The organism is Escherichia sp. MOD1-EC6021, assembly GCF_002965245.1.
GTDB classification, from domain to species: Bacteria; Pseudomonadota; Gammaproteobacteria; order Enterobacterales; family Enterobacteriaceae; genus Escherichia; species Escherichia coli_F.
In genome coordinates this window covers 115,344-230,686 of record NZ_PTRU01000003.1, presented here as the reverse complement: position 1 = coordinate 230,686, position 115,343 = coordinate 115,344, and the positions used below count along the sequence as shown (strand labels likewise).

At 51.1% G+C, this 115,343-nt stretch carries 97 protein-coding genes and 2 tRNA genes (2 of these 99 cut by a window edge); 40 read left to right on the top strand and 59 right to left on the bottom strand.

What is annotated here, in order from left to right; genetic code table 11:
• The 3 genes in view from BEB54_RS05445 to etk are tightly spaced (at most 19 nt apart) and all read left to right on the top strand, a layout consistent with a single transcriptional unit that may run on beyond the window.
• Positions 1-404: the 3' end of a polysaccharide export protein gene (locus BEB54_RS05445; protein WP_001295357.1), read on the top strand. The gene continues 736 nt to the left of window position 1, outside the view; the window shows 404 of its 1,140 coding nt (coding positions 737-1,140); its start codon lies off the left edge, out of view; it ends in the stop codon at positions 402-404.
• Positions 392-838, top strand: a complete 447-nt coding sequence (gene etp / locus BEB54_RS05440; RefSeq protein WP_000057871.1) for a protein-tyrosine-phosphatase Etp — start codon at positions 392-394, stop codon at positions 836-838. The genes BEB54_RS05445 and etp overlap by 13 nt, the downstream gene beginning before the upstream one ends.
• A gap of 19 nt (positions 839-857) precedes the next feature.
• Entirely contained in the window at positions 858-3,038 is a 2,181-nt protein-coding gene (gene etk / locus BEB54_RS05435) for a tyrosine-protein kinase (RefSeq protein ID WP_105277084.1), read from the top strand.
• Between the two features lie 120 nt (positions 3,039-3,158).
• Here the strand turns inward: etk and appA are convergent, their stop codons facing one another.
• The 10 genes from appA to hyaA all read right to left on the bottom strand — a co-directional run bounded on the left by appA (position 3,159) and on the right by hyaA (position 12,931).
• Complete coding sequence (gene appA / locus BEB54_RS05430) at positions 3,159-4,457, bottom strand: bifunctional acid phosphatase/4-phytase (RefSeq protein ID WP_105277083.1); 1,299 nt, start codon at positions 4,455-4,457, stop codon at positions 3,159-3,161.
• Positions 4,458-4,532: 75 nt separating this feature from the next.
• On the bottom strand, positions 4,533-4,625 hold the full coding sequence (gene cbdX / locus BEB54_RS05425) for a cytochrome bd-II oxidase subunit CbdX (RefSeq protein ID WP_105277082.1): 93 nt from the start codon (positions 4,623-4,625) through the stop codon (positions 4,533-4,535).
• Between the two features lie 12 nt (positions 4,626-4,637).
• Positions 4,638-5,774 (bottom strand): cytochrome d ubiquinol oxidase subunit II, encoded by a 1,137-nt coding sequence (appB, locus tag BEB54_RS05420; protein WP_065226548.1) that lies wholly within the window; start codon positions 5,772-5,774, stop codon positions 4,638-4,640.
• Between the two features lie 11 nt (positions 5,775-5,785).
• Positions 5,786-7,330, bottom strand: coding sequence for a cytochrome bd-II oxidase subunit 1 (gene appC / locus BEB54_RS05415; RefSeq protein ID WP_000263563.1), 1,545 nt, complete (start codon positions 7,328-7,330; stop codon positions 5,786-5,788).
• 133 nt (positions 7,331-7,463) lie between these two features.
• On the bottom strand, positions 7,464-8,321 hold the full coding sequence (locus BEB54_RS05410) for a hydrogenase expression/formation protein (protein WP_039020491.1): 858 nt from the start codon (positions 8,319-8,321) through the stop codon (positions 7,464-7,466).
• A complete protein-coding gene (hyaE, locus tag BEB54_RS05405) occupies positions 8,318-8,716 on the bottom strand; it encodes a hydrogenase-1 operon protein HyaE (RefSeq protein WP_039020490.1) in 399 nt (132 codons plus the stop codon). The genes BEB54_RS05410 and hyaE overlap by 4 nt, the downstream gene beginning before the upstream one ends.
• Complete coding sequence (gene hyaD / locus BEB54_RS05400) at positions 8,713-9,300, bottom strand: hydrogenase 1 maturation protease (RefSeq protein WP_000003634.1); 588 nt, start codon at positions 9,298-9,300, stop codon at positions 8,713-8,715. Before hyaD ends, hyaE begins: the two co-directional genes overlap by 4 nt.
• A complete protein-coding gene (hyaC, locus tag BEB54_RS05395) occupies positions 9,297-10,004 on the bottom strand; it encodes a Ni/Fe-hydrogenase b-type cytochrome subunit (RefSeq protein ID WP_001186429.1) in 708 nt (235 codons plus the stop codon). The genes hyaD and hyaC overlap by 4 nt, the downstream gene beginning before the upstream one ends.
• Before the next feature lie 18 nt (positions 10,005-10,022).
• Positions 10,023-11,816, bottom strand: a complete 1,794-nt coding sequence (gene hyaB / locus BEB54_RS05390) for a Ni/Fe-hydrogenase large subunit (RefSeq protein WP_032183883.1) — start codon at positions 11,814-11,816, stop codon at positions 10,023-10,025.
• Positions 11,813-12,931: a hydrogenase 1 small subunit gene (gene hyaA, locus BEB54_RS05385; RefSeq protein ID WP_001353311.1), complete on the bottom strand. Its 1,119-nt coding sequence runs from the start codon at positions 12,929-12,931 to the stop codon at positions 11,813-11,815. The genes hyaB and hyaA overlap by 4 nt, the downstream gene beginning before the upstream one ends.
• 426 nt (positions 12,932-13,357) lie before the next feature.
• Between hyaA and BEB54_RS05380 the strand changes: the two genes are divergently transcribed.
• The 3 genes from BEB54_RS05380 to tusE all read left to right on the top strand — a co-directional run bounded on the left by BEB54_RS05380 (position 13,358) and on the right by tusE (position 14,731).
• Positions 13,358-13,445, top strand: a tRNA-Ser gene (locus BEB54_RS05380).
• Between the two features lie 206 nt (positions 13,446-13,651).
• The gene (yccA, locus tag BEB54_RS05375; RefSeq protein WP_000375136.1) at positions 13,652-14,311 is read left to right on the top strand and encodes an FtsH protease modulator YccA; all 660 of its coding nucleotides are present in this window, start codon (positions 13,652-13,654) and stop codon (positions 14,309-14,311) included.
• Between the two features lie 90 nt (positions 14,312-14,401).
• On the top strand, positions 14,402-14,731 hold the full coding sequence (tusE, locus tag BEB54_RS05370) for a sulfurtransferase TusE (RefSeq protein ID WP_000904443.1): 330 nt from the start codon (positions 14,402-14,404) through the stop codon (positions 14,729-14,731).
• Here tusE and yccX read toward each other — a convergent pair.
• On the bottom strand, positions 14,728-15,006 hold the full coding sequence (yccX, locus tag BEB54_RS05365) for an acylphosphatase (RefSeq protein ID WP_039020489.1): 279 nt from the start codon (positions 15,004-15,006) through the stop codon (positions 14,728-14,730). The genes tusE and yccX overlap by 4 nt on opposite strands.
• A 94-nt stretch (positions 15,007-15,100) precedes the next feature.
• On the opposite strand from yccX, the gene rlmI reads away from it, so the two are divergent.
• Both rlmI and hspQ read left to right on the top strand, forming a co-directional pair.
• Positions 15,101-16,291: a 23S rRNA (cytosine(1962)-C(5))-methyltransferase RlmI gene (rlmI, locus tag BEB54_RS05360; RefSeq protein WP_039020488.1), complete on the top strand. Its 1,191-nt coding sequence runs from the start codon at positions 15,101-15,103 to the stop codon at positions 16,289-16,291.
• A 57-nt stretch (positions 16,292-16,348) separates the two neighbouring features.
• Positions 16,349-16,666 carry a heat shock protein HspQ gene (hspQ, locus tag BEB54_RS05355; RefSeq protein WP_001295356.1) on the top strand — a complete coding sequence of 106 codons (318 nt, stop codon included), beginning with the start codon at positions 16,349-16,351 and terminating at the stop codon, positions 16,664-16,666.
• 44 nt (positions 16,667-16,710) lie between these two features.
• Here hspQ and BEB54_RS05350 read toward each other — a convergent pair whose 3' ends face one another.
• Positions 16,711-17,124: a CoA-binding protein gene (locus tag BEB54_RS05350; protein WP_000665218.1), complete on the bottom strand. Its 414-nt coding sequence runs from the start codon at positions 17,122-17,124 to the stop codon at positions 16,711-16,713.
• Positions 17,125-17,296: 172 nt separating this feature from the next.
• Between BEB54_RS05350 and BEB54_RS05345 the strand changes: the two genes are divergently transcribed.
• Both BEB54_RS05345 and mgsA read left to right on the top strand, forming a co-directional pair.
• Positions 17,297-17,959: a DUF2057 family protein gene (locus tag BEB54_RS05345; RefSeq protein WP_000847791.1), complete on the top strand. Its 663-nt coding sequence runs from the start codon at positions 17,297-17,299 to the stop codon at positions 17,957-17,959.
• Positions 17,960-18,054: 95 nt separating this feature from the next.
• Entirely contained in the window at positions 18,055-18,513 is a 459-nt protein-coding gene (gene mgsA, locus BEB54_RS05340) for a methylglyoxal synthase (protein WP_000424181.1), read from the top strand.
• A gap of 31 nt (positions 18,514-18,544) precedes the next feature.
• Here the strand turns inward: mgsA and helD are convergent, their stop codons facing one another.
• Positions 18,545-20,599 carry a DNA helicase IV gene (helD, locus tag BEB54_RS05335; RefSeq protein WP_105277080.1) on the bottom strand — a complete coding sequence of 685 codons (2,055 nt, stop codon included), beginning with the start codon at positions 20,597-20,599 and terminating at the stop codon, positions 18,545-18,547.
• 122 nt (positions 20,600-20,721) lie between these two features.
• Between helD and BEB54_RS05330 the strand changes: the two genes are divergently transcribed.
• Positions 20,722-21,168, top strand: coding sequence for a YccF domain-containing protein (locus BEB54_RS05330; protein WP_001261235.1), 447 nt, complete (start codon positions 20,722-20,724; stop codon positions 21,166-21,168).
• Between the two features lie 9 nt (positions 21,169-21,177).
• Positions 21,178-23,340: a YccS family putative transporter gene (yccS, locus tag BEB54_RS05325; protein WP_000875038.1), complete on the top strand. Its 2,163-nt coding sequence runs from the start codon at positions 21,178-21,180 to the stop codon at positions 23,338-23,340.
• Here the strand turns inward: yccS and sxy are convergent.
• The gene (sxy, locus tag BEB54_RS05320; RefSeq protein WP_000839153.1) at positions 23,303-23,932 is read right to left on the bottom strand and encodes a CRP-S regulon transcriptional coactivator Sxy; all 630 of its coding nucleotides are present in this window, start codon (positions 23,930-23,932) and stop codon (positions 23,303-23,305) included. The genes yccS and sxy overlap by 38 nt on opposite strands.
• A 218-nt stretch (positions 23,933-24,150) precedes the next feature.
• On the opposite strand from sxy, the gene sulA reads away from it, so the two are divergent.
• Both sulA and ompA read left to right on the top strand, forming a co-directional pair.
• Entirely contained in the window at positions 24,151-24,660 is a 510-nt protein-coding gene (sulA, locus tag BEB54_RS05315; protein ID WP_000288710.1) for an SOS-induced cell division inhibitor SulA, read from the top strand.
• Between the two features lie 356 nt (positions 24,661-25,016).
• Complete coding sequence (gene ompA, locus BEB54_RS05305) at positions 25,017-26,069, top strand: porin OmpA (RefSeq protein WP_000750415.1); 1,053 nt, start codon at positions 25,017-25,019, stop codon at positions 26,067-26,069.
• 75 nt (positions 26,070-26,144) lie between these two features.
• On the opposite strand, the gene matP is transcribed toward ompA, so the two are convergent.
• Positions 26,145-26,597, bottom strand: coding sequence for a macrodomain Ter protein MatP (gene matP, locus BEB54_RS05300; RefSeq protein ID WP_000877161.1), 453 nt, complete (start codon positions 26,595-26,597; stop codon positions 26,145-26,147).
• Between the two features lie 185 nt (positions 26,598-26,782).
• Between matP and BEB54_RS05295 the strand changes: the two genes are divergently transcribed.
• Together BEB54_RS05295 and fabA are read left to right on the top strand one after the other, a co-directional pair.
• Complete coding sequence (locus BEB54_RS05295; protein ID WP_105282148.1) at positions 26,783-28,543, top strand: AAA family ATPase; 1,761 nt, start codon at positions 26,783-26,785, stop codon at positions 28,541-28,543.
• Between the two features lie 68 nt (positions 28,544-28,611).
• The gene (fabA, locus tag BEB54_RS05290; RefSeq protein WP_000227927.1) at positions 28,612-29,130 is read left to right on the top strand and encodes a bifunctional 3-hydroxydecanoyl-ACP dehydratase/trans-2-decenoyl-ACP isomerase; all 519 of its coding nucleotides are present in this window, start codon (positions 28,612-28,614) and stop codon (positions 29,128-29,130) included.
• 69 nt (positions 29,131-29,199) lie between these two features.
• On the opposite strand, the gene rmf is transcribed toward fabA, so the two are convergent.
• The 6 genes from rmf to rlmKL form a co-directional block, all read right to left on the bottom strand.
• Positions 29,200-29,367, bottom strand: a complete 168-nt coding sequence (gene rmf / locus BEB54_RS05285) for a ribosome modulation factor (protein ID WP_000828648.1) — start codon at positions 29,365-29,367, stop codon at positions 29,200-29,202.
• A gap of 255 nt (positions 29,368-29,622) precedes the next feature.
• Positions 29,623-30,186: a membrane integrity-associated transporter subunit PqiC gene (gene pqiC, locus BEB54_RS05280; protein WP_000759110.1), complete on the bottom strand. Its 564-nt coding sequence runs from the start codon at positions 30,184-30,186 to the stop codon at positions 29,623-29,625.
• The gene (gene pqiB, locus BEB54_RS05275) at positions 30,183-31,823 is read right to left on the bottom strand and encodes an intermembrane transport protein PqiB (RefSeq protein WP_000445539.1); all 1,641 of its coding nucleotides are present in this window, start codon (positions 31,821-31,823) and stop codon (positions 30,183-30,185) included. Before pqiB ends, pqiC begins: the two co-directional genes overlap by 4 nt.
• A 4-nt stretch (positions 31,824-31,827) precedes the next feature.
• A complete protein-coding gene (gene pqiA, locus BEB54_RS05270; protein ID WP_000333176.1) occupies positions 31,828-33,081 on the bottom strand; it encodes a membrane integrity-associated transporter subunit PqiA in 1,254 nt (417 codons plus the stop codon).
• 129 nt (positions 33,082-33,210) lie between these two features.
• Positions 33,211-35,118 (bottom strand): ABC transporter ATP-binding protein, encoded by a 1,908-nt coding sequence (locus tag BEB54_RS05265; RefSeq protein WP_032302808.1) that lies wholly within the window; start codon positions 35,116-35,118, stop codon positions 33,211-33,213.
• Between the two features lie 11 nt (positions 35,119-35,129).
• Entirely contained in the window at positions 35,130-37,238 is a 2,109-nt protein-coding gene (gene rlmKL / locus BEB54_RS05260) for a bifunctional 23S rRNA (guanine(2069)-N(7))-methyltransferase RlmK/23S rRNA (guanine(2445)-N(2))-methyltransferase RlmL (protein ID WP_001086527.1), read from the bottom strand.
• A gap of 97 nt (positions 37,239-37,335) precedes the next feature.
• On the opposite strand from rlmKL, the gene ycbX reads away from it, so the two are divergent.
• The gene (ycbX, locus tag BEB54_RS05255) at positions 37,336-38,445 is read left to right on the top strand and encodes a 6-N-hydroxylaminopurine resistance protein YcbX (protein ID WP_105277078.1); all 1,110 of its coding nucleotides are present in this window, start codon (positions 37,336-37,338) and stop codon (positions 38,443-38,445) included.
• Here ycbX and zapC read toward each other — a convergent pair.
• Both zapC and pyrD read right to left on the bottom strand, forming a co-directional pair.
• The gene (zapC, locus tag BEB54_RS05250) at positions 38,442-38,984 is read right to left on the bottom strand and encodes a cell division protein ZapC (protein ID WP_032302806.1); all 543 of its coding nucleotides are present in this window, start codon (positions 38,982-38,984) and stop codon (positions 38,442-38,444) included. The genes ycbX and zapC overlap by 4 nt on opposite strands.
• A 173-nt stretch (positions 38,985-39,157) precedes the next feature.
• The gene (gene pyrD, locus BEB54_RS05245; protein WP_001305914.1) at positions 39,158-40,168 is read right to left on the bottom strand and encodes a quinone-dependent dihydroorotate dehydrogenase; all 1,011 of its coding nucleotides are present in this window, start codon (positions 40,166-40,168) and stop codon (positions 39,158-39,160) included.
• A 236-nt stretch (positions 40,169-40,404) separates the two neighbouring features.
• Here pyrD and ssuE point away from each other — a divergent pair, with 236 nt between their 5' ends.
• From ssuE to ssuB, 5 genes are read left to right on the top strand one after another with little or no spacing between them, the layout of a single operon-like run.
• Entirely contained in the window at positions 40,405-40,980 is a 576-nt protein-coding gene (gene ssuE / locus BEB54_RS05235; RefSeq protein WP_105277075.1) for an NADPH-dependent FMN reductase, read from the top strand.
• Positions 40,973-41,932, top strand: a complete 960-nt coding sequence (gene ssuA, locus BEB54_RS05230) for an aliphatic sulfonate ABC transporter substrate-binding protein SsuA (RefSeq protein ID WP_105271005.1) — start codon at positions 40,973-40,975, stop codon at positions 41,930-41,932. Before ssuE ends, ssuA begins: the two co-directional genes overlap by 8 nt.
• Positions 41,929-43,074 carry an FMNH2-dependent alkanesulfonate monooxygenase gene (ssuD, locus tag BEB54_RS05225; RefSeq protein ID WP_105277074.1) on the top strand — a complete coding sequence of 382 codons (1,146 nt, stop codon included), beginning with the start codon at positions 41,929-41,931 and terminating at the stop codon, positions 43,072-43,074. Before ssuA ends, ssuD begins: the two co-directional genes overlap by 4 nt.
• Positions 43,075-43,084: 10 nt before the next feature.
• Positions 43,085-43,876: an aliphatic sulfonate ABC transporter permease SsuC gene (gene ssuC / locus BEB54_RS05220; protein ID WP_000235189.1), complete on the top strand. Its 792-nt coding sequence runs from the start codon at positions 43,085-43,087 to the stop codon at positions 43,874-43,876.
• Positions 43,873-44,640 (top strand): aliphatic sulfonates ABC transporter ATP-binding protein, encoded by a 768-nt coding sequence (gene ssuB, locus BEB54_RS05215; protein ID WP_032302800.1) that lies wholly within the window; start codon positions 43,873-43,875, stop codon positions 44,638-44,640. Before ssuC ends, ssuB begins: the two co-directional genes overlap by 4 nt.
• A 205-nt stretch (positions 44,641-44,845) precedes the next feature.
• On the opposite strand, the gene pepN is transcribed toward ssuB, so the two are convergent.
• A complete protein-coding gene (gene pepN / locus BEB54_RS05210) occupies positions 44,846-47,458 on the bottom strand; it encodes an aminopeptidase N (protein ID WP_105277073.1) in 2,613 nt (870 codons plus the stop codon).
• Positions 47,459-47,723: 265 nt separating this feature from the next.
• Here pepN and pncB point away from each other — a divergent pair, with 265 nt between their 5' ends.
• The 4 genes from pncB (at position 47,724) to aspC (ending at position 53,545) form a co-directional block, all read left to right on the top strand.
• Positions 47,724-48,926 (top strand): nicotinate phosphoribosyltransferase, encoded by a 1,203-nt coding sequence (gene pncB, locus BEB54_RS05205; RefSeq protein ID WP_088541650.1) that lies wholly within the window; start codon positions 47,724-47,726, stop codon positions 48,924-48,926.
• 168 nt (positions 48,927-49,094) lie between these two features.
• Positions 49,095-50,495, top strand: coding sequence for an asparagine--tRNA ligase (gene asnS / locus BEB54_RS05200; protein WP_000117881.1), 1,401 nt, complete (start codon positions 49,095-49,097; stop codon positions 50,493-50,495).
• 601 nt (positions 50,496-51,096) lie between these two features.
• The gene (gene ompF / locus BEB54_RS05195; protein WP_000977905.1) at positions 51,097-52,170 is read left to right on the top strand and encodes a porin OmpF; all 1,074 of its coding nucleotides are present in this window, start codon (positions 51,097-51,099) and stop codon (positions 52,168-52,170) included.
• A 184-nt stretch (positions 52,171-52,354) separates the two neighbouring features.
• Entirely contained in the window at positions 52,355-53,545 is a 1,191-nt protein-coding gene (gene aspC / locus BEB54_RS05190) for an aspartate transaminase (RefSeq protein WP_000462687.1), read from the top strand.
• 49 nt (positions 53,546-53,594) lie between these two features.
• Here the strand turns inward: aspC and gloC are convergent, their stop codons facing one another.
• The 7 genes from gloC to cmoM all read right to left on the bottom strand — a co-directional run bounded on the left by gloC (position 53,595) and on the right by cmoM (position 64,355).
• Positions 53,595-54,242, bottom strand: a complete 648-nt coding sequence (gene gloC, locus BEB54_RS05185; protein ID WP_105282147.1) for a hydroxyacylglutathione hydrolase GloC — start codon at positions 54,240-54,242, stop codon at positions 53,595-53,597.
• A gap of 26 nt (positions 54,243-54,268) precedes the next feature.
• Positions 54,269-54,817, bottom strand: a complete 549-nt coding sequence (locus tag BEB54_RS05180; protein ID WP_001295932.1) for a YcbK family protein — start codon at positions 54,815-54,817, stop codon at positions 54,269-54,271.
• A gap of 180 nt (positions 54,818-54,997) precedes the next feature.
• The gene (ldtD, locus tag BEB54_RS05170) at positions 54,998-56,845 is read right to left on the bottom strand and encodes a L,D-transpeptidase (protein ID WP_032183865.1); all 1,848 of its coding nucleotides are present in this window, start codon (positions 56,843-56,845) and stop codon (positions 54,998-55,000) included.
• Between the two features lie 260 nt (positions 56,846-57,105).
• Positions 57,106-61,566 carry a chromosome partition protein MukB gene (mukB, locus tag BEB54_RS05165; RefSeq protein WP_105277072.1) on the bottom strand — a complete coding sequence of 1,487 codons (4,461 nt, stop codon included), beginning with the start codon at positions 61,564-61,566 and terminating at the stop codon, positions 57,106-57,108.
• Positions 61,566-62,270, bottom strand: coding sequence for a chromosome partition protein MukE (gene mukE / locus BEB54_RS05160; protein WP_001295347.1), 705 nt, complete (start codon positions 62,268-62,270; stop codon positions 61,566-61,568). The genes mukB and mukE overlap by 1 nt, the downstream gene beginning before the upstream one ends.
• On the bottom strand, positions 62,251-63,573 hold the full coding sequence (gene mukF, locus BEB54_RS05155; RefSeq protein WP_001288850.1) for a chromosome partition protein MukF: 1,323 nt from the start codon (positions 63,571-63,573) through the stop codon (positions 62,251-62,253). Before mukF ends, mukE begins: the two co-directional genes overlap by 20 nt.
• A complete protein-coding gene (gene cmoM / locus BEB54_RS05150; RefSeq protein ID WP_001360537.1) occupies positions 63,570-64,355 on the bottom strand; it encodes a tRNA uridine 5-oxyacetic acid(34) methyltransferase CmoM in 786 nt (261 codons plus the stop codon). Before cmoM ends, mukF begins: the two co-directional genes overlap by 4 nt.
• 135 nt (positions 64,356-64,490) lie before the next feature.
• Here cmoM and elyC point away from each other — a divergent pair, with 135 nt between their 5' ends.
• Entirely contained in the window at positions 64,491-65,270 is a 780-nt protein-coding gene (gene elyC / locus BEB54_RS05145) for an envelope biogenesis factor ElyC (protein WP_032183863.1), read from the top strand.
• Here elyC and BEB54_RS05140 read toward each other — a convergent pair.
• From BEB54_RS05140 to BEB54_RS05075, 14 genes are all read right to left on the bottom strand, one after another.
• On the bottom strand, positions 65,247-66,140 hold the full coding sequence (locus BEB54_RS05140; protein WP_105277071.1) for a YcbJ family phosphotransferase: 894 nt from the start codon (positions 66,138-66,140) through the stop codon (positions 65,247-65,249). The two genes, elyC and BEB54_RS05140, sit on opposite strands and share 24 nt — an antisense overlap.
• A gap of 153 nt (positions 66,141-66,293) precedes the next feature.
• Positions 66,294-67,040 (bottom strand): 3-deoxy-manno-octulosonate cytidylyltransferase, encoded by a 747-nt coding sequence (gene kdsB / locus BEB54_RS05135; protein WP_105282146.1) that lies wholly within the window; start codon positions 67,038-67,040, stop codon positions 66,294-66,296.
• Positions 67,037-67,219 carry a protein YcaR gene (gene ycaR / locus BEB54_RS05130; RefSeq protein WP_000350058.1) on the bottom strand — a complete coding sequence of 61 codons (183 nt, stop codon included), beginning with the start codon at positions 67,217-67,219 and terminating at the stop codon, positions 67,037-67,039. The genes kdsB and ycaR overlap by 4 nt, the downstream gene beginning before the upstream one ends.
• A 51-nt stretch (positions 67,220-67,270) precedes the next feature.
• Entirely contained in the window at positions 67,271-68,503 is a 1,233-nt protein-coding gene (ycaQ, locus tag BEB54_RS05125) for a crosslink repair DNA glycosylase YcaQ (RefSeq protein ID WP_105277070.1), read from the bottom strand.
• A gap of 36 nt (positions 68,504-68,539) precedes the next feature.
• Entirely contained in the window at positions 68,540-69,526 is a 987-nt protein-coding gene (lpxK, locus tag BEB54_RS05120) for a tetraacyldisaccharide 4'-kinase (protein ID WP_032183862.1), read from the bottom strand.
• Positions 69,523-71,271 (bottom strand): lipid A ABC transporter ATP-binding protein/permease MsbA, encoded by a 1,749-nt coding sequence (gene msbA / locus BEB54_RS05115; RefSeq protein WP_032183861.1) that lies wholly within the window; start codon positions 71,269-71,271, stop codon positions 69,523-69,525. The genes lpxK and msbA overlap by 4 nt, the downstream gene beginning before the upstream one ends.
• A gap of 36 nt (positions 71,272-71,307) precedes the next feature.
• Complete coding sequence (locus tag BEB54_RS05110; RefSeq protein WP_105282145.1) at positions 71,308-73,572, bottom strand: ComEC family protein; 2,265 nt, start codon at positions 73,570-73,572, stop codon at positions 71,308-71,310.
• Positions 73,573-73,778: 206 nt separating this feature from the next.
• Positions 73,779-74,063, bottom strand: coding sequence for an integration host factor subunit beta (ihfB, locus tag BEB54_RS05105; RefSeq protein ID WP_000167336.1), 285 nt, complete (start codon positions 74,061-74,063; stop codon positions 73,779-73,781).
• 159 nt (positions 74,064-74,222) lie between these two features.
• On the bottom strand, positions 74,223-75,896 hold the full coding sequence (gene rpsA, locus BEB54_RS05100; protein WP_000140327.1) for a 30S ribosomal protein S1: 1,674 nt from the start codon (positions 75,894-75,896) through the stop codon (positions 74,223-74,225).
• A gap of 110 nt (positions 75,897-76,006) precedes the next feature.
• Positions 76,007-76,690 (bottom strand): (d)CMP kinase, encoded by a 684-nt coding sequence (cmk, locus tag BEB54_RS05095; protein ID WP_000125016.1) that lies wholly within the window; start codon positions 76,688-76,690, stop codon positions 76,007-76,009.
• 172 nt (positions 76,691-76,862) lie between these two features.
• Positions 76,863-77,627 carry a metallopeptidase YcaL gene (ycaL, locus tag BEB54_RS05090; RefSeq protein WP_001353317.1) on the bottom strand — a complete coding sequence of 255 codons (765 nt, stop codon included), beginning with the start codon at positions 77,625-77,627 and terminating at the stop codon, positions 76,863-76,865.
• 162 nt (positions 77,628-77,789) lie between these two features.
• Complete coding sequence (gene aroA, locus BEB54_RS05085) at positions 77,790-79,073, bottom strand: 3-phosphoshikimate 1-carboxyvinyltransferase (protein ID WP_000445247.1); 1,284 nt, start codon at positions 79,071-79,073, stop codon at positions 77,790-77,792.
• Between the two features lie 70 nt (positions 79,074-79,143).
• Positions 79,144-80,232, bottom strand: coding sequence for a 3-phosphoserine/phosphohydroxythreonine transaminase (gene serC / locus BEB54_RS05080; protein WP_000057129.1), 1,089 nt, complete (start codon positions 80,230-80,232; stop codon positions 79,144-79,146).
• A gap of 198 nt (positions 80,233-80,430) precedes the next feature.
• Complete coding sequence (locus BEB54_RS05075; protein ID WP_000642852.1) at positions 80,431-81,123, bottom strand: DUF421 domain-containing protein; 693 nt, start codon at positions 81,121-81,123, stop codon at positions 80,431-80,433.
• A gap of 129 nt (positions 81,124-81,252) precedes the next feature.
• Here BEB54_RS05075 and ycaO point away from each other — a divergent pair, with 129 nt between their 5' ends.
• From ycaO to pflA, 4 genes are all read left to right on the top strand, one after another.
• On the top strand, positions 81,253-83,013 hold the full coding sequence (gene ycaO, locus BEB54_RS05070; RefSeq protein WP_088541641.1) for a 30S ribosomal protein S12 methylthiotransferase accessory factor YcaO: 1,761 nt from the start codon (positions 81,253-81,255) through the stop codon (positions 83,011-83,013).
• Positions 83,014-83,418: 405 nt separating this feature from the next.
• Positions 83,419-84,276 carry a formate transporter FocA gene (gene focA, locus BEB54_RS05065; RefSeq protein ID WP_000642546.1) on the top strand — a complete coding sequence of 286 codons (858 nt, stop codon included), beginning with the start codon at positions 83,419-83,421 and terminating at the stop codon, positions 84,274-84,276.
• A 54-nt stretch (positions 84,277-84,330) separates the two neighbouring features.
• Positions 84,331-86,613 carry a formate C-acetyltransferase gene (gene pflB / locus BEB54_RS05060; protein ID WP_001292814.1) on the top strand — a complete coding sequence of 761 codons (2,283 nt, stop codon included), beginning with the start codon at positions 84,331-84,333 and terminating at the stop codon, positions 86,611-86,613.
• 191 nt (positions 86,614-86,804) lie between these two features.
• A complete protein-coding gene (pflA, locus tag BEB54_RS05055; protein ID WP_000111043.1) occupies positions 86,805-87,545 on the top strand; it encodes a pyruvate formate lyase 1-activating protein in 741 nt (246 codons plus the stop codon).
• 80 nt (positions 87,546-87,625) lie between these two features.
• On the opposite strand, the gene BEB54_RS05050 is transcribed toward pflA, so the two are convergent.
• Positions 87,626-88,216 carry an NAD(P)H oxidoreductase gene (locus tag BEB54_RS05050; RefSeq protein WP_032302794.1) on the bottom strand — a complete coding sequence of 197 codons (591 nt, stop codon included), beginning with the start codon at positions 88,214-88,216 and terminating at the stop codon, positions 87,626-87,628.
• Between the two features lie 99 nt (positions 88,217-88,315).
• On the opposite strand from BEB54_RS05050, the gene BEB54_RS05045 reads away from it, so the two are divergent.
• The gene (locus BEB54_RS05045) at positions 88,316-89,224 is read left to right on the top strand and encodes a LysR family transcriptional regulator (protein WP_001242668.1); all 909 of its coding nucleotides are present in this window, start codon (positions 88,316-88,318) and stop codon (positions 89,222-89,224) included.
• On the opposite strand, the gene BEB54_RS05040 is transcribed toward BEB54_RS05045, so the two are convergent.
• Both BEB54_RS05040 and BEB54_RS05035 read right to left on the bottom strand, forming a co-directional pair.
• Positions 89,225-90,655 carry an APC family permease gene (locus BEB54_RS05040; protein WP_032183852.1) on the bottom strand — a complete coding sequence of 477 codons (1,431 nt, stop codon included), beginning with the start codon at positions 90,653-90,655 and terminating at the stop codon, positions 89,225-89,227. It lies immediately after the preceding gene.
• 209 nt (positions 90,656-90,864) lie between these two features.
• A complete protein-coding gene (locus tag BEB54_RS05035) occupies positions 90,865-92,013 on the bottom strand; it encodes an MFS transporter (protein ID WP_000109295.1) in 1,149 nt (382 codons plus the stop codon).
• Positions 92,014-92,327: 314 nt separating this feature from the next.
• Here BEB54_RS05035 and ycaC point away from each other — a divergent pair, with 314 nt between their 5' ends.
• Positions 92,328-92,954 carry an isochorismate family cysteine hydrolase YcaC gene (gene ycaC, locus BEB54_RS05030; RefSeq protein ID WP_000165876.1) on the top strand — a complete coding sequence of 209 codons (627 nt, stop codon included), beginning with the start codon at positions 92,328-92,330 and terminating at the stop codon, positions 92,952-92,954.
• A 34-nt stretch (positions 92,955-92,988) separates the two neighbouring features.
• Here the strand turns inward: ycaC and dmsC are convergent, their stop codons facing one another.
• The 8 genes from dmsC to lrp all read right to left on the bottom strand — a co-directional run bounded on the left by dmsC (position 92,989) and on the right by lrp (position 105,329).
• Positions 92,989-93,852: a dimethyl sulfoxide reductase anchor subunit DmsC gene (dmsC, locus tag BEB54_RS05025; RefSeq protein ID WP_000534649.1), complete on the bottom strand. Its 864-nt coding sequence runs from the start codon at positions 93,850-93,852 to the stop codon at positions 92,989-92,991.
• Between the two features lies 1 nt (position 93,853).
• Entirely contained in the window at positions 93,854-94,471 is a 618-nt protein-coding gene (dmsB, locus tag BEB54_RS05020; protein WP_000213098.1) for a dimethylsulfoxide reductase iron-sulfur subunit DmsB, read from the bottom strand.
• A gap of 10 nt (positions 94,472-94,481) precedes the next feature.
• A complete protein-coding gene (gene dmsA / locus BEB54_RS05015; RefSeq protein ID WP_105282144.1) occupies positions 94,482-96,926 on the bottom strand; it encodes a dimethylsulfoxide reductase subunit A in 2,445 nt (814 codons plus the stop codon).
• A gap of 238 nt (positions 96,927-97,164) precedes the next feature.
• Positions 97,165-98,457: a serine--tRNA ligase gene (gene serS / locus BEB54_RS05010; RefSeq protein WP_000886683.1), complete on the bottom strand. Its 1,293-nt coding sequence runs from the start codon at positions 98,455-98,457 to the stop codon at positions 97,165-97,167.
• Positions 98,458-98,547: 90 nt separating this feature from the next.
• Positions 98,548-99,891 carry a replication-associated recombination protein RarA gene (gene rarA / locus BEB54_RS05005; RefSeq protein WP_000067769.1) on the bottom strand — a complete coding sequence of 448 codons (1,344 nt, stop codon included), beginning with the start codon at positions 99,889-99,891 and terminating at the stop codon, positions 98,548-98,550.
• Positions 99,892-99,901: 10 nt separating this feature from the next.
• Entirely contained in the window at positions 99,902-100,513 is a 612-nt protein-coding gene (lolA, locus tag BEB54_RS05000; RefSeq protein ID WP_001295343.1) for an outer membrane lipoprotein chaperone LolA, read from the bottom strand.
• Between the two features lie 158 nt (positions 100,514-100,671).
• Positions 100,672-104,700, bottom strand: a complete 4,029-nt coding sequence (gene ftsK / locus BEB54_RS04995) for a DNA translocase FtsK (protein WP_105277068.1) — start codon at positions 104,698-104,700, stop codon at positions 100,672-100,674.
• A 134-nt stretch (positions 104,701-104,834) separates the two neighbouring features.
• Positions 104,835-105,329, bottom strand: coding sequence for a leucine-responsive transcriptional regulator Lrp (lrp, locus tag BEB54_RS04990; RefSeq protein WP_000228473.1), 495 nt, complete (start codon positions 105,327-105,329; stop codon positions 104,835-104,837).
• Between the two features lie 544 nt (positions 105,330-105,873).
• Between lrp and trxB the strand changes: the two genes are divergently transcribed.
• The 6 genes from trxB to BEB54_RS04955 all read left to right on the top strand — a co-directional run bounded on the left by trxB (position 105,874) and on the right by BEB54_RS04955 (position 112,045).
• Entirely contained in the window at positions 105,874-106,839 is a 966-nt protein-coding gene (gene trxB / locus BEB54_RS04980) for a thioredoxin-disulfide reductase (RefSeq protein WP_105270989.1), read from the top strand.
• Positions 106,840-106,961: 122 nt separating this feature from the next.
• The gene (gene cydD / locus BEB54_RS04975) at positions 106,962-108,728 is read left to right on the top strand and encodes a heme ABC transporter permease/ATP-binding protein CydD (RefSeq protein WP_046083453.1); all 1,767 of its coding nucleotides are present in this window, start codon (positions 106,962-106,964) and stop codon (positions 108,726-108,728) included.
• Positions 108,729-110,450: a heme ABC transporter ATP-binding protein/permease CydC gene (gene cydC, locus BEB54_RS04970; RefSeq protein ID WP_105277067.1), complete on the top strand. Its 1,722-nt coding sequence runs from the start codon at positions 108,729-108,731 to the stop codon at positions 110,448-110,450.
• 41 nt (positions 110,451-110,491) lie between these two features.
• On the top strand, positions 110,492-111,196 hold the full coding sequence (gene aat / locus BEB54_RS04965) for a leucyl/phenylalanyl-tRNA--protein transferase (RefSeq protein WP_032183842.1): 705 nt from the start codon (positions 110,492-110,494) through the stop codon (positions 111,194-111,196).
• A 284-nt stretch (positions 111,197-111,480) separates the two neighbouring features.
• Positions 111,481-111,699, top strand: coding sequence for a translation initiation factor IF-1 (infA, locus tag BEB54_RS04960; RefSeq protein ID WP_001040187.1), 219 nt, complete (start codon positions 111,481-111,483; stop codon positions 111,697-111,699).
• A gap of 258 nt (positions 111,700-111,957) precedes the next feature.
• Positions 111,958-112,045: transfer RNA gene (locus BEB54_RS04955), tRNA-Ser, on the top strand.
• 343 nt (positions 112,046-112,388) lie between these two features.
• On the opposite strand, the gene clpA is transcribed toward BEB54_RS04955, so the two are convergent.
• The 3 genes from clpA to yljB all read right to left on the bottom strand — a co-directional run bounded on the left by clpA (position 112,389) and on the right by yljB (position 115,189).
• The gene (clpA, locus tag BEB54_RS04945; RefSeq protein WP_000934050.1) at positions 112,389-114,665 is read right to left on the bottom strand and encodes an ATP-dependent Clp protease ATP-binding subunit ClpA; all 2,277 of its coding nucleotides are present in this window, start codon (positions 114,663-114,665) and stop codon (positions 112,389-112,391) included.
• A gap of 30 nt (positions 114,666-114,695) precedes the next feature.
• Positions 114,696-115,016: an ATP-dependent Clp protease adapter ClpS gene (gene clpS / locus BEB54_RS04940; protein ID WP_000520781.1), complete on the bottom strand. Its 321-nt coding sequence runs from the start codon at positions 115,014-115,016 to the stop codon at positions 114,696-114,698.
• 98 nt (positions 115,017-115,114) lie between these two features.
• Complete coding sequence (yljB, locus tag BEB54_RS29225; protein WP_001406719.1) at positions 115,115-115,189, bottom strand: protein YljB; 75 nt, start codon at positions 115,187-115,189, stop codon at positions 115,115-115,117.
• 149 nt (positions 115,190-115,338) lie between these two features.
• Between yljB and cspD the strand changes: the two genes are divergently transcribed.
• A protein-coding gene (gene cspD / locus BEB54_RS04935; RefSeq protein WP_000410785.1) for a cold shock-like protein CspD crosses the window boundary here: on the top strand, positions 115,339-115,343 show its beginning. It continues 220 nt past the right edge of the window; the window shows 5 of its 225 coding nt (coding positions 1-5); it begins with the start codon at positions 115,339-115,341; its stop codon lies beyond the right edge, outside the window.

The window sequence follows — 115,343 nt, the reverse complement described above, 5'->3', positions numbered from 1 at the left end:
TTTTATTTATTCCGCGCAACGATGATCTGAAAGTCTTCGTGATGGGTGAAGTGGGTAAACAGAGCACGTTGAAAATGGACCGCAGCGGTATGACCCTGGCGGAAGCACTGGGTAACGCTGAGGGTATGAATCAGGATGTCGCTGATGCGACGGGGATTTTTGTTATTCGTGCAACGCAAAACAAGCAGAATGGCAAAATCGCCAATATTTATCAGCTGAATGCGAAGGACGCATCGGCAATGATACTCGGAACGGAATTCCAGCTTGAACCTTACGACATTGTTTATGTCACTACCGCGCCGCTGGCTCGTTGGAACCGTGTGATTTCTCTGCTGGTACCGACGATTTCCGGGGTGCATGACCTGACAGAGACTTCACGGTGGATTCAAACATGGCCCAACTAAAATTTAACTCAATCCTGGTGGTTTGTACCGGCAACATTTGCCGTTCGCCCATTGGCGAGCGCTTGCTGCGTAAACGTCTGCCAGGCGTAAAAGTCAAATCGGCAGGTGTTCATGGTCTGGTAAAGCACCCTGCAGATGCAACAGCGGCAGATGTTGCCGCTAATCATGGCGTATCTCTTGAAGGACATGCCGGACGTAAGCTTACTGCTGAGATGGCACGAAATTACGATCTGATTCTGGCAATGGAGTCGGAACATATTGCTCAGGTTACGGCAATCGCTCCCGAGGTCCGCGGGAAGACAATGCTGTTTGGGCAATGGCTGGAACAGAAAGAGATCCCTGATCCCTATCGTAAAAGCCAGGACGCATTTGAACATGTTTACGGCATGTTGGAGCGCGCCAGTCAGGAATGGGCGAAGCGCCTTAGCCGGTAATTTGAGTTTATAAAATACGATGACAACTAAAAATATGAATACGCCACCAGGCAGCACTCAGGAGAATGAGATCGATCTGCTTCGTCTGGTCGGCGAGTTATGGGATCACCGTAAGTTTATTATCAGCGTGACTGCGTTATTCACGCTGATCGCTGTCGCTTACTCGCTGTTAAGCACGCCAATTTATCAGGCAGATACTCTGGTCCAGGTTGAGCAGAAACAGGGCAACGCCATTCTCAGCGGCCTGAGCGATATGATCCCTAACTCATCGCCCGAGTCAGCACCGGAGATCCAACTGCTGCAATCGCGCATGATTCTCGGTAAAACCATTGCTGAACTGAATCTGCGCGACATAGTTGAGCAAAAGTATTTTCCGATTGTGGGTCGCGGCTGGGCGAGATTAACCAAAGAGAAACCAGGTGAGCTGGCGATCAGCTGGATGCACATCCCACAACTGAATGGTCAGGATCAGCAACTGACACTCACGGTTGGGGAAAACGGCCACTATACGCTGGAAGGTGAAGGGTTCACCGTCAATGGTATGGTCGGCCAGCGTCTGGAAAAAGACGGCGTTGCGCTGACTATCGCGGACATTAAGGCCAAACCAGGAACGCAGTTTGTCCTGAGCCAGCGTACCGAACTGGAAGCGATTAACGCGTTGCAGGAAACCTTTACCGTTAGCGAACGCAGTAAAGAAAGCGGGATGCTGGAACTTACCATGACCGGTGATGATCCCCAGTTGATTACTCGTATTCTGAACAGCATCGCTAACAACTATTTGCAACAGAATATCGCTCGCCAGGCGGCGCAGGATTCACAAAGCCTTGAATTCTTACAGCGCCAGTTGCCAGAAGTGCGCAGCGAGCTGGACCAGGCGGAAGAAAAACTCAACGTTTATCGCCAGCAGCGCGATTCGGTTGACCTTAACCTGGAAGCCAAAGCCGTTCTTGAGCAGATTGTTAACGTTGATAATCAACTCAATGAGCTGACCTTCCGCGAGGCCGAGATCTCCCAGCTGTATAAGAAAGATCACCCAACTTATCGTGCGCTGCTGGAAAAACGCCAGACGCTGGAGCAAGAACGCAAACGCCTGAATAAGCGGGTATCGGCAATGCCTTCCACTCAACAGGAAGTATTGCGTTTAAGCCGTGACGTAGAAGCGGGCCGTGCGGTATATCTGCAATTACTTAACCGCCAGCAGGAGTTGAGTATTTCGAAATCCAGTGCGATTGGTAACGTGCGGATTATCGACCCGGCAGTCACTCAGCCGCAGCCAGTGAAACCGAAAAAAGCATTGAATGTGGTGCTTGGTTTTATTCTCGGTCTGTTTATTTCGGTGGGTACCGTGCTGGCGCGTGCGATGTTGCGTCGTGGTATAGAGGCACCGGAACAACTGGAAGAACACGGCATTAGCGTTTATGCCACCATCCCGATGTCCGAGTGGCTGGATAAGCGTACCCGTCTGCGTAAGAAAAATTTATTTTCTAATCAGCAGCGCCATCGTACTAAAAATATCCCCTTCCTGGCGGTGGATAACCCGGCGGATTCTGCTGTGGAAGCCGTACGTGCGCTACGAACCAGTCTGCACTTCGCTATGATGGAGACAGAGAATAACATTCTGATGATCACCGGTGCGACGCCAGACAGTGGTAAAACGTTCGTCAGTTCAACTCTGGCGGCGGTGATCGCCCAGTCCGATCAAAAAGTGTTATTTATTGATGCCGACTTACGTCGTGGTTATTCGCATAACCTGTTTACCGTGAGTAATGAACATGGCTTGTCGGAATATCTGGCAGGGAAAGATGAGCTCAACAAAGTGATCCAGCATTTTGGCAAAGGAGGCTTTGATGTGATTACTCGCGGTCAGGTGCCACCTAACCCGTCTGAACTGCTGATGCGCGATCGGATGCGTCAATTACTGGAATGGGCGAACGACCATTACGATCTGGTGATTGTCGATACGCCGCCGATGCTGGCGGTGAGCGATGCTGCGGTCGTGGGGCGCTCTGTCGGCACCAGCCTGCTGGTTGCGCGTTTTGGCTTGAACACCGCCAAAGAGGTGAGCTTGTCAATGCAGCGTCTGGAACAGGCTGGCGTTAATATTAAAGGCGCAATCCTCAATGGTGTGATTAAACGCGCCAGCACCGCTTACAGTTATGGCTATAACTATTACGGTTATAGTTACTCCGAGAAAGAGTAAAACTGAAGGTAAGGTGGCCGGATGCGGCGTGAACGCCTTTTCCGGCCTACGCATCAGACAGTTCTTCGTTTGTCATCAGCTTCAGAGCATTCAGGTAACTGAATGCTCTTTTTTTATGCATTACAAACTGCACGCCGGTATGCGTGCTTCATTCACGATTTGCGTAAAACCGGCCAACGAACACATGCCCTGCGCGTTTCGCTCTTCACATCCTGCCAGGGTCAGTTTCACCTCTCCGGGCGGCGTATTTAATGATAGCGGCGTTTTATCACGCATCTGCTGTAAAGTCTGGAAGACCAGCGAAACCTGAATCCAATGGCTGTTATCGCTTAGCCTACGCCAGCGTTCAAACACCAGTTCACCACCTGGCGGTGTGTTATCCGGCTGACCTGGAAGCGTCCAGTTGAGCTCCAGTGCGCCGCCGAGATTTGCCAGATTAGTATCGTGTCCGGCGATAAACAGCACTGAAGTGGGTAATGTCACACCATACACCTGTTTTTGCGGTGGATGGGGCATCAACGCTGTCATGATCAAATCCAACAACGGGGTGGCACGACTGCGGGCAACCTCTGGCGTGCGTTGTAGCAAATAAAACTGCGCGTTATGCAGGCTTAGCAAGGTGTTCCACTGGTGTGAATCGGTGATCCTTCCCCACCCCGGCTCCGGCATTCCCTGTGCTTGTTGCAGGAGAAATATCTCCGTCAGCATTGACGCCAGGCTTACCGCACCGGTTAATGAGACATTGTCGGCGCTCACCTTGAGTTCCGATGGTAATACCTGCGTTAATGAACAGCTTTCGTCCTGTTTCTCACGGTTAAGGCACAAGTTTGATTGTGGGAAATTAAGCACCTGTTCCAGTTCGCGAAACGCCGTTTGCCGATGCCCGGTAAAGTCAGCAATTGACCCTCCTGCCCTGCTGAGGATCGCGTCAGTCACGTTCGCGTTATCCAGTTGGCAAATGCCAGTTTTTAGAGGATTAAATAACGGATCGGGACTGGACGTATCTGCCTGGGTATGTACGGTTATTGCACAGTCAGGTGCCAGCCCGGCGGCGAAGGCTTCGCCTGTTTTACGGGTACGCTCGTCGACATCAGCAATAATCGCGACCTGACCAGGCTGCGGGCAGCCCTTTTTCGCCAGCAATCCGTCAGCCACCAGACGCTGGCGTTGGTAATGCCCGAGATAAGTGATCAGCTCCCCCCCGCGCGGTGTCAGCCAACCCAATTTAACCGGCCAGGTTGGCCATGCGTCTGGGGTGACATCCTGCATGAGTTGCGTGGCTTTGGTTGGCGCACGCACACCATGACGACTGACAATCACCACACTTTCCAGTTTCAGCTCCGGCTCACTCTGAGCGAATGCAGATTGCGGGGTTAACGGAATCAGAAGAGATATAAATGGGATCAAGATCGCTTTCATCGATATGTTTCCGTTTTTCATATCCGACACTATTGTCTGATGCGACGCGAATACGCCGCACCAGGTCTACGTTCGTTAACCTTTTAGACGCGGGTCCAGCCATACCAACACAAGGGTGGAGAGCGAACACATCAACAAAATGCCGACGAACCAAAGTAAATACCACATTGTTCCTGCTCCTTAGTACAACTCGTTTTCGTTACGGCGGAGAGTTTCTGTTGTCATGCGCCCCCACATTTTGTAGTAGCTCCAGAGAGTGTAGAGCAACACAATGGGCAAAAATATCAGCACGATTACCAACATAATGCTCAGCGTCAATTGGCTGGAAGTGCTGTCCCACAACGTCAGGCTGGAGATCGGACTCACGCTTGACGGCATGACGAAGGGGAACAGCGTGATGCCTGCCGTGAAAATCACGCCAAATTGCATCAATGATGCCATCAAAAATCCCCAACCCGGGCGACCACGATAAATCGCCATCACCGTCAGCAATGGGCAGAAGAACCCCAGCAGCGGGAAGATCCACAAAACGGGCGATTCGACAAAATTATTCATCCAGGCACCAGGTAGCACTGCCACCAGTTTCATTAACGGATTGGAAGGACCGTTAGCATCCTGGGCGAGCAGTACAAAGCCATCAATACCGACCCACAGCCAGTAACCCGCCAGCAAAAAGCACAGCATCACTAACAGTGCAGCGCGTTTAGTCGCCAGCTGTGAACGCAGATGAATCACACCAACAGTTTTCAGTTGTAACCAGACGCCACCTTGCAAAATCACCATCCCAAGGCTGAGCAATCCGCACAATAAAGGGAATGGCGTCAGCAGTTGCCAGAAGGTGCCGAGATACTCCACGCGTAATTGCGGTGTGAAGGCAAACGGCACGCCGAGCAACAAGTTGCCGAAGGCGATACCGAAGACTACCGGCGGCACCAGACTGCCGATGACCAGTCCGGCATCCCACATTTTACGCCAACGTGCATCGGCGATTTTTCCGCGATAATCAAAGGCCAGCGGGCGGAAGAACAGCGAGCACAGCACCAGAATCATCGCCACATAAAAGCCGGAAAACGCCGCTGCATACACTCTGGGCCAGGCGGCAAATAATGCCCCACCTGCGAGGATTAACCAGACCTGATTGCCTTCCCAGTGCGCGCCAACGCTGTTTATCACTATCCGGCGTTCATCATCATTACGCGCCACCAGCGGCAGCAGACAGCCGATCCCCATGTCAAATCCGTCGGAGATCATAAAGACCACCAGGATCACGCCAATCAGCAGCCACCAGATGAAGCGCAATGTTTCATAATCAAACATGATTTTCTCCTTTACCCCTGTTGCTGCGTCGGTTGTTCACTCTGCATCGCGCTCGGCCCCAGACGGGCATATTTCTGCATCAGGTAGACTTCGGCGATTAAGAACAGGGTGTAAAGCCCTACGATCATGATCAGTGAGAAAGCCAGTTGTCCTGTGGTTAAAGCGGAGTGCGCGGAGTATGTCGGTAAGATGTCCTGTATCGCCCACGGCTGACGACCAAACTCGGTCATAAACCACCCGGCTTCAATCGCAATCCACGGCAGCGGCAAACTCCAGAGCGCCATTTTCAGTACCCAGCGATGCTGGTCGATTTTGCCACGCAGCGTCTGGACAAGCGCAATCAGCATCACCAGTAGCAGCAGAGAACCACAGCCCACCATGATGCGGAAACTCCAGAATACCGGCGCAACCTGAGGTATCGCGCCACGCATCGCCGCCTGGTACTGTGCAGCTGTGACATGGTTCATATCCGGCGCATAGCGGGAGAGCAACATGCCGTAACCAAGGTCGCCTTCCAGCTCCCGGAATGCCTGCAACACATGCGGCTCACGATTGCCTTGCGATATTTCCTGCATTAACAGCCAGGCCATACGTCCGCGTTGCAAGCGTGGGTAGGTTTCAGCCATCAAATTCTTCAGACCCGGCACGGGTTTATCTAATGAGTGAGTGGCGAGGATCCCTAGCAGCGCAGGAATTTTGATGGCAAAGGCGTTACGCTCTTGATCCTGTTCCGGCCAGGCAACTACATGGAACGGTGCAGGTGCAGGTTCCGTTTGCCACTCCCCTTCCATTGCCGCCAGTTTTACCGGTTGTACTTGCGCGACTTCATACGCAGAACTGTCTCCGAGTTGCAGCGTACCGATAATCGCCAGAGTACCGAAGACGGAACCGATGGCAAACGAGCGTAATGCAACATCGCGCTCCCGTCCGCGCAGTAAATACCAGGCGCTGATCGCCATAATAAACATGGCCCCGGTCACGTAGCCCGCCATTACGGTGTGCACAAATTTCACCTGGCTGACCGGGTTAAAGACCAGCTCGCTGAAGCTGGTCATTTCCATACGAAGGGTGTCGATATCAAAATGCGCACCGGTCGGGTATTGCATCCAACCGTTGGCATTCAATATCCACAACGCAGAGAGATTTGAACCGAACGCCACCAGCCACGTCACCAGCAGGTGCTGGTATTTATTCAGCCGTTGCCAGCCGAAGAAGAACAGCCCGACAAAGGTGGATTCGAGGAAGAAGGCCATTAATGCTTCCATCGCCAGCGGTGCGCCAAAAATATCGCCCACATAGTTGGAATAGAATGACCAGTTAGTACCAAACTGAAACTCCATCGTCAGGCCGGTAGCCACGCCAAGAGCAAAGTTGATACCGAAGAGCTTACCCCAGAAGCGCGTCATATCGCGGTAGATTGTTTTGCCGGTGACCACGTAAATGGTTTCCATGATAGCCAGCAAAAAAATCAGCCCCAGGGTAAGGGGTACAAATAAAAAGTGATACAGCGCGGTCAGAGCAAACTGCCAGCGCGATAAATCAATGACATCCCACATGCGCACTCCTGTAGGCGAAGAGAGAAAAATAACCCGTTAATGGTAGATCTCCCTCTTTATCCTGAAACTCTACGACCAGAGGTATTCGCCGATTGCGATATTCATAAGCCTGAAAGCGATACTTACCGTCTTTTTACGTCGGTGCACCTTCCGCCAGCCACTGACATACCTCGCTAAGCCGCTGCGCAGAGTCGACCAAATCTTCTGGCGCTGCCAGCACCACTTCCGGTATTGGGCAGATTTCATAACTCTCAAGTAACGGGCCTTTTAAGGTGTCCGTACAGCGTAAATGCCAGACATGCCGCAGGCCGGTCGCGTTGATATAGCTCTCGCCGTAGCCAATGGTGCGAATCTGAATATTTCCCGGCCCACAGAGACGTGAGAGAAAAAGCCGATCAGCCTCGCTGATAGGTAATTGCGTCAGATTAATGCTGTGCGGCTGCGCGTCAGGATTACGTACATGTGCCAGTAATTCATGAGCCAGCGGTAGGCCATTCATCAGGCCATCAATGGGCGGCGGTAACAGAGAATCTGTCGGCAAGACGTTTTGCGTTGCCGCCTGCCACAATGCCAGCGGCGCGCAGCCAGCCTCCAGTTTGTCCTCCAGCAACTGTTCGCCGCAACGTCTGCGCACCCGCCATAATCCGCAGAAGATCGCCTCCTGTATTTCACTTTCACTGTCGTCAGCCTGCTGAATGCGCACTGACACTTCCCCTTCCCCGAGAAGCGTATTGATAAAGTGACGATCGTCGGCGTTGAGATTGAACAGATCGACTGCCAGCACCTCGCCCAGCGGCGGCTGGCGCTCGCTTAGTTGATGTTGCAACTCGTTTAATAGCGCAATCACCTGCGGGCTATGCACACACTGTTCCAGGGCAGCCATGCTCGGTTCATCATTCACCTGACAGGTAATCGGCAGTGGATTCATGCTAAAACTATCATCATCAGGCTGCGTTCCTGGCCCCAGCAGATGGAAAAAAGTTTCGCTCATGAGGCACGCTCCTGTTGCGGTTCGACAAGCCCGCGCATCAGGTTTATCAGTTCCGCCCACGGGTGAATACCATTCAGCACGCCGCGATAGCTACCACCGGTAAACACCAGTGTGGCGGGAAAACGAAATACGCCAAAACGATCACCGATGGCTTCGCTTTGCTCAAGGTCGGCAATCGCTACCTGCCATGTATAATCAGGAAACTCGCGCAGTAATTCGCCAATCATTACCGGATTATCGCTGACCTCTGGCGTGCGTTTCAGGTCACTGCTTAATAACACCACACCGTCTGGCGCTTGCGTAAGCCAGTCGTCAAGACGGGATTCACTGATCGGCGTCCAGCCGCGCGCCAGCATACGTTGCCACAACGCATCAAATGGCGTGTCGTTGCTCATTCCTGCTCCTCCAGCGTCATCCGGTACTGGCGCAAGCGAACGCCTTCGTAGTTTTCCATCGACAGACAGTCATAATTGAGACAGCGCGATTCATTAGCCGGTTGCGGCTCAATTCCCCACGCAGCCAGTTGCGCCAGCGCCCCCTGTTCCGCGGCGGGCAGTTGCTCCCGAGCCAGTTCGCTCAGGCTACCGCCGTAGTCGTCGAGCATCGCGGGTTGCAGGCCGACGAGGGCAATATGTGCTGGCAGATTTCCGCGGATATCTGCCAGCGCCAGTACTTCGGAGAAACTGTTCTGGTGCAGGCTCATTTTCTTCGCGCTGAGATAGGCCGGAATGCGTTCTCCGGCATACGTTCGTAGCGTTCCGGGTTCCAGCCCGTAATCAATGGCGTCGAGAATCAGCAAGTGGCTGGCGCTTTCGACATACCCCAGCAAGTTCAGTCCCTGAGTGCCGCCATCAACAATCTCGACTTCATCGGGCCAGTGGTAATGGGCATACAACCGTTCCGCCACCCGCACGCCGAAGCCTTCATCGGCCCACAGCAGATTGCCCAGCCCCATTACCACCACGCGTTGCTCGCTCATGAACGCTCCTTGTTACTTATTTTGCCAAATTTGTGGCTACGGTAGCCGTTGACCATGGTGGAGATCACTGTGTCGTCGGACATGATGTCTTCACGCAGCGCCATGTAGACATGACCGATAACAAACGCGCCAATCAGCCACATCCCCAGCCGATGCCAGCTGTGAATGTCCATTGAGTTGCCGCCCGTCCAGTAGAAAAATTCCACCACATAACGGAACGGCGCAAAAATAGCGTACTGACTATGTTCGCTGTACAGCGCAAAGCCGGTGACGATCATAAATACCGACATCAGGAAATAGCCGAACATCGCCGCCTGGGCGATGGGGTTATGACCTATATCGGCACTCGGACGTTTTGCCAGAAACAGATACCAGCGGATTTCATACCACACGCCCTGCCACCAGCTTTTACGCCATACCGGCACGATAAACAGCTCGCGTGAGTAGCGATTGCCGACAAAAGCCCAGTAGATCCGCATCAGCAAGACCACGGTAAAAACCATCCCGGCGCTGAAGTGAATTAACCTGATGTAGCCCATATAAAACAGATACGTCGCCTCACCGCTGACCGAAGGCAGCGGCTTGCCGATAAAGTAACCGGTGACCATCAACACCGCCATGCATAACACCGTCAGCCAGTGCCATATTCGCACGGGTGCTTCAAAGACATAGTGACTGACAACGTTGTCGCTTTTCTGTTGCATGATGATTCTCCTTCGCTGTTAACGCACCTGCACGGAGATCAGCTCGCTACCGTCGTCGCCCAGCACGTGTGTTGAACAGGCGAGGCACGGGTCAAAGCTGTGCAGAGTACGCAGGATCTCCAGCGGTTGCTCGGGGATCGCCATTTTGGTGTTCATCAGCGCGGCTTCATAAGCGCCAATTTGCCCTTTGGGGTCGCGCGGGCTGGCGTTCCAGGTGGTCGGCACCACACACTGGTAGAGATCAATCTTGCCGTCACGAATGGCAGCCCAGTGGCCTAGCGCTCCACGCGGCGCTTCGGTAAAACCGACACCACGGCACTCTGTCGGCCAGGTTGCAGGTTCCCATTTTTCAGTGGACGCGGTGGCGAGATTGCCGTTTTTAAGGTTGGTCATCAACTTGTCGAAGAAATATTGCAACTTACCTGCGGCCCACTGCGCTTCGTGCGCGCGGCACAAAATGCGGCCCAACGTTGACTGGATGCCGGAAAGCGGCAGGTTCAACGCCGACATCATGCGATCGACCGACTCAACGGTCGCAGCATCGCCTTTGTGATAAGCGATCAATGTGCGTGCCAGCGGCCCCACTTCCATCGCGTTACCGCGCCAGCGTGGCGCTTTGATCCACGAGTAGCGTTCCTGTTCATTCAGCTGCTGAATGTTGGTATCGCTGCCTTTGACATCGCCGGGGTTGTACCACGGGTCGGTAATACCATCGAACGGATGACGCCCGATCTGATCGTTGGGATAACGATACCAGGCGTGATCGACAAATTCCTGCACCTGCTGCGGATCGACTAAATCCACTGGCAGCACATTGTTGAAGTCGCCGTTGATCACCGCGCCGCCAGGCATTAGCAGACTTTTCTCGCCAAAGTCGTTGGCAATATCCGGGAACGCCCCGTAACTGAGGACACATTTATCAGAAAGACCAGTGCCGATTTCGCTCCACGGTTTGTTGAATTGACCGATGGCTAAAGCGTCAGGGATCATCACGTTATTAATGAAATCCGCCGTGCGGGTAATGATCGACTGCACCAGATTCAGGCGTTCCATATTGACCGCCCCGACCGCGCCGCTTTCGTCAATGTTAATAGCGCAAGGCATTCCGCCGACAATCCAGTTTGGATGTGGGTTTTTACCGCCAAAGACCGCGTGGATTTTGACGATCTCACGCTGGAAATCGAGAGCTTCGAGATAGTGGGCAAAGCCCATCAGGTTGGCTTCTGGCGGCAGTTTGTACTGCGGGTGCCCCCAGTAGCCATTGCGGAAGATCCCCAATTGGCCGCCTTCAACGAATTTCTTCAGTCGGTTTTGCACATCGAAGAAATAGCCAGGTGATGATTTCGGCCATGAGGAGAGGCTTTGCGCCAGTTCGGAGGTTTTCCGCGGATCGGCTTTCAGCGCATCTAACACATCGATCCAGTCCATCCCGGCAAGCTGATAAAAGTGCACCAGATGGTCATGGCACCAGAGCGTCGCCAGCATAATGTTGCGGATGATATTAGCGTTGTCCGGCACTTTAATGCCGATAGCATCTTCGATGGCATAGACCGAAGCCAGAGCGTGTACGCCGGTACAGACGCCGCAGATACGTTCCACGAACGCCCACGCATCGCGCGGGTCGCGCCCTTGCAGAATGATCTCCAGCCCGCGAAACATGGTGCCGCAGGAGACGGCATTGGTGATCACATTCTGATCGTTAATATTCACTTCACAGCGCATGTGGCCTTCAATGCGCGTAATCGGGTCGACCACCAGGCGGCGTCCGGCATTGTTGATGGTGTATCCTTGAGTTTCGTACTGAGTGCTCATGCCTGTTTATCCTCATTGCCTGGCTGTTGTTCGGTTTCTGTAGGTTGCTGGTTATGACGTCTGCGCTGATCAACGGCGCTGGCGACCGCATGTACACCAACAGCCGCAGCCACCACGCCAAGCGCGGTTAAGCCGACGGTATCAGCGGTGGAATGGGTACCCATTTGTGGAATATCGACTACGCGGCTGTAGAATGAACCGCGATCCCAGAAACCATTTTCCGCACAGCCCAGGCAGCCGTGACCAGACTGGATTGGGAAAGAAACGCCATCATTCCAGCGTGTGGAGGAACAGGCGTTATAGGTGGTAGGCCCTTTGCAGCCCATTTTGTACAGGCAGTAACCTTTGCGGGCAGCGTCATCATCCCAACTCTGGACGAACTCTCCGGCGTCAAAGTGAGCGCGGCGATAACATTTATCGTGAATACGCTGACCATAGAACATCAATGGACGGCCCATTCTGTCGACATCCGGCAGACGATCAAACGTCACCATGTAAGTAATGATGGCGCTCATCACATCCGGGATCGGCGGGCAGCCAGGTACTTTGATAATGGGTTTGTCGGTGATGACTTTGTCGATAGGCGTTGCCTGCGTCGGATTGGGCCGCGCGGCCTGCACGCAGCCCCAGGACGCGCAGGTTCCCCAGGCGATAATCGCACTGGCTCCGGCAGCGGCACGTTTGAGTTTCTCAATAAACGGTCGACCACTGCTGATACAGAACATCCCCTGCTCGCCCAGCGGTGGATTACCTTCTACTGCGAGGATATATTTGCCATTGTATTGCGTGATGATGTCTTCAAAGACTTCTTCCGCCTGGGTTCCGGCAGCAGCCATCAAGGTATCGTCGTAATCGAGGGAAATCAGGGAAAGGATGACGTCCTTCGCCAGTGGGTGAGCGGAGCGGATAAAAGATTCGGTACAGCAGGTGCATTCAAGACCGTGGATCCACACCACAGGAATGCGCGGTTTATTCTCCAGCGCCCAGGCAATCTTCGGAGCCATTCCCGCGCCTAATCCCAGCGAGGTGGCAGCCAGACTGCAATATTTGAGAAAGCTGCGCCGGGTAACGCCCTGACGCCGCATGGCCTGGTAAAATGTTTCCTCATTATTCATATCGCACGTCTCTTCTCCTTGCGACACCGGCAGGACACCGGGCGCTTATGGTCGGCAAGCGACGTCCCTGTAGCAAGGCAAACCATCGCTTCACGTGAGATGCTGAAAACGAAAGCTCATCCTTCTGCACTGGCGCACGTCGCCAGAAAGTATTGTTAATAAAGCGTAGTGAAACTTTTGCACGAAACAATACAAACTGTGTGGATTTATCTTTTAGCGATAAAAATGGACCTATTTTTCTTTTTGCCGGGCAGTGGGGATGTTTAGCCGGTTGCTAAACGAGTAAAAGAGAAGGAATTCATGGTGATGAAATGATCAAACTGCTGTTATTTCACGCTATCAATGCGGTTTTGGCTGTTTTTCAGGCAAACGAACAAATTAGGGGTTTACACGCCGCATCGGGATGTTTATAGTGCGCGTCATTCCGGAAGTGTGGCCGAGCGGTTGAAGGCACCGGTCTTGAAAACCGGCGACCCGAAAGGGTTCCAGAGTTCGAATCTCTGCGCTTCCGCCAAATAAGATAAGGGGTTAGCTAAATGCTAACCCCTTTTTCTTTTGCCTGTCGAAATTCTCAGGGCGTTATATTTGCTTAATGACCTGATAATCCACTGTTAAACCTGTTCCAGATCAAATGCGTAAAGATGGGTAAAACTTCTGGGTGCCCTTACGCATTATCATTATGCTGCTTAATTAATTACATCTGTCATAGAGAGTGACTCAATGGATCGTATTGTTAGTTCTTCACATGACCGTACATCGCTGCTTAGCACCCATAAGGTGCTGCGTAATACCTATTTTCTGCTGAGCCTGACGCTGGCCTTTTCGGCGATTACCGCAACTGCCAGTACGGTGCTGATGCTGCCATCTCCGGGTCTGATTCTGACGCTGGTGGGTATGTATGGTTTGATGTTCCTGACCTATAAAACGGCGAATAAGCCGACCGGAATTATCTCCGCATTCGCCTTTACCGGTTTTCTGGGTTATATCCTCGGACCAATTCTGAATACCTATCTGTCTGCCGGAATGGGTGACGTAATCGCTATGGCACTGGGCGGAACGGCGTTAGTGTTCTTCTGCTGCTCTGCGTATGTGCTGACCACCCGCAAAGATATGTCGTTCCTTGGCGGTATGCTGATGGCGGGTATTGTGGTGGTGCTGATTGGTATGGTTGCTAATATCTTCCTGCAGCTGCCTGCCCTGCATCTGGCGATCAGCGCGGTCTTCATTCTGATCTCCTCTGGCGCTATCTTGTTTGAAACCAGCAACATCATTCATGGCGGTGAAACGAACTATATTCGTGCCACGGTTAGCCTGTATGTTTCGCTGTACAACATCTTCGTCAGCCTGCTGAGCATTCTGGGCTTCGCCAGCCGCGATTAATCTCACCCGCTAACACTTTCATAGCCTCGCTTTATGCGGGGCTTTGTTTTTTGTTACACTGCCGCCAGTCTGATTAAGGTAGTAATAATTATGCTGATCTTCGAAGGTAAAGAGATAGAAACGGATACCGAAGGCTATCTCAAAGAAAGCAGTCAGTGGAGTGAGCCGCTGGCAGTGGTGATTGCAGAGAACGAAGGGATTACGCTGTCACCAGAACACTGGGAAGTGGTGCGTTTTGTGCGTGATTTCTATCTGGAATTCAATACTTCTCCGGCGATTCGTATGCTGGTAAAAGCGATGGCGAATAAATTTGGCGAAGAAAAAGGTAACAGCCGCTATTTATACCGACTGTTTCCGAAAGGTCCGGCTAAGCAAGCCACCAAAATTGCTGGCCTGCCAAAACCGGTAAAATGTATCTAACGAATACGAAAATCGGTTAATTCCCCCGAGGGATTATGCGGCTCGCTGAGCACCCGTTCCACACGTGCAGAACGCGGGCCGCCACTCTTTAACCACTGCATTAATTTTTCCACCTGCCCTTCTTCACCGCAGGCAACCACTTCCACGCTGCCATCGTCAAGATTTTTGGCGTAGCCGCTTAACCCGAGTTTTTTCGCTTCGTACTGCGTGGTATAGCGAAATCCTACGCCCTGAACTCGCCCGTAAACCCAGGCAATTATGCAGACTTTCGACATTGCTGCTCTCCTTATCCTTAATGGACGCGTTGCAAATCCATGGAAAACTCCGGACAATGACGCCCATTTCTTTGCATCGACAGAAAAGTAAATTATGAGTGTACGTTTAGTGTTAGCCAAAGGGCGCGAAAAATCATTACTTCGTCGCCATCCGTGGGTCTTTTCCGGGGCCGTTGCCCGCATGGAAGGTAAAGCCAGCCTCGGTGAAACCATCGATATTGTTGATCATCAGGGAAAATGGTTAGCACGCGGCGCTTATTCGCCAGCTTCGCAAATCCGGGCGCGCGTCTGGACGTTTGACCCCTCTGAATCCATTGACATTGCTTTTTTTACCCGCCGTTTGCAACAAGCGCAAAAATGGCGTGACTGGCTGGCGCAAAAAGATGGCCTCGACAGCTATCGTTTAATCGCCGGAGAATCTGATGGCCTGCCGGGTATTACTATCGATCGTTTCGGTAATTTTCTGGTACTGCAACTGCTAAGCGCAGGCGCGGAATACCAGCGTGCGGCATTAATTAGCGCCCTGCAAACGCTCTACCCGGAATGTGCAATTTACGATCGCAGCGACGTTGCGGTACGTAAAAAAGAAGGGATGGAACTGACCCAGGGCCCCGTTACCGGAGAGCTACCGCCTGCCCTGCTGCCGATTGAAGAACACGGCATGAAGCTGCTGGTGGACATTCAGCACGGGCACAAAACGGGCTACTACCTGGACCAGCGTGACAGCCGCCTGGCTACCCGCCGCTACGTTGAAAATAAACGCGTACTGAACTGTTTTTCCTATACCGGTGGTTTCGCCGTATCGGCATTGATGGGCGGTTGCAGCCAGGTTGTCAGCGTTGATACCTCCCAGGAAGCGCTGGATATTGCACGGCAGAATGTTGAGCTGAACAAACTGGATCTGAGCAAGGCTGAGTTTGTCCGTGATGATGTCTTTAAATTGCTGCGTACTTATCGCGATCGCGGTGAAAAATTTGACGTTATCGTGATGGACCCGCCGAAGTTTGTTGAGAATAAAAGCCAGTTGATGGGTGCGTGTCGTGGCTATAAAGACATCAACATGCTGGCGATTCAGTTGCTGAATGAAGGCGGAGTTCTCCTGACTTTCTCCTGTTCCGGTCTGATGACCAGCGATTTATTTCAGAAAATCATCGCGGATGCCGCAATTGATGCCGGTCGTGATGTACAATTTATAGAGCAGTTCCGTCAGGCAGCCGATCATCCGGTGATCGCTACCTACCCGGAAGGGCTATATCTGAAAGGGTTTGCCTGTCGCGTCATGTAACTTGAAATGTGGAATTTTACCCTTATATCAAAGGTAAAGATTTCCCGGGAGGTGACTATGATTGCCAGCAAATTCGGTATCGGCCAGCAGGTCCGCCATTCCCTGTTAGGTTATCTCGGAGTGGTCGTGGATATCGACCCGGTTTATTCGCTCTCTGAACCGTCGCCTGATGAGCTGGCGGTGAATGACGAGCTTCGCGCCGCTCCGTGGTATCACGTGGTGATGGAGGACGATAACGGCCTACCGGTTCATACCTACCTGGCTGAAGCCCAGCTAAGTAGCGAATTGCAGGATGAACATCCTGAACAGCCATCCATGGATGAGCTGGCGCAGACCATCCGCAAACAACTTCAGGCCCCGCGTCTGCGTAACTAATCCCTGAACAAATCCCCGGAAGGTTTTGGCCTTCCGGGGATTTTTTATTTGGCCAGGCCCAGGCGAGGGATCTCAATAGCCGGGCAGCGATCCATCACCACATTTAACCCGGCATCCCGTGCCAGTACTGCCGCTTGCTCATTAATCACCCCCAGTTGCATCCAGAGGGTTTTCGCGCCAATGGCGATCGCTTCCTGCGCCACGCCCCACGCCGCTTCTGAATTACGGAAAACATCGACCATATCGACTTTTTCCGGAACTTCTGCCAGCGTGCCATATCCCTGCTGGCCCAGCAGCGTTTTGCCGGCAACTTTTGGTGAAACCGGAATGACGTGATACCCCTGGTCGAGTAGATATTTCATCACGCGATAGCTGGGACGATCGGGTTTGTCGCTTGCCCCCACCAGCGCAATGGTGTGAGTGGACGTTAAAATGCCTGCAATATCGGTTTCTTTCATTATTTCCTCCAGACTGTTTAACAAAGTGTACGACAAAGCCGACATGCCAACCATGCAGCTAATACGAATGAATGAGAGCAAAAGCGGGAATTATGTCTATATGTTAGTAAGTATGATTAAAGAAAAATTTTGACACATTATTATTCGGGCGGTCTTTTGACAGGAGCTACCTATGAAAACCGGCATCGTGACCACCTTGATTGCATTATGTTTGCCGGTATCCGTTTTTGCCACCACGCTGCGGCTTTCAACCGATGTCGATCTTCTGGTACTCGACGGCAAGAAGGTTTCCAGCTCTCTGCTGCGCGGTGCGGACAGCATTGAACTGGATAATGGACCACATCAGTTAGTGTTTCGCGTTGAGAAGACGATTCATCTTTCCAATAGTGAAGAACGGCTGTATATCTCCCCACCACTAGTGGTCAGTTTTAATACCCAGCTCATCAACCAGGTCAATTTTCGCCTGCCTCGCCTGGAGAATGAGCGGGAAGCTAACCATTTTGATGCCGCGCCGCGCCTTGAATTGTTGGATGGCGATGCGACGCCGATTCCGGTAAAGCTGGATATTCTCGCCATTACCTCAACGGCAAAAACGATTGATTATGAGGTCGAGGTTGAACGTTATAACAAATCCGCGAAACGCGCTTCACTACCGCAATTTGCCACGATGATGGCAGATGACAGCACGCTGCTTTCGGGTGTTTCCGAGCTGGATGCTATTCCACCGCAGTCTCAGGTGCTCACAGAACAGCGGCTGAAGTATTGGTTTAAACTGGCTGACCCACAAACGCGAAATACTTTTCTGCAATGGGCGGAAAAACAACCATCTTCCTGAGATTTTTGTGCCTGTGCGCAGGCTTTTTCGGTCTTTCTCTTGCAGCGATAAGTGCTTACAGTAATCTGTAGGAAAGTTAACTACGGATGTACATTATGGAACTGACGACACGTACTTTACCTGCGCGGAAACATATTGCGCTGGTGGCACACGATCACTGCAAACAAATGCTGATGAGCTGGGTGGAACGGCATCAACCGTTACTGGAACAACACGTACTGTATGCAACAGGCACTACCGGTAACTTAATTTCCCGCGCGACCGGCATGAACGTCAACGCGATGTTGAGTGGCCCAATGGGGGGGGACCAGCAGGTTGGCGCATTGATCTCAGAAGGTAAAATTGATGTATTGATTTTCTTCTGGGACCCACTAAATGCCGTGCCGCACGATCCTGACGTGAAAGCCTTGCTGCGTCTGGCGACGGTATGGAACATTCCGGTTGCCACCAACGTGGCAACGGCAGACTTCATTATCCAGTCACCGCATTTCAACGACGCGGTCGATATTCTGATCCCCGATTATCAGCGTTATCTCGCGGACCGTCTGAAGTAATATTACACAGGTGGCAAACGCCACCTGTTTCCTACGGTTTTCTCGCCACCGGCACATCCAGATTTTTCAGTATTTCGACAAAGGGAGAGGGATTCTCTTTGTTAAACAATGCCCATACCCGATGGCGTGCCCGGGTCAGCGCCACGTACATTAACCGCCGTTCTTCAGCGTCCGGAAAATCCTCAACCGGGGGTAGTAGCGCCTCTTCCATAATCGACTCCCGCGCCGCAGCCGGAAAACCATCACTCCCCTCCTGCAAGCCAACGATGATGACGTAATCCGCCTGTTGCCCTTTGCTGGCATGAATGGTCATAAAATCGATTTGCAACTTCGGCCAGCGTGTTGCCGCTTTTTCCAGGCTGGCAGGCCTCATGTGATGGTAACGCGCCAGGATCAGAATGCGCTCTTCCGGTTTGGCATAACCAGAGAGCTTATCCAGCAAAGCATCAAGTTGACTCTCATCCAATAACGTGACGGCTTTTTTGTCTCCATTGGTTAAGCTGTTTAGCGGCTTTTTCAGCTGGCCAGGGTTCTGCTGAATAAAACGGTTTGCCACCTCACCGATACGACTGTTAAAACGGTAAGTCGTGTCTAAATCACAGCGATCGCCTTCACCAAAGTTTTCATGGAAAGCGGTGGTGAGCGACATTTGCGCACCGCTGAAACGGTAAATCGCCTGCCAGTCATCGCCAACGGCGAACAACGTCGTTTGACTGTTTTGCTTGCGTAATGCCGCTAACAACGCTGCACGCTGCGGCGAGATATCCTGAAATTCATCAACCAGAATATGCTTCCACGGGCTGATAAAGCGACCTTTCTCCAGAATCACAATCGCCTGGTGAATAAGGCCGGAAAAATCGACAGCGTTTTCTGCCTTCAGCGCACCTTTCCAGGCTTTTAATAACGGGGCCATCAACTTGATACGTTTACTGAACAAGTCGCGAATCTCTTCAGGTGCATTGGCAATCATTTCTGCCTGTGCACCGCCGTGCATTCGCATCAGACTTACCCAGCGATCGAGGCGAGAAGCAAGACGATGCTGTAATTTCTCATCATCCCAGAAGTTACCTTCTGGCACTGACCACTGCATTTCTTCCGTCAGCCATTGCCGCCAGCCCTTCGCCTGCGCTTTCTTTTCGCTGCATTGCTTACGCCACTCAGCAATAAAGAGTTCATGACGGGCAGCGGTATCATTTTCTAGTTTGCTGACTGTCGGAACTTTTTTGCTGCCCTGCTGAATAATATGCAGCGCCAGCGCATGAAATGTGCGTGCGGTAATGTCTTCGGTATGTAGTCGTTCTCGGATACGCTCGTCCATCTCTTCAGCTGCTTTGCGACCAAACGCCAGCAATAAAATTTGCTCAGGGGACGCTTCACCACGCGCCAGCAACCAGCCTGCACGGGCCACCAGCACCGACGTTTTTCCGCTTCCTGCACCGGCCAGCACTAACAGAGAATGCTCGCCGTTAACGACTGCCCGGGCCTGCGCCGGATTCAGCGGTGAAGACTCAACCTGACGGAAAAAATCCACATACTCGGTAAGCATAGCTTCGGTATACGCCTGATTATGCTGCAACCGAGCGCCTTCAATATCTTTTAACCAGGCCTGACATTTACGCCACGCCTCACGGCAGTTATCGAATTCTTCCAGTCGGTTGACCGGCAACGGCAACGCCAACAAAGCCTGGCGGATTTGTTGCTGCACGCCAGAAGTTTGCTCACGCGTCAGCCATTTATTTTCTCCGGTGCGCGTGGCAATCAAATCCAGTTGCTGGCGTAAAACACCAGCCGCAATTTCGCTCATCTCCGCACTCCACCGCCGCCAGTGAGCATCAAGATGATGGTAAAAACGCTGCGTCTCGCCCCATTCGGTGCCGTGCAGACGCACCACTTTTTCGTCCGGCAGTACAAATTCCAGCTCGCCCCATACCAGACCGCGCTTACAGTGAATTGCCAGTAATTGATTGAAAGGAATAAGGTATTCGTGGCGATCGCCGGAGACTTTAATCCCGGCATTGAGGATCACCGCCCGATCGTAAGGGTGCTGTGCCAGACGTTTTCCAAGCGTTGTCGCTTTCAGTTCCATGACTCTGTAGATCCACACGAAATGATTTCTTATCAGTGTAACCGTCAGAGAAAACGTGCTCCAGCCCAAAAAAACGTTACAATTGCCGCCCATTACTGAAAACCACAGTAAAGCGAGGTTTTATGCGTACCGTTTTGAACATTCTGAACTTTGTGCTTGGCGGATTTGCCACCACTCTGGGCTGGCTGTTGGCGACTCTGGTCAGTATTGTGCTAATTTTTACCTTACCGCTGACACGATCCTGCTGGGAGATCACTAAACTGTCTCTGGTGCCTTATGGCAATGAAGCTATTCATGTCGATGAACTGAACCCGGCTGGCAAAAATGTGCTGCTGAATACTGGCGGTACGGTATTGAATATTTTCTGGCTGATTTTCTTTGGCTGGTGGTTATGCCTGATGCACATTGCAACGGGCATCGCACAATGTATTTCCATCATTGGCATTCCTGTCGGCATTGCGAACTTTAAAATTGCCGCTATTGCACTATGGCCGGTCGGTCGTCGCGTGGTATCGGTAGAAACAGCGCAAGCTGCGCGTGAAGCCAATGCACGTCGTCGTTTTGAATAATCCACTAATATGGCCTTTATGCTAAGTCCTTTGCTCAAACGCTATACCTGGAACAGCGCCTGGCTGTATTACGCGCGTATTTTTATTGCGCTTTGTGGAACCACAGCGTTTCCGTGGTGGCTGGGTGATGTAAAACTGACGATTCCGCTGACGCTGGGGATGGTGGCAGCGGCGCTGACCGATCTCGATGACCGGCTGGCGGGACGTTTGCGTAACCTCATCATTACGCTGTTCTGCTTTTTTATCGCCTCGGCCTCAGTAGAATTGCTGTTTCCCTGGCCCTGGCTATTTGCAATTGGTTTAACGCTCTCTACCAGCGGCTTCATTTTGCTCGGCGGTCTGGGTCAACGCTATGCAACAATTGCCTTCGGTGCGTTACTGATCGCCATTTACACTATGTTGGGGACGTCACTGTATGAGCACTGGTATCAGCAGCCGATGTATCTGCTGGCCGGTGCCGTCTGGTACAACGTCCTGACACTTATTGGTCATCTGCTGTTCCCGGTCCGCCCGTTACAGGACAACCTGGCGCGTTGCTATGAACAACTGGCGCGTTATCTTGAGCTCAAGTCGCGCATGTTTGATCCTGATATTGAAGATGAAAGCCAGGCACCGCTGTACGATTTGGCTCTCGCCAACGGTCAGCTGATGGCGACATTGAATCAGACGAAACTCTCGCTGCTGACCCGCTTACGTGGCGATCGTGGTCAACGGGGAACGCGTCGCACGCTGCATTATTACTTTGTCGCGCAGGATATTCACGAGCGTGCCAGTTCTTCTCATATTCAGTATCAAACATTGCGTGAACATTTTCGCCACAGCGACGTGCTGTTCCGTTTTCAGCGACTGATGTCGATGCAGGGCCAGGCGTGCCAGCAACTGTCACGTTGTATTTTGCTGCGTCAGCCTTATCAACATGATCCGCATTTTGAGCGCGCTTTTACGCATATTGATGCTGCGCTGGAGCGGATGCGCGATAACGGCGCGCCTGCCGATTTACTCAAAACACTGGGATTTTTGCTGAACAATTTACGCGCTATTGATGCCCAACTGGCAACAATTGAATCAGAACAGGCCCAGGCACTGCCCCATAATAATGACGAAAATGAGCTCGCTGATGACAGCCCGCACGGATTGAGTGATATCTGGCTGCGTCTTAGCCGTCACTTCACACCGGAATCCGCCCTCTTCCGTCATGCGGTAAGAATGTCGCTGGTGTTGTGCTTCGGCTACGCCATCATTCAGATAACCGGAATGCATCACGGGTATTGGATATTGCTGACAAGTTTGTTTGTCTGCCAGCCAAACTATAACGCCACGCGCCACCGCCTGAAGTTAAGGATTATTGGTACGCTGGTAGGTATCGCCATTGGCATTCCTGTGCTGTGGTTTGTGCCGTCACTGGAAGGGCAGCTGGTGCTGCTGGTTATTACCGGCGTGCTCTTTTTTGCCTTCCGTAACGTGCAATATGCCCATGCAACGATGTTCATCACACTTTTGGTGCTACTTTGTTTTAACTTGCTGGGTGAAGGTTTTGAAGTGGCGTTACCTCGCGTAATCGATACGCTGATTGGTTGTGCCATTGCGTGGGCGGCGGTGAGCTACATCTGGCCTGACTGGAAGTTTCGCAATCTGCCGCGCATGCTCGAACGTGCCACCGAGGCCAACTGTCGCTATCTCGATGCCATACTGGAGCAATACCATCAGGGGCGTGATAACCGTCTGGCGTATCGTATTGCCCGCCGCGATGCACACAACCGTGATGCTGAACTGGCGTCGGTGGTATCAAATATGTCCAGCGAGCCGAACGTTACCCCGCAAATTCGCGAGGCCGCGTTTCGGTTGCTGTGCCTTAACCATACGTTTACCAGCTATATCTCAGCCCTCGGTGCTCACCGGGAGCAGTTAACTAATCCTGAAATTCTGGCGTTTCTTGATGACGCAGTTTGCTATGTTGATGACGCGCTACATCATCAACCTGCTGATGAAGAACGCGTCAATCAGGCATTAGCTGACCTGAAACAGCGGATGCAGCAACTTGAACCACGGGCAGACAGCAAAGAACCTCTGGTCGTACAACAAGTCGGGTTATTGATTGCATTACTGCCAGAGATTGGTCGTCTGCAACGCCAGATTACTCAAGTTCCGCAGGAAACTCCTGTTTCGGCGTAAGAGAGTCAGCCCATTCTGCAAGCTCCTGGCGGCGTGCCACCGGGAGCGCAGCTTCATGAATGCCGATAATGGCCCCTTCAAGCATAAACAGAATCTTTTCTGTCACCAGACTGTTTTGCTGCCGCAGTCGCAACCAACACATTTTTGCCCCAAGTATACGTAACGCCCGTACATCCTTAATCCCCACCTCCCCGAGTATCGCTTCCAGATGAAAAGACATATTGGGCAAATCTTTCAGTCTTTCCCGGGTATTGCGCGTGCTTTTCTCTTTCAGCGCTGCATCGAGAGAATATTTCGACAGACGCACCAGCTTCAGTTGATTTCGCCATAGACTTTCATCAACCCGATAGTAATTGAGGGTAACGGATCGGCCACACTTTTTATATGTCAGCCAGACAGGCGGATGTTTTACACAGTACTGTGCACTTTGCTCACAAGCCCGAAGATACAACTCACCATCAGAAACCATCGCAAACACCGTGTCGTCAACGGTCAGGCTGTAACTACCAAACAATGATCGGTATTCAATTGTGCCCAACGTTGCCAGGTATTCTTGTGATTTATAGATCCGCTTATAGGAGAGGCTTTTCATAAAATTCCTTTTAAAATCATAACATAAAAGAATGATTCACATTAACGGATCCGTTAACTACGAAAATAGGCAACTTATTCTTAAGGGGCAAGATTAATTTATGTTTTCCCGTCACTAACGACAAAATTTGCGAGGCTCTTTCCGAAAATAGGGTTGATCTTTGTCGTCACTGGATGTACTGTACATCCATACAGTAACTCACAGGGGCTGGATTGATTATGTACACTTCAGGCTATGCACATCGTTCTTCGTCGTTCTCATCCGCAGCAAGTAAAATTGCGCGTGTCTCTACGGAAAACACTACAGCCGGGCTTATCAGTGAAGTTGTCTATCGCGAAGATCAGCCCATGATGACGCAACTTCTACTGTTGCCATTGTTACAGCAACTCGGTCAGCAATCGCGCTGGCAACTCTGGTTAACACCGCAACAAAAACTGAGTCGGGAATGGGTTCAGGCATCTGGGCTACCCTTAACGAAAGTGATGCAGATTAGCCAGCTCTCCCCTTGCCACACTGTGGAGTCAATGGTTCGCGCTTTACGCACGGGCAATTACAGTGTGGTGATCGGTTGGTTGGCAGATGATTTGACTGAAGAAGAGCATGCTGAACTTGTTGATGCGGCAAATGAAGGTAACGCTATGGGGTTTATTATGCGTCCGGTAAGCGCATCCTCTCACGCAACGAGACAACTTTCCGGGCTAAAAATTCACTCTAATTTGTATCATTAAGTAAATTTAGGAGTAATCCTGGAACTTTTTTTGTCGCCCAGCCAATGCTTTCAGTCGTGACTAATATTCCTTGCGAAGTCTTGTCTGAAGCGGTTTCCGCGATTTTCTTCTGTAAATTGTCGCTGACAAAAAAGATTAAACGTACCTTATACAAGACTTTTTTTTCATATGCCTGACGGAGTTCACACTTGTAAGTTTTCAACTACGTTGTAGACTTTACATCGCCAGGGGTGCTCGGCATAAGCCGAAGATATCGGTAGAGTTAATATTGAGCAGATCCCCCGGTGAAGGATTTAACCGTGTTATCTCGTTGGAGATATTCATGGCGTATTTTGGATGATAACGAGGCGCAAAAAATGAAAAAGACAGCTATCGCGATTGCAGTGGCACTGGCTGGTTTCGCTACCGTAGCGCAGGCCGCTCCGAAAGATAACACCTGGTACACTGGTGCTAAACTGGGCTGGTCCCAGTACCATGACACTGGTTTCATCAACAACAATGGTCCGACCCACGAAAACCAACTGGGTGCAGGTGCTTTTGGTGGTTACCAGGTTAACCCGTATGTTGGCTTTGAAATGGGTTACGACTGGTTAGGTCGTATGCCGTACAAAGGCGACAACATCAATGGCGCATATAAAGCTCAGGGCGTTCAACTGACCGCCAAACTGGGTTACCCAATCACTGACGATCTGGACATCTACACTCGTCTGGGTGGTATGGTATGGCGTGCAGACACCAAGGCTAACGTACCTGGTGGCGCATCCTTTAAAGACCACGATACCGGTGTTTCTCCGGTCTTCGCTGGCGGTGTTGAGTACGCGATCACTCCTGAAATCGCTACCCGTCTGGAATACCAGTGGACCAACAACATCGGTGACGCACACACCATCGGTACTCGTCCGGACAACGGCCTGCTGAGCCTGGGTGTTTCCTACCGTTTCGGTCAGGGCGAAGCAGCTCCAGTAGTTGCTCCGGCACCAGCTCCGGCACCGGAAGTACAGACCAAGCACTTCACTCTGAAGTCTGACGTTCTGTTCAACTTCAACAAAGCAACCCTGAAACCGGAAGGTCAGGCTGCTCTGGATCAGCTGTACAGCCAGCTGAGCAACCTGGATCCGAAAGATGGTTCCGTAGTTGTTCTGGGTTACACTGACCGCATCGGTTCTGACGCTTACAACCAGGGTCTGTCCGAGCGTCGTGCTCAGTCCGTTGTTGATTACCTGATCTCTAAAGGTATCCCGGCAGACAAAATCTCTGCACGTGGTATGGGTGAATCCAACCCGGTTACTGGCAACACCTGTGACAACGTGAAACAGCGTGCTGCGCTGATCGACTGCCTGGCTCCGGATCGTCGCGTAGAGATCGAAGTTAAAGGCATCAAAGACGTTGTAACTCAGCCGCAGGCTTAAGTTATCGTCTGATAGAAAAACCCCGCAGCTGCGGGGTTTTTTTCGCCTTGCGTAAATTGAACTGACTCTCGACAGTTATTCCTTACCCAGTAATGCCTGCAGATCCTGCTTTAAAGAAGACATTTTATTCGCGTATTTCTCTTTGTTTTCCGCATCTTCAATCAGCTGAACAATCGTTTCGGAAAGTGTTTTACCGCGACGCTGCGCCAGACCAGCCAGACGTTGCCAGACAATAAATTCCAGATCGATCGATTTTTTGCGCGTATGCTGGTGTTCCGCATTAAAATGGCGCTTTCGTCTGGCCCGAATGGTCTGCTTCATGCGATTGACCAGTTCCGGATTCATATGCTTGTCAATCCAGCCATTTACCAGCACGGGTTCATTTTCCAGCGAGAGCAACACATCGACGGCTTCCTGGGCGGCACTGGCTTCTATGTAACGGGTGATTAACTCCCCTTCGCGGTGCTTCTTCACCAGATACTTCCATTTCCAACCGCTTTCAAGATTTTCAAGTTGTTGATATTTCATAGCGATCTCAATGTTACCGTGTAACTCTTTACAGAATATCAGCTTTTTAGGCCAGTGAAGAAAAGAATCTCCATCCTGTGAGCTTTAACGCCCATGCCAGGAGTATTGTCGGTGCTTTCTACGTGTGCTGCAGTGCCGGTTACGGTATAATCGCGGCTTTGACAACAGACTAAAAAACATCAACTTTGACCATTACGAAACTTGCATGGCGTGACCTGGTTCCTGATACCGATAGCTATCAGGAAATATTTGCTCAGCCACATTTGATTGACGAAAACGATCCTTTATTCAGTGATACTCAACCGCGACTGCAATTTGCGCTGGAGCAGTTGCTGCATACGCGAGCATCCTCCTCTTTTATGCTGGCGAAGGCCCCGGAAGAGTCTGAGTATCTGAATCTTATTGCCGATGCCGCGCGTGCGCTACAAAGCGATGCAGGCCAACTGGTGGGCGGTCACTATGAGGTTTCCGGCCACACCATCCGCTTACGTAACGCAGTGAGTGCAGATGATAATTTTGCGACTTTAACGCAAGTTGTCGCTGCCGACTGGGTAGAAGCGGAACAACTCTTTGGCTGCCTGCGCCAGTTTAATGGTGACATTACCCTGCAGCCAGGTCTGGTGCATCAGGCAAATGGCGGTATTCTCATCATCTCTTTGCGTACACTGCTGGCGCAACCTCTGCTGTGGATGCGGCTGAAAAATATCGTTAACCGCGAGCGTTTTGACTGGGTTGCGTTTGATGAGTCCCGCCCTCTCCCCGTCTCTGTGCCTTCGATGCCATTGAAGCTGAAAGTCATTCTGGTAGGCGAACGCGAATCATTAGCTGATTTCCAGGAGATGGAACCAGAGCTTTCAGAGCAGGCTATTTATAGCGAATTTGAAGACACTCTGCAGATTGTCGATACGGAGTCAGTAAGCCAGTGGTGTCGCTGGGTGACATTGGCCGCCAGACATAATCACTTACCTGCACCGGGAGCGGATGCCTGGCCGGTACTTATCCGCGAAGCAGCACGCTACACCGGTGAACAAGAAACACTTCCGCTTAGCCCGCAGTGGATCCTCCGCCAGTGTAAAGAGGTCGCCTCCCTGTGCGATGGCGACACCTTCTCCGGCGAGCAGCTAAACTTAATGCTGCAGCAGCGTGAATGGCGTGAAGGTTTCCTCGCTGAACGCATGCAGGATGAGATCCTTCAGGAGCAAATCCTGATTGAAACCGAAGGCGAACGCATCGGGCAAATTAACGCCCTTTCGGTCATTGAATTTCCGGGTCATCCGCGCGCTTTTGGCGAACCTTCTCGCATTAGCTGCGTTGTACATATTGGCGATGGTGAATTCACTGACATCGAACGCAAAGCGGAGCTTGGCGGCAATATCCATGCGAAAGGGATGATGATCATGCAGGCGTTCCTGATGTCGGAACTTCAGCTTGAGCAACAGATCCCCTTCTCAGCATCGCTGACATTTGAGCAGTCATATAGCGAAGTGGATGGCGATAGTGCCTCAATGGCTGAACTCTGCGCCCTGATAAGCGCCCTCGCCGATGTGCCGGTGAATCAGAGTATTGCTATCACAGGTTCAGTCGATCAATTCGGTCGCGCCCAGCCAGTCGGTGGTTTAAATGAGAAAATCGAAGGCTTCTTTGCTATTTGCCAGCAACGTGAGTTAACGGGGAAACAAGGTGTCATTATCCCCACTGCTAACGTTCGCCATTTAAGTCTTCACAGTGAACTGGTGAAAGCGGTAGAAGAAGGCAAATTCACCATCTGGGCAGTAGACGATGTGACTGACGCACTGCCGTTATTATTAAATCTGGTGTGGGATGGCGAAGGCCAAACGACGCTGATGCAAACCATCCAGGAACGTATCGCGCAAGCATCGCAACAGGAAGGACGTCACCGTTTTCCATGGCCATTACGTTGGCTGAACTGGTTTATTCCGAACTGATCGGACTTGTTCAGCGTACACGTGTTAGCTATCCTGCGTGCTTCAATAAAATAAGGCTTACAGAGAACATGGTAGATAAACGCGAATCCTATACAAAAGAAGACCTTCTTGCCTCTGGTCGCGGTGAACTGTTTGGCGCTAAAGGCCCGCAATTGCCAGCACCGAACATGCTGATGATGGACCGTGTCGTCAAAATGACCGAAACGGGGGGGAACTTCGACAAAGGGTATGTTGAAGCAGAACTGGATATCAATCCGGATCTGTGGTTCTTCGGATGCCACTTCATTGGCGATCCGGTTATGCCGGGATGCCTGGGCCTGGACGCAATGTGGCAGCTGGTAGGGTTCTACCTCGGCTGGCTGGGCGGCGAAGGTAAAGGCCGCGCACTGGGTGTTGGCGAAGTGAAATTCACTGGTCAGGTTCTGCCGACAGCGAAAAAAGTGACCTACCGTATTCACTTTAAACGCATTGTTAATCGTCGTCTGATTATGGGTCTGGCAGATGGCGAAGTGCTGGTTGATGGTCGTCTGATCTATACCGCCAGCGACCTGAAAGTCGGTCTGTTCCAGGATACGTCTGCCTTCTGATTGAAATCAGACAGAGTATAAAAAGGCGAAACCTCCGCATTGCGGAGGTTTCTTTTTAAAGAGACAGAATCAGGCCATTACTACCCTGTCCGCCATGGCTTCTCGCCAGCCTCCCAGCCATTGTGACCTTTGATTCAGCGTCTGATAGGGACACATTTCTTTTGAGCGTCCGGCGATGCCGGCCTGATAACCACGTTGATGTGCCCGTTCCAGGCGATCTCGTTTTTGTCTCTTCATGCCTCGTTTCCCTCATACTGGTTTCTGGTGGAAAAGAAAACAGTGATTACTAAATGTGCAATCACAGTTAAGCAATACCGCGAATCATAACTGCCGTCAATGCGCAAAATTCACGCCACTGTCATATTTGTGAGCTACACGGGCATGTCGGTTGTACAAAAAATGTGAAGAGGAACAACTTTTTCCGCACGTTAGAAACAAAAAAACCGCCTCAGGCTACATACCGGAGACGGTCATATTTACAAATCTTTATAATTAAGGTAGACGCTTTATCTCTTGCGCAATAGAAGCGGCTTCCTGACTCCAGACACTGGCCAGCACCTTAACCATCTCATCGTAACCATCCTGAGTTTGCACCCCTTCCAGACGGAACGGACGTTTGATCAGTTGTCCCTGGTGGTTCAACAGCCACTCACCACTGACAATGACCTTGCCATCATAGCGCCCGTTAAACTCCGTTACGGTAACATTGAGCGTATCCTGGGCGCTTCCCAGAGGCTGGGAGGCAACCACCCAGCCGGGCAGTTGCGTGCTCAGGTTGGCAACCAGAGTGTTGCGCAACTGTTGATCCAACGGGCTGGCCCACAAGTTGTTGTTGGCAATCACATACTTCACATCACTGGTTTGATAAACCACACCATTTCCGGCCAGATAGTCAGGAACAGCGACCTGCTCTACCCATAACAGGCGATTACCCTGGCTGGCGGTACTTTGTGTACCGCTCTGCACCACAGGTAACTGGTAATAGTTTTTATTGATCTCGCCGGAGCTGCATCCGGCCAGCCACAGTGCCGCAATCGTCACTAGCCACTTTTTCATTGTTTCGCCCTCTTCGGCTCTGGATCTTTTTTGTCCTTCGCTTCAAATACCAGCGCGTTACTCTTCTCGTTGAGCGTTTTCAGCACCGGCTGCAGTTCACGCAACACCTGATCAAGGCGCTGCATATCCGCCACCATCTTGTTGTAGGCTGCGGAGCCAGGCTGGAAGCCCTGCATACTGCGATTCAACTCACGTAATGTAGACTGCATATCGGTCGGCAACTGCTGCATCGACTGGCTGGCGAGGATCTTGTTCATGCTATCCAGCGTCGTTTGCAGGTTTTTCATGGTGCGCTGACTTTCAGAAAGCGTACTGGTCGCCTGCTCAATCATCGGATTCAATGGCAGTTTGTTGATCTTATCCAACGCTTCCATCAGACGCTGCTGGATTTGCGCCAGGCCACCGCTAACGGTCGGGATAATCTGATAACCATTAAACTCACGAATACCGGTAATAGCAGGGCTATTTGGATAGAAATCGAGATCAACATACAGTGCGCCAGTGACCAGATTTCCGGTCTTCAGCGATCCGCGTAAACCACGTTTCAACAATTCGCCAAGGTGCTCAACAACATCCGCATTTTCACCAAGCTGCATTTTCAGCCGCTCTGGTTCGATACGAATCAGTACCGGAATACGGTAATCATCGTTAAATGTCTGCCGCATATTCGGCGCAAAGAACGGTACTTTGCTTACGGTACCCAGGCGAATACCCCGGAATTCTACCGGAGCTCCCGGTTGCAGACCGCGTACCGAATCTTTAAAGAACATCAGATAATCAATGTGATCGGTGTACAACGAATCCTGAATGCTCTTCTGATCATCATACAAAACGAAAGCTGTTTTCGGTGCCACTGGCTGCCCTAAATCCAGACCTTCCGGCACATCAAAGCTGACACCGCCACTAAGCAGCGTTGTCAATGAGCCCATCTCCACACGCATTCCCGCTGACGTCAAATCAACCGCAATGCCACTATCTTTCCAGAAGCGAACATTGCTGGTCACCAGTCGGTCATAAGGTGCATTGATGAACAGTTGATAGCTGATATTGCGTTTTTGCGTATCGAAGGTGCTGGTTTCAACCGAACCTACCCGATAGCCACGGAACAGCACCGGATCTCCTGGCGAGAGCTGCCCGGCTTTTTTACTATCGAGAATCACACGGATACCTTTTGCATCAGGCGGGGCCAACGGTGGAGAATCCAGCAAATCGTATTTATCCATTTTGCTGCCTTTCGCACCTGGTTGCAGTTCGATATATACCCCAGACAGCAGCGTACCCAGACCGCTAATCCCTTCTCGACCAATCTGCGGTTTTACCACCCAAAAGACGGTATCTTTATGCAGCAATTTTTCCATACCGGAATTCAGCCGCGCTTTGATTTCAACGTGCGTCAAATCATCAGCCAGTGTGGCGCTTTCAACCACGCCGACGTCAACGCTACGGCTTTTAATGGTGGTTTTACCACCTTCTATTCCTTCCGCATTCGCGGTGATCAGGGTCACTTCCGGCCCCTGATGGCTGTAATGATAAAAAAGAACCCAGGCCCCAATGAGCGCCGTGACGATAGGAAATATCCACACGGGAGACCAGTTCTTCACTTTCTGGATTTTGGCTTCCCCATTATTAGATTCCATACTGTCAGGACTCCTCATGCTCTGATTCAGGTTGACGATCCCACGACAAACGCGGGTCAAACGTCATAGCAGAAAACATTGTCATTATGACGACTAAAGCAAACATTAATGCACCCATTGCCGGATAAATACTCATTAAACCTCCCATACGCACCAGCGCCGAGAGCACCGCGATGACGAAAACGTCAATCATCGACCAGCGGCCTACAAACTCAACAACTTCATAAATCAAATGCATTCTTTCACTGTCGCGCTTGCCATGTCCTTTAGCATCCCAACACAGCCACGCGATGGCGATCATCTTTAACGTTGGCACCATAATACTGGCCAGAAAGATAACCGCAGCGACGGGATAAGAGCCTTCGCTCCATAACAGAATAACCCCGGCGAGAATCGTCGACGGCATCTTCGAGCCTAATAAATCCGTCACCATGATGGGCAAAATATTCGCCGGCAGATACAACATGATGGACGTAACAAGCAGTGCGAGTGTCCACTGCAGGCTGTTTCTACGACGAACATACCCTTTGGTACTACAGCGCGGGCACACAGGTTCATCAGCAGGAAGGATTGCCGTGCAACAGGAGCACGAACGCAGCCCCTGGCGTATCCCCGTGACGCCCGGTTTTAGCGGCTGGCGCAGTTCTGGCATTGGGGCGATATCGTCCCATAACCAGCGACGATCAACGCACTGAAAGGCGCGCAGTTGCAGGACACAAAATAAACACCAGGGGAGAAAGCTACTGCCGACACCAATGCTGCCGTAAGCCATCAGTTTAACGAAACTCACCAGCACACCCGCGAGGAAAATCTCCGCCATTCCCCAGGTTTTGAGTTGAAAAAGCACCCGTGCCAGTTGCTCTTTTAAACGGACCGGTAATTCCGCGCGATTCACCAGTAACAGAATGGTTATCAGACAAAACGCGGGAACCAGTTGCACAAACAACAGGAAAAAGGTGCCGAGGCTGGCGTAGTCCTCAGAAAAAAGCACGCCGGGAATTTCCAGTAATGTAATTTCACTGGTAACTCCTGCAACGTTCATATTCACAAAAGGAAACAAGTTGGACAGCAACAGCATGAACAGTGCAGCCAACGCATAGGCGGTAGGACGCTGCCGAGGGGCATCCCACGCCACGGTTAACGTTGTGCCACACCGGGGACATGCCGCTTTCTGACCATGCTCAAGGCGCGGTAACGCCACCAGCATGTCACACTGCGAGCACAGGATGTGCTTCGCGGCATGATGATGTTCGCACATTGGTACTCCTTAATGATGCGCTATTTTACAGATGACGAACAAAGTGTTGGTTTTCATGCCTGATAAACCCAGTGCATCAGGCAATTTTACCGTTGTCAGCTGTCTCTGTTTAAATCGACTATTTTGCGATCAGCCACCATTTTTTAACGCTTCAAGATACTCCCAGCGTTCAAAGGCTTGCTCCAGCTCCTGCTCTGCAGCAGCCATATCGGCGAGCACTTTTTGTGTCTGCTCATGGGGCTGACTGAAGAAGGAAGCATCCGCCACCTGCGTCTGTAGGGCTTCCAGCTTCGCCTCCAGATCTTCGAGCAATTGCGGTAGCTGCTCCAGTTCGCGCTGCAATTTATAGCTTAGTTTGCTACTGCTGCGTTTTACAGTTTCTGCTTTTGGCACGGCGGTTTCTTCGGTTTTTTTCACCGCAGGCTGTTTAAGCGCCACATACTGTTCTTGCTGACCACGGGCATCATGATAACCGCCGACATAACGACCAATTTTACCGCCGCCTTCGAAGATCCAGCATTCTGTAACCGTGTTATCGACAAACTGACGATCGTGGCTCACCAGCAATACCGTGCCCTGGTAGCTGTCGATCAGTTCTTCCAGCAATTCCAGCGTTTCGACATCAAGGTCGTTGGTCGGTTCGTCAAGAATCAATAAATTGCTTGGTTTGAGGAACAAACGCGCCAGCAGCAAGCGGTTACGCTCACCGCCAGATAGCGCACGTACCGGCGTCATCGCCCGTTTCGGATGGAACAGGAAGTCCTGCAAATAACCCAGTACATGGCGTGGTTTGCCGTTAACCATCACTTCTTGTTTGCCTTCGGCCAGGTTATCCATCACCGTTTTATCGGGATCCAGTTCCGCGCGGTGCTGATCGAAATAAGCCACTTCCAGTTTGGTGCCAACGTGAATACGCCCGCTGTCCGCCTGAAGCTGACCGAGCATCAGTTTCAGCAGCGTGGTTTTGCCGCACCCATTCGGGCCAATCAGGGCAATTTTGTCGCCACGTAGAACCTGGGCAGAAAAATCTTTTACCAGTTGCTTACCGTCAACCTGGTAGCAAACGTCTTCCATTTCGAAAACGATCTTTCCGGAGCGGCTGGCTTCTTCCACCTGCATCTTTGCGGTACCCATCACTTCGCGACGCTCGCCACGCTCGCGACGCATTGCTTTCAGGGCGCGTACGCGGCCTTCATTACGGGTACGGCGTGCTTTGATCCCCTGGCGGATCCACACCTCTTCCTGCGCCAGTTTGCGATCGAACTCGGCATTTTGTAGTTCTTCCACGCGCAGGGCTTCTTCTTTTTCCAGCAGGTACTGGTCGTAATTCCCAGGATAGGTCACCAACTTGCCGCGATCGAGATCAACAATGCGCGTCGCCATATTGCGGATAAACGAACGGTCGTGGGAGATGAAAATTATCGTCCCATTGAAGGTTTTAAGGAATCCTTCCAGCCAGTCGATGGTTTCGATATCCAGGTGGTTAGTCGGTTCGTCGAGCAGCAATACGCGCGGATTGCTCACCAGCGCGCGTCCTAATGCCGCTTTACGCAACCAGCCGCCGGAAAGCGACGACAGCGCAACGTTAGGATCTAACCCCAGTTGCGCCAGCACTTCGTTAATGCGGTTTTCCAGCTGCCACAGGTTGTGGTGATCCAACTGTTCCTGAACCTTCGCCAGTTCGTTGAGATTTTTCTCGCTCGGGTCGTTCATCACCAGGCGCGAAATATCGTGATAGCGTTTCAGGTATTCCGCTTGTTCTTCAATGCCTTCGGCAACGAAATCATAAACGCTACCCTCAACGTTACGCGGCGGATCCTGTTGCAGACGAGCGACAATCAAATCTTGCTCGTAAATAATGCGACCGTCATCCAGCCCTTGTTCACGGTTGAGGATTTTCATTAACGTCGATTTGCCTGCGCCGTTACGGCCTACCAGACAAACACGTTCGTTATCTTCGATATGCAGTTCTGCGTTATCGAGAAGCGGCGCGTCGCTGAACGACAGCCATGCGCCATGCATACTGATTAATGACATTACTATTCCTTTCAGGCTGCGGTAATCAGCCAGCAGTTGTGGATCTGGCGGTTACGGGCGAAATCCTGGGAGAGCGTTTTTTGCGTAATTTCTTGTGCTTTCAGTCCCAGTTTTGCCAGTCCGTCAAGATCCATACGGAAGCCACGTTTGTTGTTCGAGAACATGATCGTCCCACCAGCACGCAGCAGACGTTTCAAATCTTTCATCAGCGCCAGATGATCGCGCTGAACATCAAACGCATCTTCCATTCGTTTTGAGTTAGAGAAGGTTGGCGGATCGATAAAGATCAGATCGAACTGTTCATTTGCCTCACGCAGCCACGCCAGGCAATCGGCCTGAATCAGGCGATGCGCACGCCCGGTTAGGCCATTCAGACGCAGGTTGCGTTCTGCCCACTCCAGATAAGTACGCGACATATCCACGGTGGTAGTGCTGCGTGCACCGCCTAATCCCGCGTGCACGGTGGCGCTGCCGGTATAAGAGAACAGGTTGAGGAAATCTTTGCCTTTGCTCATCTGACCGAGCATACGACGGGCGATACGGTGATCGAGGAACAGACCGGTATCGAGGTAATCCGTCAGGTTCACCCACAAGTGAGCGTTATATTCGGTGACTTCGAGAAACTCGCCCTTCTCGCCCAGTTTCTGGTACTGATTTTTGCCCTTCTGGCGTTCACGGGTTTTCAGCACCAGTTTGTTTGGCGCAATCCCCAGTACCGAAATGGTTGCAGCGATAATATCGAACAGACGCTGACGCGCTTTGTGCGCATCAATAGTTTTTGGCGGCGCATACTCCTGCACCACCACCCAGTCGGCATAACGATCAACGGCAACGTTATATTCCGGCAGATCGGCGTCATACAGGCGGTAACATTCAATCCCTTCCTGGCGAGCCCACTTCTCGAATTTTTTGAGGTTCTTACGCAGGCGGTTAGCGTAGTCTTCCGCTACCATCGCCGGTTTGCTGTCTGGAGTGCTTTCGGCAACGTGGTAATTTTTCTGTACGCAGTCCAGCGGGCCGTTTTTTGCCTTGTACTGTTTGTCTGCACGCAGCTGCAAGCAGCTGAGTAGATCCGGCGAGGCACTAAACAAAGAGAGATTCCAGCCACCGAACTGGTTTTTCATGATTCGGCCCAGCAGACTATGCAGCGCAATCAGCGCCGGTTCGCTGTCCAGACGTTCACCGTATGGCGGGTTGCTCAACACTGTACCGTACGGCCCTTTCGGCAGCGGATTGGTCAGTTGCGCAACATCTTTCACCTCAAAGGTAATCAGTTCACCAATCCCCGCAAGACGTGCGTTAGTGCGCGCACGTTGAATCACCCGGGCGTCGCTGTCCGAACCGTAAAAATGAGAGCTATACTCAGCCAGGCCTTTACGGGCGCGAGTTTGCGCTTCCGCTTTCACTTCCTGCCAGATAGCTTCATCATGCTGCGCCCAGCCGCTAAAGCCCCAACGCCCACGGTGCAAACCTGGTGCGCGATCGGTCGCCAGCATCGCAGCTTCAATCAGCAACGTACCAGAACCACACATTGGATCGAGCAGCGGTGTTCCCGGCTGCCAGCCGGATCGCATCACAATCGCGGCTGCCAGGGTTTCTTTGATCGGCGCAATACCAGCACGATCGCGATAGCCACGCAGATGTAAACCATCACCACTGAGATCAAGGGCGATACTGGCAGTTTCTTTATGCAGCCAGACGTTAACGCGGATATCCGGCGCATCGCGATCAACATTTGGACGCGGCAAATTTTTCCGCGTGAAAGCATCGACGATCGCGTCTTTCACTTTCATCGCGCCGTACTGGCTGTTGCGAATGGTGTCATTTAAACCACTGAAATGGACAGCGAAGGTCGCGCCAGGATTAAACATCTCTGTCCAGTTGATCGCCTGAACGCCGAGATAGAGGTCTAAATCACTGTAAACCTTACACTCGCCCAGCGGCAACATAATACGCGAGGCCAGGCGGCTCCACATCAGGCTCTGGTAAACAAGCCGTGTGTCGCCCTTAAAATGGACCCCACCCTGAACCACCTGGCATTCAACGGCCCCCAGGTTTTCCAGTTCAGTTTTTAACAGCTCTTCCAGCCCACGGGCCGTACTGGCAAACAGAGAATTCATATCGTCACTTTTACTCTAAGAAAATTGTTGCGCATTATAGCTAATAAGCGCGTCATGTCATAAAGTTGAGGGCTTATTTTCATTTGAGGACCGCACCGTGGCGACATTAACCCGGCTTTTTATTCATCCTGTTAAATCGATGCGCGGCATTGGTCTTACACATGCTCTGGCAGATGTCAGTGGTCTGGCCTTCGATCGCATCTTTATGATCACGGAACCTGACGGTACGTTTATTACCGCTCGCCAGTTTCCCCAGATGGTACGGTTTACTCCTTCACCTGTGCATGATGGCTTGCATCTCACCGCACCAGATGGCAGTAGCGCATATGTTCGTTTTGCTGATTTCGCAACACAAGACGCACCAACCGAAGTTTGGGGCACACATTTTACCGCGCGAATTGCGCCAGACGCGATCAACAAATGGTTAAGTGGATTTTTCTCCCGCGAAGTGCAATTGCGCTGGGTGGGGCCACAAATGACCCGGCGCGTGAAACGCCACAACACTGTACCTCTGTCATTTGCTGATGGCTATCCTTACCTTCTTGCTAACGAAGCCTCGTTACGTGATCTCCAACACCGTTGTCCGGCCAGTGTAAAAATGGAGCAATTCCGCCCCAATCTGGTGGTTTCCGGCGCGTCAGCCTGGGAAGAAGATAGCTGGAAAGTGCTTCGTATTGGTGATGTGGTGTTTGATGTGGTTAAACCTTGTAGCCGCTGTATTTTCACCACCGTCAGCCCAGAAAAAGGGCAAAAACATCCGGCAGGCGAACCATTAAAAACATTGCAATCTTTCCGAACAGCCCAGGATAACGGCGATGTCGATTTTGGTCAGAATTTAATTGCCCGTAATAGTGGCGTGATTCGCGTTGGCGACGAGGTGGAAATTCTTGCAACGGCTCCGGCGAAAGTTTACGGCGCAGCTGCCGTGGACGATACCGTCGACGCCGCGCAGCAACCGGACGCAAATGTAGATATTGACTGGCAAGGGCAGGCATTTCGTGGAAATAACCAACAGGTTCTGCTGGAGCAATTAGAAAATCGGGGAATTCGTATCCCTTATTCTTGCCGCGCGGGCATTTGTGGAAGCTGCCGTGTTCAGCTTTTAGAAGGCGAAGTCACCCCGCTCAAAAAATCAGCAATCAGCAATGATGGCACCATTCTTTGCTGTAGTTGTGTGCCGAAGACTGCGCTTAAACTAGCGCGTTAAACTGCCTGTTCGAGGCTGAAACTGTCAACATTAACCTGCGGTTTCAGCCTGTCATTCATGATTTTGATGGCGTCCCCCAACTGCATCGCGCGACCCGCAATAACAACGCAGGGTTGTGCCAGCAGGCACAGTGCGGCATTTTCGCCAGATTCAACGACCAGCAAATTGACCTGCTCGTAAGTGTCGCTCAACCAAACGCAGGCCGCATCGCCCGGCATGGGCACCCACATTTCACCATGGGAAACAAAATGCCAGCTTTTCGGCATTTGCGGTTTGAGATAACGAATTGCTACCAGCGCATTAAGCACCAGTTCGGCTTTTTGTTCTTTAGATAAATTAAAATCGCGGCATTTTTCTTCAAATGAGAAATAGAGCGCGGCGTCGTCAACGCAAAAGCCTGCGGGAGAAAAGGCATCTGGAGTCAACATTTTGCGCGCAAAACGTGAGCGAAATAGCATACCATTGGCTAAATCGAGCATCATTCGATCGTGCTCTTCATCGTAATACCAACGCCAGTTATCGTCTGGTTTAATTCGCATTTGCCTCTCCCCTACCCTATAAAACCGCAGCAACACAATCCATTGTCGCTTCGCTTAATAACCTCAACAATAAAAGTACAAAATGTCTAAATAAGCAACAGCGATGAATATAAAACAACCAGGGCTTAAAATAAAGCCCTGATTATCTTATAAAGAGGAATTCGAAGAAATAATTAGATATGGGTAACGATTTCTTTAATCAGCGGCGGACCTTTAAAAATAAAACCAGAATAAATTTGCACCAGTGAGGCCCCCGCAGCAATCTTTTCACGCGCAGCGATAACCGAGTCAATGCCGCCAACACCGATGATCGGTAAGCGACCGTTTAATTCCTGTGACAAGCGGCGAATAATTTCTGTGCTTTTTAACTGAAGCGGACGACCACTTAAGCCACCGGTTTGATCACAATTTTTCATTCCCTGAACCAGAGAACGATCGAGCGTGGTATTGGTTGCAATAACGCCATCAATATTATGGCGAACTAAACTATCGGCAACCTGGATCAATTCTTCTTCAGAAAGATCCGGCGCGATCTTCACGGCGATCGGCACATATTTATGGTGCATCGCTTGCAAATCATTTTGCTTATTTTTAATCGCGGTTAAGAGATCATCCAGCGCTTCGCCATATTGCAGTGTGCGTAGTCCTGGGGTATTCGGCGATGAAATATTGATAGCGATATATCCCGCATAGGCATAGATTTTTTCCATACAAATCAGATAGTCATCTTTACCCTGCTCCACCGGCGTATCTTTATTTTTGCCGATATTAATCCCCAGAACACCATCGTAATGAGCTTTTTTTACGTTCTCAACGAGGTTATCAACGCCGAGATTATTAAAGCCCATACGGTTGATCAAACCTTCGGCATCAACCAAACGAAAGAGACGCGGCTTGTCATTACCTGGTTGTGGACGTGGTGTGACGGTACCGATCTCGATAGATCCAAACCCCATCGCGCCTAACGCGTCAATGCACTCCCCGTCTTTATCAAGACCGGCTGCCAGACCAAGCGGATTTTTAAACGTCAGGCCCATGCAGTTAACAGGTTTCGCAGGCACTTTCTGCCGCACCAGTGCTTCAAACGGCGTTCCTGTAATACGGCGTAATTGCTGAAAAGTAAACTCATGAGCGCGCTCTGGATCGAGCTGGAAAAGGGCTTTACGAACGAAGGGGTAGTACATGAACTCTCCTGGATTCCCGGTGTGCAAACCGGGGGCGTATTATGTGCGAGTTCGGACCAAAAGGGAATTGACCTGCGGCAATAAATAGCAAACGTTTTCTTATTGCGCTTTTTTTATGCTTTTTTTGGCTTTGCTTCGTCAGATAAATCATTTCGACTCGCGGACGCCCTCTGTCAGACTGACCAAATTGTTATCAATTTTAACAAAACAAGAACAATTGGTTATAAGGAGAGAGTATGCGTGTCATCACCCTGGCGGGTAGTCCTCGCTTTCCTTCTCGCTCCAGCTCCTTGCTGGAATATGCGCGGGAAAAACTGAATGGCCTGGATGTAGAGGTTTATCACTGGAATCTGCAAAACTTCGCCCCGGAAGATCTGCTTTATGCTCGTTTCGATAGTCCGGCACTCAAGACCTTCACCGAACAGCTGCAACAGGCTGATGGACTGATAGTCGCTACACCTGTGTATAAAGCCGCCTATTCCGGTGCGCTGAAAACCCTGCTCGACCTGCTGCCAGAGCGCGCTTTGCAAGGCAAAGTGGTGCTGCCGCTGGCGACGGGCGGCACGGTGGCTCACCTTTTGGCGGTCGATTACGCCCTTAAACCGGTTTTAAGCGCACTGAAAGCCCAGGAGATCCTGCACGGCGTGTTTGCCGATGACTCACAAGTAATTAATTACCACCACAAACCCCAGTTCACGCCAAATCTGCAAACCCGTCTTGATACCGCGCTAGAAACTTTCTGGCAGGCACTTCACCGCCGTGATGTTCAGGTTCCTGACCTTCTTTCTCTGCGAGGTAATGCCCATGCGTAACATCATTAAACTGGCGCTTGCGGGATTGCTTAGCGTCTCTACACTCGCAGTTGCCGCGGAATCTTCGCCAGAAGCGTTAAGGATTGGCTATCAGAAAAGCAATATCAGTTCGGTACTGGCGAAAAATTACCAAATGCTGGAAAAACGCTATCCGCAAACAAAAATCTCGTGGGTGGAGTTTCCCGCGGGTCCGCAAATGTTGGAGGCGTTGAACGTTGGCAGTATTGATCTCGGCAGTACCGGGGATATTCCGCCAATCTTTGCCCAGGCTGCCGGGGCTGATTTGGTATACGTGGGCGTCGAGCCACCGAAGCCCAAAGCCGAAGTGATTCTGGTGGCAGAAAACAGCCCGATCAAAACCGTAGCCGATCTTAAAGGTCACAAAGTTGCCTTTCAGAAAGGTTCCAGCTCGCACAATCTTTTACTGCGCGCACTACGCCAGGCCGGGCTTAAATTCACGGATATTCAGCCCACTTACCTGACGCCTGCCGATGCCCGCGCCGCGTTCCAGCAAGGTAACGTTGACGCCTGGGCTATCTGGGATCCCTACTATTCCGCCGCGTTATTACAGGGCGGCGTGCGGGTGCTAAAAGACGGCACCGATCTTAATCAAACCGGCTCGTTTTACCTGGCAGCTCGTCCCTATGCAGAAAAAAACGGCGCATTTATTCAGGGCGTACTGGCAACCTTTAGTGAGGCCGATGCGTTAACCCGCAGCCAGCGCGAGCAAAGCATCGCTTTACTGGCAAAAACGATGGGCTTACCAACGCCGGTGATTGCCTCTTATTTAGATCATCGCCCCCCTACCACCATCAAACCGGTTAACGCCGAAGTTGCCGCCTTACAGCAGCAAACGGCAGATCTGTTTTATGAAAACCGTCTGGTGCCGAAAAAAGTCGATATTCGCCAGCGCATCTGGCAGCCCACTCAACTGGAAGGAAAACAATTATGAGTCTGAATATGTTCTGGTTTTTACCGACCCACGGTGACGGGCATTATCTGGGAACGGAAGAAGGTTCACGCCCGGTTGATCACGGTTATCTGCAACAAATTGCGCAAGCGGCGGATCGTCTGGGCTATACCGGTGTGCTAATTCCCACAGGGCGCTCGTGTGAAGATGCGTGGCTGGTGGCGGCGTCGATGATCCCGGTGACGCAACGGTTGAAGTTTCTTGTTGCCCTGCGCCCCAGCGTAACCTCACCTACCGTTGCTGCCCGCCAGGCCGCCACGCTGGATCGTCTCTCTAACGGACGCGCGTTGTTTAATCTGGTCACAGGCAGCGATCCGCAAGAGCTGGCAGGCGACGGCGTGTTCCTTGATCATAGCGAGCGTTACGAAGCCTCGGCAGAATTTACCCAGGTCTGGCGGCGGTTGTTGCTTGGCGAGACAGTGGATTTCAACGGCAAACATATTCATGTGCGCGGAGCCAAACTGCTCTTCCCGCCGATTCAACAGCCCTATCCTCCGCTTTACTTTGGCGGCTCGTCAGACGTCGCCCAGGATCTGGCCGCTGAACAGGTTGATCTCTACCTCACCTGGGGCGAACCACCGGAGCTGGTAAAAGAGAAGATCGCGCAAGTGCGGGCGAAAGCTGCCGCGCATGGACGCAAAATTCGTTTCGGTATTCGTCTGCATGTGATTGTTCGTGAAACCAACGACGAAGCGTGGCAGGCCGCCGCGCGGTTAATCTCGCATCTTGATGATGAAACTATCGCCAAAGCACAAGCCGCATTCGCCCGAACGGATTCCGTAGGACAACAGCGAATGGCGGCGCTACATAACGGCAAGCGCGACAATCTGGAGATCAGCCCCAATTTATGGGCGGGTGTTGGCTTAGTGCGCGGCGGTGCCGGGACGGCGCTGGTGGGCGATGGTCCTACGGTCGCCGCGCGAATCAACGAATACGCTGCACTTGGCATCGACAGTTTTGTGCTTTCGGGCTACCCGCATCTGGAAGAAGCGTATCGGGTCGGCGAGTTACTGTTCCCACATCTGGATGTCGCCATCCCGGAAATTCCCCAGCCACAACCGCTGAATCCGCAAGGCGAAGCGGTGGCGAATGATTTTATCCCCCGTAACGTCGCGCAAAGCTAAGGAAGAAATAATGGCAACGCCAGTGAAGAAGTGGTTATTGCGCGTTGCCCCCTGGTTTTTACCGGTGGGCATCGTGGCGGTGTGGCAACTGGCCTCCTCGGTTGGCTGGCTGTCGACGCGTATTTTGCCCTCTCCGGAAGGGGTGGTAATGGCGTTCTGGACGCTCTCCGCCAGCGGCGAATTGTGGCAACATCTGGCGATCAGCTCCTGGCGGGCGCTGATTGGTTTTTCAATTGGCGGATCGCTGGGCTTGATTCTGGGACTGATTAGCGGGCTGTCACGCTGGGGAGAAAGGCTGCTGGATACCTCAATTCAGATGTTGCGCAACGTGCCGCATCTGGCGCTGATCCCGCTGGTGATTTTGTGGTTTGGCATTGATGAATCCGCAAAAATCTTTCTGGTGGCGCTCGGCACGCTATTCCCCATTTATATCAACACCTGGCACGGCATCCGTAATATCGATCGCGGTCTGGTGGAAATGGCGCGTAGCTATGGATTATCCGGCATACCGCTGTTTATCCATGTGATCCTGCCTGGTGCCCTGCCCTCAATTATGGTCGGCGTACGTTTTGCGTTGGGCCTGATGTGGCTGACGCTGATTGTTGCCGAAACCATTTCTGCCAATTCCGGCATTGGTTATCTGGCGATGAATGCGCGGGAGTTTTTGCAAACGGATGTGGTGGTAGTCGCCATTATTCTCTACGCCCTGCTCGGCAAACTTGCTGACGTCAGCGCGCAGCTGTTAGAGCGCCTCTGGCTGCGCTGGAATCCGGCTTATCATTTGAAGGAGGCCACGGTATGAATACTGCTCGTCTGAACCAGGGCACACCCTTGTTACTCAATGCAGTAAGCAAACATTACGCAGAAAATATCGTTCTGAACCAACTGGATTTACATATTCCGGCAGGTCAGTTTGTGGCGGTGGTGGGCCGCAGCGGTGGTGGCAAAAGTACCCTGCTGCGCCTGCTGGCAGGTCTGGAAACGCCAACCGCAGGCGATGTGTTAGCGGGTACCACGCCGCTAGCTGAGATTCAGGAAGACACGCGAATGATGTTTCAGGATGCGCGTCTGCTACCGTGGAAATCGGTGATTGATAACGTTGGGCTGGGCCTTAAAGGCCAGTGGCGCGATGCCGCGCGTCGGGCGCTGGCTGCGGTAGGGCTGGAGAATCGCGCGCGGGAATGGCCTGCCGCACTTTCTGGCGGGCAGAAACAGCGTGTGGCGCTGGCAAGAGCGTTGATTCATCGACCGGGTTTATTATTGCTTGATGAACCGCTCGGGGCGCTGGACGCCCTGACTCGGCTCGAGATGCAGGATTTGATTGTGTCACTTTGGCAGGAGCACGGCTTTACCGTACTGTTGGTGACGCATGATGTGAGCGAAGCGGTAGCAATGGCGGACCGGGTGTTGTTAATTGAAGAGGGAAAAATTGGTCTGGATTTGACGGTGGATATCCCCCGTCCGCGCCGGTTAGGGTCGGTGAGATTAGCGGAGCTGGAAGCGGAAGTGTTGCAACGGGTGATGCAGCGTGGGCACTCTGAACAACCGATTCGGCGTCATGGTTAATATGCCGGATGTGGCGCACAAAAACAGCGGTTTCAACGGATTGTAGGCCTGATAAGACGCGTCAAGCGTCGCATCAGGCATTTGGGCACGGCTGCCGGATGCGGCGTGAACGCCTTATCCAGCCTACAAAACCAGCATTTTCAACGGACTTGTAGGCCTGATAAGACGCGTCAAGCGTCGCATCCGGCATTTGGGCTCAAAAGTATCAAGCCAGTGCTTTAGTTATCTTCTCGTACAGATCGCCAGAGAGATTTTCCAGCCCTTTCAACTGCTCCAGCGCCGCGCGCATTTTCTCCTGACGTTTGGCATCGTAACGCTTCAGGCGAATCAGCGGTTCAATCAGGCGCGATGCCACCTGCGGGTTACGGCTGTTGAGGTCAGTAAGCATTTCCACAAGGAACTGATAACCGCTGCCATCTTCGGCATGGAACGCTGCCGGGTTGCTGCCCGCAAACGCGCCAATCAACGAACGAATGCGGTTCGGGTTGCTCATGGTAAATGAGCGATGCTGCAACAGACCACGCACCGTCTCCAGCACATTCGCCGCCGGGCTGGTGGCTTGCAGGATAAACCATTTATCCATCACCAGACCATCCTGATGCCACTTGTCGTCGTACTCCTGCATCAGCGCGTCACGGCATGGCAGCTGTGCAGCAACCGCCGCAGAAAGCGCGGCCAGCGCATCGGTCATATTGTTTGCTTCATGGAACTGCTTGCTTACCAGCACGTCAGCCAGATGCGTTTCACCAAAAGCGAGGAAGCGCAGGCAGGCATTTCGCAGAGTGCGTTTTGCAATATCTTCATGCTCAACGCGATACTCGCTCTGGTAATTCGCGTTGTAAATAGCCAGCAACTCATCCGCCAGTTCAGTCGCCAGAGTACGGGTGAGTGCTTCACGCACTTCGGCAATAGCAATCGGATCGATGATATCGAACAGCTCTGCCATTTCATTGACGGAAGGCAGCGTCAGAATTTCTGCCGCCAGCGCCGGATCAATCTTCTCATCGAGCAGCACCGCGCGGAAAGCGTCAGCCACATGCACCGGCAGAGACAGCGGCTGCCCTTGCTGATGACGGGCGACGTTCAGTTTGATGTAGGTTGCCAGCAGGCTTTGCGCCGCATCCCAGCGGGAGAAATCATTACGCGCATGACGCATCAGGAAGGTCAGTTGCTGATCGCTCCACTTATATTCCAGTTTCACTGGCGCAGAGAATTCGCACAGCAGTGCGGGCACCGGCTGGAAGTAGACATTATCAAAGACAAAGGTCTGTTCCGCCTGGGTGACGTTCAGCACCGAATTGACCGGATGACCGCCTTTCTGCAACGGGATCACTTTGCCTTCGTTATCATACAGTTCGATGGCAAACGGAATATGCAGCGGCTGTTTTTCTGCCTGATCCGGCGTAGCTGGCGTGCGCTGGCTGATGGTCAGGGTGTACTGCTCAGTTTCTGGATTGTAGTCGTCTTTGACGGTCACAATCGGCGTACCGGACTGGCTGTACCAACGGCGGAAATGGGAGAGATCGACATTTGACGCATCTTCCATCGCCTGAACAAAGTCGTCGCAGGTTGCCGCACTGCCATCATGGCGCTCGAAATAGAGCTGCATCCCTTTCTGGAAGTTTTCTTCGCCCAGCAGAGTGTGGATCATGCGAATCACTTCCGCGCCCTTCTCATAAACGGTCAGGGTGTAGAAGTTGTTCATTTCAATAACCATATCCGGGCGGATCGGGTGCGCCATCGGGCTGGCATCTTCCGCAAACTGCAACCCGCGCATGGTGCGCACGTTGTTGATACGGTTTACTGCGCGGGAACCAAGATCAGAGCTGAACTCCTGATCGCGGAACACGGTTAAGCCTTCTTTCAGGCTGAGCTGGAACCAGTCGCGGCAGGTCACACGGTTACCGGTCCAGTTATGGAAATATTCATGACCAATAACGCGCTCAATATCGAGATAATCTTTATCGGTCGCAGTGTCGGTACGGGCCAGCACATATTTGGAGTTAAAGATATTCAGACCTTTATTCTCCATTGCGCCCATATTGAAGAAATCCACCGCGACGATCATATAGATGTCGAGGTCATACTCCAGGCCGAAGCGTTCTTCATCCCATTTCATGGAGTTTTTCAGCGAGGTCATCGCCCACGGCGCACGATCAAGGTTGCCGCGATCGACGTACAGCTCCAGCGCCACTTCGCGACCAGAACGCGTGGTGAAGGTGTCGCGCAGTACATCAAAGTCACCTGCCACCAGCGCAAACAGGTAGCACGGTTTCGGGAACGGGTCCTGCCACTGTACCCAGTGACGTCCGTTTTCCAGTTCGCCTTGCGCAACGCGGTTACCGTTGGAAAGCAGGAAGGGATATTTGGTTTTATCGGCAATAATTTTGGTGGTAAAACGCGCCAGCACGTCCGGGCGGTCAAGATAATACGTAATATGGCGGAAACCTTCGGCTTCACACTGAGTGCAAAGCGCATCGCCTGACTGATAAAGCCCTTCCAGCGCGGTATTCGTCGCCGGGCTAATTTCATTAACGATCTTAAGCGTAAAACGCTCCGGCAAATTACTGATGACCAGTGCGCCCTCTTCTTCTTTCCAGGCGGTCCACGGCTCATCATTAATATGAACAGAAACCAGTTTAAGATCTTCGCCATCAAGACGAAGCGGAGCATCTGATGCACCATGACGGACAGCCTGGCTGACCGCGGTAACGACCGTCTTTTGCGCGTCCAGGTCAAAGGTCAAGTCAATATCAGTAATCTGGTAATCCGGCGCACGATAATCGTGACGGTATTTGGCTTGTGGCTGTTGAGTCATAAATAACCTTTAGCATCTTTTATAGAGTCTGGTGTTCAGTCTATTCCTGTTGCGTAAATCGCGCTATGCAGAATCTTCATCTTTTCAGGTACAAACGCCTTTATTGCTACATTTTTATAACATACGCAGCGCAATACCATCGACCAGAAAGGTGACATATGGTGTGATCGGGGTTCAATAAATTACGAAACAAGGTATACTCCAGCAGTTCCTGAAGATGTTTATTGTACTAAACGCTCCTGTACGAGGACGCTACTGCGCACCTATGACACAATTCGCTTCTCCTGTTCTGCACTCGTTGCTGGATACAGATGCTTATAAGTTGCATATGCAGCAAGCCGTGTTTCATCACTATTACGATGTGCATGTCGCGGCGGAGTTTCGTTGCCGAGGTGACGATCTGCTGGGTATTTATGCCGATGCTATTCGTGAACAGGTTCAGGCGATGCAGCACCTGCGCCTGCAGGATGATGAATATCAGTGGCTCTCTGCCCTGCCTTTCTTTAAGGTCGACTATCTTAACTGGCTACGCGAATTCCGCTTTAACCCGGAACAAGTCACCGTGTCCAATGATAATGGCAAGCTGGATATTCGTTTAAGCGGCCCGTGGCGTGAAGTCATCCTCTGGGAAGTTCCTTTGCTGGCGGTTATCAGTGAAATGGTGCATCGCTATCGCTCACCGCAGGCTGACGTCGCGCAAGCCCTCGACACGCTGGAAAGCAAATTAGTCGACTTCTCGGCATTAACCGCCGATCTTGATATGTCGCGCTTCCATCTGATGGATTTTGGCACCCGCCGCCGTTTTTCTCGCGAAGTACAAGAAACCATCGTGAAACGTCTGCAACAGGAATCCTGGTTCGTAGGCACCAGCAACTACGATCTGGCGCGTCGGCTTTCCCTCACGCCAATGGGAACACAAGCACACGAATGGTTCCAGGCGCATCAGCAAATCAGTCCGGATCTTGCCAACAGCCAGCGAGCTGCACTTGCTGCCTGGCTGGAAGAATATCCCGACCAACTTGGCATTGCGTTAACCGACTGTATTACCATGGATGCTTTCCTGCGAGATTTCGGCGTAGAATTTGCCAGCCGCTATCAGGGCTTGCGTCATGACTCCGGCGACCCGGTTGAATGGGGTGAAAAAGCCATTGCACATTATGAGAAGCTGGGAATTGATCCGCAGAGTAAAACGCTGGTTTTCTCTGACAATCTGGATTTACGCAAAGCGGTTGAGCTATACCGCCACTTCTCCTCCCGTGTGCAATTAAGTTTTGGTATTGGGACTCGCCTGACCTGCGATATCCCCCAGGTAAAACCCCTGAATATTGTCATTAAGTTGGTTGAGTGTAACGGTAAACCGGTGGCGAAACTTTCTGACAGCCCTGGCAAAACTATCTGCCACGATAAAGCGTTTGTTCGGGCGCTGCGCAAAGCGTTCGACCTTCCGCATATTAAAAAAGCCAGTTAATATCATCAGGGAGCTAATCGGCTCCCTTTTTTTACCTTTAATTCCGAAATCTTTCGCTGCATTTGCGAATTCTGCTTGTCTGATTGCAGATGCCAGGTAACATAGGTATCCCCCCATTTACGGGTGGACAAGTGTTTATTTTTTCCGACTATTAACAGAGAGAATATTATGAGCGTTGTGCCTGTAGCCGACGTACTCCAGGGCCGCGTAGCCGTTGACAGCGAAGTCACCGTGCGCGGATGGGTACGTACCCGCCGAGATTCAAAAGCTGGCATCTCCTTCCTCGCCGTTTATGACGGTTCCTGCTTTGATCCTGTACAGGCTGTCATCAATAATTCTCTGCCCAATTACAATGAAGACGTTCTGCGTCTGACCACCGGTTGCTCGGTCATTGTGACGGGTAAAGTCGTGGCGTCGCCAGGACAGGGGCAACAATTTGAAATTCAGGCCAGCAAGGTTGAAGTTGCTGGTTGGGTTGAAGATCCAGACACTTACCCGATGGCGGCAAAACGCCACAGCATTGAGTATCTGCGTGAAGTCGCTCACCTGCGTCCGCGCACAAACCTGATTGGTGCCGTCGCGCGCGTTCGCCATACGCTGGCGCAGGCGCTGCATCGCTTCTTTAACGAGCAGGGATTCTTCTGGGTTTCAACGCCACTGATTACTGCGTCTGATACCGAAGGGGCTGGCGAAATGTTCCGCGTTTCTACGCTGGATCTGGAAAACCTGCCGCGTAACGATCAGGGCAAAGTGGATTTCGACAAAGACTTCTTTGGTAAAGAGTCTTTCCTGACCGTATCTGGCCAGTTGAACGGCGAAACCTACGCTTGCGCATTGTCCAAAATTTATACCTTCGGCCCGACTTTCCGTGCTGAAAACTCCAACACCAGCCGTCACCTGGCGGAATTCTGGATGCTGGAGCCGGAAGTGGCGTTTGCTAACCTGAACGATATCGCGGGTCTGGCTGAAGCCATGCTGAAATATGTCTTCAAAGCGGTTCTCGAAGAACGCGCTGACGACATGAAATTCTTCGCTGAACGCGTAGATAAAGATGCCGTTTCACGTCTGGAACGTTTTATTGAGGCCGATTTCGCGCAGGTGGATTACACCGACGCAGTGACCATTCTCGAAAACTGCGGCAGGAAGTTTGAAAACCCGGTTTACTGGGGCGTCGATCTCTCTTCTGAGCATGAGCGTTATCTGGCAGAAGAACACTTTAAAGCACCGGTAGTGGTTAAAAACTATCCGAAAGATATTAAAGCGTTCTATATGCGCCTTAACGAAGACGGTAAAACCGTTGCGGCTATGGATGTTCTGGCTCCGGGCATCGGTGAAATCATTGGTGGTTCTCAGCGTGAAGAGCGTCTGGACGTGCTGGACGAGCGTATGCTGGAAATGGGCCTGAATAAAGAAGATTACTGGTGGTATCGCGATCTGCGTCGCTACGGTACTGTTCCGCATTCCGGTTTCGGTCTTGGTTTTGAACGCCTGATTGCTTACGTAACTGGCGTTCAAAACGTGCGTGATGTGATTCCGTTCCCACGTACTCCGCGTAACGCCAGCTTCTAATTTAGCGTCTTCAAGAGCCAGCACCCGCTGGCTCTTTTTTTATCCTTTCTGTCAAGTTATCTGTTTGTTAAGTCAAGCAATCTATTTGCAACCCCGCCATAACGATCATCCTGTTACGGAATATTACACTGCAACATTTGCGCACAAAAAATAATCCGCATTCTTATTGCGGATTAGTTTTTTCTTAGCTGATAGCACAATTTTCATACTATTTTTTGGCGTTCTGGATGTCTGAACGAGGATTTAGTGTCAGGTCGATAAAGTTTCTATCAGAAACAAAATTTCCTTTTAGTTAATTTAAATATAAGGAAATCATATAAATAGATAAAAATTGCTGTAAATATCATCACGCTTCTATGGAAATATGACGGTGTTCACAAAGTTCCTTAAATTTTACTTTTAGTTACATATTTTTTCTTTTTGAAACCAAATCTTTATCTTTGTAGCACTTTCACGGTAGCGAAACGTTAGTTTGAATGGAAAGATGCCTGCAGACACATAAAGACACCAAACTCTCATCAATAGTTCCGTAAATTTTTATTGACAGAACTTATTGACGGCAGTGGCAGGTGTCATAAAAAAACCATGAGGGTAATAAATAATGATGAAGCGCAATATTCTGGCAGTGATCGTCCCTGCTCTGTTAGTAGCAGGTACTGCAAACGCTGCAGAAATCTATAACAAAGATGGCAACAAAGTAGATCTGTACGGTAAAGCTGTCGGTCTGCATTATTTTTCTAAAGACAATGGTGTAAACAGTTACGGCGGAAACGGCGACAAAACTTATGCCCGTCTTGGTTTTAAAGGGGAAACACAAATCAATTCCGATCTGACCGGCTACGGTCAGTGGGAATATAACTTCCAGGGTAACAACTCTGAAGGCGCTGATGCCCAGAAAGGTAACAAAACTCGTCTGGCATTCGCAGGTCTGAAATTCGCTGATGCGGGTTCTATCGACTACGGTCGTAACTACGGTGTGGTTTACGACGCACTGGGTTACACCGATATGCTGCCTGAGTTTGGCGGTGACACGGCATACAGCGATGACTTCTTCGTTGGTCGTGTAGGCGGCGTTGCTACCTATCGTAACTCCAACTTCTTCGGTCTGGTTGACGGCCTGAACTTTGCCGTTCAGTACCTGGGCAAAAACGAACGTGCTGGTATTCCTGAGCGTTCCAACGGCGACGGCGTCGGTGGCTCTATCAGCTACGAATTCGAAGGCTTTGGTATCGTAGGTGCTTACGGTGCAGCAGACCGTACCGACGCCCAGGAAGCCGAATTCCGCGGTCAGGGTAAAAAAGCTGAACAGTGGGCAACTGGTCTGAAGTATGACGCGAACAACATCTACCTGGCAGCGAACTACGGTGAAACCCGTAACGCTACGCCAATTGAAGGCGGCTTCGCCAACAAAACGCAAGATGTTCTGTTAGTTGCGCAATACCAGTTCGATTTCGGTCTGCGTCCGTCCATCGCTTACACCAAATCTAAAGCGAAAGACGTAGAAGGTATCGGTGATGTTGATCTGGTGAACTACTTTGAAGTGGGCGCAACCTACTACTTCAACAAAAACATGTCCACCTATGTTGACTACATCATCAACCAGATCGATTCTGACAACAAACTGGGCGTAGGTTCAGACGACACCGTTGCTGTGGGTATCGTTTACCAGTTCTAATAGCACACCTCTTTGTTAAATGCCGAAAAAACAGGACTTTGGTCCTGTTTTTTTTATGCCTTCCAGAGCAATCTCACGTCTTGCAAAAACAGCCTGCGTTTTCATCAGTAATAGTTGGAATTTTGTAAATCTCCCGTTACCCTGATAGCGGACTTCCCTTCTGTAACCATAATGGAACCTCGTCATGTTTGAGAACATTACCGCCGCTCCTGCCGACCCGATTCTGGGCCTGGCCGATCTGTTTCGTGCCGATGAACGTCCCGGCAAAATTAACCTCGGGATTGGTGTCTATAAAGATGAGACGGGCAAAACCCCGGTACTGACCAGCGTGAAAAAGGCTGAACAGTATCTGCTCGAAAATGAAACCACCAAAAATTACCTCGGCATTGACGGCATCCCTGAATTTGGTCGCTGCACTCAGGAACTGCTGTTTGGTAAAGGTAGCGCCCTGATCAATGACAAACGTGCTCGCACGGCACAGACTCCGGGTGGCACTGGCGCACTACGCGTGGCTGCCGATTTCCTGGCAAAAAATACCAGCGTTAAGCGTGTGTGGGTGAGCAACCCAAGCTGGCCGAACCATAAGAGCGTCTTTAACTCTGCAGGTCTGGAAGTTCGTGAATACGCTTATTATGATGCGGAAAATCACACCCTTGACTTCGATGCACTGATTAACAGCCTGAACGAAGCTCAGGCTGGCGACGTAGTGCTGTTCCATGGCTGCTGCCATAACCCAACCGGTATCGACCCTACGCTGGAACAATGGCAGACACTGGCACAACTTTCCGTTGAGAAAGGCTGGTTACCGCTGTTTGACTTCGCTTACCAGGGGTTTGCCCGTGGTCTGGAAGAAGATGCTGAAGGACTGCGCGCTTTCGCGGCTATGCATAAAGAGCTGATTGTTGCTAGTTCCTACTCTAAAAACTTTGGCCTGTACAACGAGCGTGTTGGCGCTTGTACTCTGGTTGCTGCTGACAGTGAGACCGTTGATCGCGCATTCAGCCAAATGAAAGCGGCGATTCGCGCTAACTACTCTAACCCACCAGCACACGGCGCTTCTGTTGTTGCCACCATCCTGAGCAACGATGCGTTACGTGCGATTTGGGAACAAGAGCTGACTGATATGCGCCAGCGTATTCAGCGTATGCGTCAGTTGTTCGTCAATACGCTGCAGGAAAAAGGCGCAAACCGCGACTTCAGCTTTATCATCAAACAGAACGGCATGTTCTCCTTCAGTGGCCTGACAAAAGAACAAGTGCTGCGTCTGCGCGAAGAGTTTGGCGTGTATGCTGTTGCTTCTGGTCGCGTAAACGTGGCCGGGATGACACCAGATAATATGGCTCCGCTGTGCGAAGCGATTGTGGCAGTGCTGTAAGCGTTAAAAACAATGAAGCCCGCTGAAAAGCGGGCTTTTTTATGCGCCTTTACCAGACGGGCATTTCGTCTTGCAGGAAGGGATTATGCAGGCGCTCATAACCAAGTGTGGATAATGGTCCGTGACCCGGAATAAATGTCACATCATCCCCCAGTGGCAGCAATTTATCTTTGATTGAAGAAATCAGTTGATTATGATCGCCACGCGGGAAATCACTGCGCCCTACTCCGCCTTTGAAAATAACATCGCCAGAAATCAGCAGTTTTGCCCGATCATCAAAAAACACCACATGACCCGGCGTATGACCAGGGCAATGTAACACCTGTAAAGTCACATTCCCTATGCTGATGGTATCGCCTTCGTTCAGCCAACGATCTGGCGTCAGCGGCTGGCACTCTTCCAGACCAAACATACGACTTTGCGCAGGCAAGCCTTGCAGCCAGAACTCATCTTCTTTTTCCGGGCCAAAAACCGGCACGCCGTAATGTTGCGCCAGTTCCGCCGCTGCGCCAACGTGGTCCAGATGACCATGAGTCAGCAGGATCTGCATCAGTGTCAGGCCGCTGGCATCAACTTCCTGTTTGATTTTTTCCGCATCGCCGCCAGGATCGACCAGTGCGGCCAGACGGGTTTGTTCACACCAGATCAATGAACAGTTCAGGGAGAATGCGGTGACCGGAATAATACGATAGTTCATACTGCCCCTGTTTCGTTAAGCGATTACTACCAGTGCCGTGCTGGCCCGGTATCAATATGCACAAAGTTACTACGTGGGTAATATCCTACACCACCTGCGCGCATAGATAACGCGGCTTTGCGAATATTGCTTAACGCGATACCTTCAATGTGGAAATCCATCGCCTGGCCTTTAGTGTGATAGCTTTTCTTCGCTACTCCACGGCTGCGGGCGCGTAGTTCATTGTTGGTATCAATGGAACGATAACCGGAAATGAGTTGCACCGGTTTGCGGGTGCCTAACAACCCTTGCAGGCGATACAACTGGTCGAATAATCCTGGGTCGATGGACTTTATTTTGTTCGCGCGGTAATCGCGGAAAAAATGGTTAAGTTTTGCCAATTCTTCCTGAATATAGCCTCTGCCATCGAAAAACTCCGCTTTGATTGACTCTCCGGTATGAAGATTATTGAGTGTCAAAATGCGCGGGCGTGGGGTAGAGAGTGTTGCAAATGCCGGGGTCGGCAGGATGGCGGCACCGAGTGCAACGCCACCAAGCGCCAGCAGTTTGCGGCGATTAGCGTCGAATTTGTCCATGATAATCAAGTCTACAGGTCAATGTTATCGTTTATATGCACTTCTGGCGCACAAGAGGCACCTTAACCGCCTGTAAAGCAGACGTCAAGATGACTCAACCCCAGCAGTGACGGGGGCTGCAGAGAATTGCCCCCAATCATGCTAATTATTACGACAACTGATTTCCCCGAACTACTTCATTTACCTGATTAATTGTTCCGCTTTCGATACGATTTGCGAGCTGGATCGCGCAGGCAGATCATAATTGTAAATATCTGTACGATACTGGGTACGACCATCTGCACCAACAAAGGCCGTCAGATAGTAGAGATTCACCGGAATCGACTGCCGAATATTGACGTAACGCGTATCGCCCTGCTTCAGCGCATCAGAAATACGTTTGTCATTCCAGCCTGCATCCTGCAACAGCATATTCGCCAGATCGGAAGCTTTATTCACTCGTACACAGCCTGAGCTCAATGCGCGTGTATCACGCTTGAACAGATTGTGGTTCGGCGTGTCATGCAAATAAATGGCCTCTGAACTCGGCATATTGAATTTATAGCGCCCCAGCGAGTTCCGTGGGCCTGGAGCCTGCTGGAAGCGGAACGGTAAATTCGAGGCCGTGATTGTAGACCAGTCAACCTGCCATGGGTCAATCGCTTCTCTGCTGTTCCAGCCGCGCATCACCGTATAGCCATGGCTTTCGAGATACCCAGGATCATTGCGCACTTTCGGCAGAATATCTTTGCGTGCCAGAGTTGGTGGTACGTTCCACGGCGGGTTTACCACCACGTTGTTAAGGGCACTACTCATCATCGGCGTTTTGCGATCGGGGCGACCGACAATGACTCGCGAATCCAGCACCTGATTGCCGTTCTGATAGTAGACCAGCGAATAGGCCGGAATGTTAACCATGATCCCGGTAGAAAGCTCTGTTGGCAGCAAGCGCAATCGCTGGATGTTGAGTGCCAACACGCCAGCACGCTGGGCGGGCGTTACGTTTAACCAGTCACGCGTTGCCGGGCCAATAGCACCATCTGCCCCCAATCCTTGCCATGCCTGAAAACGTTTAACGGCTTCCACCAGTTCATTATCGTAGGCGGCACGAACGACAGGCGCAGGTTTACTACGAGACGTAGTTTGCTGGTCCATCGGCTTAGTTTCTGCTGTTTCAACAGTAACAGCGGATGGGCTGACTACCGCGTCAGTTGGCGTGTCATCGCCAGGTAGAGTAATTTTCGGCCCCCCGTCCAGCATGCCTGTACGCTGCAATATTTCGCGCAACGCCGGTACGTCGTTACTCCACTGCCCTGGGCGCAACGTTGCTTTGCCGGTCAGTTGGGGCCACGGTTTGGTGTCACTGAGTAAGGCCAGTAACGATTCATGCATCGCCGCATATTGCGGATGCTGCGGTGCCAGTCCTGCAACAAACGTCGGCAATTGACCTTTATCCAGCGCCAGCTGCCATTGGTTAATCACCGAGAGCGGCGGCGTGGAAAGCGCATAAGGTTTACTGCTGTATAGCCAGCGAGTGCCTTTGACCGGAATATTTGCAATGAAATGGAGATAGCCCATCATCGCATCAGAGAGCACCACATCGCGTGCCATCCCGTTAATACCAGGATCGGTCAGCAACTCTACCCATTTATTAAACTGCGGCTGGAAACCGGCAATCGCCACCTCTGCCAGCTGTTGCTGGAAGGCTTTAACAGCATCACGGTTTTCCCACATGGGTTGCATATCGCGTGCGGCATACAACAGTTGAAGCTGGTTAAGATAAACCGGCTTATAGCCTGCAGGTAATTGAGATTCGATTTGCGTGCGGGCTTTTTCTGCCGCACCTTCAGGCAATGGCTGGATCCCCGCCATTATTGCCGTGGCCTGCGCCTGCGGCAGTGCCTCGCCCTGTTCGCTGACAGCCACCGGGCTGTCGCCAGGGATTACTTCAGGCTCATCGGCCTGAGCATTGAACAGTGGAGCGAATGTTACGGCCACGCACAAACTGATTGCCGACAGCCGACGACCACACATCATATTAAGCAACATCCCTTGCCCCCTGTTTTTATCATACTCTGAATAGCCAGGCTGTTATTTTACGACTTGCCTGTACAACGCCAATACTCACGAAAGTATGACGAGCAAGCCTGTTACTCATCAGGCTTATCTTCAGTATATAAACGCCGATACGTTTTTACATAACCTAATGTAAAGAAGTTTAAAGAAAAGCGCGCCAGAATGTGGCACTTTTTTAGTGCAGAAACGGAGTTTTCAGAAACAGGAAAGGCGGCATCGCTGCCGCCTCAATCTTAACTCGCCTGGGAAGGCGCTTCGTCAGTTCCTGGAAGCGTTTCAGGGAGTTGCGGTGCAAAACCACGCAGACCGACTACGTGAACGTGTTCGGTATTCTGGAAGACTTTACGCACCAGTTTATAGGTGGTGCCTTTTTCCGGGCTGATATTTTCCGGCGCTGCGATGATGAGCTGCATTTGCAAACGCTCACACAATTCAAACAGCGTGGCGATGGAACGGGCATCCAGTCGCGCTGCTTCATCAAGGAACAGCAGACGGCAAGGAGAGATATCTTTACCGCGCAAGCGGCGAGATTCATCTTCCCAACTCTGTACCACCATCACCAGAATCGACATACCGGTACCAATAGCCTCACCGGTCGACAATGCACCAGACTCCGCGCGCAACCAGCCATCGGAACCACGGTTAACCTCAACTTCCATTTCAAGATAGTTACGGTAATCCAGCAGTTCTTCACCGATGGTCTGCGGCGTGCGCTGCCCCATATCAATCTGCGGATTAAGGCGCTGATACAGTTTCGCCAGCGCTTCCGAGAAGGTCAGACGGTTGCTGTTAAACAGATCCTGATGTTGTTCGTGCTGTTCAGAGAGCACATCCAGCAGCATGGCGTGCGTTTCACGCACGTTCACGTTGAGGCGCACGCTGTTCACCTGACCGAACGATACGTTCTGCAAGCCCTGGTTGAGCATACGGATGCGGTTCTGCTCGCGCTGAATGGTTTTACGGATGATGTTCGCCACGCTGCGGGAACTGATCGCCAGTTTCTGTTCGCGGGACGTTAACTCTTCAGTCAGACGGCTAAGTTCGATCTCCATCTGCTCGATAGCTTCAACCGGATCATCGGTACGAATAATATCCTGACGAATACGCTCGCGCAGATGCTGATAAACCGCCACGAAGAACTGAATTTTACGTTCCGGACGTTTTGGATCTTCCGACATACGCAGCACGTCGCGCAGATGTTCGTTATCCGCTACCGCGAGACGCAACGCACCCAACGCCTTATCCGACATGGAACGCAAATCATCCGCGGAGAGATAAGCCAGCTCACGGCGGTGTAAGCGGCGCTCAACACCGTTATCTTTCACCATGCGCATCACTGCACACCAGCCCGCTTTCGCGGTCACTACCTGCTCGCGCATCTCAAAGTAATCACGCTCCAGCTTGCGCAGTTTGCGGGTCAGGTTGTCCATCTCCGCTTCGCAGAAGGTAAGCGCTTTTTCCAGTTGGTTGCGACGTGAACGGTTATTGCTCAGCTGCGCATGTAACTCATCACGGCGAATACGCGCCCGCTCTTCTGCCCCGCTATCAGCACGCACGCCGATATCCTGCAATTCACGTTGCAGATCGTTGAGTAGCTCTTTTTTGGTGTCATACGAACTTTTCAGCGAAGCCAGTACCTGGTTGTACTGACTCAACTGCGCTGCGTGTCCGCGCAACGCTTCACGTGCGCGGGTACGCTCCGCTTCCGCCTGTTCCAGACGTTCACGCAGTTTTTCGTTGAGATCGCTGTTACCGCTAAGCATTTCTGCCGAGTCAGAGTAGCTAAAGTGCGCACGACGCTGCACCACTTCCGTCAGGGCAAACGCCTGCTGACGGGCATCGCGCTGCATCTGCTGAGAGTACGCGTAATCTTCTTTTAACTGTTCGAACTGTTCCGGGTCACTCTGCAATACCGAAACGATCGGTTCCAGTTTCGCCAGTTGATTACCGAACTGCTGAACAAAACGCGCGGCTTCCTGGGCTTCATCCAGACGTTCGCGGATTTCATCGACGCGATCTGCCAGGCTGTCATCAGCCAGCAGGTTAAGACGCGGCAGAATGCGGTTCAGCGCCGTAACGCCCTCTTTCGCCTGCTCAAACTGAATACGCTGCTGCTGGTTATCATTTTCATGATTACTCAACGCCCGCTCCAGTTCGACGCGACGGCTGTTCAGTTGACGGATTTCTGCTTCCGGATCAGGCTCAAACGCTACCGCCAGATGGCTACCAATAAAGCGGCTGAACGCCTGATGCAGACGCTGGGTTTTCTGTACATCAAAGGAGAGCGTGGCGAAGCGTTCGGAAAGCACTTCACGTTCCGCATGGAGGCTTTCAATACGGCTTTCACGCGCAGCACGACCAAACAGCGGCACTTCCGGGAAACGTGAATAACGCCACTGACGATCGGCGATTTTCACCACTACCGCTTTTTCCAGCTCATCAACGCTGAACACGCTGTCATCGAATGACTGCGGATCCCCTTCGATCAGATAGAGATCTTCCGGGCAATCGGTCAAGCCTTCCAGATGCTCGGTTACCTGTGACAGGTCCGGCACCACGATAGCGTGGCGTGACGGGCCGTACAACGCCGAGAAGTACGGCGCATCTTCCAGGCTAACGTCGTCATAAATTTCTGACAGCAACACGCCGCCAAAACGCTCCGCCAGCGCATTCAGACGCTGGTCTTCAGAGCCGCCTGGCTGGCTTAAACGTTCGATCTCTTCATCGACGGCGTTTTTGCGTGCGCCAACTTCGTCACGTTCAACAATCGCTTCGCGCTCACGCTCAAGCAACTGTTGCAGATATTCGGTGACGTCCTGGCTTGAGGAGAATTCTTCGCCGCACTGTTCGCTCAACTGGTTGAGACTGTTTTGCGCTGCCAGCCAAACCGGCGCACGCTGCATCAAACTCTGAATGCGAGACTGCAGCTGTTCCTGCTCCTGGCGCAGTGCCATCCGCTCTTCTCGGGCGTTAGAGACGCTATCGGAAAGAGAGGCAATGCGTGCTTCCAGCTCCTGATGCAGAGCTTCCAGTTCATCAATATCAAAATTCTTGCCCTGACGTTTGCAGAAATCTGCCAGCAGACGCTCAGCTTCTTGCTGTTCACGCAGACGCTGTTCCAGTTCGCTTAAGCGCATCCGCAACGGCTGAACCTGCTCTGCCAGGTGACGCTGATCGACCCCTTCGCGCAATAGTTCGCGAGCGACATCCCACGCCTCGTTACGCGCCAGCGGGCCGTTGATTGCCACCACCAGCTGATAAGCCTGCTCAAACTGGCTGTGCGCGGTTTGCGCCATGCTCATTTTCTGCTCAAGAGAGAGCATTTTTTCGGTCGCTTCCAGCTCTTTCGCCTGGAAGGTTTCCAGCCATTCGGCGGCGCTGTCGGCGGTTAAGTCCGGCAGATGGCACAGTTCTTTGGCACGATTAAGCGCAGCAATCGCCTGGTTATACTGGATCGCGCGCGTTTGCTGGACGTCCAGCGCCTGCTGGTAGTCAGCAAGCTGGCTTTTCAGCTCGTCCACTTCCAGTTCGGCAGCTTCCGCACGAGCCTCGTTCTCTTCCTGGCGTTCGATGGCTTCTGCCACCACTTCGTTTTGCTCTTCCAGACGGATCTGCAGCTCATCGAGATCCGCTTCGTAGCGTTCGATCTTCTCCTGCTGACGTAGTGCGGTTTGCACCAGGTTCAGGTGATCGCTGGCCGCCTGATAATCCGCTTCCAGATCGCCTTCGGCACCGTTGTGCTCAGCCAGCTCTCGCGCCATGTCGACGTGTTTGTACTGCTCAGCCGCCAGTTGCTGACGCGAAGTATGTAGCTCGCGACGAAACTCCAGGGCCTTATCGAGATGAACACGGCGCTCGTTGGCGTGACGCATGTAGTCCGCCGCCACGTAGTTAGTCGCTTCGCTGATCAGATGCTTGAACAAGTCACGGTCAGACTGGGTAACACGAATCGCTTCCAGCGTCATGCGGTTTTCACGCAGCGCCGCTTCCATGTCCTGAAACGCTTTACGCACGCCGCTATTTTCTGGCAACAGGTAGTCGCGCAGAGAACGGGTGATGGCGCTGGAAATCCCGCCGTACAGCGAAGCTTCAATCAGACGATAGAATTTACTACGATCAGACGCTGAGCGCAGACGACGTGCGATGATGCCCAGATCGAACATCAGCGAGTGGTAATCGGTAATAGAGTTGAACTGCTTAAACTGCACGCCTTCCATCGCTTCGAGCTTGTCTTTCAGCTCGTTAAGCGGCAGTACACGCGCCTGACGTTCATTCAGAGTTTCGGTCACCAGTTGTGTCGGCTGCACCGACATCGGCAAGCCCTGAATGGCAAATGGTTTGATATCAACTTTACGATCGCGCCCGGCAACCTGTTGCAGACGCACGCCGACCACCACGCGCTGATGGCGCGAGTTAATGGTGTCGAGCATCGAATAGCAGACACCCGCTTTCAGCTTACCGTGCAGACCTTTATCGCGCGAACCGCTGGTGGCCCCGGCTTCCGTGGTGTTACGGAAATGCAGCAGGGTCAGGTCGGGGATCAGCGCCGTAACGAACGCCGCCATGGTAGTAGATTTACCCGCACCGTTACCACCGGAGAGCGTCGTAACCAGCTCATCGAGGTCAAAAGTTCGGGCAAAAAAGCCGTTCCAGTTAATCAGCGTCAGTGAGCGAAATTTACCGCGTTCAATCATTATTCTTCCTCTCCGCTATCTGGCTGATTCTCTTCGGTTTCATCGTTGAGTTGCAGATGATTTTCAATCGGCATTGCTTCGCCATCACGAATCAGGCGACGCTGTGCTTCACGGGGATCGTCGCCAGCACGCACATCGGCTCCGAAGCGGAACACCGATTCGGTAATGCGGAACTTGCTGCTGTCGTGGCCCATAAACCACACCATGCCTAAACGACGCAGACGGTTGAGCGAAGAACGTACTTTCTCCTGCAACTTCTGCCGGTCAACGTCTGAACCGGTTGAACGGTTGTTCACCAGTTTCAGCAGTTTCGCTTCATCGGCCAGGGTGAGCAGTTCATCGTACAGTTCCTGCTGGGTGAAAATCCCCTCATTCGCCAGCCGTTCCGGGCTGAGATAAAGATAACAGAGGATTTTCCCGACCATCATATCCAGTTCCGACAAGACGGAACGAGGGATCAGCGTGGTGGAACGTGGGCGTAAATAGAAGAACCCCTCCGGTGCGCGAATAAGCTCAACGTTATAACGCGCGTAAAATTCTTCCAGATATTCCTGAAAATCCATCAGGAATGCATGATTATCCAGTTCGTCAAGGCCAATATGGCGGCCTGAACGTAAGGCGCTATCCAGCGCCGGAAATAACGGATTCGCCAGCGCCTGCGCCAGCTTAACCGGCATCACTTGTTCAATATTTGTCGATGACATGCGCCTGTACCTTGGCTCCGTAATCATTAATCGGCTGCCATTTCGCTGGCAGTCCGGTGAAATCTGCTTGCGCTACGCCAAGACGTACCGCCTGATCAATAACAATGCGCGCAACGTCAAAGTGACGTGCACGCGGATACTGTGACAGATATTCGCGTACCACCAGACCAAGATCCAGCGGCACTTGTCTGGTTTTGTACACGGCAAGTTGTTCTTCGATGATCGCCGCCAGCTGTTCGCGGATCTCGTTAAACTCTTCGTACTCCAGATCCTCAGGAAGTTCCCCAGTCACTTCTTCATCGCGCAGTGCCATCTCTTCGTCACGCATATCCAGCAGACGATCGGCATTGGCATAAGTTAGCGCCCACGGTTCATCAAAATAGGTTTGTACCGACTGACGTAACCGCTGAGCAAAGACGCGGTTTTTATCCATATCGATAGCGGTACGAATAAATTTGTGTACGTGGCGGTCGTAGCCAATCCATAAGTCGATGGATTGCTGGCCCCAGCTGATAATACGGTCAAGTTTGCTTTGCAGATCGAACACCAGACGATCGACGAAATGCAGATCATCATGAGTCATCGTCGCATCCTGAATGCGTAACAGATTAGCCTGCAATTTATCACCTGCCGCTTCCAGCGTATCCTGCAATTCACGCAGCGTTCCGGAAGTTTCCGAAAGCAACAATTCGCAGCTGGAAATCGCCGCCCGCCAGTCTTTGTTCAGCAACTGGGCGATATCATCTTTCACCTGCTGCTGCTGTTCGTCCATCAGACGTTGCGTCAGGTCGATGCTGTCGAAAATTTCTGCTACCGAATATTTCAGTGGCGCATAGACATTACGGTGCCAGTGAAACTCATCACCGCCCTCTTCGGCGGCATCTGCCGCGCGTTTCAGTTCGCCCGCCACAATCGACAACTGCATAGAAAGGCGCAGCGTCGAAAACTCGCGCTGACGGATGTAGTAATCGGTAATACCGATGCCAAGCGGCGTCAGACGGTAAATTGCGTTCCCTTCAGCCTGCTCGCTGGTAAAGCGGTTCAGCAGACGTTGACGAACCATGTCGTTGATCGCGTTGTTGGCGCGCACGCCGATGGTTTCGCTGGTTTGCTCAAACGCATCACTCACATGGCGGAATGCATCCACCAACTCGCCTTCGCTCATCTCACCATCCAGACGCTCGCCGTTCAGCGTGGCAACTGCCAGCAGAAAAGAGAGTCGGTCTACCGGCAGCGAGATGGAGAAGTCATTTTTTCTGGCCCAGGCAACCAGTTCGGGGACTGTCTGGGAAAATTCACTCATACTTTATCCTTGCTCTGCGGTTTGCGCGCGGTGACATGAATATAACGCCCCAGGGTAATATACGGTTCCTGACGGCAATAACGCGTTTCTAATTCAAGTAATGCTTCATAGCAGTCGCGCTGCTGGTGCTTCTCGCGCAGGTAATCATGAAACACGCGAACGCCGGTCTTACCCATAATTTGCCAACCAGCTTCTTCCAGCCACAGATAAACCTGCGCCGGGTCGCGTGGATAATCTGGCGAAAGCGTCCGTTTTTTCTTTTTCGGCATTCCCGCCTGCACGTAATCAAAATTCCCTGCAACCATGTTATGCATCAGCAAGCCGTGCGCATTGTAGAACATTAACGACAACACACCGCCTGGACGCAACACTGACCACAGGGTCTGCAATACGCTGCGGGGATCGGCCACCCACTCGAGCACCGCATGGAACAATATCAGATCAACGGGCGTTTCCAAATGCGAAGCAACATCCTGAGCGGCGCAATGTATAAATTGCATGTTGTCGCTCACACCTTTTGCTTCTGCCGCCTGTTTTGCGCGGTCGATCATCTGCGCTGAAAGATCGCATAAAATGACCTGATGCCCACGCTCGGCCATTTTGATTGCGGTCTGCCCTTCTCCACCGCCAGCATCCAGCACACGCAGTTTTTGCGAGCCCATTTCCGCCAGCACGCGATCGAGATCCTGCCACAGAATAGCCTGTCGAAGCTGCCCTTTGGTGGTGCCGTAAATGTTACGGGAAAACTTTTCCGCAATATCATCAAAATTGCGATCCTGCATTGCTTTCTCCACCGGTTGGCTAAGACGTTTTCTGATAAAGACGCTATTTTGTCACAGCCACGGCGAGAATGAACCCGTCTGGTGTAATATCGCTGGCGATCCCTTGCTATATGGTCAAAAAAGGAACCAGAAAGGATGCTTTTTACACTGAAAAAAGTGATTGGCGGTATGCTGCTGCCACTTCCGCTGATGTTGTTGATTATTGGCGCTGGCCTGGCGCTGCTGTGGTTTAGCCGTTTTCAAAAAACCGGGAAGATTTTTATTAGCCTTGGGTGGCTGGCGCTCTTGTTATTGAGTTTGCAACCGATAGCCGACCGCCTGCTGCGTCCCATCGAAAGCACCTATCCGACATGGAATAATTCGCAAAAAGTGGACTATATCGTGGTACTCGGAGGTGGTTATACCTGGAACCCACAATGGGCACCGAGCTCGAATTTAATCAATAACAGTCTGCCACGTCTGAATGAGGGTATTCGCTTATGGCGCGAAAATCCGGGATCAAAGCTGATCTTCACGGGAGGCGTAGCAAAAACCAATACGGTGAGTACAGCCGAAGTAGGTGCAAGAGTTGCGCAATCGCTGGGTGTCCCTCGCGAGCAAATTATCACCCTGGATTTGCCAAAAGATACCGAAGAAGAAGCTGCGGCAGTGAAACAGGCGATTGGTGACGCCCCTTTCCTGCTGGTAACCTCCGCATCACATCTGCCGCGCGCGATGATCTTTTTTCAGCAGGAAGGGTTAAATCCGCTGCCAGCCCCGGCGAACCAGTTGGCCATCGACTCGCCGCTTAATCCGTGGGAACGAGCAATCCCTTCTCCAGTCTGGTTAATGCATAGCGATCGTGTTGGCTATGAAACGCTTGGCCGCATCTGGCAGTGGCTGAAAGGTTCGTCAGGCGAGCCACGGCAAGAGTGATTTTGATGCCAGATCGAAGTTGCGCCGACTAAATCGTCCGGTATTAACCAGTTGCGCAACTTCATCCCATAACACATACAACCAACGCCGCCAGATGAACGACTCCGCCACTGGCGCGCGTTGCAGATAACTCCAGAGCAAATCTTCCGCCAGAGAATTATCCATTAGTCGGAACAGTTCGTATTCTCGCGGTGCCCAAAGCATTAGTCCCGGTCCGACCATCGCCAGTAACTGATCGCTGCGCGAATCTTTCAGCATGCTGCGTAAACAGAAGTTACCGTGAATCAGTACACAATTGTCGTTAAAGCCTTCAAATAATGCCGGGAGACATTCGCGAGTGCGAAACAGGATCCGCTTATCCTGCATCGTTAGACCGGTGTTATTGAACTGATTGAGCGTAGTCCATAGCACTTCAACATGTTGCCGGTACCATGAGGGCCAGAAATTTTCCTGAGTATTGTCGACCGTGCCGACGCAACCACGACTGTCCTGACGGTGCCAGGCCAGTAAGGCTTCAACGATTTGGTCTTTGAGTTGTTCCCAGCGTTCTGGTGTTCGGGCTGGAGCCTCCACCGAAACACCACGCATCCGCTCCAGTAGCAGGACATCGGGGCCGGGGTGTTCTTCATGCGTCATCACACCATAAATAGTCGGCATACGGACAGTCCCACTTCTTGCCAGCATGGTGGTTTTCCATGCCAGCTGTCGGGCTTTTCCGGGCGTACTAAAGCTTCTTGCCATTAACGGCATTGGGTTTCCCTGGCTGTCATACAAAGCCCACAACGCCGTATCCGCTTTTTCATTGACGCACTCAATACGACTGAGTTTTTCGCCCAGTAAATGGCTTAATTCGGCACGCAGCTGTTCCATTCAGATTACCCTCATAAAAGCTACTGCTTTCATAATGAGCGCCAATATAAAAGATGTCACCTGAATGAGATCAATTGTTGAAAAGAAAAATTGAGGAAAATCGTAACGGTACGACACTCCTCCCAAAATTGGCTGGAGTGTCGTGAAGTGAAATTAGCGCATTTCAGCGCGAACGCGCTCGAGATCTTCAGGGGTATCCACTCCTGTACCAGGAACTTCCTGAGCAACAGCAACGTGGATTTTTTCGCCATACCACAAAACACGAAGCTGCTCTAACATTTCGATGTGTTCTAACGGACTTGGCTGCCAGTTGACGTAACGACGAATAAAGCCTGCACGGTAGCCATAAATACCAAGATGACGCAGGAAGTTATCGCCTACGGTTTCAAGGTCTTTTGCAAAACGATCACGATCCCACGGAATGGTGGCGCGAGAGAAGTACAGTGCGTACCCTTCGGCGTCGAGAACCACTTTCACCGCATTCGGGTTAAACGCTTCTTCCGCATTGTGGATTGGCACCGCCAGAGTCGCCATACCCACCTGACGCTGAGCGAGGTTATCAGCAACCTGACGAATGATTGTCGCAGGGATCATCGGTTCATCACCCTGCACATTAACGATCACCGTGTCGTCGCTGAATGCGCATTTTTCGACAACTTCCGCCAAACGTTCTGTACCTGACTGATGATCGGCGCGCGTCATACATACTTCGCAGCCAGCGGCTTCAACAGCGCGGGCAACATCCTCATGATCGGTTGCCACGATGATGCGCTCGGCACCTGATTCGCGCGCGCGTTCAAGAACATGAACAATCATGGGTTTGCCGTTAATATCAACCAATGGTTTACCGGGCAGACGCGTGGACGCGTAGCGCGCGGGAATAATGACCACAAAACTCATGATTTACTCTCATCAGCAGTCAGCACGCGGGCTTCCGTTTCCAGCAACACTGGAATGCCATCGCGCAGCGGGAAAGCCAGGTTGTCCAGTTTGCAAATAAGCTCTTGTTTTTCCTGGTTATACCAAAGTTTTCCGTTGCAAACCGGGCAGGCAATGATTTCAAGCAGACGATGATCCATAGTTCCTCCAGATGGATCGGGTTATGAATGCATAAATCTTATCATAATCATTTATGCGACGGGGTCTATTTCCCAGCCGGCGCGGCAATGAGTAAAGAGGCCTTGCGGGCAGCGTCCTAATGTCACCCGCGTTGCCTGCTGCCAGTTAGCGAAATCAGTAATCGCCTGACGTAACCCTTTTTGCAGCGTTGTCGTTGGTTTAATGCCTTCCTGTAACCACAGAGAGATAACTTCAAGGATGCCTGTCTGGCGATGCATTTTGGCATCCATTCGCCCAACTAATTGCCCACGATGTAATAACGGCAGAACAAAATAGCCATACTGGCGTTTCGGCGCTGGGGTATAGCACTCCAGCCGGTAGCTAAAATCAAAAAGCTGCTCCGCGCGTTTGCGATCCCAGACAACAGGATCAAAAGGCGAAAGTACCGCGCTGTGCGTTGCAGTGAGCTTTCCGGCGAGCGCGCGTTCGAGTAGCGGCAGCAAATCAGCATGCAGCCAAAGATTGCCCAATTTTTCAACATGCACAGCAATGATTTGCTGCTGTTCAGCCCTCGCTTCGCGCCAAGCCGCCAGTGCCGGACGTTTCAGCCGATAGTAATCTGCCAGCCACTGTTCGCGGAATATGCCCAGGCTACGCGCACTGTTATCCAGCATGATGATTTCTGCTTCTGTTTGCGAAACGAGATCGCGCTCATCATCCCAGTCAGGCATGACACGGTGGGTTAAATCATAAACGCGCTGGAAGTTGCGCCGTTCAATCACCATCACCTTTCCGGCAGTAAATAAACCTTCCAGATGCCGTTTATGCGGCTTCCATTCCCACCAGCCGCTTGCACCTTTACGAGAATGCTCGAAATCGGCTGAACGTACCGGCCCCTTATCATGAATATGTTGAATTAACTGTGCAATTTCTGCCGCATGTTCCTGCATCCAGGCGTCTTTGTATTTCCAGCCCATTTTTTCAGGTGCCAGCATGCGGTGGCGAATAAGACGAAAATCGCTACGTGGCATAAAGCAGGCTTCATGCGCCCAGTATTCCATTAATTCGCCACGCGCCAGAGACTCATCCAACCACTGCGCAGGATAATTTCCCAGACGACTGAAAAGCACCAGATATGGGCTACGGGCAACAATATTGATGGTATCAATTTGCAGCAAGGACATGCGGGAAATCGTTGCCAGAATATCTTCCAACGACGCTCGACGGCGGGGTTTGTTTAACAGGCCTTGCGCAGCAAGGTGAAGATTACGCGCATCAGCAAGGGAGAGGTGCGGCAGCGACATTCATGACTCCATCAATCGAACGCTGCCGCGGCGTAACTAGTTGCCAGAAGCCAGCGAGGTTAGTTGCGCAAGCAGTTTCGCTGGTTCATCGCCTGAAAGCTGTGCGTCAACAGGCAAATACCACCAATTTTCATCTGCAAAGGCCCGGCATTTCACCGCATCTTTTTCAGTCATTACTAGCGTTTGCCCGTCGCTTACCAACGCGCTGACATCCGTATAATTCAAAGACTGATGATCGGCCAGTGGTACACATTTTTCCGGTTGTACGCCGCACATCTTCAGCGTGGCAAAAAAGCGCGGCGGATGCCCAATCCCCGCCATCGCCACCACATGTTCAAGTTGAGCAACGTCACAACGCGTACCGGTACGTAAATTCACCGCCTGCCCCGGCAGCAGATGCATGGGGATTTCACCGCTGCGGGGGACACCGCCGTTGACGATTACCGCATCAACCGACTTTAAGCGCCCCGCTCGCTCACGCATTGGCCCCGCCGGCAACCACCAGCCATTGCCAAAGCGACGCACGCCATCAATAACGACGATTTCCACATCACGCGCCAGACGATAATGCTGTAAACCGTCGTCGGTTACGATGATCTGCACATCAGGGTGTTGCGCCAGAATGGCTTTTACCGCATCAGAACGCACGGGAGAAACCGCAACAGGCGCGCCAGTGCGTTGATAAATCAACACTGGTTCATCACCCGCCTGTGCTGTGGTGGTATCTACCGACAATAACAGCGGATAAGATTCAGCCTTACCGCCATATCCCCGGGACACGACTCCCACGCGAATACCGCGCTGTTGCAACTGTTCCACCAGCCAGACAACGACCGGAGTTTTTCCGTTGCCGCCAGCGGTGAGATTACCAACCACGACAACCGGTACGGGGGCACGCCAGGCGCGCTTCAATTTTAGTTTATAGCAAAGACGGATCGCGCCACTTATCAGGCCATACAACCAGGAGAGTGGCAGCAATAGCCGCCACAAAGGGGATTCACCAGACCAGATTTTTTCGATCATTGGCCAAACTGCATTTTGTGAAGTTGCGCGTAAACGCCACGGTGCTCAAGCAAATCGTTATGCGTACCGCGTTCCACAATGACACCATCCTCGACGACCACGATTTCGTCTGCTTTTTCAATAGTAGACAAACGGTGGGCAATCACCAGAGAGGTACGGTTTTTCTGCAACTCATCCAGTGCCGCCTGAATCGCACGTTCAGATTCGGTATCCAGCGCCGAGGTAGCTTCGTCCAGAATCAGAATCGGGCTATCACGCAACAAGGCTCGAGCGATGGCAATACGCTGACGCTGACCGCCAGAGAGCAGCACGCCGTTTTCACCAATCACTGTATCGAGACCGTTATCCATCTTATTGATGAAGTCCATGGCGTAGGCCATACGCGCCGCTTCTTCAATTTGCTCACGGCTGTACTGTTCTGTCCGTGCGTAAGCAATGTTGTTGGCAACCGTATCGTTAAACAGATGGACATTCTGCGACACCAGAGCAACCTGGTTACGTAAAGACGCCAGGGTATACTCGCGCAGATCGTGACCATCCATCAGGATTTCGCCTTCATCAATATCGTAAAAACGTGTGATTAGGCTGGCGATGGTTGATTTACCTGAACCAGAGCGTCCAACCAGAGCGACCGTTTTTCCTGCCGGAATTTTCAGGTTGATGTTACGCAATGCGGGTACATCACGTCCCGGATAAGTAAAGGTGACATTGCGGAATTCTACGTCACCAGTCGCACGTTCGAGCACACGCTTACCTTCGTCTTTCTCCTGCTCACTGTCCAGAATGGTAAACAGCGTCTGACAAGCCGCCATACCGCGCTGGAACTGGGCGTTAACGTTGGTCAGCGATTTCAGCGGACGCATCAGTGCAATCATTGAAGAGAAAACAACGGTAATCGTACCGGCAGTCAGGTTATCCATAACACTTGGGAAGCTCGCCGCATACAGAACAAACGCCAGCGCCAAAGAGGCGATCAGCTGAATGATCGGATCAGAGATGGAAGAGGCTGAAACCATTTTCATCCCCTGAAGACGCATTCGGTTACTGACTTTATCGAAGCGTTTCGTTTCCACTTCCTGACCACCGAAAATCAATACTTCTTTGTGGCCCTTCAGCATTTGTTCTGCGCTGGTGGTCACCTGACCCATGGTGTTCTGCATGTTTTTACTGATGTTGCGAAAACGCTTCGATACGACACGAATCGCAATCGAAACAATCGGTGCCAGCACAATTAAAATGATCGACAGTTGCCAGCTGTAATAGAACATCATGATGAACAGGCCGATGATCGACGCACCTTCACGCACAACAGTAATCAGTGCGCCGGAAGAAGAAGAAGCAACCTGTTCGGAATCGTAGGTGATACGTGACAACAGCGTACCCGTTGACTGTTTGTCAAAGAATGAAACTGGCATTCCCATCATGTGACCAAACAGGCGGCGACGCATGGTCATTACCACCTTTCCTGATACCCAGGAGATACAGTAGCTGGAGACATAGCTGGTGATACCACGTAAAATCATTAGCCCGATCACCACCAGCGGCATCCACACCAGCACGGAGCGATCTGTTTTACCAAAGCCATCATCAAGAAGTGGCTTAAGGAGCGATAACATGAAGGTATCGCTGGCTGCGTTGAGGATTAACGCTACGCCCGCCACGATCAGACCCGCTTTAAAAGGCGCAATGGTTGGCCACAGTCGGCGGAACGTCTGCCACGTAGAGAGATCTTTGTCGTTATGCATTCAAAAAACCAGCATTTGTTGAAATAGCCGCATATTCTACCCGTTATCCACTGGCACGCCAAACCACTGATGATACCAACGAGGTAAAATTTGCTCTCTGAGGCTGCTAATCCGCCAGCCTTGCGCTGAAAAATTGACCGTTATTTGACCCTGATGTGGAGTATCAAGCCACTTATAACCCTGTTGTTGATAGCGATGTTTAACTTTGCTTGAGGGCAGTCGCCATGCGTTATAGCGCGATGCCGATGCGAGTGCCACTTTTCCATTCACTCGCTGAATTAATGGCAACGATGATGAGGTATTACTGCCATGGTGAGGTACCTGAAGTAATGTTGCCTGCATTTGCTGCCAGTAACGGCTTAGCATCTTTTGTTCAGCGGGGGCTTCAATATCACCGGTTAGGAGAATGCTATTCGTCCCGTCATCAACCTTAACCACACAGGAATGGTTATTTCCTTTATCGTTGCTACCTTGTAAAGGCCAGTGCACGCTGAAACGCAATCCTTGCCATTGCCACGCTTCGCCACGCACACAGGGCTGATGATGTTCCCAGCTTAAAGGGCTTCTGACCCATAACGTCGGCCAGGCTCGTAATATCGAGTCCAGCCCTCCCCGATGATCCAGATGTTCATGACTAAGAATGACGCCTTCTGGTTCAAGATTATGCCAGCGTAGCCAGGGGATAATCAGTTGTTGCCCACTATCCCCCTCCGGCCAGGCCAGTCCGGTGTCATAGAGAATCGCTTTACCGTTTCTGGCTATCACCATTGCCAGCCCTTGCCCGACATCAAGCATGTACACCTGCCACGCGTCAGGCCGAGGTTTTTGCCACAGCGGCCAGCACATCAGCAAGCCTCCAGCCACACACATTGCCGGCAACGCTCGCCAGGCGTTTAATCGCCATACCACCAGTAAGAACCATGGGGAAAATGTTAGCCATTGCCAACGTTCAGCAATGTTGATCCACCCTTCCGGCAAACTCTTTAACCCCCAGAAAAGTAAAGCCAAAGACCGGTCGGCAAGAAACCATAACCCTTGTTCCAGAATAAACGGCCCGCTTAAATGCACAACCATCGCGGCGAGAATCAACGGAACCGTGATAAATGTCACCAGGGGAATTGCAAAAAGATTTGCAATAAACGAGGTCAGACTAATGCCATGAAATATGACAATTTGCACGGGCATAAGCAGGAGGGTGATTCCCAGTTGCAGATGGATGAGGGAAACAACCGCGCGCAATGCTGGCGGCAGCTGCCACTCCGGACAGGGAAACCACTGATACCAAAAAATCAGCGCCGCTACCGCAGCGGCAGAGAGCCATAAACTTTGCGAAAGAATGGCAACAGGATCCATCAGCAAAATTGCCGCCAGACAACATATCCATACATCCCAGCCACTCCATTGTCGTCCACTTAACTTAAGCATTCCCCAAATGGCAAGCGCCACCACGGTACGCAATGCAGGAGGCTGCATTCCCGTTAGCCAGGCGTAAAAAGCAGCACAGCAGATTCCACCAATTAATGGCATTTGCCAGTGGATCCAGCACCCAGGCAGAAAAACTTGCCCACCGCGAATGAGTCCTGCAGCCAGCAACGCCGCAAAAGCGATGTGCAATCCTGATATCGCCATTAAATGCGCCGTTCCAGTATCACGCATGATATTTTTGATTTCTTTGGGGACGGATAACCGTTCCCCCATACCTAATCCAAGAATAACCGCGTTCCACATATAGGGTTGCAGCGTTGTTTGTAGTGACGCCAGATACTGTGCACGCAGGCTACAATTCGGTTCAATGACACTTGCCTGCAGAAAACGGCCGGTGAGCGGTTGATGCTGGGCAATGGCATAACGCTGGCTATCAAAGCCGCCATCATTAAGTTGGCCATGAACTGCACGAACTTTGAGTTTCATTGACCATACTTGTCCGGCACAAACCGCTTGCGGAAGATATTCGCCATACAGTACGAGGCCTGGCGCAGGGAATATACGTCGACCTTGTAGATGAGTAATTTGACCGTAATGAGTGGTCATGCCGTCAGTAGCAGTGATCTCAACTATTGCATCCTGCGTCGCGCCACTTAAGGTTTCTCCTGCCCACAAAATTTGCTTTGCCGCTAATATGCCCCAAAGAAAAAACAGCAGCGTCAGCGCGATATAACGGACGGCTTTAACAGGAATAAATGCCAGTACGCAGGCGAAGACTGTCAGAAACGCAAGGGTTAATGTCCCAGGCAATTGGGGCAAAATCAACAACGGAAAAATTCCGCAAATTATGCTTACGCCGACTGTCGTTATTTTCATGCACCTCTCCCTGTTTATGGAAAGTGTGCAACTTATTTGAACGGCTGTCTGGTGGTAGTTTTATGTTCCCCGAGGTGCGTTCAGAAGAATTTAACGAGAAAGTGAAAACTGCTCAAAACTCTGCGAGGCAGCTTCCAGTTTCAGATTAGAGAAATGAAAAAAGCACCCGACAGGTGCTTTTCTCGCGTTCAAGTTTGGGTAAAAACTTAACCGTAAATATTGGCGCGATCGCGCAGTTCTTTACCTGGTTTAAAGTGAGGAACGTATTTTCCTTCCAGTTCTACTTTATCGCCAGTCTTCGGATTACGTCCGGTACGTGGTGCGCGGTAGTGCAAAGAGAAACTGCCGAAACCGCGGATTTCAATACGCTCGCCCTGCGCAAGAGTCGAGGCCATATGCTCCAGCATCTCTTTTACTGCATCTTCAACCGTCTTGGCGGGAATGTGCGATTGCTGGGTGGCAAGTCTTTCTATCAATTCTGACTTGGTCATGATTCCTCCGGTTCCTTAAAGGCAAATTAAGCGGCTGCTGTTGCTGCATTGATTAAGGGCGGCCGTAGCCGCCCTTAGTGCTTGATTACAGGACGAAACCTGCAATCTGTCAAGTAAACTCAACAAACTTCGGAATAAAAATCCCGAAGAGTCAGAGAATTACTCGCCTTTAGCTGCTTTGAAAGCTTCAGCCATTGCGTTGTTGGAGAAGTTTGCATCTTCCTGTTTGTTAACAGTTGCGATTGCATCTTTCTCGTCAGCTTCGTCTTTCGCACGAACAGACAGGCTGATTGCGCGGTTTTTACGATCAACACCGGTGAATTTAGCTTCAACTTCGTCGCCAACGCTCAGAACCAGGGTAGCGTCTTCAACGCGGTCACGGGATGCTTCAGAAGCACGCAGGTAACCTTCAACGCCGTCAGCCAGTTCTACGGTTGCGCCTTTAGCGTCAACTGCAGTTACTTTACCGGTTACGATAGCGCCTTTCTTGTTCAGAGCAACCCAGTTGTTGAACGGATCTTCTGCGAGCTGTTTAACGCCCAGGGAGATACGTTCACGTTCTGCGTCAACCTGCAGAACAACTGCAGCGATTTCGTCGCCTTTTTTGTATTCACGAACTGCTTCTTCGCCTGCAACGTTCCAGGAGATGTCAGACAGGTGAACCAGGCCGTCGATGCCGCCGTCCAGGCCGATGAAGATACCGAAGTCAGTGATAGACTTGATTTTACCTTCAACACGGTCACCCTTGTTGTGGGTTTCCGCGAACTGCTGCCACGGGTTAGCTTTGCACTGTTTCAGACCCAGGGAGATACGACGACGTTCTTCGTCGATATCCAGAACCATAACTTCCACGACATCGCCAACGTTAACAACTTTGGACGGGTGGATGTTTTTGTTGGTCCAATCCATTTCGGAAACGTGTACCAGGCCTTCAACGCCTTCTTCGATTTCAACGAAGCAGCCGTAGTCGGTCAGGTTGGTCACGCGACCAGTCAGTTTGGTACCTTCCGGATAACGTTTAGCAATAGCTACCCACGGATCTTCGCCCAGCTGTTTCAGGCCCAGGGATACACGGGTACGTTCGCGGTCGAACTTCAGCACTTTAACAGTGATTTCGTCGCCCACGTTGACGATTTCGCTCGGATGCTTAACGCGTTTCCAGGCCATATCAGTGATGTGCAGCAGGCCGTCAACGCCGCCCAGATCAACGAATGCACCGTAGTCAGTGAGGTTCTTAACGATACCTTTAACTTCCATGCCTTCCTGCAGGTTTTCCAGCAGCTGATCGCGCTCTGCGCTGTTTTCGGATTCGATAACGGCACGACGAGAAACAACAACGTTGTTGCGCTTCTGATCCAGCTTGATTACTTTGAATTCAAGCTCTTTGCCTTCCAGGTGCAGAGTGTCACGCACCGGACGAACGTCTACCAGAGAACCTGGCAGGAACGCACGAATACCGTTCAGCTCAACAGTGAAGCCGCCCTTAACTTTGCCGTTGATAACACCGGTAACAGTTTCAGCATCTTCGTAAGCTTTTTCCAGCGTGATCCAGGCTTCGTGACGTTTAGCTTTCTCACGGGACAGCAGAGTTTCACCGAAGCCGTCTTCTACTGCGTCCAGAGCAACGTCAACTTCGTCACCTACCTGGATTTCCAGCTCGCCCTGGGCGTTTTTGAACTGCTCAGCCGGGATGGCGGACTCAGATTTCAGACCAGCGTCAACCAGTACTACGTCTTTGTCGATAGCAACAACAACGCCACGAACGATAGAACCCGGGCGGGTTTCGATTTCTTTTAAGGACTCTTCAAAGAGTTGAGCAAAAGATTCAGTCATGTTTAATCTTCAGGTTTATATTTAACGTCCACCTGGCTCCATGCCGGATGGGGTTGTTTAACATACCCGCTGTCATTCCATTGCAACGGGGGTACTGCAAATTCGGTCGCTTATGCGAGAGCCAATTTCTGGCGCGCGTATTGTAGCGCTTTTTCAATCACTTGCTCAATGCTTAAGGTGGTGGAATCCAACACTAAAGCATCGGCTGCCGGAACCAGTGGCGCTACCGCTCGGTTACGATCGCGGTCGTCGCGTTCTTTGATCTCGGCCAAAAGGCGCTCAAAGTTAACACTAAAGCCCTTCTCCTGCAACTGTAGCATGCGGCGATGCGCACGTTCTTCCGAGGAGGCGTCAAGGAAAATTTTCACTGGCGCATCAGGGAATACCACCGTTCCCATGTCGCGGCCATCGGCAATCAAGCCTGGTAATTCGCGAAACGCGCGTTGGCGACGCAATAATGCTTCACGAACGCGTGGGAATGCCGCGACTTGTGAAGCAGCATTCGCCACTTCCTGAGTACGAATTTCGCCGCTGACATCTTCCCCTTCGAGGATCACTTCCAGATTGCCATTGGTCGACACAAAACGTACATCCAGATGGGATGCCAGCGGCACGAGCGCATCTTCCGATGCAACATCAACATGGTGATGTAATGCCGCCAGTGCCAGTACGCGATAAATTGCACCCGAGTCCAGCAGATGCCATTGCAACGCTTCCGCCATAGCCTTACACAAGGTGCCTTTCCCTGCACCGCTTGGGCCATCAATGGTAATAACCGGGGCAATTGCCGTCATCTTTATCTCCTTAAAACAGGCGTACCGTTAACATAACCGCGCGCATTATACGCGCCGACGCCACAAATCGTTAACGTTGTGTGCAAAAACCAGTTTTGTCTGTATTCAGATGGGGATTTATTGCGCAATTATAGCGGGCTGGCAGAAGACCAGCCCGAAAGATGACAATGATTTACTTACCAGAGGCGATACGATCACGGATGTGTTGCGCACGCTCTGTTGATGGTGGGTGAGAGTCAAACATGGACTGGGTACGGCCGCCATCCAGGCTGGCCAATTTTTCAAAGCTGCCAACCAGCCCCTGGGTGCTGATGCCACGTTTCTTCAACAGATCAAAGGAGAAATCATCTGCTTCGGACTCTTTATCGCGGGAGTATTTAGCATTGATCGCGCCTTCTGCGATATCACCTAATTGTGAGCGAGAAAGCTGGGAAGCCACACCGCTGGTAGCGGAAATCGCATCACGTGCGGCAACGATCGCATAAGAAGCTTTCATTTCAGCCAGCGAGTGACCCAACGCGACGTGGCCCAGTTCATGACCCAGAACACCTTCAATTTCGTTGTCGTTCATCATGTCCATCAGGCCACTGTAGACACGAACACAGCCGTTCGCCATCGCCCATGCGTTGACGTCGCTGGTCATATAAACCTTATAGTTGACCGGCGTGCCATTAATATTGTTACCCAATGCTTTGGCGATTTTTGCCAGACGTTTACCGTACTTGCTGGATTTACTTGCGACTTGATTGCCGCTGTCCATTTCGGCACAGCCCTGATTGGCAATCGCTTTTGCATCAGCATCGCTTAACGTTGCTGCTTTATAGGCATTTAAACCTGAGCTGATAGCCATATTGGTATCAATACCGTGGGTATTCTGACACCCTGTCAGTAAAGCTGCAGAGGCCGCAATCGCCAGCAGTAATTTAGTATTCTTCATGTGAATCATCCGTTGATTAATCATATATAAATATTATGTATCAATAACTTACATTGACAAACGACGCTACCATTAATCAAAATGACTCACAAGGTCCGAAAAAAAACGCCGGCAATGTGCCGACGTTTTGATAAAGAAAGATTTTTATCGCCCAATGTTCATTCAGGCTGCCTGGCTAATCCGCGCCAGCTGCTCGAAATAATCCGGAAATGTTTTGGCCGTGCATTTGGGATCAAGAATCGTCACTGGTGTATCTGACAACGCCACCAGCGAGAAACACATCGCCATCCGGTGATCATTGTATGTTGCGATCTCGGCAAAGTTCAGTTTTTCCGGTGGAGTGATACGAATGTAATCGTGCCCCTCTTCTACTTCCGCACCAACTTTACGCAGTTCTGTTGCCATCGCAAACAGGCGATCGGTCTCTTTAACACGCCAGTTATAGATATTGCGCAGCGTGGTGGTGCCTTTTGCAAATAACGCCGCCGTGGCAATGGTCATCGCCGCATCAGGAATATGGTTCATATCCATATCAATAGCGTTCAGTTCACCCCGCGTGCAGGAAATATAATCATCGCCCCAGCAAATGGTCGCGCCCATTTTTTCCAGCACATCAGCAAAGCGAATATCACCCTGCATACTGTTGCGTCCAATGCCGGTCACTTTTACAGTGCCGCCTTTGATTGCTGCTGCTGCCAGGAAGTAAGAAGCCGAAGATGCATCACCTTCGACCAAATAAGTACCCGGAGACTGATAAGACTGCCCGCCTTTTACGACAAATTGTTGATAGTGCTGATTTTCAATTTCAACACCAAACGTCTTCATCAGATTGAGTGTGATGTCGATATAAGGTTTAGAGACCAGATCGCCTTTAATACGAATCACCGTATCTTCCGGTGCAAGAGGCGCAGTCATTAACAGTGCGGTGAGGAACTGGCTGGAAACGGAGCCATCAACGTCAACGTTGCCGCCAGTAAAGCCGCCCTGTAAACGCAATGGTGGATAATTTTCTTGTTCCAGGTAAGTGATCTTCGCCCCGCCCAGGCGCAGCGCATCCACCAGATGACCAATGGGGCGTTCTTTCATACGCGGTTCACCGGTCAGCACAATATCATTGCTACCCAGACAAAGAGCTGCCGCCAGCGGACGCATTGCCGTTCCGGCGTTACCGAGGAACAACTCCAGGGCACTTTTTGCGTGTAATGGACCGCCGTTACCGATGATTTCGCAACGCGTACGATCGGCTGAAAGCGTATAGCTTACCCCTAACGCTGTTAATGCATTCAGCATATGGCGCACGTCATCGCTATCCAGCAGATTGGTTAATACTGTTTTGCCGTGTGCTAATGCCGCCAGCAATAAAGCGCGGTTAGAAACGCTCTTGGAACCGGGCAGATTAATGGTGCCATCGACACGAGCGATGGGTTGTAACGTCAGGGATTCCATGAACTCAACTCTCTACAACAGAAATAAAAACCCCACAGGCTGGCTGTGGGGATTAAGCAAAATTTCGGCATTAGCCGTGACGGCGTTCGAACTCAATCATGAAGTCTGTCAGCGCTTTAACGCCTTCCAGAGGCATTGCGTTATAAATTGACGCACGCATACCGCCGACCACACGATGCCCTTTCAGGGCATGCAGCCCCGCAGCAAAAGACTCTTCAAGGAACAATTTGTCAAGCGCACTGTCCGCCAACTGGAACGGCACGTTCATCCGCGAACGGTTAGCTTTCGCCACGTCATTGCGGTAGAAATCGCTGTTATCAATCACCCCATACAGCAGTTCTGCTTTTTGCTGATTGATTTTATCCATTGCAGCCACGCCGCCGTTCGCTTTCAGCCATTTGAATACCAGACCGGACAGGTACCAGGCAAATGTCGGCGGCGTGTTAAACATTGAGTCGTTATCGTTAAGGATGGAATAATCCAGAATCGACGGACAAGCGATATTCGCTTTACCCAGTAAGTCTTCACGAACGATGACGATTGTCAGGCCCGCCGGGCCGATATTTTTCTGTGCGCCAGCATAAATCACACCGTAACGACTGACGTCAATTGGACGGGAAAGAATTGTTGAAGAGAAGTCGGCTGCAACCACCACTTCTTTACCAAAGTCTGGCGTTTCGTCGATGGCGATACCATCGATGGTCTCATTTGGGCAGTAATGCATATAAGCGGCATTATCAGAGAGCTGCCATTCACGCATTGGCTTAACCGCACGAAGACCATCAACAGTCACTTTGGCGTCAAAGACATTTGGCTTGCAGTATTTTTTCGCTTCTTTAATGGCACTTGCCGCCCAGTAACCGGCATCAACATAATCTGCAGTGGTTTTATCACCAAGAATATTCAGCGGAACAGCAGCAAACTGACCGCGACCACCGCCGTGGCAGAACAATACTTTATAGTTGGAGGGGATATTAAGAAGATCGCGAAAATCCTTCTCGGCTTCCTCTGCAACCTGAATGAACTCTTTACCACGGTGGCTCACTTCCATCACCGACGTACCAAGACCGTTCCAGTCGCGCAGTTCCTGTTGAGCCTGTTTAAGCACCTCTGCCGGTAGCATTGCCGGACCAGAACTAAAATTGAAGATTTGAGCCATTTCCCCTCACCACGTTGCGTTGCCATTAACCCACGGACAATCGATTGCGACCGCGGGTAATACATTATTCCTGTGGCTATCGGTTTTATCATTCAGTGGCGCGCATCGCAATGGGTAAAACAGTCGAGGGCAAAAATGCGGCACGCGTCACACAATAGAATCTCTCGGATTATTGTCCAAAAACCGATTTTTTTGCTGTCAGGTCACCCGTTTAGCCCGACTTGCCTTCGTCCATTCTGGATTTGCGCAGCGCGGACATAATTGTTTTTCCCCTGCATTCATATGAATGATCTCACTGCAACGGATGCAAGCATAGTCCGCCGACTCAGGCACCACTTTGTAACGCTGAGTACAGTCACTGGGTAAAATAAGTAATCCCGGTTTGACCTTGTCATCTTCAAAGAAATAGACACTGATTTGCCCGTTGGTTTCGAGAATCGCCAGACGTACCTGCCCCAACTGCTCCACTCCACGCAGTCGCAGCTCCATAAAGAACTCAAATTCCGTCATGTTGGAGTTATTAAGTTTCGACCAGGCCAGCTCACCATCCTCAATAATGACAACCGGCTTGCCTTCCAGAAGATCTTCCAGTTTTTCACTGTGCGCCATCAACCACATTACCAGACGGTATAACAACGCCAGAGTAATAAAGACGATAAGCACCGGAACCATCGGCACATCATCATAAAACGCCACATCCCCCGCCGCTGACCCCAGCGTCAGAATGATTAACACTTCAAACAGCGACATCTGCCGCACACCGCGTCTGCCGGTCATTTTGAGGAATAAAAAGACCAGTACAAAGGTATAAAGACTACGTAGTGCAACTTCGCCAAGGAAATCAAAAGGCACTTTATCAAATGCCATACGGTGGAGATCGAATGCCTTCATTTTTATGCTCTTATCGTGGTTTATCCGCTAAAAGCATAGTCAACAGTTCATCTGCCTGGCGGCGGTGATAGCGCCTTTGAGATAAAACCCGTATTATTGCGCGCTTTCCGTACGACTAAAGTGATTTTCATGACGCAAACATTTATCCCCGGCAAAGATGCCGCCCTGGAAGATTCCATCGCTCGCTTCCAGCAAAAACTTTCAGACCTTGGTTTTCAGATTGAAGAGGCCTCCTGGCTGAATCCCGTGCCTAACGTCTGGTCAGTGCACATTCGCGACAAAGAGTGCGCACTGTGTTTTACCAACGGTAAAGGCGCAACCAAAAAAGCGGCGCTGGCATCTGCCCTCGGTGAATATTTCGAGCGTCTCTCAACCAACTACTTTTTTGCTGATTTCTGGCTGGGCGAAACCATCGCCAACGGTCCATTCGTGCATTATCCCAACGAAAAATGGTTCCCACTGACCGAAAACGACGATGTACCAGAAGGGCTGCTCGATGACCGTCTGCGCGCATTTTACGATCCGGAGAATGAACTGACCGGCAGCATGCTGATTGACCTACAATCTGGTAACGAAGATCGTGGTATTTGTGGTCTGCCGTTTACGCGCCAGTCCGACAATCAGATCGTTTATATTCCGATGAATATCATTGGTAACCTGTACGTTTCTAACGGTATGTCCGCTGGCAATACCCGAAACGAAGCACGCGTTCAGGGGTTGTCCGAAGTTTTCGAACGCTACGTGAAAAACCGCATTATTGCTGAAAGCATCAGTCTTCCAGAGATCCCGGCAGAGGTGCTTGCGCGTTATCCAGCGGTGGTTGAAGCGATCGAAACACTGGAAGCAGAAGGTTTCCCAATCTTTGCTTATGATGGTTCGCTTGGCGGCCAGTATCCGGTGATTTGCGTGGTACTGTTCAATCCTGCTAACGGTACCTGCTTTGCCTCTTTCGGTGCGCATCCCGATTTTGGCGTAGCACTGGAACGTACCGTGACCGAGTTGCTGCAAGGCCGCGGTCTGAAAGATTTGGATGTGTTTACTCCGCCAACCTTCGATGATGAAGAAGTCGCTGAACATACTAACCTCGAAACGCACTTTATCGATTCCAGCGGTTTAATCTCCTGGGACCTGTTCAAGCAGGATGCCGATTATCCGTTTGTGGACTGGAGCTTCTCAGGCACCACGGAAGAAGAGTTTGCTACGCTGATGGCTATCTTCAACAAAGAAGATAAAGAAGTTTATATTGCCGATTACGAGCATCTGGGCGTTTATGCTTGCCGTATTATCGTGCCTGGCATGTCCGATATTTATCCGGCTGAAGATCTGTGGCTGGCGAATAACAGTATGGGCAGCCATTTACGTGAAACGATTCTTTCGTTACCAGGCAGCGAGTGGGAAAAAGAAGATTACCTGAACCTCATCGAGCAACTGGATGAAGAAGGTTTTGATGACTTTACCCGCGTGCGTGAGCTATTGGGTCTGGCAACCGGGCCGGATAACGGCTGGTACACTCTGCGTATCGGTGAATTAAAGGCTATGTTGGCGCTGGCTGGTGGCGATCTGGAACAGGCTCTGGTCTGGACTGAATGGACGATGGAATTTAACTCATCAGTGTTCAGTCCGGAACGCGCCAACTATTATCGCTGTCTGCAAACGTTGTTATTACTGGCACAGGAAGAAGACCGCCAACCACTGCAATATCTGAATGCCTTCGTTCGTATGTATGGCGCAGATGCCGTAGAAGCCGCCAGTGCGGCAATGAGCGGTGAATCGGCGTTTTATGGCTTGCAACCCGTAGATAGCGATCTGCACGCGTTTGCTGCACATCAGTCGTTGTTGAAGGCCTACGAAAAGCTGCAGCGCGCCAAAGCAGCATTCTGGGCAAAATAAAATCAAATAGCCTACGCAATGTAGGCTTAATGATTCGTCTGAGTTATATTACGGGGCGTTTTTTTAATGCCCCGCTTTACATATATTTGCATTAATAAAATAATTGTAATTATAAAGTTAAATATCGGTAATTTGTATTTAATAAATACGATCGATATTGTTACTTTATTCGCTTGGTGCTCCCTTTTAATTAACTGTTTTAGCGGAGGATGCGGAAAAAATTCAACTCATTTGTTAATTTTTAAAATTTATTTTTATTTGGATAATCAAATATTTACTCCGTATTTGCATAAAAACCATGCGAGTTACGGGCCTATAAGCCAGGCGAGATATGATCTATATCAATTTCTCATCTATAATGCTTTGTTAGTATCTCGTCGCCGACTTAATAAAGAGAGAGTTAGTGTGAAAGCTGACAACCCTTTTGATCTTTTACTTCCTGCAGCAATGGCCAAAGTGGCCGAAGAGGCAGGTGTCTATAAAGCAACGAAACATCCGCTTAAGACTTTCTATCTGGCGATTACCGCCGGTGTTTTCATCTCAATCGCATTCGTCTTCTATATCACAGCAACCACTGGCACAGGAACAATGCCCTTCGGCATGGCAAAACTGGTTGGCGGCATTTGCTTCTCTCTGGGGCTGATTCTTTGTGTTGTCTGCGGAGCCGATCTCTTTACTTCCACAGTGTTGATTGTTGTTGCTAAGGCGAGTGGGCGCATCACCTGGGGTCAGTTGGCGAAAAACTGGCTAAATGTCTATTTTGGCAACCTGGTCGGCGCACTGCTGTTTGTACTTTTAATGTGGCTTTCCGGCGAGTATATGACCGCGAATGGTCAATGGGGACTAAACGTCCTACAAACCGCCGACCACAAAGTGCACCATACTTTTATTGAGGCCGTCTGCCTTGGTATCCTGGCAAACCTGATGGTATGTCTGGCAGTATGGATGAGTTATTCTGGCCGCAGCCTGATGGATAAAGCGTTCATTATGGTGCTGCCGGTCGCGATGTTTGTTGCCAGCGGTTTTGAGCACAGTATCGCAAACATGTTTATGATCCCGATGGGTATTGTAATCCGCGACTTCGCATCTCCGGAATTCTGGACCGCTGTCGGTTCTGCACCGGAAAATTTTTCTCACCTGACCGTGATGAACTTCATCACTGATAACCTGATTCCGGTTACGATCGGTAATATTATCGGCGGTGGTTTGTTGGTTGGGTTGACATACTGGGTCATTTACCTGCGTGAAAACGATCACCATTAATGGTTGTCGAAGTACGCAGTAAATAAAAAATCCACTTAAGAAGGTAGGTGTTACATGTCCGAGCTTAATGAAAAGTTAGCCACAGCCTGGGAAGGTTTTACCAAAGGTGACTGGCAGAATGAAGTAAACGTCCGTGACTTCATTCAGAAAAACTACACTCCGTACGAGGGTGACGAGTCCTTCCTGGCTGGCGCTACTGAAGCGACCACCACCCTGTGGGACAAAGTAATGGAAGGCGTTAAACTGGAAAACCGCACTCACGCGCCAGTTGACTTTGACACCGCTGTTGCTTCCACCATCACCTCTCACGACGCTGGCTACATCAACAAAGCGTTGGAAAAAGTTGTTGGTCTGCAGACTGAAGCTCCGCTGAAACGTGCTCTTATCCCGTTCGGTGGTATCAAAATGATCGAAGGTTCCTGCAAAGCGTACAACCGCGAACTGGACCCGATGATCAAAAAAATCTTCACTGAATACCGTAAAACTCACAACCAGGGCGTGTTCGACGTTTACACTCCGGACATCCTGCGTTGCCGTAAATCCGGTGTTCTGACCGGTCTGCCAGATGCTTATGGCCGTGGTCGTATCATCGGTGACTACCGTCGCGTTGCGCTGTACGGTATCGACTACCTGATGAAAGACAAATACGCTCAGTTCACCTCTCTGCAGGCTGATCTGGAAAACGGCGTAAACCTGGAACAGACTATCCGTCTGCGCGAAGAAATCGCTGAACAGCACCGCGCTCTGGGTCAGATGAAAGAAATGGCTGCGAAATACGGCTACGACATCTCTGGTCCGGCTACCAACGCTCAGGAAGCTATCCAGTGGACTTACTTCGGCTACCTGGCTGCTGTTAAGTCTCAGAACGGTGCTGCAATGTCCTTCGGTCGTACCTCCACCTTCCTGGATGTGTACATCGAACGTGACCTGAAAGCTGGCAAGATCACCGAACAAGAAGCGCAGGAAATGGTTGACCACCTGGTCATGAAACTGCGTATGGTGCGCTTCCTGCGTACTCCGGAATACGATGAACTGTTCTCTGGCGACCCGATCTGGGCAACCGAATCTATCGGTGGTATGGGCCTCGACGGTCGTACCCTGGTTACCAAAAACAGCTTCCGTTTCCTGAACACCCTGTACACCATGGGTCCGTCTCCGGAACCGAACATGACCATTCTGTGGTCTGAAAAACTGCCGCTGAACTTCAAGAAATTCGCCGCTAAAGTGTCCATTGACACCTCTTCTCTGCAGTATGAGAACGATGACCTGATGCGTCCGGACTTCAACAACGATGACTACGCTATCGCTTGCTGCGTAAGCCCGATGATCGTTGGTAAACAAATGCAGTTCTTCGGTGCGCGTGCAAACCTGGCGAAAACCATGCTGTACGCAATCAACGGCGGCGTTGACGAAAAACTGAAAATGCAGGTTGGTCCGAAATCTGAACCGATCAAAGGCGACGTCCTGAACTACGATGAAGTGATGGAGCGCATGGATCACTTCATGGACTGGCTGGCTAAACAGTACATCACCGCACTGAACATCATCCACTACATGCACGACAAGTACAGCTACGAAGCCTCTCTGATGGCGCTGCACGACCGTGACGTTATCCGCACCATGGCATGTGGTATTGCTGGTCTGTCCGTTGCTGCTGACTCCCTGTCTGCAATCAAATATGCGAAAGTTAAACCGATTCGTGACGAAGACGGTCTGGCTATCGACTTCGAAATCGAAGGCGAATACCCGCAGTTTGGTAACAACGACCCGCGTGTAGATGACCTGGCGGTTGACCTGGTAGAACGTTTCATGAAGAAAATTCAGAAACTGCACACCTACCGTGACGCAATCCCGACTCAGTCTGTTCTGACCATCACTTCTAACGTTGTGTATGGTAAGAAAACTGGTAACACCCCAGACGGTCGTCGTGCTGGCGCGCCGTTCGGACCGGGTGCTAACCCGATGCACGGTCGTGACCAGAAAGGTGCTGTAGCATCTCTGACTTCCGTTGCTAAACTGCCGTTTGCTTACGCTAAAGATGGTATCTCCTACACCTTCTCTATCGTTCCGAACGCACTGGGTAAAGACGACGAAGTTCGTAAGACCAACCTGGCTGGTCTGATGGATGGTTACTTCCACCACGAAGCATCCATCGAAGGTGGTCAGCACCTGAACGTTAACGTGATGAACCGTGAAATGCTGCTCGACGCGATGGAAAACCCGGAAAAATATCCGCAGCTGACCATCCGTGTATCTGGCTACGCAGTACGTTTCAACTCGCTGACTAAAGAACAGCAGCAGGACGTTATTACTCGTACCTTCACTCAATCTATGTAATTAGTTTTGACTGAAATCGTACAGTAAAAAGCGTACAATAAAGGCTCCACGAAAGTGGGGCCTTTTTTAGCACGAGAGCCTTTTTTGTCAGCTATCTATACTTTAAGGTGACTGCCAAAACAGACTCGACGTAGCCTTCGAGCTGCGCACCAACACGGCCTCAGATGGGCCACATCTGGAGAAACACCGCAATGTCAGTTATTGGTCGCATTCACTCCTTTGAATCCTGTGGAACCGTAGACGGCCCGGGTATTCGCTTTATCACCTTTTTCCAGGGCTGCCTGATGCGCTGCCTGTATTGTCATAACCGCGACACCTGGGACACGCATGGCGGTAAAGAAGTTACCGTTGAAGATTTGATGAAGGAAGTGGTGACCTATCGCCACTTTATGAACGCTTCCGGCGGCGGCGTTACCGCATCCGGCGGTGAAGCAATCCTGCAAGCTGAGTTTGTTCGTGACTGGTTCCGCGCCTGCAAAAAAGAAGGCATTCATACCTGTCTGGATACCAACGGTTTTGTTCGTCGTTACGATCCGGTGATTGATGAACTGCTGGAAGTAACCGACCTGGTAATGCTCGATCTCAAACAGATGAACGACGAGATCCACCAAAATCTGGTTGGAGTTTCCAACCACCGCACGCTGGAGTTTGCTAAATATCTGGCGAATAAAAATGTGAAGGTGTGGATCCGCTACGTTGTTGTCCCAGGCTGGTCTGACGATGACGATTCAGCACATCGCCTCGGTGAATTTACCCGTGATATGGGCAACGTTGAGAAAATCGAGCTTCTCCCCTACCACGAGCTGGGCAAACACAAATGGGTGGCGATGGGTGAAGAATACAAACTTGATGGTGTTAAACCACCGAAGAAAGAGACCATGGAACGCGTGAAAGGCATTCTTGAGCAGTACGGTCATAAGGTAATGTTCTAATTTCCCCGTAAAGCGGCAACTTTATTGAGTTGCCGCTTTGTTATTCCGCGCTTCATTCTGCTACAGCGTTTTAACACATCTTATAGTGCATCTACCATATCCCGTACCTGAGATAATAACGACTGATAATAGCTCGCGTGAAGTTCTTCCCCATCGAATACCACTGTATTACACAAGAAAGTGACATCGGCATCTTCAATACCAAGATAACTGCACATATTTATCAAATAATCGCTTATATTTTTTTCCCAGCCCATCTGGACAAATGATTCTTTGTCTCCTCCAACCAGCGCCACCCAACGAACTTTATTGAATGGTAATTTGTGCCCATCTCCATAAGCCAGCCCATTATTCCATACTCTGTCAATATATCCTTTTAGCATTGCTGGGAAGCTGTACCACCAGAGAGGAAAAACCACCACTAACGTGTCATGTTCAAGCAGCTCTGAATAAAGCTGATGAACCTCTGGAGAATAACGTTTATCCATATTCTTCCAGTCTGGTTCATCTTCCGGCGTCATCACCGGGTTGAAATTACGCCGATATAAATCGAGTTCCGTCACCTGTATTTTCCGCTCCATTGCCCGCTGATGGATCGCATCAGCAATATGTGCGGTCAATGAATCATGACGAGGATGGGCCCATACCAAATAAATACGTTCAGACTGCATAATTTTACCTCCACGTTAAGTTCTGGAGCGCACTTTACGCAGGCGGCATCATCCTGTAAACGTGATGATTCAGGATGAGTTAATGAAGGATTTTCACTAATGCGGATGAATATGTCTGACTTTGCCACTTTCTTTGCCGTGGCCCGTAATCAAAGCTTTCGTGCAGCAGGCGATGAGTTAGGCTTATCTTCGTCCGCCATTAGCCATAGTATTAAAACACTGGAACAACGTCTTAAAATTCGCTTATTCAATCGGACAACCCGAAGCGTATCGTTAACGGAAGCGGGTTCTAATCTCTATGAACGATTGCGCCCAGCTTTCGACGAAATTCAGATCATGTTAGATGAGATGAATGATTTTCGTCTGACACCGACAGGTACGCTCAAAATCAATGCCGCCCGGGTAGCTGCACGTATATTTTTAATACCTTTACTGGTTGGTTTCACACGTGAATATCCTGATATTAAAGTCGAGCTCACAACTGACGACTCTCTTGTTGATATCGTCCAGCAGGGCTTTGACGCTGGCGTTCGACTTAGTGGCATCGTCGAAAAAGATATGATCAGCGTGGCGATCGGCCCGCCAGTGAAATTATGTGTAGCAGCGACGCCAGAGTACTTTGCAAGATATGGCAAACCCCGCCATCCTCATGATCTGCTTAATCATCAATGTGTTGTTTTTCGTTATCCCAGCGGCAAACCTTTCCACTGGCAATTTGCAAAGGAGCTGGAAATTGCTGTCGCAGGAAATATCATTCTGGATGATGTTGATGCTGAACTGGATGCCGTTTTGATGGGTGCTGGTATCGGGTATCTGCTCTATGAACAGATCAAGGAGTACCTTGATACCGGTCGTTTAGAATGTGTACTGGAAGACTGGATCACAGAGCGTCCAGGCTTCCAGATCTATTACCCAAACCGCCAGTATATGTCCTGCGGCTTGCGCGCATTTCTCGATTATGTAAAAACGGGTCAGATCTGCCAGAGTCAGCGTCACCGACCACAATAATTATTTGCTATTCGCTTTACGCGCCAGCAGCGGGAATATCAGCCCTAATCCCACCAGCACAAACGGCGTTGCAACATTCAGCGCCAACTGGAATGTCCACTCTGCGGTGAAGGCTTCCATTTTCGGGAAAATACCAGTCAGGCAGGCAAAAGCGGTAAAGGCAAAACACCAAATTCCGACGGTCATTGCCAACGGCTTATTACGAATAAAGACATATTCCGGCTTATATTTCTGCGCCAGGCGAACAACTGCAATAAATGCAACAAATACCCATAAATAACGCAGCGGCATCACTACCGAGTTAAGATTCAACAGCCATTTATAGAGATTGTTCATATCACCAATGCCGAGAGTCGGCAGCATTATCAGGATCGCCACCAGCACCAGGGTCAGAAAATAGCCATTAACGGGCGTACCAGAAGCGTTGGTACGACATAAACTGGCTGGAATATATTTGCTGTCAGCATCGCCTAATAACACTTTAAGCGGCGCATCAATCGAGAATACCAGCGCAGCTACTTGTCCCAGGGTATTCGCAATGGCATAAATCACCATTAAAGTATTACCCATGTTGTAATATTCGCCCAGCTTCTGAAAGGCGTAATACTGACCGTTAGTCATTAAGTCATCCGGGATATTACGCGAGTCAAACATCATCCCCATCGCCAGTGAGCCCAGAATGGCACAAACCGCAACCATCACCGCCAGGCATAACATCCCTTTTGGAAATTCTTTTCCTGGGTTGCGCGTTTGATTAACGTAAGGAGAAATCTTCTCTGCTCCGCCAACCGCGAAAACCAGCATTGAAATAGTGGTAATGTAGGTAAAGTCGATATGAGGAATAAACGTTTCCCAGGTAATGTTTGTGGTCGCAATATGCACTTCAGTAATCGCAGGCGCGGTTACCGCCATCGCCACATACAGGAGCGACATAACAAACATCGCAATCCCTGCCACAGAACCGACGATTTTCAGCGATTTCATACCGCGTGAAGCAACCCACATAAAGAAGACAAACAGCACCAGCGTTAACCCCTGTAACGCTACGACGGAATATTCTTTGATTAGCGAACCGTCGCCTTTCATCGCCCAACCGAGCGCAATCAGTATTGCCTGGGGTTTTTGTGCCAGATAGGGAATATGCACTACCCAGTAGGTCCACGCGGCGAGGTAAGCCAGTCCGGGTCCCATCGTGTGTTTAATCCAGGTACTGACCCCGCCCTTCCCATCTTTGAAGGTCGAGCCTAACTGACCAACAATTAGCGCATAAGGTGTGAAATAGAGCGCAAAGATAAACACCCATGAAAAAACAACCACCAGCCCCTGGTTGGCGTAGTTATTAACAACGTTGCCAAAACCCCAGACAGTGATAAAAGACATCAGCGCAATGTTGTACCATCGCAGCTGTTTTTCCTGAACATTCCCAGCCATAGACAAATCCTTCGCCAAAATTAAAGGGGCATCTGTAAAACGAGGGATTATGCGCGGCAAATAAGAAGTGCGGAAATAGCGAAATGCAAAATTATAACCTGCTGCACATTTTATTTTGAAACGAATAAAATTTTGAAAAAAGCAAGTCAGAGAGAAGAAACAAAAAAGCAGAGTGTGAAACAGTAAGTTCACACTCTGCGTTAATTCATTTACACGTGAGCAACGGGTTTCGGCGTATGACCGGCGTTGCGAAGCAGCATCAGCAAATAGATAAACGATACGCTGGCGATCATGATAAACAATAAATTATCGGAGAAATTCTGCATTAGCATGGCAGTAAATGACGGGCCAAGCAGACTTCCCACAGTATAGCTCAACAGTAAGGCCTGGTTCATCGCCACCAGTTGATGATGTTCAACTTTCTCGCAAGCCCATGCCATCGCCACCGGATATAGCGTAAAGCCAGCGGCACCGAGGATGAATAACGCTGGGGCCATCGCCGCCTGGCTAAGCATCGCGATACTGCCGAGAATGACGACAAAGACCTGAACACGCAACACCAGCAGTCGACCAAACTTATCCGCCAGACGTCCAATCGGCCATTGTCCAAGGATACCCGCACTGACCAGTACCGCCATCCAGAAACCAATGCTGGCATTGCTCACCCCTTTGTGATTGAGGTACAGCGGCATCAGGCCATATAGAGATCCCAGAACGATTCCTGAGATAATGCAGCCATTCACGCCAAGCCGCGCCTGACGGAGTTTTAGCATTGACGTAATTGACGTCGAATCATGGTTTTCAGCCTGCTGATTCAGCACACGCGTAAACAACAGCGGTAAGATCCCTGCCAACGTCAAACCTGTAACCCACGGCAATACGGACATCAGCTCGGTTGAAACTTTGCTGACCAGTAACTGGCCTAAAAACGTTCCCACGTAATAAACCATCATATACGCAGCAAGCAAACGCCCACGGTTACGTGACGTCCCACTGCACATCAGCGCGCTCTCAACAACCACCCAAATCATGGCACAGCCGACGCCAGCGACAAAACGCCAAGCCAACCAGCTCCAGAATCCAATCATCAGGCCAAGGCCGGCACAGCCAGCGGCAAAAATGAAGGAGGCCAGATAATAGCTGCGGTTAAAGCCAATGCGCTTAATGACATACCCTGTCAGCAATGTACCGACCAGGTTGCCGGTAAAATAGGATGAGCTGACAACGCCTACCTGCCATGTGGACATATGTTCCTGGGCGAGCCAAAGCGGCACGAGTGTATTTAACACTGCGATCGCCAAAGTCAACAAAAGCAGGCCAGACAGCAAAAGCATGACAGGCCGGGTATACGTGGACATGAATTAAAACCGTGAGGAAGTTCAAATTTCATGCGCATCATGCCACCGCCAAAAACATTGTCAATGGGTGAAAATACGCGCATATCGCAGCTGAGGTATTATCGATTTATATTACTCATTCATAACGCTAATGCTGGAGAGATGATTAATCTCATCTGATTGTTTTTATTGATCTAACACAAATTTCATACGCTTCGTTCAGTCGAAAAATTTCATGGTCACAGCAAACTCATATTTCCCGTCTATGCTTTCAGAGCAATGCATCGCGTCTGACCGATTTCAGACGTACCGCTGACTCTCGAAAGGAGAAGAGGATGACCAAACCGTATGTTCGTCTTGATAAAAATGATGCTGCCGTTTTGCTTGTTGATCACCAGGCTGGTTTACTTTCCCTTGTACGGGATATCGAACCCGATAAGTTTAAAAATAACGTGCTGGCGCTGGGCGACCTAGCTAAGTATTTCAACTTACCTACTATTCTTACCACCAGTTTTGAAACCGGTCCTAACGGCCCATTAGTTCCAGAACTGAAAGCACAGTTTCCCGATGCACCTTACATTGCTCGCCCGGGAAATATTAACGCCTGGGATAACGAAGATTTTGTAAAAGCTGTCAAAGCGACAGGTAAAAAACAGTTAATTATTGCCGGTGTGGTAACCGAAGTTTGCGTGGCATTCCCGGCGCTTTCAGCCATTGAAGAAGGGTTTGACGTCTTTGTCGTGACTGACGCGTCAGGGACCTTTAATGAAATTACCCGGCATTCGGCATGGGATCGCATGTCGCAAGCTGGTGCGCAATTGATGACATGGTTCGGCGTGGCGTGCGAGCTGCATCGCGACTGGCGTAATGATATTGAAGGACTGGCGACGTTGTTCTCTAACCATATTCCTGATTATCGTAATTTGATGACCAGTTATGACACGTTAACGAAGCAGAAATAAAAGAGAACCGGGGCCGAAACCCCGGTTGTTATGATTAGCTTGCGACGGCCATCCCCACGGTCATATGCAAACCATAGAATACGCCACGACCGATTAATTCCCCTGCCAGAAGCAGAATGAATGATACGGAAAGTAGCGGAACCGCAGGCTGATAACCTTTTAGCTGTGGTGCAATCCACAAGCACAGGGCAACAGCCAAAAGCACGATCCGCCAGGACATCAGCGCACCATAGTCCGGCACCAGCGCTGCGGCCTGCTGCACAGAGCTATGAATAGTCGCCAGCTCTGCGCCCTGCATCACTGACACCACGCCACTCACTACCAGGGCCAGTACAGAAATAGCTGGCAGCAGACGCATCGCCCAGCCATCGACGCCAGCCAGACTCAGTAACAGGTAACCCAGTAACGGGCCGCCCATAAACATCGTCAGGAAGAAGCCCATCGGTGTCCAGATGCTGTACCAGGTGGGTACGGTATCGATGCTGTTATAGACACGCACCATCATCCAGACAAAGACTACGCCAAGAACCATCGTCACCACCAGCCACAGCGTACGCAATGCCGGTGACAGCTTTTTCAGCATTGCCAGTAACCAGCCGATGCCACCAACAGCAAAAAAGATCGAACCGCTGGCGATTTCGTTACTGAGTGCTGAAGCCCCTACCCGGTTGAGCGAGTTAAAAGCGCGCATCGGCGAACCAAGATGGAGCATAGAGGCGATAAAGCCAATACCCATCAGCACCCATAAGCCAAACATACAGGCAATAACACGCTGCTGGGCTTCTGCTCGCAGGTCGCCTTTGAGCAGCGCCAAAGCCAGAACGATAAAACCACCTGCTACACATTGCCCGAAGACCGTGAAGATCATCAGCGGCCATTCATGCCATCCACTTCCCATCTCACACCTCCTTCGGGTTTGCCAGATAGCCAGTGGTATCCCCGGTCGGGCGGCTGTTGGCATTGGGTTTGATCACAATATTCGGTTTGGTAAAGTGAGCTCGCGGCAACGGCGCAACAGCCGCCAAATCGCCATGTTTTTTACGCAGCTCGTCGATAGGGCCAAAATCCAGCGCCCGCAGCGGGCAAGATTCAACACAGATCGGCTTCTTCCCCTCCGCAACACGGTCATAACAACCATCACATTTGGTCATATGGCCTTTCGTTTCGTTATATTGCGGTGCGCCATACGGGCAAGCCATATGGCAGTAACGGCAGCCAATGCATACATCTTCATCGACCACAACAAAACCATCTTCACGTTTATGCATCGCACCGCTCGGGCAGACTTTAGTACAAGCCGGATCTTCGCAGTGGTTACATGAAATCGACAGATAGTAGGCAAACACGTTCTGGTGCCAGACACCGTTATCTTCCTGCCAGTCGCCGCCAGCATATTCATAAATGCGGCGGAAACTGACTTCTGGCGTCAAATCTTTGTAGTCTTTACAAGCCAGCTCGCAGGTTTTGCAACCGGTGCAACGGCTGGAATCAATAAAAAATCCATACTGGGTTGTCATCGGTTACTCCTTACACCTTTTCAACCTGAACAAGGTTTGTATGTGACGGATTCCCCTTAGCGAGAGGAGACGGACGTTGAGTGGTCAGTACGTTGATACAACCGCCCTTATCGACACGTTTTGCATCCGGGTCATACCAGGCACCTTCACCCAGTGCGACCACACCCGGCATCATTCGTGGCGTCACTTTCGCCTCAATATGAACCTCACCACGGTCGTTAAAGATCCTGACCTTATCGCCGTTGTTGATACCGCGTTTTTGTGCATCAAACGGGTTGATCCACATTTCCTGACGGCAAGCTGCTTTCAGCACATCAACGTTGCCGTAAGTTGAGTGAACGCGAGATTTGTAGTGGAAACCCGTAAGCTGCAGCGGATATTGTTTGTTCAGCGGATCCTGATAACTTTCAAAGCCCGGCGTGTAGATCGGCAGTGGATCGATCACGTCGCCTTCTGGCAATTCCCAGGTCGCGGCAATGTCAGCCAGCGCCTGCGAATAAATCTCAATTTTACCCGATGGCGTGGTCAGCGGATTTGCCTGCGGATCTTCACGGAAAGCTTTATAAGCAACGTGATGCCCTTGTGGGTCGCGCTTTTTAAAGATCCCCTGCTTGCGGAACTCTTCAAACGTTGGCAGTTCAGGAATCGCTTCCCGCGACTGGGCATACAGATGCCGCATCCACTCTTCCTGTGTACGGCCTTCAGTAAACTGTTGCTCAACGCCAAGACGTTTTGCCAGTTCGCTGGTCATTTCATAGATGGTCTTACATTCAAAGCGCGGTTTAATCACCTGATCGTTGAAAATCACGTAAGACATATTCCCGCAGGATGCATCCAGTGCAAAGTCCATCTGTTCGGAAGCGGTGCAGTCAGGCAGCAGGATGTCAGCATATTTCGCCGATGAAGTCATGTGGCAGTCGATAACCACAATCAGCTCGCACTTCTTATCATCCTGAAGGATTTCATGGGTACGGTTGATTTCAGAATGCTGGTTAATCAGGCAGTTACCGGCATAGTTCCAGATCATTTTGATCGGCACATCCAGCTTATCTTTCCCGCGCACACCATCACGCAGCGCTGTCATTTCCGGGCCACGTTCAATGGCATCGGTCCACATAAACATCGAAATGCTGGTCTGGATCGGGTTTTCGAGGGTCGGCATACGGACAAAAGGTAAGCTGTATGAACCTTCACGCGCGCCGCTGTTGCCCCCGTTAATACCAACGTTACCGGTCAGAATCGCCAGCATCGAGATAGCACGGGTTGCGATTTCACCGTTAGCGTGACGCTGCGGGCCCCATCCCTGGCTGATAAACGCCGGTTTGGTACTACCGATTTCACGAGCCAATTTGATGATTTTGTCTGCCGGAACACCGGTGATTTGCGAGGCCCATTCCGGCGTTTTAGCCACGCCATCTGGCCCTTCACCCAGAATATAAGCTTTATAGTGACCATTTTTCGGCGCACTGGCTGGCAGTGTTTTCTCGTCGTAGCCAACGCAATATTTATCGAGGAATGCCTGATCAACCAGATTTTCGCTGATCATGACGTACGCCAGACCATTAACCAGTGCGGCATCTGTTCCCGGACGAATGGGGATCCACTCATCTTCACGCCCTGCACCGGTGTCGGTATAGCGCGGATCGATAATGATCATACGAGCGTTGGATTTCTGACGAGCCTGCTCAAGGTAATAAGTCACCCCACCACCGCTCATTCGCGTTTCGCCAGGGTTATTACCAAACAGTACCACCAGCTTACTGTTTTCAATATCTGACGGGCTGTTACCATCCGCCCAGCCGCCGTAGGTATAGTTCAAACCTTCCGCAATTTGCGCGGAAGAGTAGTCACCGTAATGGTTCAGATAACCGCCGCAGCAGTTCATCAGGCGAGCGACCAGGGTATTTCCCGGCGGCCAGGAGCGGGTCATGGTGCCGCCCAGCGTACCGGTACCATAGTTCAGATAGATAGACTCGTTGCCGTACTCTTTGATCAGGCGCTGCATATTGGTCGCGATGATGTCGTAGGCTTCTTCCCAGCTAATGCGCTCGAATTTGCCTTCACCGCGCGCCCCGACTCGTTTCATCGGATATTTCAGGCGGTCCGGATTGTAGACACGGCGACGCATGGAACGCCCACGCAGACAGGCGCGCACCTGGTGCAGGCCGTCATAGTTGTCATCGCCGGTATTATCCGTTTCAACATATTTAATTTCACCGTCCACAACGTGCATACGTAGCGGGCAGCGGCTACCACAGTTAACTGTACAGGCGCTCCAGATTACCTTTTCGTCTGACTTTGCCGGAAGGGCACTATCAACAGCGTGCGCAATCCGACTAAAAGGTAATGTTAATGCGCTGCTGGCCATTGCCAGGCCGCCGATCGCTGTCGTTTTTACCAAACCACGGCGACTCACCTCAGCAGCCAATACCGCATCAGGGATTTTCGTTTTCATAATGGCTCACTCAAGCTTGCTCACGATTGATTCCAGTAACAAACCGTATTGTGTAATTATTTCTATAGCAGTTCGCTATATAGGTTTGTATATATCGAATAATTTGAAAATCAAAGAGATAGGTAGATTTTCACTCGAAAGTAGTATTACGTGTAAGTGAGGAGTAATTATTGTTCGGTATCAAAGGGAGACAAAAAAAGCGCCCGCAGGCGCTTTTTAGATTCAGAAAAATTGGGTATTAGCCAATATATTCCAGTCCGTTCATATACGGACGTAGAACTTCTGGTACTTCAATACGACCATCAGCCTGCTGATAGTTTTCCATTACCGCAACCAGCGTACGGCCAACAGCCAGACCAGAACCGTTCAGGGTATGAACCAGACGGGTTTTCTTGTCCGACTTGCTGCGGCAACGTGCCTGCATACGACGCGCCTGGAAATCCCAAACGTTGGAGCAGGAAGAGATCTCGCGGTAGGTGTTCTGTGCCGGGATCCATACTTCCAGGTCGTAAGTTTTACAAGCGCCAAAGCCCATGTCGCCGGTACAAAGGATGATTTTACGGTACGGCAGGCCCAGCAGTTGCAGGACTTTTTCTGCATGACCAGTCATCTCTTCCAGCGCCGCCATTGAGTCTTCCGGGCGCACGATCTGCACCATTTCAACTTTGTCGAACTGGTGCATACGGATCAGACCACGGGTGTCACGACCATATGAACCTGCTTCAGAACGGAAACATGGGGTGTGGGCGGTCATCTTAATTGGCAGATCATCTTCATCGATGATTTCACCGCGTACCAGGTTGGTCAGCGGAACTTCTGCCGTTGGGATCAATGCATAGTTACTGGTGTCTGCTTCTTCTTCCAGCGGACGAGTATGGAACAGATCGCCAGCAAATTTCGGCAGCTGACCCGTACCATACAGCGTGTCCTGGTTAACCAGGTACGGAACATAGTTCTCACTGTAGCCATGCTGTTCGGTATGCAGATCCAGCATAAACTGCGACAGTGCGCGGTGCATGCGAGCGATCTGCCCTTTCATTACCACAAAGCGGGAACCAGTCAGCTTAACTGCAGCTGCAAAGTCGAGGCCAGAGTGCATTTCACCCAGCGTCACGTGGTCACGAACTTCAAAGTCAAACTCACGCGGGGTACCCCAGCGGCTGACTTCAACGTTGTCATTTTCGTCTTTACCTACCGGCACTTCATCTGCAGGCAGGTTAGGGATGGTCAGCGCGATATCGCGAATTTCAGCCTGTAAAGCATCCAGCTCGGCTTTTGCTGCATCCAGCTCTTCGCCCAGTTTGTTCACTTCCAGACGTAAAGGCTCAATATCTTCCCCGCGCGCTTTCGCCTGGCCAATGGATTTCGATCGGGAGTTACGCTCCGCTTGCAGGTTTTCCGTTTTGACCTGCAATACTTTACGACGCTCTTCAAGAGCGCCCAGCTTATCTACATCCAGCTTAAAGCCCCGGCGTGCCAGTTTTTCAGCGACTGCGTCTGGCTCATTACGCAGCAGATTGGGATCGAGCATGCTTATCCTGTGCTTATCGAATTAAATGGGAGATGTGGCCACAGCCTGCGACCACAGGGATACAGTAACAACATTACCGCAACGATAACATTAACGGTAGCGTTTTATGGGGCTATTTTGATCCTGTTCAGCCAGCCAGGCGAGCTTTTCGCCAATCTTGCCTTCAAGGCCCCTGTTTGTCGGGAAATAATAGCGTGTTTGTGCTATTTCCGGCGGGAAGTAAACCTCACCGGCAGCATAAGCGTTTGCTTCATCATGAGCATAACGATATTCCTGACCGTAGCCCATTTCCTTCATTAATTTTGTCGGCGCATTACGCAAATGAACCGGCACGTCATAATCCGGACGTTCGCGAGCATCGGCCAGCGCGGCTTTAAATGCGGTATAGACAGCGTTACTTTTTGGCGCGCAGGCCAGGTAAACAATCGCCTGAGCAATGGCACGTTCACCTTCAGCCGGACCAACGCGAGTAAAGCAATCCCAGGCCGCAATAGCCACCTGCATCGCCCGTGGGTCAGCATTACCCACATCTTCAGACGCAATCGCCAGGCAGCGACGCGCGACATATAACGGATCTCCACCGGCGGTAATAATTCGCGCATACCAGTACAGCGCCGCATCGGGTGCGCTCCCACGCACCGATTTATGCAGTGCAGAGATCAGATCGTAAAAGCGATCGCCTTTGTTATCAAAGCGGGCGCTACGCTCACCGGCGATTTCGGTCAGTAATTCAGGCTTCAGGACTCGCTTACCGCTATCATCGACTTCAGCCATATCCGCCATCATTTCCAGCGTATTTAACGCGCGGCGCGCGTCGCCATTCACCAGTTCAGCGATGGCGCGTCTTGTTTCACCCGGCAGAACGATATCCTGACCACCATAACCGCGGGTTTTGTCTTCCATCGCCTGAGTCAGTACCTGTTCGATATCCTCTGTACTCAGGGATTTCAACAGGTAGACACGGGCACGGGAAAGCAGTGCCGAATTAAGCTCAAACGACGGGTTTTCAGTGGTTGCGCCAATAAAAGTGATGGTGCCGTCTTCAATATGTGGCAGAAATGCATCCTGCTGGCTTTTGTTGAAACGGTGAACTTCGTCAACAAAAAGAATAGTGCGGCGACCAGCATTGCGGTTTTGCCGAGCGCGCTCGATCGCCTCGCGAATCTCTTTCACGCCAGAGGTGACGGCAGAAATACGTTCCACATCAGCGTTCGCATAACGGGCTATAACTTCAGCGAGGGTTGTTTTGCCGGTACCCGGTGGCCCCCAGAGGATCATAGAATGCAAATGCCCAGCTTCGATAGCGCGCGGCAATGGCTTCCCGGCAGCCAGCAAATGTTGCTGGCCGATATACTGTGCTAAATTTTCTGGCCGCATACGCGCGGCCAGAGGTTGAAAAGTATTATCCGAAAAATCGAGCGACAGATTGCTCACTCAGGTGCCTCTACTTACGTTGATCATCTACCGTGACGCCTTGCGGCGGGGTGAAGGTAAATTTCGCTGCATCCACAGCCCCATTTTGCTGGGATTTCAGCTGATAACTGCTGCGCTGATCGTCCTGCTCCACCGCGCTAAACTGATGGATTGTGCCATCACGCCCTACGTTAATGGTGAACTGCTTCAAATTGCCATTGCTGGCTTTCGGCGTCAGGACAAAGTCATCGCCATTCTGTTTGATATTGTACTGCTGCCAGTCGCTGGACTGGTTGCGGGCAATCAGCATAAACGGCGTATTACCGGTGGCATCTTTCAGCCAGGTTGCCGTAGCTTGCTCAACGAACGGGTTATAGAACCACAGTGTTTTACCGTCAGAAACCAGAATGCTTTCGTCAGGTTGAGTCATATGCCAGTTGAATAAGTTTGGACGTTTCACCCACAGATCGCCCTGACCTTCCTGCACCGCCGCGCCGCTACCGTCAGTCACTTTTTGTGTGAAGCTGGCGTGGAAGCTGCTGACTTTATCCAGGCGGCTTTTCAGATCGCTTGCGGCATCAGCCCAAACGCTGCTTGCTACTAAGCTTGAGAGTAATGCACAGGTGATGGCAATTTTTTTCATCATTATTCCTCAAATTACGTCACTCCCGACCGGGAGCTCCCTCTACTCTCTATTCCAGGCTAATAATCAGCTTGAGGAAAGAAGAAAATACTGAATTTTCAGTTACCAGATTGCCGGATGCAACGCTACCGCGCCTTATCCGGCCTACGATGCATTAATTAGTCAAACGGCGGTGGGGCCAGCACTTCACGATTACCGTTGTGCCCCTGTTCGCTGACAATCCCTTGCGCTTCCATCTGTTCGATAATACGCGCTGCACGGTTATAACCAATGCGGAACTGACGCTGTACGCCTGAAATTGACGCTTTGCGTTTTTCAATGACAAACTGCACCGCCTGATCGAACAACGGATCCAGTTCTTCAGCGCCATCGAAACCACCCGCACCACCTTCGCTTTCGCTGTCGGAGGTGATGCCGTCAACATACTGTGGGCGACCACGCGCTTTCCAGTCCTGCACCACGGCATGAACTTCCTGATCGCGAACAAAAGCACCATGAACACGTACCGGCAACGTGGAGTTCGGCCCAGAGTAAAGCATATCCCCCATACCCAGCAGGGATTCCGCGCCAGCCTGATCAAGAATGGTACGTGAGTCAATCTTACTGGATACGGTAAAGGCGATACGGGTCGGAATATTCGCTTTAATCAGACCAGTAATAACATCAACCGATGGACGTTGAGTTGCCAGTACGAGGTGGATACCCGCGGCACGGGCTTTTTGCGCCAGACGTGCTATAAGCTCTTCCACTTTTTTACCTACCGTCATCATCAGGTCGGCAAATTCGTCCACCAACACCACAATGTACGGTTCTTTTTTCAGCACCGGATGCTGGGCATCCATACTGTCACCCGGCTTCCAGTACGGGTCTGGAATCGGACGCATCATCCTATCGGCTTCAGCAATTTTTTCGTTATAACCCGCCAGATTACGCACACCCAGCGCAGACATCAGTTTATAACGACGCTCCATCTCGTTAACACACCAGCGCAGCGCGTTGGCGGCATCTTTCATATCGGTAACGACTTCCGTTAACAGGTGCGGAATGCCTTCATAAACTGAAAGCTCCAGCATTTTCGGGTCGATCATGATGAAACGCACATCTTCTGGCTGTGCTTTATAAAGCATGCTCAGGATCATCGCGTTCACACCGACAGATTTACCGGAACCGGTAGTCCCCGCAACCAACAAGTGCGGCATTTTCGCCAGATCGGCAACCACCGGCTCACCGGCGATATCTTTACCCAGCACCACGGTTAATGGCGACGGATTATCGCGGAATTTGGCGTTATCCAAAACTTCGCGCAGATAAACGGTTTGTCGTTTTTTATTCGGTAACTCCAGACCTACATAGGGTTTGCCAGGAATAACTTCAACGACACGCACCGCCACCGTCGAAAGTGAACGGGCAAGGTCACGAGACAAGTTAGAAATGCGCGCCGCTTTTACGCCCGGTGCCAGGTTCAATTCAAAGCGAGTGATAACCGGCCCCGGAGAATAATTGACGACATCGGCTTTAATACGGAAATCAGCCAGACGCGCTTCCACCAGACGCGCCATTTGTTCAAGCGCAAAGGTATCTACCGGCTCCACTTCGCTCGGCGGCGGTGTCAGCAAATCCAGAGAAGGCAGCGGCGTCGTAGGTTTATGCAACGGACGGCTGTCGCCATTACGCATTAACAGCGGATGAAGCAGGGTATCCTGCGGCTGCGGCGCAACTGGCTGTTGCGGCTGCTGATATTGCTGCTGTGGTGCAACCGGCTGTTGTGGCTGCTGATACTGCGGCTGTGGTGCAACCGGCTGTTGCGGCTGCTGATATTGCGGCTGCTGTGCAACCGGTTGTTGCGGCTGCTGATATTGTTGCTGCGGCGCAACTGGTTGTTGCGGCTGCTGATATTGTTGCTGCGGTGCTACCGGTTGTTGCGGCTGCTGTACAGGTTCAACAATTGGCGTAAACAGCGGTTCGTGTGGACCATCATCCAGCAACGCTTTCATTGGCGAAAATTCAAAATCATCCAGCGAGAACGGATTCGCCCCAGCCGGTTGTTCGCCGGAATAACGTTGTTGTTGAGTTTGAGCAAACTGACGAGCCAGTTCTGCCTCTGCCGCAGCATCTGCATCTTCTGTGTTCACGGGCACATCATGTTGATACTGTTCGCCATAGCGTTGCTGCTGCGTTTGGGCGAACTGACGTGCCAGTTCATCCTGCTGCATCGCATCGATTTCATCATCGTTGTACTGATCGCCAGAATCGTACTGATTGCGCTGGGCTTCACGGGCTTTTTCTTCTGCTGCACGCTGTGAGGGCAGCTTAATGCCATATGACGCCAGTTCACGACGAGTTGGCACGCGGATACGTTTCGGTCGTGGCAACTGCGGGCCAATCCCCTCTTTGACCTGCGGACGCGGTCCACCGCTATTTGCCAGACTGAAGACTGGTGCGGCAACGGTTGCGGCAGCCCCCGTCGCCAGTGTCGCTTTTTTCACGCCAGATGCCAGAGGGGAAACAGCGGCAGCGGCTTCCACTGGAGGTACTGCTGCAACAGAAGGTGCTTTAAGCGAAGATTTGATCGGTTCTGGTTCTTTAACCGGTTCAGGAATCGGTTGATACCAGGCCGCAAGTTGTTCACGTTCACGGGCACGCTTCTCTTCCACTTCTTCAAAATAGTAAAGCGGCGGACGCGCGGGTTTTGTCTCTTCTACAATGGGTTCAGGCTCCACAACAGGCTGCTGTTCAACGGGTTGCGGCTGTTGGTACAACGGCTCCTGAGCGGCTGGCTGCTGATAAGTTTGCTCCGTCTGGTATGTAGACTGTGGAGCAAAAGTGGATTGCTGCTCTTCGGCTTGCCAGGCGTTACCTGCCACCGGTTGTTCTGGCGCAGGGGCGTAATACGGCTGTTGCGCAGACTGTTCCGGCGCAGGAGCGTAGTAAGGTTGTTGCACAGGCTGTTCAGCTGCAGGCGCATAATACGGCTGCTGTGGCTGTACAGGTTGTTGCAGCGGCTCATTATATTGCACTGCAGGCTGCGCATATTGTGACTGCTGTGGGTAACCTTCCGGTGCAGGTGCAATAACCGGTTCTCCCGTTTGCGGCCCCGGTACAGGCTGCCAGGCTACTGTAGGTTGCGTAGGTGGAACATCAACAGAGGCAACTGGCGGCGTCTGAGTCACAGGTTCAACCGGTGCAGCCCAGCTTTGTGTCGCCGTGGTAGCAGCAGCTGCTACAGCAACAGGTTCGGTAATTGGCGCACCGTTTAATAATGGATCGTATTCGTCATATTCTGGCTGCGTTGCACGATTGCCCGAAAAGAGGACGTCGTCAGGGTCGGCAGCCACACCGCGTGCAGTGTAGGTAATCTCTTCTTCATCATCCATCCGCTTACCGGAGAACAACGCAGCATCTGTTTGCCGCCCCATCGGATTAATGAATTTTTCCGCCAGACGTTTACGACGTGCTAGCGCGCCGCGAAGAATACGGGCACGGCGCGATTCATGCTGTTTGCCGTGATTTTCATCTTCATATTCTTCGTCGTCTTCATACTCATCTTCATCGACCCAGGTATCATCGCGACGGGTACGATTACTGGCGAAGGTGAGAATGTTTAAAATCCAGCCGCCGAGTTTTTCAGCAATGGTCACCCATGACCAACCGGTGAACAGCGTCAGGCCCGCTGCCCAAACGCAGAGCAGCGCAATAGTTCCCCCGCTACTGTGTAGCAGTGGTTGTAGCGTAGTGCTTAGTAAGCTGCCGATGACGCCACCGGAGGCAAAATACCAGATATCGTCAGCGTTGATTGCCGCCAGACCACAAGAGGTAAGGATTAGCGCCAAAACGCCAATGATGCGTAGCGAAACGGCAAAATAATCAATGTATTCGTCACTGGACTGATGACGCCAGGCAAACCAACAACCGCCGACGATAATGACGGGAATGGTGTAAGCCATCACGCCAAAAATAAAGAACAGCGTATCTGCCAGCCACGCACCGGGCATTCCACCTAAATTATGGATAGGCTCATGCCAGGCCGTTTGCGACCAGCTGGGGTCCGAAGGGTTAAAGCTTAGTAAGGCAGCCATCAACCAGACGGCAAACAGGACAATAAGGATCAGCAACGCCTCCAGAAGTCGGCGGCCGCTACTTAACTTTGTCAATGTGACTTCTTTGTCTTCAGTGTATTCCTGGCTCAAGAAAGGCTCTCCAGGTTACAGGCTTTTCCTGCCCGATGCTAAAACGGACAACAGTACCAGGTTACCCTAGTACTGTTGCTGTATGGATTAACAGGAGTGTAATCAAAATACGCCGATTTTGCACCTGTTCCGTGTTAGCGCGTCTTAATAACCAGACGATTACTCTGCTTGACTTCTTCCATAACAACGTATGTCCGCGTGTCATTGACGCCAGGCAGACGCAGCAGGGTTTCCCCTAGCAACTTACGGTAAGCCGACATATCCGGCACGCGTGTTTTCAACAGGTAGTCGAAATCACCGGATACTAAATGACACTCCTGAATTTCTTCAAGTTTTTGTACAGCGGTATTGAATTGTTCAAACACATCCGGTGCGCCACGATTCAGAGTAATCTCAACGAATACCAGAAGTGATGCATCCAGATAATGGGGGTTCAGCAGCGCTGTATAGCCCTGAATAAACCCTTGTCTTTCCAGCCGACGCACACGCTCAAGGCACGGCGTTGGGGAAAGTCCCACACGTTTAGAAAGCTCGACGTTAGAAATACGCCCATCCTTTTGCAACTCATTAAGAATGTTACGATCGATACGGTCGAGATCTTTGCCAGGGCGCTTCTTGCTATCTACCATTATTATTGTCTCTCTGTATTCCTTCCCTACTCCTGTCTGACCCTGAAACATCACTGTTCAGAGTCGCTACCCGTCACGATAGACCGAAATCATTAAGATTCACGGCGCGCAATGCCTGGTCTACGGTGAGAAGACCGTTGCCTGGTGGCAGCTATCGACATCACGAATGGCGTCTGTCCACGCCATACGTAGATTTCACTAGCACGGTAAACATGGTATTTACATGCATGGTTATGCGCATATAAGAATACTGTTTTTTTTCTTCCTCGAATGTTTTCGCAAAACACCAGGGGATTGTCAAAGCAAAACATCGATTTTTAGTACAACATGCCAGATATTCATTAACAGGGGCGTTTATTCATCATTTAATCGGCTTATAACGCGGGAAATTTAAGTAGCAGAGGTGATAATGCCGGAGGGAGTTTGACCTACTTATCGATACTGCCGATTGCACAAATTGTTAACAAAATCGTCATACTCTTTTTTTACGTCTGTAAATTCCCTACAATCCTGCCCATTGTCTGCCAACAACTATGGGGATCTCATGGGCACGACCAAACACAGTAAACTGCTTATCCTGGGTTCAGGCCCGGCGGGATACACCGCTGCTGTCTACGCGGCGCGCGCCAACCTGCAACCTGTGCTGATTACCGGCATGGAAAAAGGCGGCCAACTGACCACCACCACGGAAGTGGAAAACTGGCCAGGCGATCCAAACGATCTGACCGGTCCGTTATTAATGGAGCGCATGCACGAACATGCCGCTAAATTTGAAACTGAAATCATTTTTGATCACATCAGCAAAGTAGATTTGCAGAATCGCCCGTTCCGTCTGACTGGCGATAGCGGCGAATACACTTGTGATGCGCTGATTATTGCCACTGGAGCTTCTGCTCGCTATCTCGGCCTGCCCTCTGAAGAAGCCTTTAAAGGGCGTGGGGTTTCTGCTTGTGCAACCTGCGACGGTTTCTTCTATCGTAACCAGAAAGTTGCGGTCATCGGCGGCGGCAATACCGCGGTTGAAGAGGCGCTGTATCTGTCTAACATCGCTTCGGAAGTTCATCTGATTCACCGCCGAGATGGTTTCCGCGCGGAAAAAATCCTCATTAAGCGTCTGATGGATAAAGTGGAGAACGGCAACATTATTCTGCACACCAACCGTACGCTGGAAGAAGTGACCGGCGATCAGATGGGCGTCACTGGCGTTCGTCTGCGCGATACGCAAAACACCGATAATATCGAGTCACTCGACGTTGCCGGTCTGTTTGTTGCTATCGGCCACAGCCCGAACACGGCTATTTTCGAAGGGCAGCTGGAACTGGAAAACGGCTACATCAAAGTGCAGTCGGGTATTCATGGTAATGCCACCCAGACCAGCATCCCTGGCGTCTTTGCCGCAGGCGACGTGATGGATCACATTTATCGCCAGGCCATTACATCTGCGGGTACAGGCTGCATGGCAGCACTTGATGCGGAACGCTACCTCGATGGTTTAGCTGACGCAAAATAATTTTACAAATCAGTAACAAAAGTAAAGAAGGCGACACCATGCGACTATGGGTCGCCTTTATTTTTTCCTCGTTGTAACATTGCTCTGCAAATAATTCTGATAACTCACCTGCTAAGCGTGCAATGAATAAATCCCGTCAAAAAGAGTTAACCCGCTGGTTAAAACAGCAAAGCGTCATCTCCCAACGTTGGCTGAATATTTCTCGTCTGCTGGGCTTTGTGAGCGGCATATTGATCATTGCCCAGGCCTGGTTCATGGCGCGAATTCTGCAACATATGATTATGGAGAATATTCCCCGTGAAGCCCTGCTGCTTCCCTTTACGTTACTGGTTCTGACCTTTGTACTGCGCGCATGGGTGGTCTGGTTACGAGAACGGGTGGGTTATCACGCCGGGCAGCATATCCGCTTTGCCATCCGACGTCAGGTTCTCGACCGTCTGCAACAAGCAGGGCCAGCGTGGATTCAGGGTAAACCGGCGGGGAGCTGGGCGACGCTGGTACTCGAGCAAATTGACGATATGCATGATTACTATGCACGCTACCTGCCGCAAATGGCGCTGGCAGTGTCGGTGCCGTTGCTGATTGTGGTGGCGATCTTCCCCTCTAACTGGGCTGCGGCGCTCATTCTGCTGGGCACTGCTCCGTTAATTCCGTTATTTATGGCGCTGGTTGGAATGGGGGCTGCCGATGCTAACCGACGCAACTTTCTCGCTCTTGCTCGCTTAAGTGGACATTTCCTCGATCGCCTGCGCGGCATGGAAACATTGCGTATTTTTGGTCGTGGTGAAGCTGAAATTGAAAGTATTCGTTCTGCTTCGGAAGATTTCCGCCAACGGACAATGGAAGTGCTACGGCTGGCGTTTTTATCCTCCGGCATTCTCGAATTTTTTACCTCGCTGTCAATTGCTCTGGTCGCGGTCTACTTTGGTTTTTCCTATCTCGGTGAGCTGGATTTTGGGCACTACGATACTGGCGTGACGCTGGCTGCGGGGTTTCTGGCCCTGATCCTTGCGCCGGAGTTTTTCCAGCCATTGCGCGATCTGGGTACGTTTTATCATGCTAAAGCCCAGGCTGTTGGCGCGGCAGACAGTCTGAAAACGTTTATGGAAACCCCGCTCGCCCATCCGCAGCGCGGTGAGGCTGAATTAACGTCGACCGATCCGGTGACCATTGAGGCCGAGGATCTGTTTATTACATCACCAGAAGGTAAAACGCTGGCCGGACCGCTGAACTTTACTTTGCCAGCAGGCCAACGTGCAGTGTTGGTTGGTCGCAGCGGTTCAGGTAAAAGCTCACTGCTGAACGCGCTTTCTGGTTTTCTCTCATATCAGGGATCGCTACGAATCAACGGGATAGAATTACGCGATTTATCACCGGAATCATGGCGTAAACATCTCTCCTGGGTTGGGCAAAACCCACAATTACCAGCAGCAACACTACGAGATAACGTACTGCTGGCACGACCTGATGCCAGCGAACAAGAGTTACAAACAGCACTGGATAACGCGTGGGTCAGTGAGTTTCTACCGCTCCTGCCACAAGGAGTTGATACGCCTGTTGGCGACCAGGCTGCCCGCCTTTCCGTAGGCCAGGCACAACGTGTGGCGGTGGCGCGTGCATTACTGAATCCCTGTTCGCTATTACTGTTGGATGAACCCGCAGCAAGCCTTGATGCTCACAGTGAACAGCGCGTAATGGAGGCGCTGAATGCCGCCTCTCTGCGCCAGACAACGTTAATGGTCACCCACCAGTTAGAAGATCTTGCTGACTGGGATGTCATTTGGGTAATGCAGGATGGTCAGATTATCGAGCAAGGACGTTATGCGGAATTAAGCGTGGCTAACGGTCCTTTTGCCACATTGCTGGCCCATCGTCAGGAGGAGATTTAAATGCGCGCTTTGCTACCCTATCTGGCTCTGTATAAACGTCATAAATGGATGTTAAGCCTTGGCATTGTGCTAGCAATTGTCACACTGCTCGCCAGTATCGGTCTGTTGACACTTTCCGGCTGGTTCCTCTCCGCCTCAGCGGTGGCGGGCGTTGCAGGACTGTATAGCTTCAACTATATGCTACCCGCTGCAGGCGTGCGTGGCGCAGCAATCACCCGTACCGCCGGGCGTTATTTTGAACGTCTGGTGAGCCATGACGCGACTTTCCGCGTGTTGCAGCATCTGCGCATTTACACCTTCAGCAAATTGCTCCCCCTCTCCCCTGCCGGACTGGCGCGCTATCGTCAGGGCGAATTGCTCAACCGCGTGGTGGCGGATGTTGATACGCTCGATCATCTTTACCTGCGCGTTATCTCGCCGCTGGTGGGCGCTTTTGTGGTGATTATGGTGGTGACAATCGGGTTAAGTTTCCTTGATTTCACCCTCGCCTTTACGCTGGGCGGCATTATGTTACTGACGCTTTTGCTGATGCCACCGCTGTTTTATCGTGCGGGAAAAAGCACCGGGCAAAATCTGACTCATCTTCGCGGGCAGTATCGCCAACAACTGACAGCCTGGCTGCAAGGGCAAGCTGAGCTGACCATTTTTGGTGCCAGCGATCGTTATCGCACGCAATTAGAGAATACTGAAATTCAGTGGCTGGAAGCGCAACGCCGTCAATCTGAACTGACAGCTTTGTCGCAAGCAATAATGCTGTTAATTGGCGCGTTAGCGGTGATCCTGATGCTGTGGATGGCGTCTGGCGGCGTTGGTGGCAATACTCAACCAGGCGCGTTAATTGCCCTGTTTGTCTTCTGTGCGTTAGCCGCGTTTGAAGCACTGGCACCAGTAACGGGTGCATTTCAGCATCTGGGGCAAGTCATTGCCTCTGCCGTACGGATCACCGATTTAACGGATCAAAAACCTGAAGTCACCTTCCCTGATACCCAAACCCGTGTTGCCGATTGCGTTTCGCTGACGTTACGGGATGTTCAGTTCACTTATCCGGAGCAATCCCAACAAGCACTGAAAGGGATTTCTCTTCAAGTAAACGCCGGAGAACATATTGCGATTCTCGGGCGAACCGGATGCGGTAAATCAACATTGTTACAACTGCTGACCCGCGCATGGGACCCGCAACAGGGCGAGATTTTACTTAACGATAGCCCCATAGCCAGCCTGAACGAAGCAACTCTACGACAGACCATCAGCGTTGTGCCACAGCGAGTGCATCTGTTTAGCGCCACACTGCGTGATAATCTGTTACTCGCCTCGCCTGGCAGTAGTGATGAAGTTTTGGCGGAGATCTTGCGTCGAGTTGGTCTGGAGAAGCTGCTCGAGGATGCAGGTCTCAACAGTTGGTTAGGTGAAGGCGGACGCCAGCTCTCCGGTGGTGAACTGCGCCGTCTGGCTATCGCCCGTGCGCTGTTACATGATGCGCCACTGGTATTGCTGGATGAACCTACCGAAGGCTTAGATGCCACAACTGAAAGTCAGATCCTTGAATTACTTGCAGAAATGATGCGTGAGAAAACGGTGTTAATGGTCACCCATCGACTTCGCGGGCTCTCTCGTTTCCAGCAAATAATAGTGATGGACAACGGGCAAATTATTGAGCAAGGTACTCACGCAGAACTGCTTGCCCGACAGGGGCGTTATTACCAGTTTAAGCAGGGTTTGTAAGCTATTATTGAACGATCCGACTTGCGTGGAGTTTTGCGGTCATGCGCCTGGTTCAGCTTTCTCGCCATTCAATAGCCTTCCCCTCCCCGGAAGGCGCATTACGTGAGCCTAACGGCCTGCTGGCACTGGGGGGCGATCTTAGCCCTGCGCGCCTGTTAATGGCTTATCAGCGTGGTATTTTTCCGTGGTTTTCTCCAGGCGACCCCATCCTCTGGTGGTCGCCCGATCCTCGCGCGGTACTATGGCCTGAATCATTGCATATCAGCCGTAGTATGAAACGATTTCATAAACGCTCGCCCTATCGTGTCACGATGAATTACGCCTTTGGTCAGGTCATTGAAGGCTGTGCCAGCGATCGCGAAGAAGGAACCTGGATCACGCGTGGCGTGGTCGAAGCCTACCATCGCCTTCACGAACTCGGTCATGCCCACTCCATCGAAGTCTGGTGTGAAGATGAGCTTGTCGGCGGTATGTACGGCGTGGCCCAGGGAACGCTATTTTGTGGCGAGTCTATGTTCAGCCGGATGGAAAACGCGTCCAAAACAGCGCTACTGGTCTTCTGTGATGAATTTATCCGTCACGGTGGCAAACTTATCGACTGCCAGGTCCTTAACGATCACACAGCTTCGCTTGGTGCCTGCGAAATTCCCCGCCGGGATTATCTAAATTATCTCAATCAAATGCGCCTCGGACGATTGCCGAATAATTTCTGGGTACCACGGTGCTTGTTTTCACCACAAGAATGAATGTTTTCGGCACATTTCTCCCCAGAGTGTTATAATTGCGGTCGCAGAGTTGGTTACGCTCATTACCCCGCTGCCGATAAGGAATTTTTCGCGTCAGGTAACGCCCATCGTTTATCTCACCGCTCCCTTATACGTTGCGCTTTTGGTGCGGCTTAGCCGTGTGTTTTCGGAGTAATGTGCCGAACCTGTTTGTTGCGATTTAGCGCGCAAATCTTTACTTATTTACAGAACTTCGGCATTATCTTGCCGGTTCAAATTACGGTAGTGATACCCCAGAGGATTAGATGGCCAAAGAAGACAATATTGAAATGCAAGGTACCGTTCTTGAAACGTTGCCTAACACCATGTTCCGCGTAGAGTTAGAAAACGGTCACGTGGTTACTGCACACATCTCCGGTAAAATGCGTAAAAACTACATCCGCATCCTGACGGGCGACAAAGTGACTGTTGAGCTGACCCCGTACGACCTGAGCAAAGGCCGCATTGTCTTCCGTAGTCGCTGATTGTTTTACCGCCTGATGGGCGAAGAGAAAGAACGAGTAAAAGGTCGGTTTAACCGGCCTTTTTATTTTGTGATATGTATGAAGTACTTTGGAAGTATAAGTCCATAACATAACTTGTCTCGATGTAGATATACTGCACAACTTGTTTACAGTATGAGCAAACAATAATTATCATTAAAATTCTTCTTGACCGTTTTACTCCAACTCCCTATAGTAGCGCCCCGTTGCCCCCCATGAGGTCAGGCAGCAAAACAATTTGGTGAGGTGTCCGAGTGGCTGAAGGAGCACGCCTGGAAAGTGTGTATACGGCAACGTATCGGGGGTTCGAATCCCCCCCTCACCGCCATATTTGAAGAAGAGCTCGTACGAAAGTACGGGCTTTTTTTTCGCATTTTATCTGCCTGTACGGCAGTGAACGGTATAAAAATCGAGTTTTTCTTTCGGTTGGCTTTCTAAGCTGCCTGTACGGCAGTGAACTCAAATACTACACGTTTAGCTCGTTGTTAATAAAGAAAAATCATCTCATTTTCCTGCTGCCACCCTTTTTTATTCTTACCTTCCAGCACCATTAATTATCAACAACTTACCTTCACCTCCAAAAATAGGGTTTTCACCATTCCACCCTACAAATAAAAAGTCCGTAACCCCTGACGAGATTACGGACTTCACAAACCTACCTAACAATCAGATTAATGCGCTGCTTCCGCCTTGTGCTTTTGTGCACTCTGGAATCCGTAAGTCAGCTCATTTTTCTCTTTATCCAGCGCAACCGTCACCTGACCGCCGTCCACCAGCGAACCAAACAACAGTTCGTTGGCGAGCGGTTTTTTCAGGTTGTCCTGGATGACACGCGCCATCGGACGTGCGCCCATTGCCCGGTCGTAACCTTTCTCGGCCAGCCAGTTACGCGCTTCCTGGCTCACTTCCAGAGAAACACCTTTCTGATCCAGCTGAACCTGTAACTCGACGATGAACTTATCCACCACCTGATGGATCACGTCGGTTGACAGATGATCAAACCAGATAATGTTGTCGAGACGGTTACGGAATTCCGGTGTAAAGATCTTCTTGATCTCTTCCATCGCATCGGTGCTGTTATCCTGGTGGATAAGACCAATGGATTTACGCTCAGTTTCCCGTACCCCGGCATTAGTGGTCATCACCAGCACCACGTTACGGAAGTCCGCTTTGCGTCCGTTGTTATCGGTCAGCGTACCGTTGTCCATCACCTGCAACAGAATATTGAACACGTCCGGGTGCGCTTTCTCGATTTCGTCCAGCAGCAGCACCGCATGAGGATGCTTGATGACCGCATCAGTCAGCAAACCGCCCTGATCAAAACCAACGTATCCCGGAGGCGCACCAATCAGACGGCTGACGGTATGGCGTTCCATATACTCGGACATATCAAAGCGCAGAAGCTCAATGCCCAAAGCTTTCGAAAGCTGTACCGTCACCTCTGTTTTCCCGACCCCGGTAGGGCCGGCAAACAGGAACGAACCGACTGGTTTATGTTCGTGACCTAAACCTGCACGCGCCATCTTAATGGCTTCAGTCAGCGCCTCAATGGCTTTATCCTGACCGAAGACCAGCATTTTCAGGCGATCGCTGAGGTTTTTCAGGGTATCGCGGTCACTCTGAGAAACACTCTTCTCTGGAATGCGCGCAATACGGGCCACCACGGACTCAATATCCGCCACATTAACGGTTTTCTTGCGTTTGCTTACCGGCATCAGGCGTGCGCGAGCGCCCGCTTCGTCGATAACGTCAATGGCTTTATCCGGCAGATGACGATCGTTAATGTATTTCACCGCCAGCTCTACCGCTGCACGCACCGCTTTTGCGGTATAACGCACGTCATGGTGCGCTTCGTACTTCGGTTTCAGGCCGTTGATGATCTGTACGGTTTCTTCAATCGACGGTTCAGTAATATCAATTTTCTGGAAGCGACGCGCCAGAGCACGGTCTTTCTCGAAAATGTTGCTGAACTCCTGATAGGTTGTCGAACCAATTACGCGAATTTTACCGCTTGAGAGCAACGGTTTGATCAGGTTAGCCGCATCAACCTGACCACCAGAGGCTGCACCCGCACCGATAATGGTGTGGATCTCATCAATAAACAGGATGCTGTTAGTGTCCTGCTCCAGCTGCTTGAGCAACGCTTTAAAACGTTTTTCAAAGTCGCCGCGATATTTTGTGCCCGCTAACAGAGAACCGATATCGAGAGAGTAAATCGTACAGTCAGCCATCACTTCCGGCACATCGCCCTGAACAATTCGCCAGGCAAGACCTTCCGCAATCGCGGTTTTGCCGACACCGGATTCCCCCACCAGCAGCGGGTTGTTTTTACGGCGACGGCAGAGAACCTGAATAGCACGCTCCAGCTCCTTCTCACGACCAATCAGTGGGTCGATTCCGCCCACACGCGCAAGCTGATTCAGGTTCGTCGTGAAATTCTCCATACGTTCCTCCCCACCAGCTTGTTCTTCGCTGTTTGGCTGGCTGCCAGGATCAGAAGACTGTGTCGGCTCGTCTTTACGCGTGCCATGAGAGATAAAGTTCACCACATCGAGACGGCTGACTTCATGTTTGCGCAACAGATATGCCGCCTGCGACTCCTGTTCGCTAAAGATAGCGACCAGAACGTTTGCACCGGTAACCTCATTGCGACCGGAGGACTGGACATGGAAGACCGCACGTTGCAGTACACGCTGAAAACTCAGCGTTGGCTGTGTGTCGCGCTCCTCTTCACTGGCAGGCAGAACGGGTGTGGTTTGTTCAATAAAGGCTTCCAGTTCCTGACGGAGCGCAACCAAATCCACAGAACACGCTTCCAGCGCCTCCCGGGCAGATGGGTTACTGAGCAGCGCCAGTAACAAGTGCTCGACGGTCATAAACTCATGACGGTGCTCGCGCGCTCTGGCGAAAGCCATATTTAAACTGAGTTCCAGTTCTTGATTGAGCATAGGCACCTCCCCCAATTTTTATGCCTGCATTCAGGCTTTTTCTAGCGTACACAGCAATGGATGCTCATTCTCCCTCGCGTACTTGTTCACCATCGCCACTTTGGTTTCTGCAACCTCGGCGGTAAAGACTCCGCAAATGGCCTTCCCCTGGTAGTGAACAGCGAGCATCAATTGCGTTGCACGTTCTACATCATAAGAAAAGAATTTTTGTAACACGTCAATAACAAACTCCATCGGAGTGTAATCATCATTGACTAATATCACTTTATACATAGATGGCGGTTTTAGCGCGTCGCGAACTTTTTCTTCCGCCAGTTGATCAAAGTCCAGCCAGTCGTTCGTTTTACCCATTGTCAGTTATCATCTTCGGTTACGGTTATCGGCAGAACGCCCTGCCGCTGACAAGAGCTTATTTGCCTGACCAATCTACTCCACATGATAGATAACTATCATCTATCGTTGGCATCAGCGACATCTGTCACATTCCTGTCAATAGCGTTAACTGCTTCAAATTTTTGATTCATACCTGCCCCCTGGCCCCTGTCAAATGCTTGACGGCTCGCCCTAATTCTCTAAATTGTATTTCTAGAGTTGGCGAGGTTTTGAACAGCCCCCTCTCTGACCCCGGTTTATTCCATCTTACTTGTATAAGATTTGCGAAGGATGTCGAAGCATGGA

Excerpts from the sequence above, each read along its gene's own strand:
- BEB54_RS05050 (WP_032302794.1), bottom strand. The coding sequence starts at position 88,216 with ATGCAGTCTGAACGTATTTATTTGGTATGGGCCCATCCTCGTCATGAT.
- ihfB (WP_000167336.1), bottom strand. The coding sequence starts at position 74,063 with ATGACCAAGTCAGAATTGATAGAAAGACTTGCCACCCAGCAATCGCAC.
- pepN (WP_105277073.1), bottom strand. The coding sequence starts at position 47,458 with ATGACTCAACAGCCACAAGCCAAATACCGTCACGATTATCGTGCGCCG.
- dmsB (WP_000213098.1), bottom strand. The coding sequence starts at position 94,471 with ATGACAACCCAGTATGGATTTTTTATTGATTCCAGCCGTTGCACCGGT.
- serC (WP_000057129.1), bottom strand. The coding sequence starts at position 80,232 with ATGGCTCAAATCTTCAATTTTAGTTCTGGTCCGGCAATGCTACCGGCA.
- asnS (WP_000117881.1), top strand. The coding sequence starts at position 49,095 with ATGAGCGTTGTGCCTGTAGCCGACGTACTCCAGGGCCGCGTAGCCGTT.
- ssuD (WP_105277074.1), top strand. The coding sequence starts at position 41,929 with ATGAGTCTGAATATGTTCTGGTTTTTACCGACCCACGGTGACGGGCAT.
- BEB54_RS05345 (WP_000847791.1), top strand. The coding sequence starts at position 17,297 with ATGAAAACCGGCATCGTGACCACCTTGATTGCATTATGTTTGCCGGTA.
- etp (WP_000057871.1), top strand. The coding sequence starts at position 392 with ATGGCCCAACTAAAATTTAACTCAATCCTGGTGGTTTGTACCGGCAAC.
- hyaB (WP_032183883.1), bottom strand. The coding sequence starts at position 11,816 with ATGAGCACTCAGTACGAAACTCAAGGATACACCATCAACAATGCCGGA.
- gloC (WP_105282147.1), bottom strand. The coding sequence starts at position 54,242 with ATGAACTATCGTATTATTCCGGTCACCGCATTCTCCCTGAACTGTTCA.
- cydC (WP_105277067.1), top strand. The coding sequence starts at position 108,729 with ATGCGCGCTTTGCTACCCTATCTGGCTCTGTATAAACGTCATAAATGG.
- pflA (WP_000111043.1), top strand. The coding sequence starts at position 86,805 with ATGTCAGTTATTGGTCGCATTCACTCCTTTGAATCCTGTGGAACCGTA.
- clpS (WP_000520781.1), bottom strand. The coding sequence starts at position 115,016 with ATGGGTAAAACGAACGACTGGCTGGACTTTGATCAACTGGCGGAAGAA.
- hyaC (WP_001186429.1), bottom strand. The coding sequence starts at position 10,004 with ATGCAACAGAAAAGCGACAACGTTGTCAGTCACTATGTCTTTGAAGCA.
- BEB54_RS05110 (WP_105282145.1), bottom strand. The coding sequence starts at position 73,572 with ATGAAAATAACGACAGTCGGCGTAAGCATAATTTGCGGAATTTTTCCG.
- aat (WP_032183842.1), top strand. The coding sequence starts at position 110,492 with ATGCGCCTGGTTCAGCTTTCTCGCCATTCAATAGCCTTCCCCTCCCCG.
- etk (WP_105277084.1), top strand. The coding sequence starts at position 858 with ATGACAACTAAAAATATGAATACGCCACCAGGCAGCACTCAGGAGAAT.
- cydD (WP_046083453.1), top strand. The coding sequence starts at position 106,962 with ATGAATAAATCCCGTCAAAAAGAGTTAACCCGCTGGTTAAAACAGCAA.
- dmsA (WP_105282144.1), bottom strand. The coding sequence starts at position 96,926 with ATGAAAACGAAAATCCCTGATGCGGTATTGGCTGCTGAGGTGAGTCGC.
- mukE (WP_001295347.1), bottom strand. The coding sequence starts at position 62,270 with ATGTCATCGACAAATATTGAACAAGTGATGCCGGTTAAGCTGGCGCAG.
- kdsB (WP_105282146.1), bottom strand. The coding sequence starts at position 67,040 with ATGAGTTTTGTGGTCATTATTCCCGCGCGCTACGCGTCCACGCGTCTG.
- BEB54_RS05265 (WP_032302808.1), bottom strand. The coding sequence starts at position 35,118 with ATGTCATTAATCAGTATGCATGGCGCATGGCTGTCGTTCAGCGACGCG.
- hyaD (WP_000003634.1), bottom strand. The coding sequence starts at position 9,300 with ATGAGCGAGCAACGCGTGGTGGTAATGGGGCTGGGCAATCTGCTGTGG.
- yccA (WP_000375136.1), top strand. The coding sequence starts at position 13,652 with ATGGATCGTATTGTTAGTTCTTCACATGACCGTACATCGCTGCTTAGC.
- fabA (WP_000227927.1), top strand. The coding sequence starts at position 28,612 with ATGGTAGATAAACGCGAATCCTATACAAAAGAAGACCTTCTTGCCTCT.
- aroA (WP_000445247.1), bottom strand. The coding sequence starts at position 79,073 with ATGGAATCCCTGACGTTACAACCCATCGCTCGTGTCGATGGCACCATT.
- lolA (WP_001295343.1), bottom strand. The coding sequence starts at position 100,513 with ATGAAAAAAATTGCCATCACCTGTGCATTACTCTCAAGCTTAGTAGCA.
- rlmKL (WP_001086527.1), bottom strand. The coding sequence starts at position 37,238 with ATGAATTCTCTGTTTGCCAGTACGGCCCGTGGGCTGGAAGAGCTGTTA.
- hyaE (WP_039020490.1), bottom strand. The coding sequence starts at position 8,716 with ATGAGCAACGACACGCCATTTGATGCGTTGTGGCAACGTATGCTGGCG.
- pflB (WP_001292814.1), top strand. The coding sequence starts at position 84,331 with ATGTCCGAGCTTAATGAAAAGTTAGCCACAGCCTGGGAAGGTTTTACC.
- pncB (WP_088541650.1), top strand. The coding sequence starts at position 47,724 with ATGACACAATTCGCTTCTCCTGTTCTGCACTCGTTGCTGGATACAGAT.
- pqiB (WP_000445539.1), bottom strand. The coding sequence starts at position 31,823 with ATGGAATCTAATAATGGGGAAGCCAAAATCCAGAAAGTGAAGAACTGG.
- ssuA (WP_105271005.1), top strand. The coding sequence starts at position 40,973 with ATGCGTAACATCATTAAACTGGCGCTTGCGGGATTGCTTAGCGTCTCT.
- ssuB (WP_032302800.1), top strand. The coding sequence starts at position 43,873 with ATGAATACTGCTCGTCTGAACCAGGGCACACCCTTGTTACTCAATGCA.
- appA (WP_105277083.1), bottom strand. The coding sequence starts at position 4,457 with ATGAAAGCGATCTTGATCCCATTTATATCTCTTCTGATTCCGTTAACC.
- lpxK (WP_032183862.1), bottom strand. The coding sequence starts at position 69,526 with ATGATCGAAAAAATCTGGTCTGGTGAATCCCCTTTGTGGCGGCTATTG.
- msbA (WP_032183861.1), bottom strand. The coding sequence starts at position 71,271 with ATGCATAACGACAAAGATCTCTCTACGTGGCAGACGTTCCGCCGACTG.
- ssuE (WP_105277075.1), top strand. The coding sequence starts at position 40,405 with ATGCGTGTCATCACCCTGGCGGGTAGTCCTCGCTTTCCTTCTCGCTCC.
- sulA (WP_000288710.1), top strand. The coding sequence starts at position 24,151 with ATGTACACTTCAGGCTATGCACATCGTTCTTCGTCGTTCTCATCCGCA.
- ompF (WP_000977905.1), top strand. The coding sequence starts at position 51,097 with ATGATGAAGCGCAATATTCTGGCAGTGATCGTCCCTGCTCTGTTAGTA.
- BEB54_RS05140 (WP_105277071.1), bottom strand. The coding sequence starts at position 66,140 with ATGGAACAGCTGCGTGCCGAATTAAGCCATTTACTGGGCGAAAAACTC.
- trxB (WP_105270989.1), top strand. The coding sequence starts at position 105,874 with ATGGGCACGACCAAACACAGTAAACTGCTTATCCTGGGTTCAGGCCCG.
- tusE (WP_000904443.1), top strand. The coding sequence starts at position 14,402 with ATGCTGATCTTCGAAGGTAAAGAGATAGAAACGGATACCGAAGGCTAT.
- yccS (WP_000875038.1), top strand. The coding sequence starts at position 21,178 with ATGGCCTTTATGCTAAGTCCTTTGCTCAAACGCTATACCTGGAACAGC.
- ycaR (WP_000350058.1), bottom strand. The coding sequence starts at position 67,219 with ATGGATCATCGTCTGCTTGAAATCATTGCCTGCCCGGTTTGCAACGGA.
- mgsA (WP_000424181.1), top strand. The coding sequence starts at position 18,055 with ATGGAACTGACGACACGTACTTTACCTGCGCGGAAACATATTGCGCTG.
- clpA (WP_000934050.1), bottom strand. The coding sequence starts at position 114,665 with ATGCTCAATCAAGAACTGGAACTCAGTTTAAATATGGCTTTCGCCAGA.
- pyrD (WP_001305914.1), bottom strand. The coding sequence starts at position 40,168 with ATGTACTACCCCTTCGTTCGTAAAGCCCTTTTCCAGCTCGATCCAGAG.
- BEB54_RS05410 (WP_039020491.1), bottom strand. The coding sequence starts at position 8,321 with ATGAGCGAAACTTTTTTCCATCTGCTGGGGCCAGGAACGCAGCCTGAT.
- cbdX (WP_105277082.1), bottom strand. The coding sequence starts at position 4,625 with ATGTGGTATTTACTTTGGTTCGTCGGCATTTTGTTGATGTGTTCGCTC.
- helD (WP_105277080.1), bottom strand. The coding sequence starts at position 20,599 with ATGGAACTGAAAGCGACAACGCTTGGAAAACGTCTGGCACAGCACCCT.
- ldtD (WP_032183865.1), bottom strand. The coding sequence starts at position 56,845 with ATGTTGCTTAATATGATGTGTGGTCGTCGGCTGTCGGCAATCAGTTTG.
- appB (WP_065226548.1), bottom strand. The coding sequence starts at position 5,774 with ATGTTTGATTATGAAACATTGCGCTTCATCTGGTGGCTGCTGATTGGC.
- lrp (WP_000228473.1), bottom strand. The coding sequence starts at position 105,329 with ATGGTAGATAGCAAGAAGCGCCCTGGCAAAGATCTCGACCGTATCGAT.
- aspC (WP_000462687.1), top strand. The coding sequence starts at position 52,355 with ATGTTTGAGAACATTACCGCCGCTCCTGCCGACCCGATTCTGGGCCTG.
- ompA (WP_000750415.1), top strand. The coding sequence starts at position 25,017 with ATGAAAAAGACAGCTATCGCGATTGCAGTGGCACTGGCTGGTTTCGCT.
- yccX (WP_039020489.1), bottom strand. The coding sequence starts at position 15,006 with ATGTCGAAAGTCTGCATAATTGCCTGGGTTTACGGGCGAGTTCAGGGC.
- ycaC (WP_000165876.1), top strand. The coding sequence starts at position 92,328 with ATGACCAAACCGTATGTTCGTCTTGATAAAAATGATGCTGCCGTTTTG.
- BEB54_RS05180 (WP_001295932.1), bottom strand. The coding sequence starts at position 54,817 with ATGGACAAATTCGACGCTAATCGCCGCAAACTGCTGGCGCTTGGTGGC.
- ycaO (WP_088541641.1), top strand. The coding sequence starts at position 81,253 with ATGACGCAAACATTTATCCCCGGCAAAGATGCCGCCCTGGAAGATTCC.
- BEB54_RS05330 (WP_001261235.1), top strand. The coding sequence starts at position 20,722 with ATGCGTACCGTTTTGAACATTCTGAACTTTGTGCTTGGCGGATTTGCC.
- cmoM (WP_001360537.1), bottom strand. The coding sequence starts at position 64,355 with ATGCAGGATCGCAATTTTGATGATATTGCGGAAAAGTTTTCCCGTAAC.
- infA (WP_001040187.1), top strand. The coding sequence starts at position 111,481 with ATGGCCAAAGAAGACAATATTGAAATGCAAGGTACCGTTCTTGAAACG.
- mukF (WP_001288850.1), bottom strand. The coding sequence starts at position 63,573 with ATGAGTGAATTTTCCCAGACAGTCCCCGAACTGGTTGCCTGGGCCAGA.
- ssuC (WP_000235189.1), top strand. The coding sequence starts at position 43,085 with ATGGCAACGCCAGTGAAGAAGTGGTTATTGCGCGTTGCCCCCTGGTTT.
- ycaL (WP_001353317.1), bottom strand. The coding sequence starts at position 77,627 with ATGAAGAATACTAAATTACTGCTGGCGATTGCGGCCTCTGCAGCTTTA.
- sxy (WP_000839153.1), bottom strand. The coding sequence starts at position 23,932 with ATGAAAAGCCTCTCCTATAAGCGGATCTATAAATCACAAGAATACCTG.
- elyC (WP_032183863.1), top strand. The coding sequence starts at position 64,491 with ATGCTTTTTACACTGAAAAAAGTGATTGGCGGTATGCTGCTGCCACTT.
- BEB54_RS05075 (WP_000642852.1), bottom strand. The coding sequence starts at position 81,123 with ATGAAGGCATTCGATCTCCACCGTATGGCATTTGATAAAGTGCCTTTT.
- cmk (WP_000125016.1), bottom strand. The coding sequence starts at position 76,690 with ATGACGGCAATTGCCCCGGTTATTACCATTGATGGCCCAAGCGGTGCA.
- pqiC (WP_000759110.1), bottom strand. The coding sequence starts at position 30,186 with ATGAAAAAGTGGCTAGTGACGATTGCGGCACTGTGGCTGGCCGGATGC.
- BEB54_RS05040 (WP_032183852.1), bottom strand. The coding sequence starts at position 90,655 with ATGGCTGGGAATGTTCAGGAAAAACAGCTGCGATGGTACAACATTGCG.
- rmf (WP_000828648.1), bottom strand. The coding sequence starts at position 29,367 with ATGAAGAGACAAAAACGAGATCGCCTGGAACGGGCACATCAACGTGGT.
- BEB54_RS05350 (WP_000665218.1), bottom strand. The coding sequence starts at position 17,124 with ATGAAAGAAACCGATATTGCAGGCATTTTAACGTCCACTCACACCATT.
- rlmI (WP_039020488.1), top strand. The coding sequence starts at position 15,101 with ATGAGTGTACGTTTAGTGTTAGCCAAAGGGCGCGAAAAATCATTACTT.
- hspQ (WP_001295356.1), top strand. The coding sequence starts at position 16,349 with ATGATTGCCAGCAAATTCGGTATCGGCCAGCAGGTCCGCCATTCCCTG.
- BEB54_RS05045 (WP_001242668.1), top strand. The coding sequence starts at position 88,316 with ATGCGGATGAATATGTCTGACTTTGCCACTTTCTTTGCCGTGGCCCGT.
- serS (WP_000886683.1), bottom strand. The coding sequence starts at position 98,457 with ATGCTCGATCCCAATCTGCTGCGTAATGAGCCAGACGCAGTCGCTGAA.
- rpsA (WP_000140327.1), bottom strand. The coding sequence starts at position 75,896 with ATGACTGAATCTTTTGCTCAACTCTTTGAAGAGTCCTTAAAAGAAATC.
- hyaA (WP_001353311.1), bottom strand. The coding sequence starts at position 12,931 with ATGAATAATGAGGAAACATTTTACCAGGCCATGCGGCGTCAGGGCGTT.
- appC (WP_000263563.1), bottom strand. The coding sequence starts at position 7,330 with ATGTGGGATGTCATTGATTTATCGCGCTGGCAGTTTGCTCTGACCGCG.
- mukB (WP_105277072.1), bottom strand. The coding sequence starts at position 61,566 with ATGATTGAACGCGGTAAATTTCGCTCACTGACGCTGATTAACTGGAAC.
- ycaQ (WP_105277070.1), bottom strand. The coding sequence starts at position 68,503 with ATGTCGCTGCCGCACCTCTCCCTTGCTGATGCGCGTAATCTTCACCTT.
- dmsC (WP_000534649.1), bottom strand. The coding sequence starts at position 93,852 with ATGGGAAGTGGATGGCATGAATGGCCGCTGATGATCTTCACGGTCTTC.
- matP (WP_000877161.1), bottom strand. The coding sequence starts at position 26,597 with ATGAAATATCAACAACTTGAAAATCTTGAAAGCGGTTGGAAATGGAAG.
- zapC (WP_032302806.1), bottom strand. The coding sequence starts at position 38,984 with ATGCGAATTAAACCAGACGATAACTGGCGTTGGTATTACGATGAAGAG.
- BEB54_RS05035 (WP_000109295.1), bottom strand. The coding sequence starts at position 92,013 with ATGTCCACGTATACCCGGCCTGTCATGCTTTTGCTGTCTGGCCTGCTT.
- pqiA (WP_000333176.1), bottom strand. The coding sequence starts at position 33,081 with ATGTGCGAACATCATCATGCCGCGAAGCACATCCTGTGCTCGCAGTGT.